Annotated in this window: 94 protein-coding genes; 54 read left to right on the top strand and 40 right to left on the bottom strand. The window is 63.1% G+C overall.

Annotated elements, in window-relative coordinates; translation table 11 throughout:
* Positions 1-368 precede the first annotated feature (368 nt).
* The 3 genes from carB to DH08_RS35720 all read left to right on the top strand — a co-directional run bounded on the left by carB (position 369) and on the right by DH08_RS35720 (position 5765).
* The gene (carB, locus tag DH08_RS35730; RefSeq protein WP_192183867.1) at positions 369-3872 is read left to right on the top strand and encodes a carbamoyl-phosphate synthase large subunit; all 3504 of its coding nucleotides are present in this window, start codon (positions 369-371) and stop codon (positions 3870-3872) included.
* Positions 3873-4084: 212 nt separating this feature from the next.
* Positions 4085-5236 carry an RNA-directed DNA polymerase gene (locus tag DH08_RS35725; RefSeq protein ID WP_192183866.1) on the top strand — a complete coding sequence of 384 codons (1152 nt, stop codon included), beginning with the start codon at positions 4085-4087 and terminating at the stop codon, positions 5234-5236.
* Between the two features lie 73 nt (positions 5237-5309).
* On the top strand, positions 5310-5765 hold the full coding sequence (locus DH08_RS35720; RefSeq protein ID WP_192183865.1) for a hypothetical protein: 456 nt from the start codon (positions 5310-5312) through the stop codon (positions 5763-5765).
* Between the two features lie 83 nt (positions 5766-5848).
* Here the strand turns inward: DH08_RS35720 and DH08_RS35715 are convergent, their stop codons facing one another.
* From DH08_RS35715 to DH08_RS35705, 3 genes are all read right to left on the bottom strand, one after another.
* Entirely contained in the window at positions 5849-6241 is a 393-nt protein-coding gene (locus tag DH08_RS35715) for a RidA family protein (RefSeq protein WP_192183864.1), read from the bottom strand.
* 72 nt (positions 6242-6313) lie between these two features.
* Positions 6314-6781, bottom strand: a complete 468-nt coding sequence (locus DH08_RS35710; protein WP_192183863.1) for a DUF6644 family protein — start codon at positions 6779-6781, stop codon at positions 6314-6316.
* Entirely contained in the window at positions 6782-7171 is a 390-nt protein-coding gene (locus DH08_RS35705; RefSeq protein ID WP_192183862.1) for a DUF6152 family protein, read from the bottom strand.
* A gap of 276 nt (positions 7172-7447) precedes the next feature.
* Between DH08_RS35705 and DH08_RS35700 the strand changes: the two genes are divergently transcribed.
* Positions 7448-7768: a DUF1476 domain-containing protein gene (locus DH08_RS35700; RefSeq protein WP_192183861.1), complete on the top strand. Its 321-nt coding sequence runs from the start codon at positions 7448-7450 to the stop codon at positions 7766-7768.
* 6 nt (positions 7769-7774) lie between these two features.
* Here DH08_RS35700 and DH08_RS35695 read toward each other — a convergent pair whose 3' ends face one another.
* Together DH08_RS35695 and DH08_RS35690 are read right to left on the bottom strand one after the other, a co-directional pair.
* Positions 7775-8239, bottom strand: a complete 465-nt coding sequence (locus DH08_RS35695; RefSeq protein ID WP_192183860.1) for a cupin domain-containing protein — start codon at positions 8237-8239, stop codon at positions 7775-7777.
* 374 nt (positions 8240-8613) lie between these two features.
* Complete coding sequence (locus DH08_RS35690) at positions 8614-9354, bottom strand: DUF899 family protein (RefSeq protein ID WP_192183878.1); 741 nt, start codon at positions 9352-9354, stop codon at positions 8614-8616.
* A 163-nt stretch (positions 9355-9517) separates the two neighbouring features.
* On the opposite strand from DH08_RS35690, the gene DH08_RS35685 reads away from it, so the two are divergent.
* A complete protein-coding gene (locus tag DH08_RS35685) occupies positions 9518-9862 on the top strand; it encodes a hypothetical protein (protein ID WP_192183859.1) in 345 nt (114 codons plus the stop codon).
* Positions 9863-10123: 261 nt separating this feature from the next.
* On the opposite strand, the gene DH08_RS35680 is transcribed toward DH08_RS35685, so the two are convergent.
* The 3 genes from DH08_RS35680 to DH08_RS35670 all read right to left on the bottom strand — a co-directional run bounded on the left by DH08_RS35680 (position 10124) and on the right by DH08_RS35670 (position 13398).
* Positions 10124-11806, bottom strand: a complete 1683-nt coding sequence (locus DH08_RS35680) for a peroxidase family protein (RefSeq protein ID WP_210329024.1) — start codon at positions 11804-11806, stop codon at positions 10124-10126.
* Between the two features lie 183 nt (positions 11807-11989).
* The gene (locus tag DH08_RS35675; protein WP_192183858.1) at positions 11990-12478 is read right to left on the bottom strand and encodes a GNAT family N-acetyltransferase; all 489 of its coding nucleotides are present in this window, start codon (positions 12476-12478) and stop codon (positions 11990-11992) included.
* A 5-nt stretch (positions 12479-12483) separates the two neighbouring features.
* Positions 12484-13398, bottom strand: a complete 915-nt coding sequence (locus DH08_RS35670; protein WP_345892494.1) for a transglycosylase SLT domain-containing protein — start codon at positions 13396-13398, stop codon at positions 12484-12486.
* Positions 13399-13557: 159 nt separating this feature from the next.
* Here DH08_RS35670 and DH08_RS35665 point away from each other — a divergent pair, with 159 nt between their 5' ends.
* The gene (locus DH08_RS35665) at positions 13558-14124 is read left to right on the top strand and encodes a methylated-DNA--[protein]-cysteine S-methyltransferase (protein WP_192183856.1); all 567 of its coding nucleotides are present in this window, start codon (positions 13558-13560) and stop codon (positions 14122-14124) included.
* 11 nt (positions 14125-14135) lie between these two features.
* Here the strand turns inward: DH08_RS35665 and DH08_RS35660 are convergent, their stop codons facing one another.
* A complete protein-coding gene (locus tag DH08_RS35660; RefSeq protein ID WP_192183855.1) occupies positions 14136-14465 on the bottom strand; it encodes a hypothetical protein in 330 nt (109 codons plus the stop codon).
* Positions 14466-14799: 334 nt separating this feature from the next.
* Between DH08_RS35660 and DH08_RS35655 the strand changes: the two genes are divergently transcribed.
* Complete coding sequence (locus DH08_RS35655; protein ID WP_006202464.1) at positions 14800-15012, top strand: cold-shock protein; 213 nt, start codon at positions 14800-14802, stop codon at positions 15010-15012.
* Between the two features lie 449 nt (positions 15013-15461).
* On the opposite strand, the gene DH08_RS35650 is transcribed toward DH08_RS35655, so the two are convergent.
* The 3 genes from DH08_RS35650 to DH08_RS35640 form a co-directional block, all read right to left on the bottom strand.
* Positions 15462-16070, bottom strand: coding sequence for a glutathione S-transferase family protein (locus DH08_RS35650; protein ID WP_192183854.1), 609 nt, complete (start codon positions 16068-16070; stop codon positions 15462-15464).
* A gap of 85 nt (positions 16071-16155) precedes the next feature.
* A complete protein-coding gene (locus DH08_RS35645) occupies positions 16156-17016 on the bottom strand; it encodes an EAL domain-containing protein (RefSeq protein ID WP_192183853.1) in 861 nt (286 codons plus the stop codon).
* Positions 17013-17909 carry an EAL domain-containing protein gene (locus DH08_RS35640; protein ID WP_192183852.1) on the bottom strand — a complete coding sequence of 299 codons (897 nt, stop codon included), beginning with the start codon at positions 17907-17909 and terminating at the stop codon, positions 17013-17015. Before DH08_RS35640 ends, DH08_RS35645 begins: the two co-directional genes overlap by 4 nt.
* Before the next feature lie 200 nt (positions 17910-18109).
* Between DH08_RS35640 and DH08_RS35635 the strand changes: the two genes are divergently transcribed.
* The gene (locus DH08_RS35635; RefSeq protein ID WP_192183851.1) at positions 18110-19312 is read left to right on the top strand and encodes a pyridoxal phosphate-dependent aminotransferase; all 1203 of its coding nucleotides are present in this window, start codon (positions 18110-18112) and stop codon (positions 19310-19312) included.
* Positions 19313-19384: 72 nt separating this feature from the next.
* Here DH08_RS35635 and DH08_RS35630 read toward each other — a convergent pair whose 3' ends face one another.
* Together DH08_RS35630 and DH08_RS35625 are read right to left on the bottom strand one after the other, a co-directional pair.
* Positions 19385-19780, bottom strand: a complete 396-nt coding sequence (locus DH08_RS35630) for a (R)-mandelonitrile lyase (RefSeq protein ID WP_192183850.1) — start codon at positions 19778-19780, stop codon at positions 19385-19387.
* 151 nt (positions 19781-19931) lie between these two features.
* On the bottom strand, positions 19932-20480 hold the full coding sequence (locus tag DH08_RS35625) for a methyltransferase family protein (protein WP_246801245.1): 549 nt from the start codon (positions 20478-20480) through the stop codon (positions 19932-19934).
* Between the two features lie 136 nt (positions 20481-20616).
* Between DH08_RS35625 and DH08_RS35620 the strand changes: the two genes are divergently transcribed.
* The 4 genes from DH08_RS35620 (at position 20617) to DH08_RS35605 (ending at position 26536) form a co-directional block, all read left to right on the top strand.
* On the top strand, positions 20617-21483 hold the full coding sequence (locus DH08_RS35620; protein ID WP_192183848.1) for an alpha/beta fold hydrolase: 867 nt from the start codon (positions 20617-20619) through the stop codon (positions 21481-21483).
* A 143-nt stretch (positions 21484-21626) separates the two neighbouring features.
* Complete coding sequence (locus tag DH08_RS35615; RefSeq protein WP_192183847.1) at positions 21627-23156, top strand: putative bifunctional diguanylate cyclase/phosphodiesterase; 1530 nt, start codon at positions 21627-21629, stop codon at positions 23154-23156.
* Between the two features lie 157 nt (positions 23157-23313).
* Positions 23314-25365, top strand: coding sequence for an elongation factor G (locus DH08_RS35610; RefSeq protein ID WP_192183846.1), 2052 nt, complete (start codon positions 23314-23316; stop codon positions 25363-25365).
* A gap of 673 nt (positions 25366-26038) precedes the next feature.
* Positions 26039-26536, top strand: a complete 498-nt coding sequence (locus DH08_RS35605) for a methyltransferase family protein (RefSeq protein WP_192183845.1) — start codon at positions 26039-26041, stop codon at positions 26534-26536.
* A 66-nt stretch (positions 26537-26602) separates the two neighbouring features.
* Here DH08_RS35605 and DH08_RS35600 read toward each other — a convergent pair whose 3' ends face one another.
* Both DH08_RS35600 and trxB read right to left on the bottom strand, forming a co-directional pair.
* The gene (locus DH08_RS35600) at positions 26603-27499 is read right to left on the bottom strand and encodes a LysR family transcriptional regulator (protein WP_006202475.1); all 897 of its coding nucleotides are present in this window, start codon (positions 27497-27499) and stop codon (positions 26603-26605) included.
* 71 nt (positions 27500-27570) lie between these two features.
* Entirely contained in the window at positions 27571-28545 is a 975-nt protein-coding gene (gene trxB / locus DH08_RS35595) for a thioredoxin-disulfide reductase (RefSeq protein WP_192183844.1), read from the bottom strand.
* Between the two features lie 243 nt (positions 28546-28788).
* Here trxB and DH08_RS35590 point away from each other — a divergent pair, with 243 nt between their 5' ends.
* Positions 28789-29265 carry an Lrp/AsnC family transcriptional regulator gene (locus tag DH08_RS35590; protein ID WP_006202477.1) on the top strand — a complete coding sequence of 159 codons (477 nt, stop codon included), beginning with the start codon at positions 28789-28791 and terminating at the stop codon, positions 29263-29265.
* Between the two features lie 89 nt (positions 29266-29354).
* Here DH08_RS35590 and DH08_RS35585 read toward each other — a convergent pair whose 3' ends face one another.
* The 4 genes from DH08_RS35585 to DH08_RS35570 all read right to left on the bottom strand — a co-directional run bounded on the left by DH08_RS35585 (position 29355) and on the right by DH08_RS35570 (position 32836).
* Positions 29355-29999 carry an HAD-IIIA family hydrolase gene (locus DH08_RS35585; RefSeq protein WP_192183843.1) on the bottom strand — a complete coding sequence of 215 codons (645 nt, stop codon included), beginning with the start codon at positions 29997-29999 and terminating at the stop codon, positions 29355-29357.
* The gene (locus tag DH08_RS35580; protein ID WP_006202479.1) at positions 29992-30564 is read right to left on the bottom strand and encodes a D-sedoheptulose-7-phosphate isomerase; all 573 of its coding nucleotides are present in this window, start codon (positions 30562-30564) and stop codon (positions 29992-29994) included. Before DH08_RS35580 ends, DH08_RS35585 begins: the two co-directional genes overlap by 8 nt.
* 7 nt (positions 30565-30571) lie before the next feature.
* The gene (gene rfaE1, locus DH08_RS35575) at positions 30572-32059 is read right to left on the bottom strand and encodes a D-glycero-beta-D-manno-heptose-7-phosphate kinase (protein ID WP_192183842.1); all 1488 of its coding nucleotides are present in this window, start codon (positions 32057-32059) and stop codon (positions 30572-30574) included.
* A gap of 144 nt (positions 32060-32203) precedes the next feature.
* Positions 32204-32836: a LysE family translocator gene (locus DH08_RS35570; protein WP_192183841.1), complete on the bottom strand. Its 633-nt coding sequence runs from the start codon at positions 32834-32836 to the stop codon at positions 32204-32206.
* A 161-nt stretch (positions 32837-32997) separates the two neighbouring features.
* Here DH08_RS35570 and rfaD point away from each other — a divergent pair, with 161 nt between their 5' ends.
* Genes rfaD through waaC form a run of 3 tightly spaced genes read left to right on the top strand, consistent with a single transcriptional unit; the run spans position 32998 to position 35908 of the window.
* Entirely contained in the window at positions 32998-33948 is a 951-nt protein-coding gene (gene rfaD / locus DH08_RS35565; protein WP_192183840.1) for an ADP-glyceromanno-heptose 6-epimerase, read from the top strand.
* Complete coding sequence (gene waaF, locus DH08_RS35560; RefSeq protein ID WP_192183839.1) at positions 33921-34928, top strand: lipopolysaccharide heptosyltransferase II; 1008 nt, start codon at positions 33921-33923, stop codon at positions 34926-34928. The genes rfaD and waaF overlap by 28 nt, the downstream gene beginning before the upstream one ends.
* On the top strand, positions 34925-35908 hold the full coding sequence (gene waaC / locus DH08_RS35555; RefSeq protein ID WP_192183838.1) for a lipopolysaccharide heptosyltransferase I: 984 nt from the start codon (positions 34925-34927) through the stop codon (positions 35906-35908). Before waaF ends, waaC begins: the two co-directional genes overlap by 4 nt.
* Before the next feature lie 232 nt (positions 35909-36140).
* Here the strand turns inward: waaC and greA are convergent, their stop codons facing one another.
* Both greA and DH08_RS35545 read right to left on the bottom strand, forming a co-directional pair.
* Positions 36141-36614: a transcription elongation factor GreA gene (gene greA / locus DH08_RS35550; RefSeq protein WP_006202485.1), complete on the bottom strand. Its 474-nt coding sequence runs from the start codon at positions 36612-36614 to the stop codon at positions 36141-36143.
* A gap of 271 nt (positions 36615-36885) precedes the next feature.
* Entirely contained in the window at positions 36886-37419 is a 534-nt protein-coding gene (locus DH08_RS35545) for a tetratricopeptide repeat protein (RefSeq protein WP_192183837.1), read from the bottom strand.
* Positions 37420-37599: 180 nt separating this feature from the next.
* On the opposite strand from DH08_RS35545, the gene DH08_RS35540 reads away from it, so the two are divergent.
* The 6 genes from DH08_RS35540 to DH08_RS35515 all read left to right on the top strand — a co-directional run bounded on the left by DH08_RS35540 (position 37600) and on the right by DH08_RS35515 (position 43502).
* On the top strand, positions 37600-38025 hold the full coding sequence (locus DH08_RS35540) for a DUF3775 domain-containing protein (RefSeq protein ID WP_006202487.1): 426 nt from the start codon (positions 37600-37602) through the stop codon (positions 38023-38025).
* A gap of 76 nt (positions 38026-38101) precedes the next feature.
* Entirely contained in the window at positions 38102-39004 is a 903-nt protein-coding gene (locus tag DH08_RS35535; RefSeq protein WP_192183836.1) for an extensin-like domain-containing protein, read from the top strand.
* Positions 39005-39126: 122 nt separating this feature from the next.
* Positions 39127-39951 carry an extensin-like domain-containing protein gene (locus DH08_RS35530; protein ID WP_192183835.1) on the top strand — a complete coding sequence of 275 codons (825 nt, stop codon included), beginning with the start codon at positions 39127-39129 and terminating at the stop codon, positions 39949-39951.
* 74 nt (positions 39952-40025) lie between these two features.
* Complete coding sequence (locus DH08_RS35525) at positions 40026-40733, top strand: LssY C-terminal domain-containing protein (protein WP_192183834.1); 708 nt, start codon at positions 40026-40028, stop codon at positions 40731-40733.
* Between the two features lie 101 nt (positions 40734-40834).
* Positions 40835-42145 (top strand): hemolysin family protein, encoded by a 1311-nt coding sequence (locus tag DH08_RS35520; RefSeq protein ID WP_192183833.1) that lies wholly within the window; start codon positions 40835-40837, stop codon positions 42143-42145.
* 55 nt (positions 42146-42200) lie between these two features.
* Complete coding sequence (locus tag DH08_RS35515) at positions 42201-43502, top strand: glucoamylase family protein (RefSeq protein ID WP_192183832.1); 1302 nt, start codon at positions 42201-42203, stop codon at positions 43500-43502.
* Between the two features lie 13 nt (positions 43503-43515).
* Here the strand turns inward: DH08_RS35515 and DH08_RS35510 are convergent, their stop codons facing one another.
* The gene (locus DH08_RS35510; RefSeq protein ID WP_192183831.1) at positions 43516-44496 is read right to left on the bottom strand and encodes a quinone oxidoreductase family protein; all 981 of its coding nucleotides are present in this window, start codon (positions 44494-44496) and stop codon (positions 43516-43518) included.
* A 92-nt stretch (positions 44497-44588) separates the two neighbouring features.
* Here DH08_RS35510 and DH08_RS35505 point away from each other — a divergent pair, with 92 nt between their 5' ends.
* A complete protein-coding gene (locus DH08_RS35505) occupies positions 44589-44990 on the top strand; it encodes a winged helix-turn-helix transcriptional regulator (RefSeq protein WP_192183830.1) in 402 nt (133 codons plus the stop codon).
* Between the two features lie 54 nt (positions 44991-45044).
* Here the strand turns inward: DH08_RS35505 and DH08_RS35500 are convergent, their stop codons facing one another.
* Positions 45045-45650, bottom strand: coding sequence for an NADPH-dependent FMN reductase (locus DH08_RS35500; protein ID WP_192183829.1), 606 nt, complete (start codon positions 45648-45650; stop codon positions 45045-45047).
* A gap of 93 nt (positions 45651-45743) precedes the next feature.
* Between DH08_RS35500 and DH08_RS35495 the strand changes: the two genes are divergently transcribed.
* Positions 45744-46112, top strand: a complete 369-nt coding sequence (locus DH08_RS35495) for a winged helix-turn-helix transcriptional regulator (RefSeq protein WP_192183828.1) — start codon at positions 45744-45746, stop codon at positions 46110-46112.
* 502 nt (positions 46113-46614) lie between these two features.
* Here the strand turns inward: DH08_RS35495 and DH08_RS35490 are convergent.
* Entirely contained in the window at positions 46615-47010 is a 396-nt protein-coding gene (locus DH08_RS35490) for an acyl-CoA thioesterase (protein WP_023761257.1), read from the bottom strand.
* Positions 47011-47221: 211 nt separating this feature from the next.
* Between DH08_RS35490 and DH08_RS35485 the strand changes: the two genes are divergently transcribed.
* Genes DH08_RS35485 through DH08_RS35475 form a run of 3 tightly spaced genes read left to right on the top strand, consistent with a single transcriptional unit; the run spans position 47222 to position 50960 of the window.
* The gene (locus tag DH08_RS35485) at positions 47222-48838 is read left to right on the top strand and encodes a GMC family oxidoreductase (protein WP_192183827.1); all 1617 of its coding nucleotides are present in this window, start codon (positions 47222-47224) and stop codon (positions 48836-48838) included.
* Positions 48835-50046 (top strand): mandelate racemase/muconate lactonizing enzyme family protein, encoded by a 1212-nt coding sequence (locus tag DH08_RS35480; protein ID WP_192183826.1) that lies wholly within the window; start codon positions 48835-48837, stop codon positions 50044-50046. The genes DH08_RS35485 and DH08_RS35480 overlap by 4 nt, the downstream gene beginning before the upstream one ends.
* Positions 50043-50960, top strand: coding sequence for an NAD(P)-binding domain-containing protein (locus tag DH08_RS35475; protein WP_192183825.1), 918 nt, complete (start codon positions 50043-50045; stop codon positions 50958-50960). The genes DH08_RS35480 and DH08_RS35475 overlap by 4 nt, the downstream gene beginning before the upstream one ends.
* Positions 50961-51052: 92 nt before the next feature.
* Here DH08_RS35475 and DH08_RS35470 read toward each other — a convergent pair whose 3' ends face one another.
* Positions 51053-51991 (bottom strand): diacylglycerol/lipid kinase family protein, encoded by a 939-nt coding sequence (locus tag DH08_RS35470; protein WP_192183824.1) that lies wholly within the window; start codon positions 51989-51991, stop codon positions 51053-51055.
* 816 nt (positions 51992-52807) lie between these two features.
* Between DH08_RS35470 and DH08_RS35465 the strand changes: the two genes are divergently transcribed.
* Positions 52808-53323, top strand: a complete 516-nt coding sequence (locus DH08_RS35465; RefSeq protein WP_192183823.1) for a hypothetical protein — start codon at positions 52808-52810, stop codon at positions 53321-53323.
* A 6-nt stretch (positions 53324-53329) separates the two neighbouring features.
* Here DH08_RS35465 and DH08_RS35460 read toward each other — a convergent pair whose 3' ends face one another.
* Positions 53330-53956 (bottom strand): hypothetical protein, encoded by a 627-nt coding sequence (locus tag DH08_RS35460; protein WP_192183822.1) that lies wholly within the window; start codon positions 53954-53956, stop codon positions 53330-53332.
* 310 nt (positions 53957-54266) lie between these two features.
* On the opposite strand from DH08_RS35460, the gene DH08_RS35455 reads away from it, so the two are divergent.
* A complete protein-coding gene (locus DH08_RS35455) occupies positions 54267-54524 on the top strand; it encodes a SemiSWEET family sugar transporter (protein WP_246801243.1) in 258 nt (85 codons plus the stop codon).
* 53 nt (positions 54525-54577) lie between these two features.
* Positions 54578-55072 carry a YegJ family protein gene (locus tag DH08_RS35450; RefSeq protein WP_246801241.1) on the top strand — a complete coding sequence of 165 codons (495 nt, stop codon included), beginning with the start codon at positions 54578-54580 and terminating at the stop codon, positions 55070-55072.
* A gap of 16 nt (positions 55073-55088) precedes the next feature.
* Here the strand turns inward: DH08_RS35450 and DH08_RS35445 are convergent, their stop codons facing one another.
* The gene (locus tag DH08_RS35445) at positions 55089-56057 is read right to left on the bottom strand and encodes a hypothetical protein (RefSeq protein WP_345892493.1); all 969 of its coding nucleotides are present in this window, start codon (positions 56055-56057) and stop codon (positions 55089-55091) included.
* Between the two features lie 71 nt (positions 56058-56128).
* Positions 56129-57184, bottom strand: coding sequence for a CapA family protein (locus DH08_RS35440; protein WP_192183819.1), 1056 nt, complete (start codon positions 57182-57184; stop codon positions 56129-56131).
* A gap of 165 nt (positions 57185-57349) precedes the next feature.
* Between DH08_RS35440 and DH08_RS35435 the strand changes: the two genes are divergently transcribed.
* Positions 57350-58600 carry a hypothetical protein gene (locus tag DH08_RS35435; RefSeq protein WP_192183818.1) on the top strand — a complete coding sequence of 417 codons (1251 nt, stop codon included), beginning with the start codon at positions 57350-57352 and terminating at the stop codon, positions 58598-58600.
* A gap of 119 nt (positions 58601-58719) precedes the next feature.
* On the top strand, positions 58720-61860 hold the full coding sequence (uvrB, locus tag DH08_RS35430) for an excinuclease ABC subunit UvrB (RefSeq protein ID WP_246801239.1): 3141 nt from the start codon (positions 58720-58722) through the stop codon (positions 61858-61860).
* 120 nt (positions 61861-61980) lie between these two features.
* Here the strand turns inward: uvrB and DH08_RS35425 are convergent, their stop codons facing one another.
* The gene (locus DH08_RS35425; protein ID WP_192183817.1) at positions 61981-62250 is read right to left on the bottom strand and encodes a hypothetical protein; all 270 of its coding nucleotides are present in this window, start codon (positions 62248-62250) and stop codon (positions 61981-61983) included.
* Positions 62251-62272: 22 nt separating this feature from the next.
* A complete protein-coding gene (locus DH08_RS35420; RefSeq protein WP_192183816.1) occupies positions 62273-62503 on the bottom strand; it encodes a hypothetical protein in 231 nt (76 codons plus the stop codon).
* Positions 62504-62853: 350 nt separating this feature from the next.
* Here DH08_RS35420 and DH08_RS35415 point away from each other — a divergent pair, with 350 nt between their 5' ends.
* The 4 genes from DH08_RS35415 to DH08_RS35400 all read left to right on the top strand — a co-directional run bounded on the left by DH08_RS35415 (position 62854) and on the right by DH08_RS35400 (position 65719).
* Complete coding sequence (locus DH08_RS35415) at positions 62854-64380, top strand: ABC-F family ATP-binding cassette domain-containing protein (RefSeq protein WP_192183815.1); 1527 nt, start codon at positions 62854-62856, stop codon at positions 64378-64380.
* Between the two features lie 128 nt (positions 64381-64508).
* Positions 64509-64682 (top strand): hypothetical protein, encoded by a 174-nt coding sequence (locus tag DH08_RS35410; protein WP_192183814.1) that lies wholly within the window; start codon positions 64509-64511, stop codon positions 64680-64682.
* A 191-nt stretch (positions 64683-64873) separates the two neighbouring features.
* Complete coding sequence (locus DH08_RS35405) at positions 64874-65299, top strand: VOC family protein (protein WP_192183813.1); 426 nt, start codon at positions 64874-64876, stop codon at positions 65297-65299.
* Positions 65300-65365: 66 nt separating this feature from the next.
* The gene (locus tag DH08_RS35400) at positions 65366-65719 is read left to right on the top strand and encodes a DUF1428 domain-containing protein (protein WP_192183812.1); all 354 of its coding nucleotides are present in this window, start codon (positions 65366-65368) and stop codon (positions 65717-65719) included.
* Positions 65720-65754: 35 nt separating this feature from the next.
* Here the strand turns inward: DH08_RS35400 and DH08_RS35395 are convergent, their stop codons facing one another.
* Positions 65755-67389 carry a sulfotransferase gene (locus DH08_RS35395; protein WP_192183874.1) on the bottom strand — a complete coding sequence of 545 codons (1635 nt, stop codon included), beginning with the start codon at positions 67387-67389 and terminating at the stop codon, positions 65755-65757.
* 268 nt (positions 67390-67657) lie between these two features.
* On the bottom strand, positions 67658-68068 hold the full coding sequence (locus DH08_RS35390; RefSeq protein WP_192183811.1) for a Kazal-type serine protease inhibitor family protein: 411 nt from the start codon (positions 68066-68068) through the stop codon (positions 67658-67660).
* 526 nt (positions 68069-68594) lie between these two features.
* Between DH08_RS35390 and DH08_RS35385 the strand changes: the two genes are divergently transcribed.
* The 3 genes from DH08_RS35385 to DH08_RS35375 all read left to right on the top strand — a co-directional run bounded on the left by DH08_RS35385 (position 68595) and on the right by DH08_RS35375 (position 69881).
* Positions 68595-68807, top strand: a complete 213-nt coding sequence (locus DH08_RS35385) for a cold-shock protein (RefSeq protein WP_006202520.1) — start codon at positions 68595-68597, stop codon at positions 68805-68807.
* Between the two features lie 247 nt (positions 68808-69054).
* A complete protein-coding gene (locus DH08_RS35380) occupies positions 69055-69267 on the top strand; it encodes a cold-shock protein (RefSeq protein WP_006202521.1) in 213 nt (70 codons plus the stop codon).
* Between the two features lie 194 nt (positions 69268-69461).
* A complete protein-coding gene (locus tag DH08_RS35375) occupies positions 69462-69881 on the top strand; it encodes a BA14K family protein (RefSeq protein WP_192183810.1) in 420 nt (139 codons plus the stop codon).
* 214 nt (positions 69882-70095) lie between these two features.
* Here the strand turns inward: DH08_RS35375 and DH08_RS35370 are convergent, their stop codons facing one another.
* The 3 genes from DH08_RS35370 to DH08_RS35360 all read right to left on the bottom strand — a co-directional run bounded on the left by DH08_RS35370 (position 70096) and on the right by DH08_RS35360 (position 72279).
* A complete protein-coding gene (locus DH08_RS35370; protein ID WP_192183809.1) occupies positions 70096-70737 on the bottom strand; it encodes an MBL fold metallo-hydrolase in 642 nt (213 codons plus the stop codon).
* 185 nt (positions 70738-70922) lie between these two features.
* On the bottom strand, positions 70923-71240 hold the full coding sequence (locus DH08_RS35365) for a hypothetical protein (RefSeq protein WP_120014681.1): 318 nt from the start codon (positions 71238-71240) through the stop codon (positions 70923-70925).
* Between the two features lie 145 nt (positions 71241-71385).
* Positions 71386-72279, bottom strand: a complete 894-nt coding sequence (locus tag DH08_RS35360; RefSeq protein WP_120014682.1) for a branched-chain amino acid aminotransferase — start codon at positions 72277-72279, stop codon at positions 71386-71388.
* Positions 72280-72526: 247 nt separating this feature from the next.
* Here DH08_RS35360 and DH08_RS35355 point away from each other — a divergent pair, with 247 nt between their 5' ends.
* From DH08_RS35355 to DH08_RS35340, 4 genes are all read left to right on the top strand, one after another.
* Entirely contained in the window at positions 72527-73060 is a 534-nt protein-coding gene (locus DH08_RS35355; RefSeq protein WP_006202526.1) for a MarR family winged helix-turn-helix transcriptional regulator, read from the top strand.
* Positions 73047-73766, top strand: coding sequence for a response regulator (locus DH08_RS35350; protein WP_006202527.1), 720 nt, complete (start codon positions 73047-73049; stop codon positions 73764-73766). Before DH08_RS35355 ends, DH08_RS35350 begins: the two co-directional genes overlap by 14 nt.
* 46 nt (positions 73767-73812) lie before the next feature.
* Positions 73813-75228 (top strand): ATP-binding protein, encoded by a 1416-nt coding sequence (locus tag DH08_RS35345; protein ID WP_192183808.1) that lies wholly within the window; start codon positions 73813-73815, stop codon positions 75226-75228.
* A gap of 207 nt (positions 75229-75435) precedes the next feature.
* Complete coding sequence (locus DH08_RS35340; RefSeq protein WP_192183807.1) at positions 75436-76458, top strand: glycosyltransferase family 4 protein; 1023 nt, start codon at positions 75436-75438, stop codon at positions 76456-76458.
* On the opposite strand, the gene DH08_RS35335 is transcribed toward DH08_RS35340, so the two are convergent.
* The 3 genes from DH08_RS35335 to DH08_RS35325 form a co-directional block, all read right to left on the bottom strand.
* Entirely contained in the window at positions 76455-76814 is a 360-nt protein-coding gene (locus DH08_RS35335) for a tRNA-binding protein (protein WP_192183806.1), read from the bottom strand. The genes DH08_RS35340 and DH08_RS35335 overlap by 4 nt on opposite strands.
* A gap of 5 nt (positions 76815-76819) precedes the next feature.
* On the bottom strand, positions 76820-77320 hold the full coding sequence (locus tag DH08_RS35330) for a type III secretion system chaperone family protein (RefSeq protein ID WP_006202532.1): 501 nt from the start codon (positions 77318-77320) through the stop codon (positions 76820-76822).
* Positions 77321-77636: 316 nt separating this feature from the next.
* Entirely contained in the window at positions 77637-77939 is a 303-nt protein-coding gene (locus DH08_RS35325) for an accessory factor UbiK family protein (RefSeq protein WP_192183805.1), read from the bottom strand.
* A gap of 175 nt (positions 77940-78114) precedes the next feature.
* Here DH08_RS35325 and DH08_RS35320 point away from each other — a divergent pair, with 175 nt between their 5' ends.
* The 7 genes from DH08_RS35320 to DH08_RS35290 all read left to right on the top strand — a co-directional run bounded on the left by DH08_RS35320 (position 78115) and on the right by DH08_RS35290 (position 84195).
* Complete coding sequence (locus DH08_RS35320) at positions 78115-78354, top strand: BrnA antitoxin family protein (protein WP_192183804.1); 240 nt, start codon at positions 78115-78117, stop codon at positions 78352-78354.
* Between the two features lie 105 nt (positions 78355-78459).
* A complete protein-coding gene (gene lgt, locus DH08_RS35315; RefSeq protein WP_192183803.1) occupies positions 78460-79314 on the top strand; it encodes a prolipoprotein diacylglyceryl transferase in 855 nt (284 codons plus the stop codon).
* Positions 79311-80378, top strand: coding sequence for a class I SAM-dependent methyltransferase (locus DH08_RS35310; RefSeq protein WP_192183802.1), 1068 nt, complete (start codon positions 79311-79313; stop codon positions 80376-80378). The genes lgt and DH08_RS35310 overlap by 4 nt, the downstream gene beginning before the upstream one ends.
* Positions 80379-80469: 91 nt before the next feature.
* Positions 80470-81264, top strand: a complete 795-nt coding sequence (gene pgeF / locus DH08_RS35305; protein WP_192183801.1) for a peptidoglycan editing factor PgeF — start codon at positions 80470-80472, stop codon at positions 81262-81264.
* A complete protein-coding gene (locus DH08_RS35300; protein ID WP_192183800.1) occupies positions 81264-82415 on the top strand; it encodes a M24 family metallopeptidase in 1152 nt (383 codons plus the stop codon). Before pgeF ends, DH08_RS35300 begins: the two co-directional genes overlap by 1 nt.
* A 61-nt stretch (positions 82416-82476) precedes the next feature.
* Entirely contained in the window at positions 82477-83103 is a 627-nt protein-coding gene (locus DH08_RS35295; protein WP_192183799.1) for a hypothetical protein, read from the top strand.
* A 156-nt stretch (positions 83104-83259) separates the two neighbouring features.
* Positions 83260-84195 carry a ribose-phosphate pyrophosphokinase gene (locus DH08_RS35290; protein WP_006202540.1) on the top strand — a complete coding sequence of 312 codons (936 nt, stop codon included), beginning with the start codon at positions 83260-83262 and terminating at the stop codon, positions 84193-84195.
* Here DH08_RS35290 and DH08_RS35285 read toward each other — a convergent pair.
* Positions 84192-85076 carry an AraC family transcriptional regulator gene (locus DH08_RS35285; RefSeq protein ID WP_192183798.1) on the bottom strand — a complete coding sequence of 295 codons (885 nt, stop codon included), beginning with the start codon at positions 85074-85076 and terminating at the stop codon, positions 84192-84194. The genes DH08_RS35290 and DH08_RS35285 overlap by 4 nt on opposite strands.
* A 124-nt stretch (positions 85077-85200) precedes the next feature.
* Here DH08_RS35285 and DH08_RS35280 point away from each other — a divergent pair, with 124 nt between their 5' ends.
* From DH08_RS35280 to ychF, 4 genes are all read left to right on the top strand, one after another.
* On the top strand, positions 85201-86430 hold the full coding sequence (locus DH08_RS35280; RefSeq protein WP_192183797.1) for an MFS transporter: 1230 nt from the start codon (positions 85201-85203) through the stop codon (positions 86428-86430).
* A gap of 429 nt (positions 86431-86859) precedes the next feature.
* Complete coding sequence (locus tag DH08_RS35275) at positions 86860-87501, top strand: 50S ribosomal protein L25/general stress protein Ctc (RefSeq protein ID WP_192183796.1); 642 nt, start codon at positions 86860-86862, stop codon at positions 87499-87501.
* Positions 87502-87525: 24 nt separating this feature from the next.
* A complete protein-coding gene (gene pth / locus DH08_RS35270; RefSeq protein WP_192183795.1) occupies positions 87526-88251 on the top strand; it encodes an aminoacyl-tRNA hydrolase in 726 nt (241 codons plus the stop codon).
* A gap of 96 nt (positions 88252-88347) precedes the next feature.
* The gene (gene ychF / locus DH08_RS35265) at positions 88348-89451 is read left to right on the top strand and encodes a redox-regulated ATPase YchF (RefSeq protein ID WP_192183794.1); all 1104 of its coding nucleotides are present in this window, start codon (positions 88348-88350) and stop codon (positions 89449-89451) included.
* The last annotated feature ends 76 nt before the right edge of the window (positions 89452-89527 follow it).

Genomic DNA, 89527 nt, shown 5'->3' with positions numbered 1-89527 from the left:
CCAAAAACCATGGCAGAACGCTTGACTTCCAAGACAGTCGCTCTGGCCTGCCGGCCATCTCCCCCACACGGGGGAGATCGGCAGCTTCAGCGCCTCACCTTTCTTCACCGACGAAAACTGGCGGAGGCGGTCGCGACGTCCAATCTCCCCCCAAGTGGGGGAGATGTCCGGCAGGACAGAGGGGGGCGCGAAGGAACGAGGCGCTTGTTGGGGGCAGCCCCTACAAACCCGCATTTTCGGGGTTACATCAATCAAAACTCTTCCCTATAAGGCCCTCCTAGCCTGATACCAGAATCGCAAGCACAACCGGCCGGGTCTTCCCGCCCGGTTTTTCGTGCAAGCCGCTCGCCGAACGGAACGCCTCGCCCATGCCAAGACGCACCGACATCAAGTCGATCCTGATCATCGGGGCCGGCCCCATCGTCATCGGCCAGGCCTGCGAGTTCGATTATTCCGGCACCCAGGCCTGCAAGGCGCTGAAGGAAGAGGGTTTCAGGGTCATCCTGGTCAATTCCAATCCGGCCACCATCATGACCGACCCGGAACTGGCCGACGCCACCTATATCGAGCCGATCACCCCGGAAGTGGTGGCCAAGATCATCGCCAAGGAGCGGCCCGACGCGTTGCTGCCAACCATGGGCGGCCAGACCGCGCTCAACACCGCTCTGTCGCTACGCCGCATGGGCGTGCTCGAGCGTTACAATGTCGAGATGATCGGTGCCGACGCACATGCCATCGACAAGGCCGAGGACCGGGCGCTGTTTCGCGAGGCGATGAGCAAGATCGGCCTTGAAACGCCGAAGTCGATGCTGGCCAATGCCACCGACGTCAAGAACGCCGACCGCAAGACGCATGAGGCCGAGCGCTCGGCACTCAAGGCCGAGAAGCCCGAGAACCTCGACGCCGCGCTCGATGCGCTGGAAACCCGCTGGAACCTCGGCGAAGGCGACCGCAAGCAGCGCTACATCAGCCACGCCATGGCGATCGCAGCCCAGGCGCTCGACCATGTCGGCCTGCCCGCCATCATCCGCCCGTCCTTCACCATGGGCGGCACCGGCGGCGGCATCGCCTACAACCGCGCCGAATTCTACGAGATCGTCCAATCCGGCCTCGATGCCTCGCCGACCACCGAAGTGCTGATCGAGGAAAGCGTGCTCGGCTGGAAGGAGTATGAGATGGAGGTCGTCCGCGACAAGGCGGACAATTGCATCATCGTCTGCTCGATCGAGAACATCGACCCGATGGGCGTGCACACCGGCGATTCCATCACCGTCGCCCCTGCCCTGACCCTGACCGACAAAGAATACCAGATGATGCGCAACGCCTCGATCGCGGTGCTGCGCGAGATCGGCGTCGAGACCGGCGGCTCCAACGTGCAGTTCGCCGTCAACCCGGCCGACGGCCGCCTGGTCGTCATCGAGATGAACCCACGCGTCTCGCGCTCGTCCGCTTTGGCTTCGAAGGCGACCGGCTTCCCGATCGCCAAGATCGCGGCAAAACTCGCCGTCGGCTACACGCTGGACGAGTTGGAGAACGACATCACCGGCGGCGCGACGCCGGCCTCCTTCGAGCCGTCGATCGACTACGTCGTGACAAAAATCCCGCGCTTTGCCTTCGAGAAATTCCCCGGCGCCGAGCCGGTGCTGACCACCGCCATGAAGTCGGTCGGCGAAGTCATGGCCATCGGCCGCACCTTCCAGGAATCGCTGCAGAAAGCGCTGCGTGGACTGGAGACCGGCCTGACGGGTCTGGACGAGATCGAGATCCCCGGCCTTGGCCATGGCACAGCGCCCGCCAGCCATGTCGACGACCGCAACGCCATCCGCGCCGCCCTCGGCACGCCGACGCCGGACCGGCTGCGCATGGTGGCGCAGGCGATCCGCATGGGCACTTCGCTGGAAGACGTGCACGCCATGTGCAAGATCGACCCGTGGTTCCTCGAGCAGATCGCCGGCATCCTCGCCATGGAAGTGCGCATCCGCGAACACGGCTTGCCCGCCGATGCCGCCAATCTGCGCATGCTGAAGGCGATGGGTTTTTCAGACGCCCGACTCGCGTCGCTGACGAAGACCGACGCCGAAGTGATTCAGAAGATTCGCGAAAAGCTCGACGTTCATCCGGTTTACAAGCGCATCGACACTTGTGCGGCCGAGTTCGCCTCGCCTACCGCCTACATGTATTCGACCTATGAAGTGCCCTTCGCCGGAGCGCTCGCCAGCGAGGCGCAGGTCTCGGCGCGCAAAAAAGTCGTCATCCTCGGCGGCGGACCGAACCGCATCGGCCAGGGCATCGAGTTCGACTATTGCTGCTGCCATGCCGCCTTCGCGCTGCGCGACGCCGGCTTTGAGGCGATCATGATCAACTGCAACCCGGAGACCGTGTCGACCGACTACGACACCTCCGACCGCCTCTATTTCGATCCGCTGACGGCCGAAGACGTGCTGGAGATCCTGCGCGCCGAGCAGGCCTCGGGCGAGCTGGTCGGCGTCATCGTCCAGTTCGGCGGCCAGACACCGCTGAAGCTGGCGGACGCGCTGGAGAAGGCCGGCATCCCGATCCTCGGCACCTCGCCCGACATGATCGATCTGGCCGAAGACCGCGACCGCTTCCAGAAGCTCTTGCACAAGCTCAACCTCACCCAGCCGAAGAACGGCATCGCCTATTCGGTCGAGCAGGCTCGCCTCGTCGCCGGCGAGCTCGGTTTCCCGCTGGTGGTGCGCCCCTCCTATGTGCTCGGCGGCCGCGCCATGCAGATCATCCATGACGAGGGCATGCTGCAGACCTATCTGCTCGACACCGTGCCCGGCCTGGTGCCGGAGGACATCAAGCAGAAATACCCCAACGACAAGACCGGCCAGATCAACACGCTGCTGGGCAAGAACCCGCTGCTGTTCGACACCTATCTGTCGGGCGCCATCGAGGTCGATGTCGATTGCCTCTGCGACGGCAAGTCGACCTTCGTCTCCGGCATTTTGGAGCATATCGAGGAGGCCGGCATCCATTCCGGAGACTCGGCCTGTTCGCTGCCGGTGCACTCGCTGCCCTCCGACCTCGTCGATGAACTGGAGCGCCAGACGGCCGCCCTTGCCCGCGCGCTCAATGTCGGCGGCCTGATGAACGTGCAATATGCGATCAAGGACGGCACGGTCTATGTGCTGGAGGTCAACCCGCGCGCCTCGCGCACCGTCCCCTTCGTCGCCAAGACCATCGGCCGTCCCATCGCGAAGATCGCCGCTCGCATCATGGCTGGCGAGGCACTCGAAGACGCCTTCGCCCATTACGGCCCGATGCCCGACCCGCGCAACCCCGGCCACATCGCGGTCAAGGAAGCGGTGTTCCCCTTCGCCCGCTTCCCCGGCGTCGACATCTTGCTCGGACCGGAAATGCGCTCGACCGGCGAGGTCATGGGCCTCGACCGCGATTTTGCCCTGGCCTTCGCCAAGAGCCAGCTCGGCGCCGGCGTCGACCTGCCGCGCTCCGGCACGCTGTTCGTCTCGGTGCGCGACGAAGACAAGAAAGGCATCCTGCCGGCGGTCAAGCGCCTCGCCGGCCAGGGTTTCAAAGTGATGGCGACATCAGGAACGGCCCGCTTCCTCGCCGAGAACGGCGTCGTCGCGGAGAAAATAAACAAGGTGCTCGAAGGCCGCCCGCATATCGAAGACGCCATCCGCAACCGCCAGGTGCAGATCGTCTTCAACACCACCGACGGCCAGAAGGCGGTGTCGGACTCGAAGTCGCTGCGCCGGGCGACACTGATGCAAAAGGTGCCGTATTACACGACGTTGTCAGGGGCGGCTGCGGTGGCCGAGGCGATCGCGGCGCTGAGGGCTGGGAGCCTCGAAGTGAGGCCGCTGCAGGAGTATTTTGCCTGAAATCCCCTTCCTCTTTCATGTGGAGAAGGTACCTGAGGGAAGCTCGGTCGGATGAGGACAAACTTGCCATCGACTTAATGTTGGGCGGCAGCCCATCATCGAGAAGATTTTGATTAGTATTTAGTTGATCGTAAATATGGTGTAGTTATTCGTACAGCTAGACTGCCGGGCCGAGAACGCTTGCCAACTCGTGCAGTTCATTGGGGTACAGAATGAGTGCAAAAAATGCGCCAACTCGCCACCGCAGATTTCTTGCGGCAGGGTTTTTCCCTCCGGAACTACCAAGATGTTTCTATAGCGAAAAACTTGGAAAATATAGAAGCTACCTTTTGTCAAATTTCGAAAAATTGCCAAAGGTAGGCAAGCAAAAAGATCCTGCGTACTATTATTACAAAGGAAACAGAACTTCTTTCAACTACCCAAGGTTTACAAAACATCCAAGAAGGCACTCGTTCATAAATCCAATATCTTATTTTTTTCTGTCGAAAATTCTGTCAGATAAATACGTAGAGCTTAGAAAAGTCTCTAAGAAATCAAAGATATCTGTTTCTCCTTCGGTATTTGATTGGAGCGGCGACCGAGCCCTCAAGAGACCAGTATTTGAGTCTAGAGAATATTTTCTATCAAATTTGAACGCGCGATTTGCATTCATCATAAATAGTGATCTTAGCGCATTTTATCATTCTATATATACCCATGCGATTGCTTGGGCAGTGCACGGCAAGAATTTTGCGAAGAAGAATAGGTCCTACAAGCACGTGGGAAATCTCATCGATTTGATTTCACGAAACTCGCAGGATGGTCAAACAATTGGCCTGCCCGTTGGCCCTGATACCTCGCGGATGATTGCCGAGCTGGTTGGGTCTGCTATCGACATCCCAGTCCAAAGCAGCGCGGGGATAACGTCAAATTCAGCAATGCGCTTTGTAGATGACTTTAGTGTTGGAACGCACACGAAAGAACGTGCCGAGAGCGTAATCGCTTCGATACGGCGATCCGCAAATACGTTTGAGTTAGATATTAACAACGAGAAGACTTTTATCACATCGAGCAGCTCATATTACGTTTGGGGTTGGAAAAGCTATATACGGTCAATCATTCCCAAGCCACCTTATGATTCTCAATCGATAGATTTGTTTCTATACAATCTTAATCGAACGTCTTTAGAAAATAGAGATAGTAACGTGGCAAAATTTGCTCTGCAGAACGCGCGACGAGCATTTTTAGAGTGCGATTCTTGGAAGCAAGTTGAGATGTATCTCATTTCGGTATACCGAGAAAATCCAACAATTATTTCTATTTTGGTTGAGATCTTCGTAATACGACACCTTACAAAAAGCCGACGTTACTACAGATCTTATTAGGGATCTAGTCCAGTCGAGTCTTCCTGTTTTATGCGAACAGCAAAAAGCCGGCGAAGCCATTTGGCTGTTGCACTTGGCGATCTCCCTAGACATCTCGCTGAAGGCCAAGGTACTAAAGCCCTTTCTAGCGGAGGAAGATCCTTTGATCGCTGTGCTTATCGCAGATGCGCGCTCCAAAGGCTTAGTAGAGGGGAACCTCAGTTTTTCCCATTGGAATACGTTTCTGACCGTCGACGGTTTGAATAGCCACATGTGGCTTTACGCATATGAGACAACGTTAAAGAACATAAATGGAACGACGAAAACAAAGCATGTGACGGATCACGAATACTTTAGATTTGTGTACAAAAAAAAGATTGAGTTTTATCGATCAAATTTGGATTTTTATAATTTAGCTCCACTTCTTAAGAAAATGAAGAAGGAGAATTTGGCAAAAAACAAACTGGTCGATGACTTCGAGGTAGATTTGTCTTTTGATATCGATGAAATTGACTTCGCTGACGATGATATTTTCGCAGACGAATATTGAATTTTCCACTGCAAGTAGAATATCCATTGATCAGACATCCGACCCGACCGATGGCAGTAGGCTAAAACTTCTCTTCGCTCCCCTCACCCCACCGCGACACACTCGATCTCGATATCAAACTCCATCGGCCACGACGCCACCGGTACGAAGCAGCGCGCCGGCGGGTTGGTCGAAAAGTACTTCGCGTAGACCCGGTTGATGGCATTGTAGAAGCCGGAATTGACGGCGTAGATGCGCACCATCACCACGTTCTCCAGCGAGGTGCCCGCCGCCTCCAGGCAATGTTTCAGTGCCTTGAGCGACGCATCGGTCTGCGTTTCGATGTCACCGCGCACCATCTCGCCGGTCACCATGTCCACCGGCGGCGTCGCCGAGATGAACACGAAGCCGTTGGCTCTCACCGCAGTCGAGCACGGCAAGCCGAGCGCCCGCACTTTGTCCGACATCACCGGCACCTCGATGACTTCCTTCTTCATGGCAATCCTCCCTTTGTTTGCAGGGAGCTTATCCGCCCACCTTGGGAAGGCCAGTGCCGGCGCTCACTTTGGTCAGAGAAAACCGATGAACCGTCCGGCGAAAAGCACCGAAGTCCACAGCACCATCGAGAGCACGGCCAGGATGGTGGAGGTCCCGCCGGCCGGTTCGTCATCGCCTGTTGCGGGGATGAGGCGCATGAAGGCGAAAAAATTGACGCCGGCGAGCAGGATGAGGGCCATCTTGGCGAGGAAAACAGGCATCGCCGCATAGGTGCTCGCCTTGACCGAAAAAAGCAGCGAGCCGGTGACCAAAGCGCCGGCGAACGCGCCCAATGCGGTGCGACGCAGCAGCGCGACGAACGCCGCATAGGGCAGCGCGCGGAAGGCGCCGCAGACCCGCAAGTCCATGAGCATGACGCTGGTCAGCAGCGCGCCGATCGCCATGATGTGAAGCGCATTGACGATCGGGTAGGCGACAAAGGAAGCCTTCAGCCCCCGCACGAAGTCGAGCTGCTCGATGCCGGCAAGGAACTCGGCCATTTATGCCGGTGGCACGCGGTCGGGATAGACATCGTACGTCTTGCCGCCGACGATGACACGGACCGCCTTCATGCGCTTTTCGGTCTCGTCGAGCGAACGGTTGCCGATCGCGGTCACCTCGTCGCCGACCTTGGCGACCTCCTCGGTGAAGCCGGCGGCGATCGTGCGGGCCGGCGGCGCCATCTCCACCCGCCAGGCCTCGCCCTCAGCATCGACATCCAGCGTGGCGTGCGGATTGCCGATATAGATGGCCGTGATCTTGCCTCTAAGTTCGAAGAACCCGTCCGCCGTCCACGACCAGCCGTGATGGGCATAGGCCGCGGTGCCGGCGGCAAGCATCACCGCCGCTGTCAGCGCGACGCTGCGTATCTGGTTGAAAGGTGACTGCATCGCTCGTCTCCCTCGGTTCATCCAGCAGGCATTCGAGAGTAGGTCACGGCACGCCAACGTCAACTCACATCGGAACGAATGCCTCAGGCATTGTGAGAATTTGCAACGATCCGATCAGGATCGGTGCGGTGCCGTTCATCCAGGCGCCGGGTCGATCGCCGGCATGAACGATCCTGCCTTGCTAATGACATCCATGCGCGCCACTCTCGCCTCTCTTGGCCGCTCTTCCCCCAGACATCGGGTTAAGGTCGGTCTCACATCTGAGCGAGGCAAACCATGAGCAGCATGAGAGACCGTCAGGAAGGCTTCGAAAAGAAGTTTGCGATGGACGAGGAAACGAAGTTCAAGGCCATGGCGCGCCGCAACAAGCTGCTCGGCCTGTGGGCCGCCGAAAAGCTCGGCAAATCCGGCGAGGATGCCGACGCCTATGCCAAGGAGGTGGTGCGTTCGGACTTCGAAGAGGCCGGCGACGACGATGTGTTCCGCAAGGTGCGCGCCGATTTCGACGCGGCGGGCGTCGCCCAGTCGGATTCTCAGATTCGCGCCGCCATGGCAGAACTGCTGGTGACCGCGGTCGAGCAGATCAGGACCAGCTGAGATTGCTCAGCGCTGACCTGGATAGGGCGTGCCGTCCTTGTGCACGAACCGTCCGTCGGCGTTGGAGCTCATCATGTCGATGTCGGAGCAGGTGGTGAGGTCCAGCGGGTTGCGCGAGCCGACCTCCAGGTAGAGCGCTGTGGCGGCGGATCTGTTGATCATGTGGTGGCCATTGCCGCTGTTCCTGGCGAAGGTCGCACAGTCGCCTGCCCTGAGCAGCGTCTCGCCGCCGTCTTCGACCAGCGTCAGTTCGCCCTCCAGCACATAGACGAACTCGTCCTCGTGGCTGTGCCAGTGGCGCTGGCTCGACCAGCCGCCGGGCGGCAAGGTCATCAAATTGACGCCGAAATCGCTGAGCCCGCCCGCATCGCCCAGGCGCCGCCTGGTGCGAGTGGCGCAGGGTTCGTCGAAAGGCGCTGGATAGGGCGAGCCCTTGCGGGCGGGCACGGCTGACATGTCGATCTTGGGCATGAACTCTCCTCCCTCGGATTGATGCCCCAGTCTAGTTCATGGCAGGCGCAGGCAAAAAGCCACCTTGCGGCGCTCGGTTCGCCGGGGCTGGTGGAGCGGTGGAGCGTCCGCCGTGACGCTCTACGGCGCCCCCCTCTGTCCTGCCGGACATCTCCCCCACTTGGGGGGAGATCGGCAACACCGCAGCCCTTCGCCAATTTTCAACGTTGCAAAGACAAAAGCCGGCGCCAATGCTGCCAATCTCCCCACTTGTGGGGGAGATGTCCGGCAGGACAGAGGGGGGCGCCGTAGAGCGCTGATTGGGCGAAGGCCAACGGCGCGCGGCCGAAGGGCCAGTAGGGCGATGGCAAAGGCCTTCGCTTCGCCCTACCCTCTCAATGACAGCACGCGCCATACTGCAGCTGTTCATTCCAGTTCGGTCGACCCGCCGGGGTAAAATCCATCAGGTTCCACAGGATCTCGCAAGTACCGATGGCGCGCGGGTCCTGGCCGGGTTCGGGCGGCGCGAAGCCGAGCTCCGACGACCAGAAATGCCTGACACCATCGCCGTCGCGGTGGAACACCGACAGCACCGGCAGTTGCGCGCCGTCTTCGGCCTCGGCCTGATAGTCGCGCTTGAAGCTGTTGCCGGCCGAGGAGATGAGCCGCATGTTCTTCCAGCCGCGGTCGCGGCCGAGCGTCAGCAGATTGTCGAGTGCGGTCTTGGCCACCACGACGAAGTTGAAGCCGGCGGCCTCGAGATGGCCGACGGCGCCGTCGAACTGGTCGAGCAGCGCGGTGCAGGACGGGCATGGCTGGTCGGCCGGGGCGAGCTTCGCCGTGCCGCCGCCGGTCGCCACCTCGCGCGTCTCCTGCGGATGACGCGGGAACATCATGCTGTAGAGGATCAGCGTGTCCTTGCCGGGCGCAAACAGCTCCGACAGCTTTATCCGCGCCGGCTTGTTGTCCGGCCCAAGCCCGTCGAACACATAATCCTGAGGCACCAGCCCACCCTTGGGCAGCGCGCGCCGGGCGACCGCCACGTCCTCCATGGCGCGGCGCAACTCGATTTCCTTCTGCAGCAGTTTTTCGCGGGCGGCGCGGTATTCGCTGGATTCATTGGGAAAGCTGATCATCGTCATCTCCATCTCCTGACGACGCGCCCGTTGCCGGCGACGCGCCTTGCCTCTCAAGGACGCACGGCGCGGCACGGTTCCGACATTCCTTTTTCTTCGCGACCCTGGCGGAACCAGCCCGGCTTTCCGGCATTCTAGATCTCTTGGGATTTGGGGAGAAACAATGCACGACGCCGACAAGGACGAGATCGACCTGCGCTGCCCGCAGATCGTCGCCGACAATGCCGCCAAGGGGCTCGAACTGCGCAAACAGTTCGGCCGCGGCGGCACCGAGGTCGGCGTGGCCCGCGCTACCGAACTGAAGAACCGGGAAAAGCTCGCGCCGTCCACCATAAGGCGCATGGTCAGCTATTTCGCCCGCCACGAGGTCGACAAGCGCGGGAAAAACTACGGCAACGGGAAAAACCCGTCGGCCGGCTACATCGCCTGGCTGCTGTGGGGCGGCGACGAGGGCCGCGCCTGGGCGATCGAACTCAAGAAGAAGATCGGCAACGCGCCGGATATCTGAAGTGCAAACGGCGCATAAGCAAGCGGGCCCCGAACCCGCCCCGGGACCCGCCGTGGAGTGGCTGACACATGCCGGCGCAGCCGCCTCCGATGCCTTGCAAGCCCTCGATCCCCCGATCGGCGCCCCACGTGGCATGACGCAGGGTTAGCACCTGGGCGCGGCGGCCTATGTGAAGCAGTTCACAAAGCCGCCGCGAAGCCTGACGATTCCACGCCCGGGCCGAAATCTCGTGGCCCGATTGAACGGGCACGAACACCCTGATCAATCGCCGATCGGATTGAGCCCCTTGTCGGGGTTGGCCGGATCGGCCGCCTTGGCGACGAACTTCAACAGGTCGGTCATGAAGAACGTGCCTGGCTTCGCCGCGGGCAGGTCTGGCTTCCAGCCCGGCTTGGACAGGAACGACTCCTCGTCACCCTGGACGAGGCCGACAAAGACCTCGCCGACGATGCGCGCGCCCACCGGTCCGAGCCGCTCGCCGCCGCCCTTCACCTGCGCTTCCTTCAGTATGTAGTACCAGAGCGGCGTGTTGGTGTGGAAATTCAACGACTTGGCCACCGCACCGTCGGGTCCGGACGCGATCTCGTCCGCAGTCATCGGCGTGAAGGTGATCTTCTTGCGCATCTCCTTGGCCACCGCCTGGCCCGAAGGCAGGCCGAGGCGCACGCCGCGCTTCAGGTTGCGGAAGGCGAGGCTCGCCTCCGGGCCGGTGGCGCCGGGCAGCTTGTGCAGGGCATCGGTCAGCAAAGGGTCGATCTGGTGCGAGAAATTGAACTCGAACTGCGCGGTGTTGGCCGGTGGCGGCAGTTCGAAGAAGCGCCGCCAGTCGATCACCCAGTTGCTCGGCAAGGTGCCTTGACCAGGCACGCTGCTGGACAGAGCGCCGGAAAGATTGCTGAAGCGGAAAAGGGTCGCGAGCCTGGCTTCCGCAATATGCGGGTTGGGTGTCCTGAAAATGCGGTTGTGGCTGTATTTCTCGCGCACCATCGAATGCCCCATGCGATAGGCTGCGGCCGAGAACTCCCACGGCATGAACGGCTTGGTCTTGAAACGGTAGAACTTGCGGCCCTCCTGCAGGATCTTCGCCACGAAGCCCTTCTCGGTCAGCCGCTCGACCCAGTCGTGCAGCACCAGCCATTGATAGTGCCAGCGCACGGTGCGCGCCGCGTCCTCGAACAGCGTGTCATCGGGCACCCCTTTGGCCTTCAGGTGATCGATCACCGCATTGTGGAATTTCAGGAACGCCAGGTGGATCTGCGCGACGAGCAGGTTCTCGTCATTGCGATGATCGCCGATCAGGGCGACGCCCTGCATGTTGCGCGGCAGATCGTTGGGCAATTCCGGTACTTGCGGCGTCTGGGCCACCCGGTCGCTGTTTTCTTGCGAAGCCTGCGCGGTGCCGATCAGCAGCTTCGGCGAATCCACCGCGCCACTGCCGCCAGGGGCCGGCTCGCGCGCGAACAGGAAGCGATGCGGACCGGGACCGGCGCCGTAGACACAATCGAGGTCGAGGCTCGGCGAGCGGAAGTTCTTCACCATCCCCGGATCGGCCAGCGCAAGGCTGAGCGGCGTCATGTCGAGCGTGATGTCGTGATCGACGAACTGGCCGAGATAGGTGAACCCGGACGGGATCTTCTTGTTGTCGTGCGGATCGGGATTGGGCTGGTCGACCGGCGCCGGATCCTTCATGGCTTTTGCCAGCGTATCAAGGTCGGCATCGCTGGCGGTAAAGGCGGGCAAATTCTTGAACATGAAATCGAAGAAGCCAGCACCCAGCTTTCCGCCGGGCACGATGGCCGCCGCGGCGCCGGCCTTGGCCTTCTTGGCCCCGGGCGCGGCTGCCGTCTTGGCGGCCATGGCGACCTGTTCAATCGCCTTTTCGGCGAACACTTGCCGGCTAACAAAGCCGTGCCCAATTCTCTTTCGAAGGTTTGGTCCTGCCATAGTCTCGTCCCTCCATTTTGAAATTCGACTATCCAAAATATTTGGTCAGATGCACTGCGTGACGTAAATCTATTAGCAGTTACTTTTTGCCGGACGCTGTGAAGCGGTTCACAAAGCCGCCATGCTTCCCACCGCTAAGCGTCGCGATGACAAGACAGCGCCAAAATCTTGGTAAACGGGGACTTAACCTTCCCAGGCGACCGGTATCATGCCCAGCCGCTCGTAGAGCCTGACAGCGGCGGCATTCTCCACCGTGTTGGTCTTCAGGTCGACATGAGAGGCGCCCCGGTCGCGAAAGGCGAGGAAGGCGTGCCGCATCAACGCCTCGCCGATGCCCAGGCCGCGTGCCTCGGGATGGACGGCGAGGTCTTTCACGAAGGCCGTTGCCCAGCAAAGTGCGGCAGCCGTCAGCCGCCCCTTGCCGTCGATGACGAGGAAACACAAAGCCGGGTCGAACTCCGCATCATCGGAAATTCGTGGCCACCATTCCTCGAACGGCCCGTCGGCGCCATCATCGAAGACTTCTGTCAGTAGGGCGTGCAGCGGCACCGCATCGGCCGCCGCGAAGCCGCGCATGACAAAGCCTTCGGGCCAGCGCGGTGGCAGCAGCGTGTCGTCGAGGATCTTGCGCAGCCGGATGTCGTCTGGTGCCGGCGGACGCGGTTCAGGCATCGTGCTCAGGCATCGGGCGGCAAGCGCCGCCGCGTGCGGTCGGTGCCGAGGCCGGTCGCCTCGAGCAGGCCCTTGCGCCTGGCGTCGTAATAATAGCCGCTCTGGTAGAGCTGGTCGGCGCGCTTGGCGTTGCCGCCCGACACCAGCCAGGCACCACGCAGATACTTGACCGCGTATTTCAGATTGGTCTCGGCATCGAACAGGCCGGCTGCCGGCCCAAGATAGCCCATGCCGCGCGCCGTGGCGTGCTTGATCTGCATCAACCCCCAATGGCCGCGATTATAGGCCTTCGGGTTGAAGGTGCTCTCGCGGTTGACGACATGGCGCACCAGGTCGACCGGCACCTGGTAGAGCGCGGAATATTTCTCGATCAACCGCTCGATCTCGCCGCGGGGGCCTGTCGCGTGCTCGACCGGTGGGCCGGCCGGGGCAAGCAGGGCCGGGTTCTCAGGCACGACATAGGCGACCTGCTGGACGCCGGGCATAGCGGCTGTCTTGACCGTCTGTCCGGTGACCGGCATGGCCATCGCTGCCGTTGCATAAACAGGCGCCGGCTCGACCGAACCAGGGCTGGTCGGAGAGGTTCCAGCCATCACCGCGGGCTGGGCGGCCAGCGGCGTCGGCCCGGCAAAGGCTGCCGGCTGCGTCGGTGGCGGCAAGGGCTCTCCTGGCGTCGCGGTGACAGCATCGCCGGTCAGCGCCGCCGTCTGCACCGGGACCAGGCCGGACGATTCCGGCAGCACCGCTACCGTGTCGGGCAATGCCAGTGTCGGGCTGTCGTCCTCGACGGCTGGGGTGGCGGCCGCGGCAAGCGCTGGCGCCGCCTTCATCTGCGACGTCGAGGTGCAGCCGCTCAGGCCGGCCGCGGCGATGAGCACGCCGATCGCAGAAAAGAAGAATTTTGATGGCAAGCCGCGCACGGGTCCGGTTCATCGGGTTGTTAAGAAGTCCTTACACCAGCGCTTTTCCTCCGGCAATCCGGGCCAGCAGAAGGTTTTCGGGTGGTCGGAGCGACCGGGAACTGCCATATTGTTCCTGATTTGTACTGAATTCCCTCCCATCCACGGAAGGAGCATGTCATGGGAACCACCTCTCACGCCGCCGGCCATGCGGTCTTCGAAACCGTGCTCGGCTTCATGGGCATCGCCTGGAGCGAGGCGGGCCTGATGCGGCTCTGCCTGCCGGAGCGCAACCGCGACACGGTGGAACGCAGGCTGCTGCGCCACCCCGGTGTTGCTGCATCGGGTGAACAGCCACGCTGGGTTGTCGAGCTGATCGCCTCGATCAAGGCCTATGCCGCGGGCGAGGACGTCGATTTCTCCGGCGTGCCGGTCGATCTCGCCGGTGTCGACGATTTCCGCCTCGCCATCTATGACGCGGCACGAAAACTCGGCTACGGCGAAACCACCACCTATGGCGAATTGGCCAAGCGCGCCGGCCATGCCGGCTTGCCCCGCGAAACCGGGGCGGCGCTTGGCGCCAATCCGGTGCCGCTGGTCATCCCGTGCCACCGCATCCTTGCCGCCGGCGGCAAGATCGGCGGCTTTTCGGCGCCCGGCGGCTCGGCCACCAAGGAAAAGATGCTGGCCATGGAAGGCGTGCGCGTCGGCCCGCCGCCGGCCGCGCAGGCTTCTTTCGGGTTCTGATACAAGCTGCCTTAGTTGTGCTTGAGGATGCGGCGACGGAAGTGGCGGTCGAAATCCGGCCGCTTGCAGATATAGACCGGACAGGATTTCGTGTCGGCGCTTGGCACGTAGGCGCGAGCCCTGATCTCACCGATGTCGCAGAAGCGCTCGTTCTGCACATAGCGATTGTAGAGCGGCAGGCCCGGCACGCGCGCCGACTGGTAACGCAGGATGACCGCGCCCTGGCGCGCGATCGTCGCCTGCACCTTGCCGCAGCTCATGCGTGTCGGATCATAGCGCGAAGCCGCCTGCGCCCCGACGGCCACCAGCGTCAGGCAGGCGGCAAGCAGAATCGTTTTCATGGCCCTCTCCCAAACCCGATCGGTGCCCGCCGCATCAACCCGAAAATCGCAATCGATTTTTCGGGAAAGCGCGATGCGTAGCCTCCAAAGGCACGCGATCCAATCGCCACGCTTCCACGCGATTGGGGCGGCGGTTGCACAATACCGCAATCACGCTCTTCTCACACAGTCTTGTTTTCGATGCGGAAACAGCCTATATGCCTTCCATTGATATTTCGGCCGATCGATCGGGCCTCGCGATCTTCGCGTTTGCTGACGTCTATCTCCAAAATCTCGATACCACCGGCTGGACCTCGGTCCGGTCAAACTAAAGCAAATGTGAAGGACTATCGAAATGGCAACTGGTACGGTCAAGTGGTTCAACGCCACCAAGGGCTTCGGCTTCATTCAGCCTGACGCGGGCGGCGCGGACGTTTTCGTCCACATCTCCGCTGTCGAGCGCGCTGGACTGTCGACCCTGGTCGAAGGCCAGAAGATCAACTTCGAGATCGAGCAGGACCGCCGCACCGGCAAGTCCGCTGCTGGATCTCTGAGCAAGGCAGCCTGATTTGGCGATAGCGCGCGCCGGACGAAGGTTCGGGGCGCGCGGCAAGTCACGGATGTACTGACGGTCGCGCGAGAAGCGCGCCGGAGCGGAAGGAACGCGACAAGCCGAAGCAGCGGATTGCTGCCGGCCCGGCCCCAACGCTCCCGATCAGGCTACCGGAATGGGAAGGCGGGATTTTATCCCGCCTTTTTATTTGTCTGAATTTCAGACGCCGACAATTGGCCAAACCGGTGACGCGGCGTCTTCCCCCCGTCACTATGCGGGGAGAAGTGCCAGGCAGGGCGATGAGGGGCAGCGCGACGCCTCAGGACTATCCATCGCGGAGCCAAGCACGACTACGACGACGGCTGGCTCCGCCCCTCATCTGGCTGCCGCCATCTTCTCCCCGTCACGGGGAGAAGGACGCTTTCGCAGAAGCTTTCGCTAATCGTCGACGTTGCTGAGATTAATCAGGGCAGCCACTCGATCGCCACATGCCCCGGATCCGCCTCGACACGCTTCAGCCAGGCGGACACTGCCGGATAGGCATCGAGCTGGAAGCCGCCCATCTCGGCCGTGTGCGTATAGGCATAGAGCGCAATGTCGGCGACGCTGAACGCGCTGCCCGCGAAGAAGTTGTTTTCCTGCAGATGCCGGTTCATCACGCCGAGCGCCTTGTTGCCGCGCTCCAGCGTCAGCGCCAGCCGCTCCGGCGTCGCATCCCCAGCTCTTTCAGGGAAGGTCAGCAGCGCCTTGCGCACGGCGATGTAAGGCTCGTGGCTGTACTGCTCGAAGAACAGCCACTGATAGGCAAGCCCCCGCTGGTAGCGGTCGGCCGGCAGGAAGCGCGTGCCTTCGGCAAGATAAAGCAGGATGGCGTTGGATTCGGCGAGCCGCCTGCCGTCGTCGAGCTCGAGCAGCGGCACCATGGCGTTCGGGTTCTTGGCGACATAGTCGGCCTTGCGGGTGTCGCCGGTGTGCGAACTCACCTCGACATTGGTGAAGGCGATGCCGAGCTTGGCCATCAGCAGGCGCGGCTTGTAGCAATTGCCGCTGTCGATCATTCCGTAGAGTATCATCGCCGCTCCCTCGCGCGTTCAGCCCGCTGCAAGGCTCTATCGCGACGCGCACGAGATCATCCAGTGATTTGTTTTGGCGTTCCCATCAGCGCCGCTGATGCAACGGCACGACCTTGTTGTCCATGCCGAGCAGCGCCTCGATGGAAAGCGGCTCTTCGTTGAAGATCGTGCCGGCCAGCGCCGGCCGAGCGAGGTGGAACCCCTGCAGCAGGTCGACGCCGCCGTCGAGCGCCACCCGCAGATGCACCGATTGCTCGATGCCTTCGACCAGCACCTTGGCGCCGCGATCGTGCAGCATCGAGACCAGCGGCCGGAAGAAGCGTTCGGCGGCGGCATGGCGGCAGAATTGCGCAAACCATGTACCGTCGATCTTGACGATATCGGGCGAAAGCAGCGCAATCCGCTCCTCCGTCGAGTGCCCGGTGCCGAAATCGTCTATGGCGATGCGGATGCCGTGGCGGCGCATTTCATGGACCAGGCTGACAAGCACCTTGTCATCGGCCGCCTGCTCGGTGATCTCGCAGACCAGCATGCCCGGATGGAGGTCGAAGTCGCCGAGATGCCTGGTCATCAGCCGGATTTCGGCCAGCGCGCGTCCGGGATGGTCGTTGACCAGCGGATTGTAGTTGAAGAACAGGTCGAGCCCTTCGACGCCGATGTTGCGGAAGTTCCTGAGATGCAGCATCCGGCACATCGTCTCGACGAACAGGCGATCCGCCGCCGCAATGCCATCGAAGAACACTGGCGGGGCAACCGGCCTGCCGGCGCGATGCGGCTCGATCAGCCCTTCGACGGCGACCGCCGTCAGCGTTCCGCTGCGCGGCGTGAAGATCGGCTGATAGGCGCTTCTCAGCCGGAAGGCGCCGTAGACGCCATATTCGATACCGACCTCGTCGGCAAAGATCGCGTCGGCGGCATCGCGCCGCCTGTCCGGCCGCCCGCTCATGGCGCCACCTTGCGCCCAAACACCCTCGCTGGCCGACCCGAGGGCGTCACGGCCGGGCTGGCGGGTGCCTTGGCCGTGCCGTCTGTCGCCTGCGCCTGTACGTCCTTGCCGAAACCACGAAAACTGGTCGGTGCAAGCTCCGGCCGCGCCAGCACGAAGCCCTGCACCATCGAAGCGCCGGACTTTTCCGCCAACTCGAGCTGCCAGCCTTCCTCGATGCCTTCGAATACCGTGCGGATGCCTTGCTGTTCGAAGCTCGTCACCATCGCGGTCAACAGCGCAAAGCCGGCGCCGGACTCCATCAACTGCGTGATCCAGTGCGCGTCGAACTTGACGATATCGGGCCTGAGCTCCTTGATGCGGTTGATGTCGGAATCGTCGGCGCCGTAGTCGTCGACGGCGATGCGGAAGCCGTTGGCCCTCAGCGCCTCGACGAAGCTGTAGAGGGTTTCCTGAGATGCCGACTTCTGCTCGGTGACCTCGCAGACGATGCGGCGCGGATCGATGCCGGCCTCGTGCAGCACCAGCCTCATATCGCGCAGCGCCATGTCGGCGATGGCGCGGTCGCTGAACACCGACGGGTCGAAATTGATGAAGATCGATGCCTCTTCCGGCAGGCAGGCACCGGCATTGAGGAGATGCAGTGTCCTGGTCAGCGCCTCGATGTGCAGGCGGTCGGCTGCCGGACAGGTGCTGAAAAAGCCCATCGGCGCCTGCGGCTCGCCGTCACGAAACGGCCGGATAAGTCCCTCGAATGCGACGACCGACAACTTGCCTTCCTTGAAGGCGAAGATCGGCTGGAAGGCGCTCTGCAGCGTATAGATGCCCCAGACACCGCTGGAGGTGCCGTCATCATGACGGATGATGTGGGCAAGCCCGATGCTACGCGACACTGTTCCTCGCTCCGCAAGACTGGCGGAATTTGGGTTGCGATCCTGCCGCCCAAGGTTCTACCGGCCGTTGATGAATTTATTGTTGCCGCGGATTTGAGGTCTGGCTCATCCGACAATGCTTGCGCTTGGCGGCATGATGCGACAAGAGAAGCGCCGCGGCCGCTCCTGGCCGCGCCGATCGTCCCTGGAGATATCTGGTCATGGCCTTTCTTGCCGACGCCCTTTCCCGCGTAAAGCCCTCCGCGACCATCGCGGTGACGCAGAAAGCGCGCGAGCTGAAAAATGCCGGCCGCGACGTGATCGGGCTGGGCGCCGGCGAGCCGGATTTCGATACGCCCGACAACATCAAGAACGCGGCGGTCGAGGCGATCCGCCGCGGCGAGACGAAATATCCGCCGGTCTCCGGCATCGCGCCGCTGCGCGAGGCGATTGCCAAGAAGTTCAAGCGCGAGAACAATCTCGACTACCGGCCGGAGCAGACCATCGTCGGCACCGGCGGCAAGCAGATCCTGTTCAATGCCTTCATGGCGACGCTGAACCCCGGCGACGAGGTCATCATCCCCCGCCCTTACTGGGTCAGCTATCCCGAAATGGTGGCGATCTGCGGCGGCACGTCGACCTTTGCCGACACCTCGATCGACAACGGCTTCAAGCTGACGGCGGACGTGCTGGAAAAGGCGATCACGCCGAAGACCAAATGGCTCTTGATGAACTCGCCGTCGAACCCGTCGGGCGCCGCCTACACCGAAGCCGAACTGCGCGCTTTGGCCGACGTGTTGTTGAAGCATCCGCATGTCTGGACGCTGACCGACGACATGTACGAGCACCTGACCTATGGCGACTTCGTCTTCAAAACCATCGCCGAGGTCGAGCCGAAGCTCTACGAGCGCACGCTGACCATGAACGGCGTGTCGAAAGCCTATGCCATGACCGGCTGGCGCATCGGCTACGCGGCGGGCCCGGTAGCACTGATCAAGGCAATGGACATGATCCAGGGCCAGCAGACCTCAGGCGCCTGCACCATCGCGCAATGGGCGTCGGTCGAGGCGTTGAACGGCCCGCAGGATTTCATCGCCAAAAACAAGGCGATCTTCCAGGGCCGGCGCGACCTTGTCGTCTCGATGCTCAACCAGGCGCGCGGCATCACATGCCCGTCGCCGGAAGGCGCCTTCTATGTCTATCCGTCCTGTGCGCAGTTGATCGGCAAGACGACGAAGGCCGGCAAGGTGATCGATACCGACGAGACCTTCTGTTCGGAGCTGCTGGACGCCGAGGGCGTGGCGGTGGTGTTCGGCTCGGCCTTCGGCCTCGGCCCGAACTTCCGCATCTCCTACGCCACCTCGGAGGCCCTGCTTGAAGAGGCCTGCACCCGCATCCAGCGTTTCACTGCCTCACTGACCTGATTGGGCATCGTGTTGCTGCCAAGAAAAACCCGGCCGCGGACGGCCGGGTTTTTTGTTTCAAAACAACAAGATTCAATCACCAAACTGCTCGTCGGTGACCTGTTCCAGCCAGTCCGCGTGGACGCCGTCGAGCGCCTCCTGCATGGCGATATGCGTCATCGCCGTTTGCGCGCCGGCGCCATGCCAGTGCTTTTCGCCGGGATCGAACGAGATGACGTCGCCGGCTTTGATCTCCTGGATCGGGCCGCCCCAAGTCTGCGCGCGGCCGGCGCCTGATGTGACATAGAGCGTTTGGCCAAGCGGGTGCGTGTGCCAGAAGGTGCGTGCGCCAGGCTCGAAGCTGACCAGGGTCGCCCTGAGCCGGGCCGGCGCTTCCTTCTCGATGATCGGTGTCTGCAGCACGCGGCCGGTGAAGTATTTGTCCGGAGCGATAATGGTCGGCACGCTGCCGCAGGCAATAATCTTCATGGTACTGATCCTCAAGCTGACGGCGCGGCAATCGTCGATCCGGTGGCGCCGATCATGGAAGCGAGCGGCACTCTCGTCCGATATCGGCTGTTGCGCAACCGCCTCCTCGACACCGTCCAGCAAGCGGCACGCGCGGATAATTGCGGCAGCGCTACCCCAGCCGCGGCCAGAACAGGCCGGCTCGCTTGCGATGGGCCGCATAGGCGTCGGCCAGTTCGGTGCGCGAAAACTTCTTCTCTTCGTCCAGAGCCGCGATCACATAGATCACGATTATCCCGGCAACCGGCACCACCGCCAGGATCGACCAGGTGGCGATGCCCCATCCGATCCAGAAGATGATGTAGGATGTGTAGAACGGATGGCGGATATAGCCGAACGGACCGTCGGTCACCAGGCTGTGGGGATTGTCCTCGGCAAAGGCAAAGCGCAGCCGCGCCTTGCGCGACGTCGAGATCGCCCACCAGAACAGGGCAGAGCTGACCAACTGGATCGCCAGCCCGGCGATCAACGCTAGCGGCGGCTGCGGCAGGATCCAGAGTATCGCCAGAAAGAACAGTGCCGTCGCGGCCACGACCGCTGAAATCACCCTCGCGCCGGCAGACATGGTCGTCGCCTGGAAATGGGCACGCATCGACCAGAGATACTGGCCGACCGTTGCAATGCTGCTGATCGAGAGAAGAAGATCGAGCCCGCGTTCCATCACCACCCCCATCGTTAGGATTCGGCCACTATAAACGGTCGCCGCTTATAAATCCTTTCTTAACCAGAAACTTAAAGGCGGTGTAGACCCCGCTGTGAGATGTTGCCGGCCACGCAATCCGGAGGTTCAATCCAGCATGGCCGTTGCCGAGCGCACGATCCGTACATCACAGGCCGATTTGCGCCTCAGCGAATCGTCGGGCCTTGGCATGCCGATCCTGATGATCCATGGCTCGGGCAGTTCGCGCGCCGTGTTCGCCAGGCAGTTCGACAGCCCGCTCGCCGATGCCCACAGGCTGATCGCCTTCGACCTTCCCGGTCATGGCGGATCCTCTGACGCTCACGACCCGGCAACAGCCTACACGATCGCCGGCTTGGCCCGGTCGGCGGGTGAACTCCTCGACCGACTGGCCATCAAGCGTGCCATCGTTTTCGGCTGGTCGCTCGGTGGCCACGTCGCCATGGAGTTCGCGGGTTTCCATCCGGCAATCCGCGGACTGATGCTGACCGGCGCCCCGCCTGTTTCCAAGGGCGTGTTCGGCATGCTGCGCGGCTTCCATGCGCATTGGGACATGCTGCTCGCCTCCAAGAAAATCTACTCGGAGCGCGATGCCGAGCGTTTCGAGGCATTGTGCTTCGGCGACAGCGCCGATCCGTCCTTCCGTCAGACCATACTGCGCACGGACGGCAGGCTGCGCGCCACGGTGACGCGCAGCATGATGAGCGGCGACGGCGCCGACCAGAGGCAGGTGGTCGAGCAGGCCGCATTCCCGGTTGCGATCGTCAACGGTGAAAATGATCCGTTTGTCCGGCTCAGTTACTTCGAGGCGCTGCACTACGGCGCTCTGTGGGAACATTGCCATGTCGTCCCCGGTGTCGGACACGCCCCCTTCTGGGAGCGGCCGGACCTGTTCAATCCGATGCTGTCGCGCTTTGCCGACGCGGTCGAGGCGCAGAGCGCGGATGGCGCCCTGGTGAGGCAGCGCCGAAGCCAGGCCGGTTGAACGGATCGCGTCGGCGATGATGCCAACCCAGAAGTTTCCGGTGGTCGGCGCCACAGGACGAAAAATGGCGGCTGCCTTCGGCAAACTCAATGTCTTCTTAACAGCTGGGCTCTAGCCGTGGCTTGTGTTGCGGGGACGGTGACATGAGCATACTGGCGACGATCAAGGACCATAGCGGCAGGGTCTACCGCGGCATCCAGTTCCTGCTTGTGCTGAGCATAACGGCGACCGCGCTTGGTGCGCTCGGCTGGGTCGAAGACTTCTCCTACATCACCGCTCTCGTCGTTTCGATGGTCGCTACCGGCATGGCGCTGCTGGTGTTGATGTACATGCGCAGCAGCGTGGTGCAGCGGCTGCAGTCGGCGGCGGCGGCCGAAGCGGAGAAGCACCGTTTTCTGACCGTGGACGCGATGACCGGCGCCATGACCCGCCGCTATTTTATCGAGGCGCTGCGCGACAAGCTGAGCTCCTTGCGCAACCGGCGACAGGCGAGCCTGCTTTTGATCGACCTCGACCATTTCAAGCAGCTCAACGACACGTTCGGCCATCAGTTCGGCGATCTCGCCCTGGCGCATCTGGTCAAGGCCGCCGAACGCATCTTTGCCGACGGCGTGGTCGGGCGCCTGGGTGGCGACGAGTTCGGCGTCATCATTCCGCATGGCGATCTGGCAGAGATCAACAACGATGCGCGCCGCCTGCTCGACGCGATGCGGGCCGGCAAGTCGCATGAGGGCAAGACCATCCCGCTCTCCATTTCGATCGGCGTGGCACTTGCCCCGGCGCATGCGTCGAACACGACGGAGTTGATGCTGCTTGCCGATCTGGCGCTCTATGAAAGCAAGGCCGGCGGCCGCGGCCGCGTCACTGTGTTCGACGAGGAGATGCTGTCCGACAAACGCTACCGCCGCCTGATCGAGCGCGAATTGCGGGCAGCTGTCTACCTCGGCGAACTCGAACTGCACTATCAGCCCATTGTCGACCCCGACGGCTCCGCCTACGCCCTGGAGGGACTGATACGCTGGCGCCATCCTGTGCGTGGCCTGATCTCGCCAGCCGAGTTCATTCCAATCGCCGAACGCTCGACCCTGATCGACATGCTGGGCGAATGGGTCTTCAAGCGCGCCTGCGCCGACGTTGCCCATTTTCACGGACGCCGCATCAGCATCAACGTCTCGGGTGAGCAGCTGAAACGCGACGAGATCGTCACGATGTGCGACCGCGTGCTGCGTGAGACCGGCCGCTCGGCGGAGCAATTCATTATCGAGATCACCGAGACAGTGGCGACCGCCGCCACACCCGAAATCCTGAGGCGCCTCGAAACTCTGCGCGGCCTCGGCTTTCACATAGCGCTCGACGATTTCGGTACCGGCCATTGCGGTTTCAACTATCTCAAGACCTTGCCCATCGACAGCATCAAGATAGACCGATCCTACATCCGCAGTCTCGCCCACGATCAGGTCGCCCAGATCTTCGTTTCTGCGCTGGCGCAGATCGCGCGTATCCAGCATGTCACCATCGTTGCCGAAGGCATCGAGACGGAAGAAGAATTCACCCTCGCCAGGGCCGCCGGCTGCAACCGCTTCCAGGGTTACTTCTTCGGCAGGCCGGCACCGCGCGACAAGGCTGGCGCCCTGCTTGCCGCGCGCACCGGATCGCTCACCCGCACCGCCTGAGACAACCAAGCCGGCGAATTTCCTATTTTCCTTGCCCTCCCCGCGAACCCGTGGGACGATGCTGTCGGGCAGGTGGCGAAACGAAAAGAACCCCCGCCCGCGACGGCCGTACAGGCCGGCCGCCGCTCCCAGGGAAACGCCTGAGTGGAGGTCAGCCATGGGTACTCGCGCCGGAGGACGACGCACGGGACCGAAATGCATTGCCATAGTCGGTCCCTTCGCAAGCGGTAAAACGACACTTCTCGAAGCCATACTCGCCCGCACGGGCGCCATTCCCCGCCAGAATCCCGTTTCGTCGGGAAGCACCGTTTCCGATCATTCGCCCGAGGCGCGCGCCCATGCCATGAGCGTCGAGGCGACCTTCGCCACCACCGAATTCATGGGCGAGCAGCTTACCTTCGTCGACTGTCCCGGCTCCATCGAATTCTCTTTCGAGGCCGAGCCTGTGCTCGCCGCCTGCGACGTCGCCGTCGTCGTCGCCGAAGCCGACGAAAAGAAGATTCCCGCCTTGCAGCTCATCATGCGCAAGCTCGACGATCTCGGCGTGCCGCGCATCCTGTTCCTGAACAAGGTCGACAAGGCGATCGCGGGCGTGCGCGACACGCTGAAGATGCTGCAGCCGGCAAGCTCGGTGCCGCTGCTGCTGCGTCAGATTCCGCTGCGCAAGGACAGCGTCGTCATCGGCTCGATCGATCTGGCCTTGGAGCGCGCCTACATCTATCGCGAGTATGCCGAAAGCGAGGTCGCCGACATCCCGGGCGACGACAAGGCGCGTGAGCTTGAGGCGCGCTTTTCCATGCTGGAGACACTCGCCGACCACGACGACCAGCTCATGGAGCAGCTGCTCGAGGAGATCGAACCGCCGAAGGACGAAATCTTCGACGACCTCGCCGCCGACCTGCGGGAAGGCATTGTGACGCCGGTGCTCATCGGCACCGCCGAGAAGGGCAATGGCGTGCTGCGCCTGCTGAAGGCGATCCGCCACGATGCGCCCGACGTCGAGGCGACGCGCAGACGCCTGGGCGCCCCCGACGGCAATCAGACGGTGGTCCAGGTGATGAAGACCATCCATACGGCGCATGGCGGCAAGCTGTCGGTCTCGCGCGTGCTCTCCGGCCAGGTCGCCGACGCCGCCGAACTCTTCCTGTCAGGCGGCGAAACGGCAAAGGTGTCCGGCATCTACAAGATGCTCGGCAAGGACCAGTCCAAGCTCGCCATCGCCAAGGCAGGCGACACCGTCGCGCTCGGCAAGCTCGACACCGTCAAGACCGGCGAAACGCTGAGTGCGGCCAAAGGCGGCATCAAACCGCTGGCCACGCTGGCGCCACCGCAACCGGTCTTCGCTTTCGCGCTGCGGCCGAAGGAACGCAAGGACGAGGTCAAGATGTCGGCGGCCATCCAGCGTCTTGCGGAGGAGGATCCCTCGCTCAGCCTGCGCCACAACCAGGATTCCGCCGAGACCGTGCTGTCGGGGCATGGCGAGATGCATCTGCGTGTCGTGCGCGAGCGCCTCGAAGGCAAGAACCAGATCCCCGTCGAGGGCCACACACCGGCCGTGCCCTACCGCGAGACGATCCGCAAATCGGCGCAGCAGCGTGGTCGCCACAAGAAGCAGTCAGGCGGCCACGGCCAATTCGGCGATGTGGTGATCGAGATCAAGCCGCTGCCGCGCGGCTCGGGTTTCCAGTTCACCGACACCATCACCGGCGGCGTCGTGCCGAAGACCTACATCCAGTCGGTCGAGACGGGCATCCGCGATTATCTGAAGTCCGGCCCCCTCGGCTTCCCGGTGGTCGACGTCGCCGTCAACCTGTCCGACGGCTCCTACCATGCCGTCGATTCCTCGGACATGGCCTTCCAGATGGCCGCCAAGCTGGCGATGAAGGAAGGCATGGCCGCCTGCTCGCCGGTATTGCTCGAGCCGGTGATGAAGGTCGAGATCGTCACGCCGTCCGAAGCGACCTCGAAGATCATCGCTCTCATCCCGCAGCGGCGTGGCCAGATCCTCGGCTATGACGCTCGGCCCGACTGGCCGGGATGGGACGTCGTCGAGGCGACCATGCCGCAGGCGGAGATCGGCGATCTGATCATCGAACTGCGCTCGGCAACGGCGGGCGTGGCCAGCTATCGCGCCGTGTTCGACCATATGGCCGAACTCACCGGACGTCTGGCCGACGAGGCGATGAACACCAGCGGCAAGGCTGCGTGAGAAAGCAAAAAACGGCGCCCGGGTTTTCCGGACGCCGTCTATTGCGGACCGTCTCCTGGGAGGCAAACGGCAGGTCCGCCGCATCGCTCTGCCGATGGCTGACGGATAAAAATGGTTCGGACGCGGTAGCCGCCTGAGCCCGGTCCGTCCGAGTGATGCCCCCATCTCCCGGACGAGCCAACCGCGTCCTATGATCTGCTTAATCGATGGAGCGCGTCTGCGCCATGTTACCCGAGGTTACATGTCACTGTTACGTGGCAATGCCGATCGACTTTTTTCGAGGTCAGTGGACTTCGGGCAACAAAAAAGCCGGATCAATAAAGATCCGGCTGAGTTTGATTGGAAGTGCCTGTTAAGGCTAACCTCCAGAGGGGAACACTCGAGGGCGCTAATGGGAGGAGAACGCGCCCAGGAGATGATCTATATATGTGCTCATCATGCCCAAGAAACAAGCATCTATTTTGCAACACACGCATGCAAAAAGACGCAGGCTGTGGTCCAACCCATTCCCAGGCGCGATAGGACCAGGAAAATCGCCGGAAATGGCGAAGGTTTCGCGGCCAAACCCGTTGCGGAACGCCGAACTAAGCCCCATTTTGCCGCCCAAACACAGAAACCGCCCGATGATGCGGAATCGGGCAGTCTCCGTTCAATTCTACGGCAGGATTTCGTGATGCGCACAATTCAGGCAATCGCCGGCAGCGCATTGTTCTTCATTGCGGCACCCGGCGTCGTCGCGGGCGTGGTGCCATGGGTGTTGACCGATCGCTATCGTTTGCCGCTGTCGACGCTGCCGGGCTTGGTCCCGGCCGGCTGGATCCTGATCCTCGCGGCGGCGGCCCTGCTGCTCCATTCCTTTGCCCGCTTCGCGCTCGAGGGGCTGGGCACGCCAGCACCGGTGGCGCCGACCGAAAGACTGGTCGTCGGCGGCATCTACCGCCATGTCCGCAACCCGATGTATGTGGCCGTGCTCTCGATCATCCTCGGCCAGGCGCTGCTGTTTTCGAGCTGGGCCGTCTTCGGCTACGGCATCGTTGCCGCCGCGGCCATGGTCTCGTTCGTCAGGCTCTACGAGGAGCCGACGCTCGCCCGCCGCTATGGCGCGGAATACGAAGCCTATCGCCGGGCCGTCCCCGGCTGGCTGCCTCGCCTGACGCCTTGGCGGGGGTGAGCCGCGTTGTCTCAGGGTATGTCGAGATTCAGGTCAGGCCGGCATCACCTGAATGTAGGCCTACCCTCAGAAGGACCAACTGCGCGCCTTGGCGATGATGAAATCGCGGAACACATGAAGCTTCGCCTGGTTCTTCATCGCATCCGGATAGGCGAAGTATGTGTCGAAGGACGGCACTTCGGTCTCCGGCAGCAACTGCACCAGGCCTGAGTCCTTGTTGATCACGTAGTCGGGCAGCATGGCGATGCCGGCGCCGCCCTGCACGGCGCGCTTGATCGACAATATGTCGTTGATCTGCAGCGTCGGCACCCTTTGCCCGCCTTCGAAATCGCCGACGGTCTCCAGCCAGTTCAGCTCCGACAGATGCGACGGCACCGGCACGCCGAAGGTGACGATGCGATGCGTCCTCAGTTCGGCAACCGAGGCCGGTTGACCGTGCTTGGCGACATAGGCCGGCGAGGCATAGAGATGGAAATGCACGGTGAACAGGCGGCGCTGGATGAGATCCGGCTGCTGCGGCTGGCGCAGCCGGATGGCGCAATCGGCCTGACGCATGGTGAGGTCGAGTTCCTCATTGGCGAGGATCAGCTGCAGGCTGATCTCGGGATAGAGCTCGATGAACTCCTGCACGCGTTCGGTCAGCCAGCCGGCACCCAGCCCCACCGTGGTCGTGACCCGAAGCACGCCGGACGGCCGGTCCTTGGCTTCGGTCAGCCGCGACTTGATCGTCTCCAGCTTCATCAGCACGTCATGCGCGGTGCGGAACAGCATCTCGCCCTGTTCGGTCAGCACCAGGCCACGGGCGTGACGGTTGAACAGCGGCACGCCGACGTCGTGCTCCAGCGCGCTGACCTGCCGCGAGATCGCCGATTGCGACAGGTGCAGTGTCTCGGCGGCATGGGTGAACGACCCCGCCTCCGCCGCAGCGTGAAACACGCGTAGCTTGTCCCAGTCCAGCGCCATGATTCCCCTCGCTCTGTTTTGGCGTCTGAATGAAAAATCAGGCTTTTAAACGACTTTCTCAAGTCGCTACGTTACTCCGCCGCCTCGCGGTGAACCTCGATACCGGCGAGATACTTTTCCGCCTCGAGCGCGGCCATGCAGCCGAGCCCGGCAGCCGTCACCGCCTGGCGGTAGATGTCATCGGTAACGTCGCCCGCCGCGAACACGCCGGGCACGTCGGTGCGGGTCGAGTCCGGTGCCGTCCACAGATAGCCATTGGGCTTCTGCTTCAGCTTGCCGACGAACAGCTCGACCGCCGGCGCATGGCCGATCGCCACGAACACACCATCGACCTTCAGTTGCATCACCTCGCCGGTTGCGATGTTGCGCAGCTTCAGCCCTTCTACCGAAGGCGGCAGCGGCGCCTTGCCGGGCTGGCCGGTGATCTCGTCGACGATCGTGTCCCAGATGACGCGCACGTTTTCCTTCTTGAACAGCCGCTCGCGCAGGATGCGCTCGGCGCGGAAATCGCCGCGCCGGTGAATGACCGTCACGCTCTTCGCCAGGTTGGAGAGATAGAGCGCCTCCTCGACCGCCGAATTGCCGCCGCCGATCACCGCGACGTCCTTGCCGCGATAGAAGAAGCCGTCGCATGTGGCGCAGGCCGACACGCCGAAGCCCATGAAGGTCTGTTCGGTCGGGATACCCAGCCATTTGGCCTGCGCGCCGGTGGCGATGATCAGCGCATCGGCGGTGTAGGTGGTGCCGGAATCGCCCTTGGCGCGAAACGGCCGCACATTGAGGTCGACCTCGGTGATGATGTCGTTGATGATGTCGGTGCCGACATGCTCGGCCTGCTTCAGCATCTGTTCCATCAGCCACGGGCCCTGGATCGGATCGCCAAAGCCCGGATAGTTTTCGACATCGGTGGTGATCATCAGCTGACCGCCCTGCTGCAGGCCGGCGACCAGCATGGGTTTCAGCATGGCGCGGGCGGCATAGATCGCCGCCGTATAGCCGGCGGGTCCGGAACCGATGATGAGAACAGGCGCGTGTTTGGTGGTCATGAAAAGCCTCTGTGGAGGGCAGCCAGGGATTGCGGCATGGAAATCACGCCTGATGTCGCGCGTAATGTAAGTGCTGCCCGCGACGCCAGCAAGGCAAGTTGGCCTTCGTCCCCGGAAAGCTTCGGCGCCGGCATATCCGGCAATATCCGTGTCCGGATCAAAAATCGTCGGCAGAGGGATGGAATGCATCCCGGAGTCTAATTAGAAATCACGAAAGATTCTTGCGCGCGGGGAAAGCCGACAATGCCGCTCAAAGCCGACCTCGACGCCATCGACTGGAAAATCCTGCGCGAACTTCAAAACGACGGACGCATGACCAATGTCGAACTGTCGAGCCGTGTCGGCATTTCGGCTCCGCCCTGCCTGCGCCGCGTCCGGCGGCTGGAAGAGACCGGCATCATCCGTGGCTACCGCGCTTTGCTCAACGCGCCGGCGCTCGGCATGGATGTCGTCGCCTTCTGCCTCATCGGCCTGCATCACCAGGCAGACGCCGAGCTCAAGACCTTCGCCGAGCGCACGCGCGGCTGGCCCATCGTGCGCGACGCCTGGATGGTTTCGGGCGAATCCGATTTCCTGCTGCATTGCGTGGCAAGCGACCTCGGCACGTTCCAGACCTTCGTCATCGAGGAGCTGGCCTCGGCGCCGAACGTCGACACGGTGCGCACCGCGCTCACCATCCGCCGGGTCAAGGATGAGGGTCTGGTGGCGTTTCCGGCCTGATCGATAACCTCGTCCGGTGGTATCCGACAATCTGAAAATCACGGAAAACCAGCAGCGTAGCGCCGGTTCTTGAATCTGCGGGAAGCGCTTCAGAGTGCCTCTATCGCGGCCAGCAATCCGTCCAGATCTTCGCGGTCGCGCAGCGGCGAAACCTTGAACCCTGCCTGCTCGGAGGCATCACCATCGACCAGCCAGCCGCTCGACAGGCCGGCGCGCTGTCCCGCCTCCATGTCCGCCTGTTTGTCGCCGACGATCAGCGAGCGCCGGAGATCGAGTTCGAGACGTTTCGCTGCCTCGATCAGCATGCCCGGATTGGGCTTGCGCATCGGATGGTTGGCGACCGTCAGCAGCCCGGTGCCTGCGTCGTGGTAGGCGCAGGCGAGAACCATGCCGACGAATGCACTCCTGTCCCGCAAGAGGTCGAGCACACGGCCGTTGACCGCGGCGAACTCATCCCAACCGGAATAACCGCGGGCGATGCCGGACTGGTTGGTTACCACCACCACAGGGATGTTGGCCCGATTGGCGGCCGCAATGGCAGGCGCGATGCTGTCGCGCAGCACGATGTCGGCCGGGTCGTCGGGATAGCCGGTATCGACGTTGATGGTACCGTCGCGGTCGAGGAACAGCGCTGGCCTGTTGGCCGGAAAGACCGTGCCGCCGATCCGCTCGATCCATAGCCCCGGCTCGACGAGCGGGTGCGGCGAAGTCTCGACGGTCGCCTTGTCAGCCATCGCTGAGACGGGCTTCGACCACCGCGCACAGATGGTGGTAGAGGCAAAGATGCCCCTGCTGGATGATCGGCGTCGAGGTCGAGGGCACGTTGAGCAATATGTCGGTCAGCGGCTTCAGCTTGCCGCCAGTGTCGCCGGTCATGCTGACCACCGTCATGCCCATCTTGCGCGCCTGCTCGGCGGCGGCAAGGATGCTCGGCGAATTGCCGCTCGTCGAGATGGCGAGCAGCACCGCACCGGCCGACCCGTGCGCCTCGACCTGGCGCGAAAACACTGTGTCGAAGCCGTAGTCATTGCCCCAGGCGGTCAGCACCGCCGCGTTGGCCGGCAACGCGATGACATTGTAGGCCTTGCGCTCCTTCAGGAAGCGGCCGACCAGTTCGCCGGCGATATGGATGGCATCGCTGGCCGAGCCGCCATTGCCACAAATCAGCAAGGCCTTGCCTTGCGAAAGCGCTGTGACAACAGCACTCACCGCCCGCTCCATCTCGCCCGTCAGGTCGCGCTCGGCCATCGCCGAGATCGCGGCCGCCGAGCGGACCAGGTAATCGTTCAGTTCGGACATGATACCCTCAGTTTGTGGTGGCGCGCAGTCTGCCGATGGTGCCGGTGGTGCTCTTGCCGGCGACGAGATCGACCAACACCACGCGCCCGCCCGCCTTCTGCACCACGTCGGCGCCAACCACGGTGTCGACCGTGTAGTCGGCGCCCTTGACCAGTATGTCGGGCAGCAAGGCCTCGATCAGCGCCAGCGGCGTGTCCTCCTCGAAAACGACGACGGCATCGACCGAGGCAAGGGCGGCGAGCACGCAGGCGCGGTCGTGCTGGTCGTTGACCGGGCGTCCCGGGCCCTTCAGCCGCCGCACCGAGGCATCGCTGTTGAGACCGAGCACCAGCCTGTCGCACTGGCTGCGCGCCGCATGCAGCAGGCTGACATGGCCGGCATGCAGGATGTCGAAGCAGCCATTGGTGAAACCGACGCTCAGGCCCTCATCCTTCCACGCCGCGACCATGCGTGCGGCCGATGTGGCATCAAGGATGGCATCCTTGTGGGCGGTCGGTCCGTGCGACCGAAACAGCGCGCCGGTGAGTTCCTCGACTGTCAGCCGAGCTGTGCCGCGCTTGCCCACGACCACACCGCCGGCGGCATTGGCGATGGAGGCGGCCATCACACGATCGGCGCCTGCGGCGAGCGCCAGCGCAAACGTCGCAATGACGGTATCGCCGGCGCCCGAAACGTCGAAGACTTCCCGCGCCTGCGTTGCGATGTGGCGGGCATCGTCAGGGCCGACGACACTCATGCCCTTTTCACTGCGAGTCGCCACGACGAAGTCAAAATCGTGTGCGGCGATCAGCTCCCGTGCGGCGGTGACGATCTCGTCATCGGCAAACACCGCGTGGCCGACGGCCTCGCCGAGTTCCTTGCGGTTGGGCGTGATCGCGGTCGCGCCGGCATAGCGCGCATAGTCGCGGCCCTTCGGGTCGACCAGAACCGGCTTTCCCGCATCGCGGCAGATCGAGATCAGTTCGCCGGCGACGCCGTCGAGCAGCATGCCCTTGCCATAGTCGGACAGGATGACGATGTCGGCCCGCGCAAGTGCGGCACGGAAATGCCCAACCAGCGTCGCCCGCTCGCTGGCCGCCAGCGGCTTCACTTCCTCCTCGTCGAAGCGCAGCACCTGCTGGTTGAGCGCGCTGAAGCGGCTCTTCGACGAAGTCATGCGGTCGCGGTCCTGCGCCAGGCCGCCGGTATCGGTGCCAAGCTCGCCCAGCATCCGCATCAGATTGTCGCCGACCGCATCTGTGCCGATGACCGAGACCGGGATCGCTGCGGCACCCAGCGAAACGATGTTGGCAACGACATTGCCCGCACCGCCCATCGCCAGCATCTCGCCGCGCCCGTGCAGCACCGGAATCGGCGCCTCGGGCGAGATGCGCTCGATGACGCCACTGACGAAACGGTCGAGGATGAAGTCGCCGACGACCAGAACGGTGACGTCACCAAAGTGCGCGATGGCGCGGTGCAGCGGTTCGGGAGAAGGCGGATTGTGCTTGATCATGTTACGGGCAACGCGCGGGAAAAGCCTGTTTTGAAAACGTTCCGGAGTTCGATCGGCAGGGCCGGTCGTTCATGGCGAAGCCGATATACCGCAATTCGAGCCAGCGCAACGGCGGCCGGGTCACGGTCAAGTATGGCTGATGGGTCAACTCTTCTGCAGGGCGACATGCACGCCCAGCCCGACCAGCACGGCCCCGCCCGCCCGCTGCATCATGCGCTGCGCGCGGCCTGAACGCCGCAACCGCGCAATCATCGCACCGGCCAGGAACACGCACATGATGTCGGCAGAGGAAAACATCAAATTGACGATCGTCCCAAGCACGACGAACTGCAGCCACACCGGAAACGCGGCCGAGGCATCGATGAACTGCGGCAGGAACGCCATGAAGAAGATCGCGGTCTTCGGATTGAGCACCTCGACGGTGACGCTCTCGAAGAAGGCGCGGAGGGCCGATTTCCGGTCGATGAGCGGCAACGCCGCATCGCCTTGCGCCCTGGCGCGAAACAGCGAAACGCCGAGCCAGATCAGGTAGAACGCGCCGATGAGCTTGACCGCCATGTAGAGCGGCGGCACGGCGTGGAACAGCACGGACAGGCCGGCAGCGGCGGCAATGACATGCACATAGCCGCCGAGATGGATGCCGAGCGACGCCGTCAGCCCGGACCAGCGCCCGCGCGCCATCGTCTGCGCCGCGGCATAAAGCATGGCCGGACCGGGGATGTAGGCGAAGATCGCCGTGGTGGCGAAAAAGGCGATAAGCAGTTCGGTCGACGGCATTGCCTTGTCCCTCATTATGCGCCGGGCGGCACGAGCCGACTGAAGCGGGAGCTTTGCGGCGCCACTGTGGCGAGCGCTCTTCATGCCTGCCTGCTTTATCGACAGGCCGGCACACCTCCCTTATAAGGCCGGAATCGGCAAGCGAAACCAGGGCCAGCAACATGATCATCGTCACGGGCGGCGCCGGCATGATCGGCTCGAACATCGTCGCCGCGCTCAACGCCGAAGGTCATGACGACATCCTCGTCGTCGACGACCTTACCGATGGCCACAAGATCGCCAATCTCGCCGACTTGCAGATCGCCGACTATCTCGACAAGGACGATTTCCTGGCCCGCCTCGAAGATGGCGGGCTCGGCCGCATCGAGGCCGTATTCCACCAGGGCGCCTGCTCGACCACCACCGAGTGGAACGGCAAGTACATGATGGACGTGAACTACGCGTATTCGAAGCGGCTGCTGCATGCGTGCCTCGCGCTGCGCGTGCCCTTCCTCTACGCCTCCTCGGCTTCGGTCTATGGCGGCGGCGCCGAGTTTCGCGAGGAGCCGCAATATGAGCGGCCGCTCAACGTCTACGCCTATTCCAAGAAACTCTTCGACGACTATGTCCGGCGCACCGTCTTCGACACCGATCATTCGCCGGTGGCGGGGCTGCGTTATTTCAACGTCTACGGACCGCGCGAGGCGCACAAGGGCGCCATGGCCTCGGTCGCCTTCCATCTGTTCAATCAGGTCGAGCGGGGACAGAACCCAAAACTGTTCGGCGCCTATGGCGGTTTCGGACCCGGCGAACAGAGCCGCGACTTCATCCATGTCGGCGATGTCGCCGACGTCAATCTGTGGCTGTGGAAGCGGGGCTCGAGCGGCATCTTCAACTGCGGCACCGGCCGCGCCCAGCCGTTCCGCGCCATTGCCGAAACGGTGATCGACACGCTGGGCAAGGGCGAGATCGAGTTCATCGAATTTCCCGACCATCTCAAGGGCAGCTACCAGAGTTTTACGCAAGCTGATATGTCCCGCTTGCGCGCAGCCGGCTACAATGGCCAATTCCGCACCGTCGAAACCGGCGTCAGAGACTATGTCGAATGGCTGAAAGCCCAACGATCCTCGTGATCGGCCCACGCTGGGTGGGTGATATGGTGATGGCGCAGTGCCTGTTCTCGGCGCTGAGAGATCAATATCCGAACGCCGCCATCGACGTGCTGGCGCCGGCCTGGGCAGCACCTTTGGTCAAGCGCATGCCCGAAATCCGCCAGCAGATCGACTTCCCGCTGAAACCCGGCGCGCTCGAATTCCGCATCCGCCGGCGTTTCGGCCGCCTGCTGCGCGGCCGCTACGACATGGCCTATGTCCTGCCGGGCAGTTGGAAATCGGCGCTGATCCCGTTCTTTGCCCGCATCCCGCGCCGCGTCGGCAACCTCAGGGAAATGCGCTATGGCCTGCTCACCGACATCGTGCCGCTGCCCGCCGCGGTGAAGCGGCGTACGGCGCAGGCCTATTTCAGTCTTGCCAGGGGCGGAACGTTCCAGGCGCCCAGGCTCACCGTGGACGCGGGCAACCAGGCTGCCCTGCTCGAACGCTTCGGGCTGAAGGCGGAGAAATTCGTGGCACTGATGCCCGGCGCCGAGTTCGGACCTGCCAAGCGTTGGCCGAGCGAAAACTATGCCGGCCTCGCCCGCGAGATGATGGCCAAAGGCCTGAAGGTGGCGTTGTTCGGCTCGAAGAACGACGCCGACGTAACTGGCGAAATCGCCGCCTTGGCGCTAGGCGCTGTCGATCTGGCCGGCAAGACGCGGCTGGAGGACGCCATCGACCTGATATCAGCTGCCAGGCTCGCAGTGTCCAACGACAGCGGCCTGATGCATGTCGCCGCCGCCGTCGGCACGCCGGTCGTCGCCGTCTATGGCTCGACATCGCCCAAAAATACGCCGCCGTTGGCGGAACACTCCGAACTGGTCTGGCTCGGCCTGTCGTGCTCGCCCTGCCACCAGAAGATCTGCCCGCTCGGCCATCTCAATTGCCTGAAGGCGCTTGAAGTCGGACAGGTCGTCGCGGCGGCTGACCGCTTGCTGAAAATACCGGCCGCCGCATGAAGGTGCTGATCGTCAAGACCTCCTCAATGGGCGATGTCATCCATACGTTTCCGGCCGTCGAGGATGCCCGCCGCCATCGCCCGGACGTGTCGTTCGACTGGTGCGTGGAGGAGGCTTTTGCCGGCATTGTTGGCCTGCATCCCGCGATCGGGAAAATCCACACCGTAGCTATCCGGCGCCGGCGCAAGCGGCTCTTCGACAGCGACACTTGGCGCGAGGCCACAAACCTGCGCCGTGCCTTGCGGGCCTGTCGCTACGACCTTGTCATCGACGCACAGGGCTTGCTGAAGTCGGCCCTGGTGGCGAAGCAGGCTGCGGCTCCGATCGCCGGCTTCGACCGCTCGAGCGCACGTGAACCGTCGGCTACCTGGTTCTACGACCGCCGCTACGCCGTGCCGCGCGACCTGCATGCCATCGAACGCACGAGGCGGCTGTTCGGCCTGGCGCTCGGTTACCAGCCCGATCTTTCCGAACTCGGCTCCGGCATCGTGCCGCCGGCCGACGGCCTGACTGGGGTCAGCGGCAAAACCGCCGTCCTGCTGCACGGCACCAGCCGCGAGGACAAGAAATGGCCGGTGGCGGACTGGATCGAAACCGCCCGGCTGGTGGTCGACAGGCAGATGACGCCGGTCGTCACCTGGTCGAACGAGCCGGAAAAGGTTGTGGCCGAAGCGATCGCCAGGGCTGTTCCGCAGACCGTGCTGGTGCCGAAATCGCCGCTCGCCGTCATTGCGGCGATCATCGGCCGATCGGCCTTCGTCATCGGCGCTGACACCGGCCTTACCCACCTCGCCAGCGCCTTCGGCCTGCCGACGGTCGCGGTGTTCCTGGCCACCGAGCCCGGCCTGACCGGCCCGCGCGGGCCGTACGCATCGACGCTTCTGGCCGCGCCTGGGGACCGTGTTGAGCCGGGAGAGGTGATGGTGGAGGCTGAAAGGCTAATGGAAGGACAGACGCTTGGTCAGACCAGCAAGAATTGATTTTGATCAATTCAATCGGAAAGGTCAGCGCTGCCCCTCATTGCCCTACCGGGCATTTCTCCCCGTAAACGGGGAGAAAGAAGCTGGCCGCAACGCTGGTGATTGGCGAAATCGTCTATGACGGCGTCCTTCTCCCCGTTCACGGGGAGAAGATGGCGGCAGCCAGATGAGGGGCGGCGCAACGTATTGATATTGTAGGTTTCTGCCTAAGGGCAGAACGACAGCCAGTGCCTCAAATAAACTGCACCTGGACGATCTCATAACCCCTGGCACCACCTGGTGCATTGACCTCGATGGCGTCGCCGACCTCCTTGCCGATCAGCGCACGGGCGATCGGCGAGGAGATCGAGATGCGGCCCGACTTCACGTCGGCTTCCTGGTCGCCGACGATCTGGTAGGTCTTCTTCTCTTCGGTGTCCTCATCGACCAGCACCACAGTGGCGCCGAACTTGACCTTGTCGCCGCTGAGCTTGGTGACGTCGATCACCTCGGCCCGCGCAATCAGATCTTCGAGCTCGTTGACGCGACCCTCATTGTGGCTCTGCGACTCTTTCGCAGCATGGTATTCGGCGTTTTCGGAAAGGTCGCCATGCGAGCGCGCTTCGGAGATCGCCTCGATGATGCGCGGCCGCTCTTGCTGCTGGCGCCAGCGCAGTTCTTCCTTCAATGACGCGAACCCCTCGCCTGTCATCGGGACCTTGTTCATGATGCCTGACCTTTCCTGCCGCCACCCCCGCGTTTCGGGGATAGCCTTGTCGATGGGTACAAAAAGAAAACGGTCCGGCAGCCTCGGGCTAACGGAACCGTTTCACCGCAATTTGGCTGAATATAGCAATCTTCACGCGTTTTTCACGCCCAAAAATGGGTTTTTGAAAAATCCCCCGCCGATTCCGAACCTGACGTTGCGGCAGGTGCGCAGGAGGCAACAAAAACCGGCTGCGATCGCCCGCAGCCGGTCCAATGCTCGGCGGATCGGATCAGCTCCGCATGAAATGATCGATCTGCTGGGCCAGCATGCCGTATTCGCGCGAACCCTTGCCGGTGCGCTTCTCGATCTCGCTGAGTTGCTCGCGGGCGCCGGCGAGATCGCCCATCTGCAGATGCGCCTCGCCGAGATATTCGCGCACCAGCGTATAGTCAGGGTTGATGCGCAGCGCTTCCTCGTAATAGCCGAGGCCGACTGTGATGCGGCCGGAATGGCGATGCGAATAGCCGAGATAGTTGAGGATGCGCGGATCCTGCTTGTTGGCGGCAAGGCTGAGCACGGCGATCGCCTCGTCATAGCGCCCGGCCATCGCCAAATCGTGGCCGGCCTCATAGATGTTGTCGTCGTCCAGCATGCCGTATTTCGGCGTGACACACTTCTTCAGCTTCTTGTCCCAGACCTCACCCTTCTTGCACTTGGGCGTGTCGCCACCACCGCCACCGCCTTCACCAGCCGTGAATGCGGGGGCCGCAAACAGCGGCAGGGCGGCAATAGCCATGACCTGAATCAGCAAACGTCTGCGCATCGAAGCCTCCTTGAGAATGACAATGCGATACTAACGCAGGTGCCTCGTCGTTTCATCCCGGAAAGAAACAGCGGCCGCCAACATTTGCAGTTTGACGCCCGCATACCGAAGATGACGTGACGAATGCTGTAAATCCGCTATCATCCGGCAAACGGCCAATGGAGCATGCGGAGAAGGCCCGTGCAGCAGCGCCTCGAAAGGGAATGGGAGCTTTCGATCGGCCCGGACACCGTGCGCCTGTTCATACTCAAGGCGAAGGCGCTGAGCGCTGCCGTCAACGAAGACTATGCCGACGGTGCCGAGCATGAGATCGAACTCGACGGCCAGTCGCACGACAACCATCACCATGACGGTCTCGCCGAGGAAAGTTCGGAAAACCTGACCGAGGAGGAATTTCGCGAACTGATCAACGACCTCAATGTCGACGAGGCGGCCGAACTGGTCGCGCTGGCCTGGGTCGGCCGGGGCGACTACGACGCATCGGAATGGGCCGACGCGCTGGCGGCCGCGCGCGAGCGTGCCAACAAGCGCACGGCGAAATATCTGCTCGGCATGCCGCAGCTCGCCGATTGGCTGGAAGAAGGACTGGAAGTGATCGGCGCGTGACATTGCGGTTACCGATCGTGATCGGCCGAATGCGCTTTCCGAGGCAACTTCCGCACGGCCCCGCCGTTTGGGGGCGATGGCGGTGCTGACCTTCCCCGGATTTTACAGATTGGCGCTGCCTTTGGCGGCGGCGATGCTGTTGGCGGGGCCAGTGCTCGCCAAGGCTCCGAAACTTCCTGAATCCGCGCCTGTGCCCGAGCTCAATCAACCGGGACCAACGCCGGAACCCGAGCCGGCGGACGTTCCGGTTCCCGAGCCGCGCCCGACCAACGCGCCGTCCGGCCCGTCCGAACCGCCGGCAACGGCACCCATGCCTGCCGAAAAGCCGACGCAGGCAGAGCCGCCGGCTAGCGCGCCGGGCCTGCCGGAGAAACCGCCGGAGGAGAAAAAGACCCTTCCCGATCCGCGATCGGCCTCAATTCCCGCCGGTGAAATGCCCGAGGAAGAACTGGCCTGCCGGCGACGGCTGAAATCGCTGGGCGTCGACTTCGAGGAACACAAGGCCGAGCACGATCAAGAGATCGGCTGCTCGATCCCCTACCCGATCACGTTGAAGACACTCGGAAAATCCATCGCGATCACCCCTGCCACCGAGCTGAATTGCGCCATGGCCGAGGCGTCGGCACGCTTTGTCGCCGATGTCGTCCAGCCCGTGGCGAAAGCCGAATTCAGCGCCGACCTGAAGTCGATCGGCCAGGCCTCCGCCTTCGTATGCCGGCCGCGCCATAACGGTGGAAAGCTGTCGGAGCACGCCTTCGGCAACGCGCTCGACATTGCAACCTTCACGCTCTCGGACGGCAAGAAGATCGAGGTCGGCCCGACGCCGCCCGAAAAGGACGCGAAATTCCTGAACGCGGTGCGCAAGGCAGCCTGCGGGCCGTTCAAGACCGTGCTTGGCCCGGGCAGCGACGCCGACCATTCGCTGCACTTCCACTTCGACCTTGAGCCGCGTCGCCACGGCGGCACTTTCTGCCAGTGAGCGAAAGGCGTGGTGTAGAGAGCGGCGCGCCGCAATTTGGCCGCAGCCGTGAACGCCGGCGCTGATTTTTCCTTTACTCTTGGCGACTAGACTTGTGCCATCCGGGACAGGGATGCCTTTCAATGGCCGGAAGATCTGGCGCCATGTTTGCCATGGCACGGTACAAGAAACATGCGCGCATCGCCGTCGGGCGGCTGGCGACAGTGCTTGCGATTGCGGCGGTGTCGGCCTGCACCACCGGAGATGTCTTCTCGCTCCAGCCCGCCGTCGATGTCGGAAGCCAGACCGCCGCGGTGCCCGCCGCCGTCCCGGAATACCAGGGCATGCAGCGCCTCGTTCCCTCCAACCCCTATATGACAGCCGCCTATCCGCGCATGGACGAGCCGATGTCGCCGCTTGAACAAATGCCGGCCAGCGAGATCGACTGTCGCAGCGAGCTGAAGCGCCTCCGCGTCGCTTACACCGATCTGGCGCCGATCCATGAAGGACAATGCGGCATCGACTATCCGGTCAAGGTCTCGGCCATCGGCAGCATCCAGATGAAACCCGCCGCGACGCTGACCTGCGACATGGCCGCCACCTTCGCCGGCTGGACGAAGAACGAACTCGTGCCGTCCGCCCGCTGGCGCTATTTCTCCGGCGTCAAGACCATCCACCAGGGCTCCAGCTATTCCTGCCGCAACATCGCCGGCGAAGGTGTGTTGTCCGAGCACGGCAAGGGCAATGCGCTCGACGTGATGAGCATCGAGCTCAACAATGGCGACGACATCGACGTGCGCAAGCCCGGCCTGTTCGCCTTCCGCACCCGCGGCTTCCTCAACACCGTGCGCGCCGACGGCTGCCAGTATTTCACCACCGTGCTCGGTCCCGGCTACAATTACGACCACCGCAACCATTTCCATTTCGACATCAAGAACCGTAAGAGCGGCTACCGCGCCTGCCGCTGAGCCCAGACGGATGACCTCTGCCCAAGGCTGGCAACGCCGCATAGAATGATGCCGTACATGTTCGGCGGTATCGGATGAGCCAACGCACCCTTCGACGACGCGCCGCAATCTGGCTGGCGGCGTTCTGCGCCTTCTATCTGGCGCTCGCCTATTTCGCGGCGCCCGAATTCTGGACGTGGCGGGACCGCGGCTTCCGCACGCAGCGCTTCGAGATGATCACGCACACGCCGCAAGGCATCCCGGGCGACCCGATCAATGTCGGCCTTGTCGGCACCGAAAAGGAGGTCGTCCACGCCTTCGCCGTCGCCGGCTGGGATACGGCAGACGCCGTCACGCTGAAGACGGCGATCGAGATCGGCGAAAGCGTGCTGTTCGGCCGCCCCTACCCTGACGCTCCGGTCAGCCGGTTGCTGTTCGAAGGCCGCGCCCAGGATCTGGCCTTTGAAAAGTCGGTCGGCGACAGCGCCGACCGGCGTCACCACGTCCGCTTCTGGCAGGCCGACGCCCGCGGTGACGATGGGCGGCCGCTCTGGCTCGGATCCGCCAGTTTCGACCGTGGCGTCGGCCTCAGTCACGACACCGGCGCCATCACCCACCATATCGGTCCCGACATCGATGCCGAGCGTAACTTCCTGATCGGCGACCTCCGCGCCGCTCGCATGCTGATCTCGACCAGCGACATACCAGGCATCGGCGCGACGAAGACCGGGCGCAATGGCGGCGGCGATCCCTATTTTACCGACGGCAAGGCAGTGATTGGCATGCTCAGGCAATTGCCTTGAGATCATAGTCCGGGTTCGGATTGAAATGGTCGTGAGCGTAATCTTCTAAAAATCATGGCTGACTATTTTCGAAGACCTCGCCGCAATGCTATTGACCGCGCATGCTTTACGTCGAAATCGCCACCGTGGTCGTCCTCATCTGCGTGAACGGCCTTCTGTCGATGTCGGAACTTGCCATCGTCTCGTCACGGCCGGCCCGCCTCAAGACGATGATCGACCGCAACGTCAAGGGTGCCGGCCGCGCGCTGGCGCTTGGCGCCAATCCTGGCAAATTCCTGTCCTCGGTGCAGATCGGCATCACCCTGGTCGGCGTGCTCTCCGGCGCCTTCTCCGGCGCCACGCTCGGCGCGCGGCTGGCGCAGTTCCTCGCATCGACCGGTATTCGTGAAAGCGCCGCTGACCCGCTCGGCGTCGGCATTGTCGTCGCCTTGATTACCTATGGCTCGTTGATCGTCGGCGAGCTGGTGCCCAAGCAGATCGCGCTCCGCGACCCTGAAAGGGTTGCCGCGAGGGTCGCGCCGGCGATGACCATCCTCGCCACCGTCTCGGCACCGCTGGTCTTCCTGCTCGACTTTTCCGGTCGCGCCATATTGTGGCTGCTTGGCCAGCGCGGCCAGAGCGACGAGAAGGTCACCGACGAGGAGATCAAGATGCTGGTCGCCGAGGCCGAGCACCACGGCACCATCGAATCCGACGAGCGGCGCATGATCGCCGGCGTCATGCGGCTCGGCGACCGCGCCGTGCGCGCGGTGATGACGCCGCGCACCGAGGTCGACTGGATCAATCTGCAGTCCGACGAGACCACCATACGCAAGCTCTTGACGGAGACCCAGCATTCGCGCCTGCCAGCCGGCGACGGCGGCGTCGACGCCATGATCGGCGTCGTCCAGACCCGCGACGTGCTGGCGGCGATCCTCGGCGGCAGGGCGCTGGAGCCGCGCCGCCATGTGCGCGCCGCCCCCATCGTGCATGACCAGGCCGATGCACTCGACGTGCTGTCGAAGCTGAAGGAATCGGATGTGCCGATGGCCCTGGTCCATGACGAGTACGGCCATTTCGAAGGCATCGTCACCCCGGCCGACATCCTGGAAGCAATCACCGGCGTCTTCCGCGCTGACCTCGACGCCGGCGAAGAGGAAAACGCCGTCAAGCGCGAGGACGGCTCATGGCTGCTCGCCGGCTACATGCAGGCCGACGAGATGGCGGACATTCTGGGCATCGACCTGCCGGAAAACCGCGACTACGAGACCGTCGCCGGCTATGTCCTGTCACACATGCACCATTTGCCGGCGACCGGCGAATGCGTCGACGCGCAAGGCTGGCGCTTCGAGGTGGTCGACCTCGACGGCCGCCGCATCGACAAGCTCATCGCCACGCGGCTGGCGAGCGGCCACCGCGAAGTGGTGCGCTGACTTTCGCAATGTCGGCTTTTTGCGAAGCACAGCGAAAGCCTCTATATCGGCAGCCATGGATGCATCGAGCGAACACAAGCTGAACGATGAGCTTCTCTCGAACACCCAGCGCCTGTCCTTCGACTATTTCCTCAACGAGGCCAACCCGGCCAATGGCCTGGTCGCCGACCGCAACACGCCAGGATCGCCCGCCAGCATAGCCGCCGTCGGGCTCGCTTTGTCGGCCTATCCCGTCGGTGTCGAGCGCGGTTTCATGACGCGCGCCGCCGCCGTTGCACGAACGCTCGCCACGCTTCGCTTCTTCTGGAACGCGCCGCACGGGCCGGAGCCCGACGCCACCGGCTACAACGGCTTCTACTATCATTTCCTCGACATGAAGACCGGCCGCCGCGTCTGGAAGTGTGAGCTGTCCACGGTCGACACGGCGCTCCTGCTGGCCGGCATGCTGGCAGCCGGCGCTTATTTTGACGGGGACGACGAAGCCGAACTGGAAATCCGTCGGCTCGCCGATGCGCTCTACCGCCGCGCCGACTGGCGCTGGGCGCAGAACGGCGGCGCCACCGTCACCCATGGCTGGCGGCCCGAAAAAGGCTTCCTGCGCTACCGCTGGCAAGGCTACGACGAGGCGGTGATCCTTTATGTGCTGGGCCTCGGCTCGCCGACCTATCCGCTGCCGCCCGAGAGTTATGCGGCCTGGCTGTCCACCTACAAATGGAAGACGATCTATGGCCGGGAATTGGTTTATGCCGGTCCTCTGTTTGTCCACCAGTTCTCGCATGTCTGGATCGACTTTCGCGGCATCCGCGATGCTTTCATGCGCAATCACGGCAGCGACTATTTCGAGAACAGCCGCCAGGCGACCCATCTGCAGCGCGACTACGCCATCCGCAATCCGAAGGGTTTCAGTGGTTATGGCGAGACTTGCTGGGGCATCACCGCGAGCGACGGCCCGGGCCCGACAAAACGTCAGAAAACGGTTGTTGGCCGCCGCTTCTACAGCTATCTGGCGCGCGGCGCGCCTTTCGGTCCGGATGACGGCACGCTGTCGCCATGGGCGGCGATCACCTCATTGCCCTTTGCGCCGGAGATCGTCCTGCCGGCGCTGCGCCATTTCCACGAGATCGACCTGCACGAGGGCAACCCTTACGGCTTCACAGCAAGCTTCAATCCGACAATCGCCGCCGCCGACGGCCGCTCCTGCGGTTGGGTATCGCCGGACCATGTCGGCATCAATCAGGGACCGATCGCCCTGATGATCGAGAACTACCGATCGGACTTCCTGTGGCGACTGATGCGCCGCGTGCCGGCCATCGCCGCGGGGCTGCGCCGTGCCGGCTTTTCGGGCGGTTGGTTATGAAGAACCTTTAGACTCATAGCATTAGCACGACCTTGCCGGTCGAGCGCCGATCATCGAGCAGGCGATGCGCCTCGCCGACCTGGTCGAGCGGGAAGCGTGCGCCTGTCGTCACGACAAGCTGCCCGCCGGCGGCAAGCTGGAAAAGGTCCGACAGGTTCTCTCGCAGCCCCGCGGGCGAAAGCAGCGGCTGCAACGCGAACCCCCTGAGCGACTGGTTGCGGCCGATCATCGCTTCCAGCTCGGCAGTGCCCAGTGCGTATCTGCCGAGCGCGGCAAACACCAGCTCGCCACAGGGCGCGAGTGCGGCGAGCGCTGCCGCCGTTAGCGAGCCGCCGACGGTGTCGTAGACGATGTCGACGCCGGCGCCGCCTGTCGCCTCCCGCACCGCGGCGGCCCAATCCGCCCTGCTGTAATCGACCGAAACATCGGCGCCGAGCGACACTGCCAGATCGAGCTTGGCCTTGCTGCCGGCGGCTGCGATCACAGTGCTGGCACCGCTTCGTTTGGCAAGCTGGACGAGCAGCGACCCAACACCGCCGGCGGCCGCAGTGACCAGCGCCGATTTGCCGGCCGGCGGGCTTTGGCGCAACAGATGCAGGGCTGTCAGCCCCTGCACCATCAACGCCGCCGCATCCCCGAAAGAGAGCGTTTCAGGCAAAGGCACCGCCAGGCCCGCATCGATCGTCACATAGTCGGCGTAGCCACCGAAGGGGTGGCTTGAGGCAAAGAGCGGTGCCGCGACGCGTGCGCCAAGCAGCTTTGCATCGACCCCTTGCCCGATGGTCTCTACAACCCCGGCAGCCTCGACGCCGAGGATCATGGGCAATTGCGGCGTCACCGCGTAGCGATCGGCGCGCATCAGCGCCTCGAAGAAATTCACGCCGGCCGCATGGACGCGGACCAGCACCTCGCCGCCTTGCGGCTCGGGCTTTGGCATGTCGACGACATCAAGAACGTCGGGACCGCCGAAACGGGTGAGTTGAATGGCTCTCATGGCAACCTCGCTATGGCAACGGCTGCTGTTTGCCACTATCTGCGGAGCCGGGACTACACACTCATTTCTCCCCTGCTGACCGGAAGGTGACCATGACCGGACCGATCAAGAGACTGCCGATGCTGCCGGCGGAACGCGCCCTGAAAGTAATCTCGGGCCGCTGGAAAGCTGTGATCCTCTATCACCTCTTCGATGGACCTAGGCGGCTGTCGGCGCTGAAATCGCAAGTGCCCACTATCACTCAGAAGGTGCTGATCCAGCAGTTGCGCGAAATGGAAGAGCACGGCCTCGTCAGCCGTGAAATCTTCGCCGAAATCCCCTCGCGCGTCGAATATTCCGCGACGCCGCTTGGCCTCAGCCTCGAGCCCATCCTTTTGGCGCTCTGCGAATGGGGACAGCACCATGCCGACGAGCTGGACGAACAGGATCGCCTGGCCGACTGCATCATCAGGCCCCGGCAGGCGCAGCAAACGCCAGCAGCTTCCGGAAATTGAAAAGGGCGGCGCAAGCGCCGCCCCATATCCTTGGGAGGACAGTTCGAAAGGCGATCAGGCCGCCTTGGCTTCCTGGTCGATCGCATCGGCGTTGCGCGCTGCCTTCAGGACCTTGGCCCACCAGGCGACGTCGTTGACGAGCGCGGTGGCGGCCTGGTTCAGGTGTTCCAGCTCCTCGAGCTTCTTCTCACCTTGACGGACGGCGAGGAAATCGCCCCAGGCGATGTGAACCGCCGACTTGACCGGCGCCATCTGCAGTTCGACCGCATGCAGGCGCAGCTGCTCGACGGCGCGCGCGCCGCCGACGCTGCCATAGCCGACGAAGCCGGCGGGCTTCTTGTTCCACTCATTGGCGGCGTAATCGATGGCGTTCTTCAGCACGGCCGTTGGGCCGTGATTGTATTCGGCGGCGGTGAAGATGAAGCCGTCGAACTCGGCGACCTTCTTCTGCCAGCGCTGCGCAACTTCGTTCTGCGACGGCGCCCAGGCGGAGGACGCGACCTCGTCGAAGAACGGCAGCGGGAAACCGCGCAGATCGACGACTTCGACGTCGATGTCGGCATGCGACTTGGCGATCTTGGCGATCCACTGGGTGGGCACGTCGGCGAAACGCGCGGCGCGGGTCGAACCGACGACGATAGCGATTTTGGGCTTGGACATGTTGGGAGGCTCTCCATGCAGGAAATAGTGGTATCGTTTAGATACCTGAGATATATGAGTGACTGTCCGCGCCAAGCGCAAGGAGGCACTTTTTTGTTACTGAGGCACCCACACCGCTCCGAGGATTGCCGCGCCATCTCGGAAATCCTGCAGCGTGTCGGCGACAAATGGACCGTGCTCGTCGTCGGCAAGCTCGGCGACGGACCGCTGCGCTTCAACGAATTGCGTAGCGCCGTGGGCGGCATTTCGCAGAAGATGCTGACCACCACTTTGCGCGGGCTGGAGCGCGACGGCTTCGTCACCCGCACCGTGTTTCCGACCATCCCGCCGCGTGTCGACTACGAGCTGACCGAGCTTGGCCACGAGCTGCTTGTCCCAGTCAGCGCGCTCGGCGAATGGGCACGCAGGAACACCGATCGCGTCAGGGCGGCACGCGAAAAGTTCGACGGGATGCACGCCTGAAACCCTTGCATTGCAAGAAGTTCTCCACCCTATTCAAGTGATGCACCCTGCTGCTGCAGTCGCGTCTGTCGCTGCGGAATTTTTTTTTGAACCGGCCGGCTCCCGGATCGATTTCGGATCAAGCAATTTCCGCGGATCGGCAGAGGCATTGCTCTCTGATCATGGCGGCCACGCAGCGGTCCCGCAGATGCATCAGACGGCACCACGGATGCAGTCAGGCACTTGGCCGGCTACCGAATGTGGCGCAATTCTCCGATGCCCACTTGCGCCCGCATCGACTCCCTGGAACCATGCCGATGGATGTCGCACCGGGCTGTCAGGCCAGGGTCGCAAAAGCACCCACAACAGCACCGTTCAGCATGTGTTGACGCATTGTCTTCCGGCCGCGCCGCCCTGCTCTCGCCGCATTCGCAGGCAGCACGCCAGGACTCGCACGGAGGTCGCCATTGGCGACGGCCGGCAGGAGCTTGCCATCGTCGGGAATCTGCGAAAATCGCGCCGGTCAGCCTTCCGCCGGAACCGCCTTCGGCTTGCCCTCGCCGTCCAGCGCCACCATGACGAAATCGGCATGGGTGACCTTCTCCATCAGGTCGGAGAGGTAGCGCTGCGCCCAGGCTTCGACCTTGAGCGTCATCGAGGTGCGGCCGACGCGCTCGACATGCGTATAGATGCACAGCGTGTCGCCGATCTTCATCGCCTTGGCGAACGACATTTCCTTCACCGCCGCGGTGACCACCCGACCCTTGGCGCGCTCGGCGGCACGGATGCCGCAGGCCAGGTCCATCTGCGCCATCACCCAGCCGCCGAAAATGTCGCCCGCCGCATTGGCATCCGAAGGCATGGCCAGCGTCCTCAACGTCAGATCGCCGATCGGCCGTCCGTCAGCGTAATGCACCATGCGGAGATCCCCTCAAGATAGCAGGCCCAATCACGTATCGGCATGCCGTCGAGGCGTCAACGCGCTCGAAATGTCGCAAGTGCCAGTCATTGCGAAAAGCACGTCCCGGTAGCGGTCGCTTTTTTCACAAGGAATGCCGGAACGCCCGGCGACTTTGGAACGCCGCCACGTCTAGGCTGCGGCCTGAAATTCCGGAGCCGCCCAACCCATCATGCAGACCTATGACTTCATCATCGTCGGCTCCGGCTCGGCCGGCTCGGTCCTGGCGGAGAAACTGTCGGCTTCGGGCCGCTTCTCGGTGCTGGTGCTCGAGGCCGGCGGCACCGATAGGCGCTTCTACGTGCAGATGCCACTTGGCTACGGCAAGACCTTCTTCGATCCCGTGGTCAACTGGAACTACAAGGCCGAGCCGGACCCCGGCCTCGCCGGCAATGCCGACCACTGGCCGCGCGGCAAGCTTTTGGGCGGTTCCAGCTCGATCAACGCCATGGTGTATATCAGGGGCGCGCGCGAGGATTTCGACGCCTGGGCAGCCGCCGGCAATCCCGGCTGGGGCTACGACGATCTCCTGCCGGCCTTCAAGGCACTGGAGGACAATGAGGCCGGCGCCGACACATGGCGCGGCGTCGGTGGTCCCTTGCACATCACCGACTGCACGAACGCCGTCCACCCTCTGACTCGGCGCTATCTCGCCGCCGGCCAGCAGGCCGGCCTGCCACTCAATCCCGATTTCAACGGTGCTGCCCAGGAAGGCGTCGGCATCTATCAGATCACCACAAGGAACGGACGCCGCATGTCGGCCGCCCGCGCCTTCCTGCGCCCGGCAATGAAGCGCAAGAACGTCGGTGTCGAGACGAATGCGCTGGTGACCAGGATCCTGTTCGAAGGCAAGCGCGCCGTTGGCGTCGAATATCAGCAGAACGGCGAGACCAGGACTGCGCGCGCCGGCCGCGAAGTGATCCTGTCGGGCGGCTCGATCAACTCGCCGCAATTGCTGCAGCTCTCCGGCATCGGCCCCTCGACACTGCTCAAGGGGCTGGACATTCCGATCGTTCACGCCAACGAGAATGTCGGCGCGAACCTGCAGGACCATGTCGGCATCAACTACACTTTCAAGGGCAGGCTGCCGACGCTCAACCAAGTCCTGCGCCCATGGTGGGGCAAGCTCATGGTCGGCATGCAATACATCTTGTTGCGCTCCGGACCGCTGTCGCTGTCGATGAACAATGCCGGCGGCTTCTTCCGCACCGACCCGACCGCTGCTCGCCCCAACATGCAGCTCTATTTCCAGGCTTTCTCGACCGTCATTCCGAAGAGCGGCGAGCGCCCGATCCTGACGCCCGACCCTTGGCCGGGCTTTTCCATCGGCCTGTCCAACTGCCGTCCGTCGAGCCGCGGCGAGATCATGATCCGTTCGAAGAATCCGCGCGACTATCCGCGGATCACCGCCAACGCCTATTCGACCAATGCCGATGTCGACGAAATGCTGGCGGCGGTGAAGTTCGTGCGCAAAATCGCCTCGATGCCGGCCATGGCCGAGATCATCGAGGAAGAGGTTTTGCCCGGCCCCTCAATCACTTCGGACGCCGATCTAATTCAGGATTTCCGAAAGCGCTCGGGCACCGTCTACCATCCGGTGTCGACCTGCCGCATGGGGCCGGACGCCGCGCGCGCCGTGGTCGACCCGCGCCTCAAGGTGCATGGCCTCGAAGGCTTGCGCGTCATCGACGCGTCGATCTTTCCTGACAACATCACCGGCAACACCAACGCCGCCTCCATCCTGACCGGATGGAAGGGCGCCGAACTTGTTCTGGAGGATCAGAAATGAAGATCACCGACGTCAAGACCTGGGTTGTCGGCAACCCACCGCCCGGTATCGGCGGCAAATATTTCATCTTCGTCAAGCTCACCACCGATAGCGGCGTCGTCGGCTATGGCGAGGCCTACAACGCCACCTTCTCCGGCCATGTGACGGCGAAGATGATCGAGGACATGGCCGAGCGCTATCTCGTCGGCCGCGATCCGCACGACATCGAGAATTTCTTCCGCCGCGCCTATTCGTCCGGCTTCACCCAGCGCCCCGACGTGTCCGGCATGGGCTGTTTCTCGGCGCTCGAAATGGCCTGCTGGGACATCATTGGCAAGGAGGCCAACAAGCCGGTCTACAAGCTGCTTGGCGGCCAGGTGCACGAGACGCTGCGCTCCTACACCTACCTCTATCCGCACACCGGCAGCGTGCACTCCGAGGATGCGCGCGGCAAGAACGTCTACAACGATCCGGACCTGGCCGCCGCCTGTGCGCTCGCATATGTCGAGCAGGGCTTCAACGCGGTCAAGCTCGACCCGGCCGGTCCCTACACCGCCTTCGACGGCCACCAGCCGCGCCTCGTCGACATCGATCTCTCCGCCCGCATGATCAAGGCGATCCGCGAGGCGGTCGGCACGCGCGCCGACATCCTGTTCGGGACGCACGGCCAGTTCACCGCCTCGGGCGCGCTGCGGCTCGCCCGCGCCATCGAACCCTACGATCCCCTCTGGTTCGAAGAGCCGGTGCCGCCGGACATGCCCGAGGTGATGGCGCAGGTCGCTCGCGGCACCTGCATCCCGATCGCCACCGGCGAGCGGCTGACGACCAAGTTCGAATTCGCCCGCGTCATCGAGAACCGCGCCGCCACCATCCTGCAGCCCGACCTCGGCCGCTCCGGCGGCATCCTCGAGACCAAGAAGATCGCCGCCATGGCCGAGGCCTACCACATCCAGATCGCGCCGCACTGCTATTGCGGGCCAATCGTCGGCGCCGCCAACATCCAGCTCGCCGTGACGCTGCCCAACTTCCTCATCCTGGAATCGCTGAAGCAGTGGGACGGTTTTCACGCCACGTTGCTGAAGAAGAAGATCGAATGGCAGGATGGCAACGTCATCCCGTCGAAGGAGCCCGGTCTCGGCGTCGAGCTCGACGAGGCGGTCTGCGAGGCGCATCCCTATGGCGGCAAGGACCTGCATCTGCAGATGATGCAGACGCCGTTGATGCCGTGAACGAAAGCTACGCCTTCATCGGCCTCGGCCATCTCGGCGGCAACCTTGCCGCCAGCCTTCTGCGCAACGGCTTCGCCGTCACCGTCTTCGACCACGATCCGGCCGCCGTCGAGCGCCTCGTGACCCTCGGCGCCGTTGCTGCCAAGAGCCCCGCAGAGGCCGCCGCTCGCGCCGGCAACGCCATCACATGCCTGCCCTCGCCCAAGGTCAGTGAAGCAGTGCTGGCGGGTTCCGACGGATTGCTCGAAGGCCTGCCCAAAGGCGGTACCTGGATCGAGATGTCGACCAATGGTCGCGACGAGATCGTGCGCCTGGCCGCGCTCGCTTCGGCAAAAGGCGTCGAGACGCTGGAGTGCCCGGTCACCGGCGGCGTGCATCTGGCCGCCGTCGGCAAGATCACTGCGCTGGTCGGCGGCGATCCGGCACTCTACGCGCGCCACCGACCGGCCATCGAGGCGATGTGCGCGAAGTCGTTTCTGATGGGGCCGATCGGCTCGGCGGCAGTCATCAAGGTCATCACCAACATGCTGGCCTTCATCCATCTCGTCGCCGCCGGCGAGGCGTTAATGTTGGCCAAGCAGGGCGGGCTCGACCTTGCCCAGTCCTATCACGCCATCGTCGCTTCCTCCGGCAACAGCTTCGTCCACGAGACCGAAAGCCAGCTGGTGCTTAACGGCTCCTACGACATCGGCTTCACCATGGACCTGGCGCTGAAGGACCTCGGCTTCGCGCTCGACATGGGCGAGACATTGGGCGTGCCGCTCGATCTCGCGGCCCGTGTCAACGCGATTTTCGAACAGGGCAAGCAAGCCTATGGCGGCACCGCCTGGTCGACCCAGATCGTCAAACTGCTCGAGGATGCGGTGGGCACCGAGCTGCGTGCCCCCGGTTTTCCCGCAAAGCGGGAAATCTGAGGCGGCCAATTTTTGCAAGCGATTTCAGAGCATTGAGCGGGTCGCCGGATTCATACCCGCAACGGCCTGAATCAATTCCTTAGCCGCCTGACTCAATACCTTAAGGTCAGCGCGCCGGGCAGGATCTCGAAGGTAGCGGGGATGCGCCCAGGCGACTCGCCGTCGATGTCGACCAGCGCGCCGTTCTTTTCCACATCGCCGAGCGGCTCCACAACCACTTTCCTGCCGCGCAGAATGGTAATTGCCGGATGGTTGCGGTGCCGCCCGCCATAGAGCAGCCTGATATCCCGGATCAGCTGCAGCTTGCTCGCCGCCCGCAGGATGACGATGTCGAACTGCGCATCGTCCAGTTCGGCATCCGGCGCGATCATCATGCCGCCGCCGAAGAACTTGCCATTGGCCACCGCCACCAGCGCCATGCGCGCCTCGACCGGAGTGCCATCGTCGACGGTGATCCTGACATCCTGGAACCGATAGCGGACGAACTCCACCACGGTGCGCCAGAAAAACAGCGCCTTGGCCGAGACCCTGCCCTTGCGCTTGTCGGCGTTGACCGCGCGGTCGGTAGCGCCCGACATGCCGAGGCTGGCGATGTTGATGAAATGGCGGCTGGCCAGCGCGCCATGATCGTCGATGTAGCAGATGCGCCCGGCATCGACCTTGCGCGGCTTGGCCTCGGCAATCTGCCTGAGCGTCGCATCGATCTCGCGCGGCAGGCCGAGCCCGCGGGCGAAATCGATGCCGGTGCCGCAGGGCAGCAGGCCAAGCTCGGTCGTGCGGCCGGTTTCGTCGAACGCCTGCAACAGGCCATCGGCGACCTCGCTGGCGGTGCCGTCGCCGCCAGCCGCGATCACCAGATCGAAGCCGCTGGCGGCGAGGTCGAGCGCCAGCCTTTCGGCATCGCCCTCGGCCTGGGTTTCGCGCAGCTCGAAATCGCCGAAATGCTTTTTCAGCGATGCCGCGACCTCCGCCCAATGCCGCTTCAGCCTGCCGCCGCCGGCAATCGGATTGAGAACCACCCCGACTTTCAAGCAACCTCCCCAAAGGCCATCGGAGACGCTTCAGTGCTTGCGTCTCGACTACTTTGCCGGCATTGAAGCCCGCGCTGCCTTGCGGAGCAAGCGCCGAATGTCCAGCGACGCGCGATCAGGGCAAAACAAGGCCGGGTCACCGCATTTCGCCGATCACGGCGATCCATCGAGAAAATGCTTCGCCGCCGCGCTTGGTCCCCGATAATCCCGCTATCCACAGGCCCAGGGCGGTTCCCCCGGACACTTACCCGGCGTACGTTCAACCCATCTCAGGCGGCTACCGATCGTCAAGCCGAAAGGCAAAGCGAAAAGGCGGATTTCCTGAGGCCCGTACGGCCCTGAGCGATAGCAGGCTTGCCTGCTAGAGGGACGGAAGCCGAGACCTACGGGGCCGCGGAAAGCGTGCGAACGCCGACGGCGGACCGATGCTGCCATGAAGGACGGAAACCTTCGATGGCACGCTGGGCGAAGCTCGCAAGGGTGGAGATCGGCGTGGTCCGGAACGGACACTGCCCTCGGGTGGTGACTGGCAGGACCGTCAAAATCAAGGCCGGCTTGGCGCGATGACTTTGCGGAAGTTGCTGCCGTGACCGTGTCCTGATCTGACAGGGAGGCGCTGGGAGAAATCCCAGCGCCGACTGTTTTTTGGCTCCTGGCTCTACGCGGATTTCACGCCCGTCTACGATTGCTGACGTTTTTCGGTCACAGCCGGCATCTTAGAAACATTCCGTCACGCACATTTCACAATCGCGGCCAAATCCCGCCTTGTTCCGCAGCGATTGGTGCTGGTGGGGGAGGCAACATAAAGGGAAGACCGTGATCAAGACCGCCCTTGTCGCCATGACCATCGTCGGCTGCGACTGCGACGCCAAGCTTTGCGAATATATCGGCGAGACGCCGGCCAAGTGGGCGACCATCGCCGACTGCGAGGCGGCGATGAAAAGCCAGATGCTGCACCAGAAGAATTTCAACTATCCGCTGGTCTCGGGCATTTGCCGCACCAAGGGTTCGGTACCGTCCTCCGAGTTGGCGGCGATAGCCTCAGGGCCCGAGTTGACGACGCCGAGGCAAGCCGCGAGCGACCCGCTGCCGCCTGAACTCAGTCACAGGCCGAGCATTCCCGTCGGGTCGCCGGCGACGGCGATGGAAACGGAAGCCGCAAGGCCCGTCGCCTATGAAGCGGCGGTCGATGGCGGCCGCGCCGTGCTCTACCGCACCAAGGCCGGCTACGCCGTGGTCAAGACCGATCTCAGCCGCGCCGCATCCGCGACCGTCGACGTGGCGAAGCGATCGGCAAACTGGCTGGCGGGGATGATGCCGAGCGGACTGTAGTCCTTCCTACAGCTTGACCTTGAGGTTCTCCCAGAACTTGTCGATCAGCGGCTTTTCGGTTGCAACGTCCTGATCGCCTATTCGTGTGATGAACAGCAGCCCCTGATCGGCAAGGCCAAAGCCGACGATCTCAAAGTCGGCGCTGTCGGTGCGTGTCTTCACGGTGGCCTTGACGCCGGTCAGTTCCTTGCCGTCGGCGAGCTTGCGGGTCGTCGGTTCCTGCGTCAGAGTTCCGCCCGCCTGAACGGATTCCCTCGTCATCTCATGCAGCATCAGCTGGTTGAGAGACACCGGGTTCATCTGGTCATATTCCTGCACCAAGACGATCGTGCCGAGGGCCGAGGCCATGAGATACTGCGTGATGCTGTCGCTGAGATCGCTCTTGGTGATCGAAATGTTGCTTGGATGAACGAAGGAAAAAGTGGCGCCGGAGAAGGTGGCGAAGTCATTACGGTCGGTCCGCACCTTGCTCGTCTTGCCGCCTGGCAAGGTCACGTCCACGTCCTCGCCGGGGTCGATGTCGACCACCACGCCATCGATCGTCAGCTTGAAGGCTTTCAGGTCATCGGCGCGGGCCAGCCCGGCGCAAGACACGATCACGGCAAGCGCTGCAGCCGCAAGTCTCGTTCGCATGGCTTGTCCTCTTCTCTTCAAGCGGTTTGGCTAAGCGCCTTCATTTTCGTTCAACCACATAACATCCCCTCGTGACGGATAGCGTGGCCGCCTCGCGAAAACCATAGGCCGTTGCCGAAACGGCGTGCCCTCACCCGTCCTTGGAACACGGACCGCTTGGTCCAGAACCGGTAGCCTGGAGTTGATCCGCGATGCGATCGCCCCGGATTGGTCTGTTCTTTGGGCCAGCCGAAACTGGCTGCTTCCCAGGGTTCGACCGGTCTGGCATATGGTGCACCGCACAATCCGTACCTCTTCGAAAGTCGCCATCTTGCATCCCACGATCGAAATTATCGGCGCGCTGGCCGCGCTCATCACCACGCTTGGCTGGATTCAGCAGGTCGCCAAGGTGGCGCGCGAGCGCCGCGCCGGCGACATCTCGCTGTTCGCCACCGGCTCGATCGCCACCGGCGTTTTACTGTGGACGCTCTACGGCCTGTTGATCGGCTCCTGGCCGGTCATCCTCGCCAATGGCGTCACCTTCCTGTTCGTAATCGCCATCCTCGGCATGAAGCTGCGCTTCGGTTGAAAATCCGAATTTGATGCATGATGATGCCGGCCATTCTCGTGAGGGGCCGTGCCATGAAGTTTCCAGCCCACGCCATGCTGTCCCTGATGCTGGCGTTTGTCCCCGCGTCTGTTCGAGCGCAAAGCGCCGATCAAGGCGACGACAAGATCGTGATGGTGGCTCGGGATGATCCGGAGATGACGGCGGCGATTGCGCAGGCCCGATCCAGCCTGGACGACTTCCTGGTTTTATCCCAAGCTCCGCCGCCGGGAACCGACGACTTCAAGTTGAAGGTCATGATCGTCGACGGAAATGCGACGGAGTATTTCTGGGTCATCCCTTTCGAGCGGACCGCTACCGGCTTTGCTGGCGTATTGGCGAACGAGCCGAAACTGGTCCAAAATGTCGTGAACGGCCAGTATATCAAATTTTCCCGCGACGATATTTCCGACTGGGGCTACACCAGGAACGGCCATCAGGTCGGCAGCTTTACCGTTTGCGTGATGCTGAAGAAGATGTCCAAGCAGGACGCGGACTATGTACGAAGCAATTGCCGCTTCGACTGCTGATCGCGCGCCTGCCTTTCTAACCCTGCTCGTCCTTCGCGCCGATCTTGCGCACCAGTGCCGCCGTCGCCAGCATCGCGCCCATATCCGCAATCATCGGCGCGACATGGGTCTGGTAGTCGAGCGGCACCGAAATATCGGGCAGCTCGAAGAAGTCCTTCGGCTGCGGCAGCAGCAGGAACCCGTCGCTGCCATCGAGCGCCACGCGCGCCGGATCGTCGGGCCAGGTTTCACCGAGCCATTTCAGCGCCTGCGCCAGCCGGCCGCTCACCAGCGGCCGCGCCGCTTCGACATTGTCGGTGCGGAATTCGTAGGCGGCATCGAGTTCCGAAACGCCGGAGGACAGCTCTTCCATCCTGCTGGCGAACATGCCGCGGAAAAAGCCGACGACCACATTGGCCCGGCGCGTCGCCACCAGCGTGCCCGGGAATGGTGTGATCGTCTCGAAGGCGACGATGACGCCTCTGAATGCCGTCGACGAACCCTTGCCGGTCCCTTCGCGTAGCTCCGCCTCATAAAGCTCGAACGCAAACCCCTCGTAGCGGCCGGAAAAGACATCGTCGAATGATTGCCGGTTGAAGGGGCCAACCGTCTCGCGTGGCAGCCGGTCGAAGGAATTCGGGGGAACGCCATGCTGGTATCGTATGTCCTGGATGAAGCCGAAGATCATCGGCAGCAGCGTCTCGCGGAAGGATTGCTGCAATCTGGTCGCTGGCTTCACCGCCTGGAAGTAAAGCAGCAGCGCCGCAACGAAACTGCCGAAATAAAGGAACACGTGCGGAGTCGAGAACCATTGCTCGTAGGGGTCGGCGACCTTGTTGAAGAGCCAGGCGACGAGCACCATGAAGACCACCACCAGGCCGATGAACACCGGCACCCGCCAGCGCACCTGCCGGTAGGCCGACGCCCGCCTGGCCTCATAGTCCTCGATATCCTTCCTGATGCCGGCGATCACCACCTCGCTCGGCATGAAATCCGTTGTTTCCACCGCCACCCCCCGCAAGCCAGCCTCTGTCGCATGATAACCGCTTTTGCCGGAAAGTCGCCAGCCTGCGGCTTTCACACGCTTGCGAATTGCTCGCCAAAAATCGCCTTCAGCCGGGCGTCGACCTTGTCGCGGATGCCACCCGCCAGCGCCTTAACCGGAACCAGCCGCTCATGGTCGCTGGCGCGCAGCCGCATGAACGGATGCATTCGATAGGCGGCGATCTTGCCACGCATGCCAAGGTCGGCGCTGACATCGACGGTGAAGATGGAGCCAATACGGCCCGGCCATGGCTGGCGCGCAAAGGCGGTACCGAGAAAGTCGCCAAGCCCGTAGGCGACAAGCGTGTCGCCGACCCGCTCGACCGGCTGCACGACATGGGCGTGGTGCCCGGCGATCAGCCCGACGCCGTGCCCGGCCAACTGCCTGGCCAGCGCCCGCGTTTCGGCGCGCGGAAAATGCCGGAACTCCCAGTCCCAATGCGGTACCGCGCAGACAAGATCGACGCCCTTGGCCGTAGCAGGCGGCCACAGCGCCGGGTCGCCATGCATAGACACGCGGCCCGAGAACGTTTCGGCATCGGCATTGCGCCATAGCGTGAAGGCGGCAAAGCCTATGGTCAGCGGCCCGACCGCAAGCCGCTCGACCGGACCTTTGGCGAGCGTGCCGATGCTGCGGATGCCAAGCCGTTTCAGCGCCTCGACCGTCGCATCGAAACCCGCGACGCCCTGGTCGAGCACATGGTTGTTGGCCAGCGACAGAACGAGCTTTTCGCGCGCAATGCCGACCGCCGCCAGCGCCTCGGCGAGGAAGCGTTCGGTCATCGCATGATGCGTGCCGAGCCGCGTGCCCATCACCGCGCTCGGCCGCTCGACGATGGGGCTTTCGCAATTGCCGACCACCAGATCGGCGGAGGCAAGCAACGCCTTGATCGCCGGATCGCAGTCCGGTGCACTGCGATTGGCGACGGCCGAAATATCGCCGACGAAGGCCAGCCGCACCATGCGCGCCGGCGGCGGTTCGATCAGCATCCCGGCCGCCGGCGCGAAACCGCCTACGTCGCCACTGAGCGACGGCCGGAGGAAGCGCGGCAGCCAGGACAATTTGTAGGAAAGCGGATAGTTCGACACGCGGCGCCCAATTGTTTGCCTTGTGTAGACTGTCTGCCCGATCGGTTGAAGCGCGTCTGTCGGCAGTCGGCTCCCGCGTCGTCGCATCGTTGCGGTTGAAGACCGGCAGGCGCGGCGATCCGAATGCGTGTATGTTGCGGCAGGATCGCAACGGGAGGGACCCAAATGAAGCGATTGTCGAGCCTGATGGCCTCCGCCGTCATCCTGCTGCTGCCGCTTGCTTCCGCCAGCGCCGCCGCCCCCGATCCGGCAGCCCTGTTCGAGGCCAAGACCGTGGCCGACCGCGATGGCGCGCTCGCCGCGCTCGAAGCTGCCGCCCCCAGTGATCCCGCGTCGGCCTATGCCGCCGGCGCCGGCGAATTCTTCACCGCGCTGGAGATCCTGGCAGGCGGCCTGCACCGCCACGGTTTCGACAGCCCGCAATCCTTCATGCTGCCGCTGATGCGGCTCCCCGTGCCCGACAATCCCAACCCGGAGCCCCTGACCTACGAAGAATTCCGCGCTATCCTGACCGCCTTCCGCGACCGGCTGGAGAAATCCGCCGCCACGCTGGGCTCGGTGCCTGCCGATGCGGATATCGGCATGGCCATCGACCTCGGCCGCCTCGGCATCGATCTCAACGAGGATGGCCAGATCGCGCCGGACGAAAGCGCCGTCGCCATCATGGCGGCCCTGTCGCGCGGCGGTGTGCAAGACAACGCCGCTCCCGCCCTCACCTTCCGCTTCGATCGTGCCGACGGCTACTGGCTGCAGGGCTATGCCGAGTTCCTGATGGCGCAGGCCGATTTCTGGCTGGCGCATGATTTCAGGAGCATGTTCGACGGCTCGTTCCACATGCTGTTTCCGCGCGCCAAACTGCCGCTGCAAGCCACGCTCGTTCCGCTCGACGGCGGCATGAACGGCAGCATCTTTTCGTCCGAATGGCGCTTTGCCGATTTCATCTCGCTGGTGCATCTCATCAACTGGCAGGTGGTCGAGCCGGAGCGGCGGCAAGCGGCGCGCCGCCATTTGCTCGAGATGATCCGGCTGTCGCGCGAGGACTGGAAGGCGATCCGCGCCGAGACCGACAATGACCGAGAATGGCTGCCCGGCCCGCAGCAGAAGGGCGCCAACCCGCTCACCGGCCTCGAGGTCGGCGAGGAACAGGTTCAAGCCTGGTTGGCAGCGCTGACCATGGCCGAGGACCTGCTCGAAGGCCGGTTGCTGCTGCCGCACTTCCGCATCGCCGACAAGGGCATCAACATGAAGCGCTTCTTCGACGAGCCGAAACCCTTCGACCTCGTACTGTCGCTTACCGGCCCGGCCATCGCTCCCTATCTCGAAAGCGGCAAGATCCTGACCGGCGGGGAGTTCGACCAGATCCAGCGTCAGTTCGGCGGCGCCGGCTTTTTGACTTTCGCGCTTTGGTTCAACTGAGCGGGTACATCTCGGCACGCCACCGCTCCTGACAGCCTTCTGTCAGCAGCTTGACCTGGCCGTGCAGCCCTCCTCACTCCGCTCTTTCCATTTTGGCCGAGTCCTCCCATATTCGGGTCATGGCCAAACTTCCCGACAAGAAAACGCCCTCGGCGGCGCAAGACGACCGTGGCGCGCCGAAGCGGCGCAGCCCGTTGACCGATTTCCTCGATGCGTCGGAGCCGCTGCACAAGGGCGGCTTTGCCGAGGCGCCGCAGACCGAATTCTCCGGTACGCCGCTGACCGGCTCGATCGCCGACTGGGCCGAACAGATCGAGCGCGAGGCCGAGCAGCAGCCGAAGCCGAAAGCCGCAAAGAAAATCCCCGAGCGCTCCGCCTCTCCTGGCCGGACGGCGCGTGGCACCTCGATGGGGGGCGCGGCGACGGCCAGGGAGCGCACCGCGGCCGGTCTCAACCCGGTTGCCGGGCTCGACATCTCGCTGGAAGAAGCCGAGACGATGACGTCCAGCGGCGTCACCGCCACGGTGGCCGCGCTCTCCGCGCTCATTGAATCCGGCAATCCCCTCCACAAGGACGGCGTGCTGTGGACGCCGCACCGCCCTGCCCGCCCGGAAAAATCCGAGGGCGGCATCACCATCAAGATGGTGTCGGATTTCGAGCCGGCAGGCGATCAGCCGACGGCGATCAAGGATCTCGTCGAGGGCGTCGACGGCAACGACCGCACCCAGGTGCTGCTCGGCGTCACCGGCTCCGGCAAGACCTTCACCATGGCCAAGGTGATCGAGGAGACGCAACGCCCCGCCTTGATCCTGGCGCCCAACAAGACGCTGGCCGCGCAGCTCTATTCCGAGTTCAAGAAATTCTTCCCGGAAAACGCCGTCGAGTATTTCGTCTCCTACTACGACTACTACCAGCCGGAAGCCTACGTGCCGCGCACCGATACCTTCATCGAGAAGGAATCCTCAATCAACGAGCAGATCGACCGCATGCGCCATTCGGCGACGCGCTCGCTGCTCGAGCGCGACGACGTCATTATCGTCGCCTCGGTCTCCTGCATCTACGGTATCGGTTCAGTCGAGACCTACACGGCGATGACCTTCCAGATGCAGATCGGCGACCGGCTCGACCAGCGCGCTTTGCTCGCCGATCTCGTCGCCCAGCAATACAAGCGCCAGGACGTCAATTTCGTCCGCGGCTCGTTTCGCGTGCGCGGCGACACGATCGAGATCTTTCCGGCCCACTTGGAAGACCGCGCCTGGCGCATCTCGATGTTCGGCGACGAGATCGAGTCGATCACCGAGTTCGACCCGCTGACCGGCCAGAAGACCGGCGAGCTGAAGAGCGTCAAGATCTACGCCAACTCGCACTACGTGACGCCGCGCCCGACCTTGAATCAAGCCATCAAGTCGATCAAGGAAGAACTCAAGCACCGGCTGCAAGAGCTTGAAAAGGCTGGCCGCCTTCTGGAGGGGCAGCGGCTGGAGCAGCGTACCCGCTTCGACCTCGAGATGCTGGAAGCGACCGGCTCCTGCGCCGGCATCGAGAATTATTCGCGCTATCTGACCGGCCGCCAGCCAGGCGATCCGCCGCCGACCCTGTTCGAATACATTCCCGACAATGCGCTGGTCTTCATCGACGAAAGCCACGTCACCGTGCCGCAGATCGGCGGCATGTATCGCGGGGACTTTCGCCGCAAGGCGACGCTGGCCGAATATGGTTTCCGTCTGCCGTCCTGCATGGATAACCGGCCGCTGCGCTTCGAGGAATGGGACGCCATGCGTCCGCTTTCCGTCGCCGTTTCGGCAACGCCAGGCGGCTGGGAGATGGAACAGTCAGGCGGCGTCTTCGCCGAGCAGGTCATTCGCCCGACCGGCTTGATTGACCCGCCGGTTGAGGTGCGTCCCGCCAAGACCCAGGTCGACGATGTCGTCGGCGAAATCCGCGACACCACCAGGGCCGGCTACCGCACGCTGGTTACCGTGCTGACCAAGCGCATGGCCGAGGACTTGACCGAATACCTGCACGAGCAAGGCATCCGCGTCCGTTACATGCACTCCGACATCGACACGCTGGAGCGCATCGAGATCCTGCGCGACCTGCGCCTCGGGGCTTTCGACGTGCTGGTCGGCATCAACCTTTTGCGCGAGGGCCTCGACATTCCCGAATGCGGCTTCGTCGCCATCCTCGACGCCGACAAGGAAGGTTTTCTGCGTTCGGAAACCTCGCTGATCCAGACCATCGGCCGCGCCGCCAGAAACGTCGACGGCAAGGTCATCCTCTATGCCGACCAGGTCACCGGCTCGATGGAGCGGGCAATGGCCGAAACCAACCGCCGCCGCGAAAAGCAGATGGAGTGGAACGCGGCCAACGGCATCACGCCGGAATCGGTCAAGTCGCGCATCTCCGACATCCTGGACTCGGTCTACGAGAAGGACCATGTCCGCGCCGACATCTCGCAATTCACCGACAGCGCCGGCGCCATGATGGGCAACAACCTGAAGGCGCATCTCGAGGCGCTCGACAAGCAGATGCGCGACGCCGCCGCCAACCTCGACTTCGAGAAGGCCGCCCGCATCCGCGATGAGATCAAGCGGCTGCGTGAGATGGAACTTGCGATCTCCGACGACCCACTTGCGCGCGAGGTGGAAGGCCAAAGTCCTGCCTCAGGCCGCGAGAAGGGCAAGCACAACAAGGGTGTGGCCAAACACCGTACGGCTGAGGAACAGGAGCGTTTCCGCAAGCTCGACGAAGCACGTGCCGCCGAAGAGGCGGCCAGGGCTGCCCGGTCCAACCTCTTCCGCAAGCCGGCGCTTGACGAAATGGGCGCCGATGGCGCCGTACCGGTGAAGAAGCCGCTGTTCGCCAAACCGTCGCTCGACGCCATGGGTCCGGGCACCGACATGCCGACGCCGGCAGGTGCGGTATCGCGCTCGCTGTTCAAGAAGCAGTCGGCCGAAGAGGCGCATGGTTCCGATTTCGGCATTCCGGGCGACCCCACCAAGCCGCTGTTCAAGAAGAACTCGCTCGACGAGATGACGGTGCGGCGGACGGAAAAGCCGGTCGAGGGAAAGAAGCCGGCGAAGCCACAGCCGATCTCCCCCCTAGTGGGGGAGATGCCCGGTAGGGCAGAGGGGGGCGCGAAGGATCGCGACGACAAACCAATTGTCCGTCAGCGCGCCGGCATTGGCTCGTACGAAGACCCAGGCGACGCGCGTCGTGAAAAGCGGCGGCCCGGCAAGACTGGGCGGCCGGGTAAGTAGCGATCCTTCGACAAACCGAGCCAGCTCTATAGAGCATCGGTGATCGACGTAGGCTATAAGGTGCCAATGTCACCGATTTCGGAAAGACGATCAGCCAGCACGTTGGTTAAGCCCATCTGTCTATTCTCCATCAAAATCGACCAAGACGGAGCCATCGTCAGCTATCGCGCAGATACTAATAATTTGTAGGACGTATTCTTTCAAAAGAAGAAATTCTCCCTTAGATACCATAGAATTTTTATTGACCTTTGCGAGAATCTCTTGGGCAAACGAAGGTGCGCCTGATACCAGCGTGATCCACGTATATCTGAATCGAATATTTCCTGTCGGATTTCTACGGATAGTTTCGAATATTCGGGTATAGTCTCTTTGATTTATTTCGTCATTCATTGCCGCTCTGGCCCACTCGGAGTCAATACCCGTGGATGGTCGTGTGGGTTGGTATGTACATCGGGCCTTCCATGATCTGTAAAGTCTGTATCCTTAACCGGGCTCCCATCCGCGTCAAATTCTCTCGCTTGCGGATCCAGTCCATTTCGTCCTTTTTTCTCGCGGAAGCCGCTGTGCGACCAGGACGATCAGCGTCGAGTTCGCCGTGACCTTTGTCGCGGTCCTCGTCGGCACGGTTCTGCTCGGCGACCATTGTCCAGACCTTCGGCGCGGCGGCTGCTTGCTGGTGCAGGACCCATTCCCGCGCCGGGTGAAGGCGGTAGCCTTGCCATCATCCCCGCCTTTGGTGTAATCCCACCGCACACTCGAACGTCTTGAAAGGAGGGCTCACGTGTTTACGTTTCATCGTCACCATCGTCAGCGTGGCCCGATTCCTGCCCTGCGAGCTTGCTTGCAGGGCTGACCAGGGACGGTCCGGGTTTTTTCCCGCTTCGATTTTTTGGTCTGCCCTTCGTGGTGCGCAAAGCTGAGCCTGATGGCCTGCCCGCGCACCGTCAAAGTGCATCGACCGGAGTTTCTTCCGGCAAGACCAGAGAAATCGACATGGCCTTGATCAGCCTCAAATCCCTCGGCGTCACCATGAGTGCGCCGCTCTTCTCCAACCTCGACCTCACCATAGCTGCCGGCGACCGGCTCGGCATCGTCGCCGCCAACGGCCGCGGCAAATCCACCTTGCTCAAATGCCTGACCGGCGAGATGGAACCGACTTCCGGCGACATCACCAGATCGCGTGGCCTGCGCATCGGCCATGTCGAACAATCCATCCCGGACGCTCTCCTCGATTACAGCTTCCATCAAGCCGTGGCCGACGCCTTGCCGGCCGTGCAGGCTGAGAGCGAACTGTGGCGTGTCGACGTGGTACTGGATTCCCTCGACGTGCCCGAGCCGATGCGCCAGCGGCCGATGCGTGCCTTGAGCGGTGGCTGGCAGAGGCTGGCGCTGATCGCTCGCGTCTGGGTCGCCGACCCGGACGTGCTGCTGCTCGACGAGCCGACCAACCATCTCGACCTCGCGAAAATCAGCCAGCTGGAAACCTGGCTGAACGCGCTGCCGCGCGAAGTGCCTGTCGTCATCGCCAGCCATGACCGCGCCTTCCTCGACGCCATCACCAACCGCACGCTGTTCCTGCGGCCCGAACAGTCGCCGGTGTTTTCCCTGCCCTATTCGCGGGCACGCGACGCGCTGGATGACGTTGACGCCTCGACGGAGCGCAAATTCCAGCGTGACATCAAGGTGGCGCAGCAATTGCGCCGGCAGGCCGCCAAGCTGAACAATATCGGCATCAATTCGGGCAGCGACCTGCTGACGGTCAAGACCAAGCAACTCAACCAGCGTGCGGAGCGCCTGGAGGAGGCGGCAGCACCCGCGCATCGCGAGAAATCGGCCGGCGTGATCAGGCTCGCCAATCGCGGCACGCACGCAAAAGTGCTGATCACTCTCGAAGATGCGGCGATCGAAACACCCGACGGCACGTTGCTGTTCAGGACTGGCAAGCGCCATATCTGCCAAGGCGACCGCATTGTCCTGCTCGGCCGCAACGGCGTCGGCAAGTCCCGTTTCGTCACCCTGATCCGCAATGCCATTGCCGAACCCGAAACCGTGCAGAGCGTGAAGGTGACGCCGTCGACGGTGCTCGGCTACAGCGACCAGGCGCTGTCGGGCATGAGCGCCAACGACACGCCGCTGGCGATGGTCTCGCGAAAATACGATGTCGGCGAGCAACGTGCCCGCTCGCTGCTCGCCGGCGCCGGTGTCGCCGTCGACATGCAGGAGCGCAGGATCGGCATGCTGTCCGGCGGCCAGAAGGCGCGGCTGATGATGCTGGCGCTTCGGCTTGCCAATCCTAACTTCTATCTGCTCGACGAGCCGACCAACCATCTCGACATCGATGGCCAGGAGGCGCTGGAAGCGGAACTGCTGGCTCATCAGGCAAGCTGCGTGCTTGCCTCGCACGACCGCTCCTTCATCCGCGCGATCGGCAACCGCTTCTGGCAGATCGAGAAGCGCCGGCTGACGGAGGTCGACAGCCCCGAGGATTTCTTTCGTTCGGTGGCCGAGACAGTCAGCTGACGACAGGCCCAGGGGCCGGCCTGTCGTGGGCCGGCCAAATTTTTCGACAATCTGTAGGATCGCATTTGCCTGCCACGTCCTTGGGATGCCGACACGATGATGCCGGCTTCAATCGAGGAGAAAGCATCATGTCCATTCTGTCATCCGTAAGCCGCATGGCGGCCCGCTACGCGGCGAACCGCGCCCGTTACCGCAGCGAGCGCGCGCTCCTTTCACTGCCGATCGAATTGCGCAAGGATATCGGCTGGCCGGAAATCGTCATCGACGCGCAAAACGGCCCTCGGATTTGCAGGGCTCCCTGAGCGAGCGAGATGAAAGCGGTTGCCCAACCGGTTGCGGCAGGCGTCATTGACAGGCTCCAGGGCCACTTCAACGGCCAACGACCGGCGCATCGGTAGCGGCCCTTAAAAAATTTCGTCGGCCGTGTAGGATCGCCGCCGCCTCATTCGTCCTACGGTTCGCAAAGCCAATCAAACGCAAAGAGGAGCAAAAGATGAACGATCAGCCGCAAACCCAACCTGCCGCGAAAGTCCTCGGCGGCTTGACGCCATACCTTCAGCTGGACGGCGCCTTCAAGGCCGCCGAATTCTACCAGAAGGCCTTCGGCGCCGAGCAGGTTTTCTTCTATCCGCCGGATGAGCAAGGCCGCACCATGCACATCCACCTTCACATCAACGGCTCGACGCTGATGATCTCCGATTTCTATCCCGAGCACGGGATGTCCCCGGTCAAGCCGCAGGGCTACACCATGCAACTCCATCTCGGCAGCGACGATATCGAAGCCTGGTGGCAGCGCGCCGTCGATGCCGGCTGCGAAGTTGTCATGCCGTTGCAAGTGATGTTCTGGGGCGATCGCTGGGGCAACATGCGCGATCCCTTCGGCGTCGAATGGGCGATGAACGCGCCCGTGAAGGCCTGATCCTTTTTTGCCTCTCCCCTTGGGAGAGGTCGGATGCCCCGAATCTCAAACCAGGAGGAGACCCCCATGTCCTATGTCGATGGTTTCTTGCTTGCCGTACGCAAGGCAAGACTAGACGACTACAAGAAGCTGGCCAACACCGCCGGTGTCGTCTGGAAGGAGCATGGCGCGCTTGCCTATGTCGAATGCGTCGGCGACGACGTGCCCTATGGCGAACTTACCTCGTTCCCGCGCGCCGTACAGGCTACGGACGACGAAATCGTCATCTTTGCATGGGTCGTCTATGAATCCAGGCAGAGCCGCGACGCAGTGATGGCCAAGGTGATGGCCGATGAGCGGCTGAAGGGTGACTGGTCCACCATGCCCTTCGACGCCAAGCGCATGATCTTCGGCGGCTTCCAGCCCTTCATAGAGCTTTAGGCGTCTCAATTAGGGTGGGTCGAGATCGACGCACCCTAACTGAGTTTGTCCAGCAGCGGCTTCAGCCTATCGCCATAGCGCTTCCACAGATCGACCGACCCCTGGTACATCGGCTGGCGCACCTGCGCTGCAGAGGCCGTGCGCACGGGACGGTCGGTCTCGTGGAACGACAGCACCGCATCGTCCCAAGGCAGGCCGAGATGGGCCATCAACGCCCGCGTCTGGCCTTCCTGGTCGGCGACGAAATCCTCGTAGCGCACATCGTGCACGACGCCCGGCAGCACGGTGCGCCAATGCGACATGATGTCGGTGTAGAGGTTGTGGAAGTCGGCAAGCTCGCCGAGATCGTAGCCGTAGCGATGGCTGTCGCCACGGAAATGCACCTTGTAGATCGACAGGCACGTCGCCGCCGCATCGCGCGCGCAATGAATGATCTTCGCCTTCGGCAGCATCAGATGGATGAAGCCGACCAGCAGAAAGTTGCCGGGCATCTTGTCGGTGACGTGACGGAAGCCGGGATAGCGGGCGTGCAGCATGTCGAGATAGGCTTGCCCCGCCTCGGCGAAGGCCTTGTCTTGTATATCGGCGATCCCCCAGGGAAAGCCGCCTTGCATGCTCATCGGAAACTGCTTGCCGACCGCCGTCTTCAGGATGCTGAGCTCGCCGGCGCCATAGACCTGGGGGTGGCTGGCGATGATCTGCTCGACCAGCGTCGTGCCCGAGCGCGGCATGCCGACGACGAAGATCGGCGCGTCGTCCGAAATGTTGCTGGGCTGGTGCTTTTCGAAGAAGGCCTTGTCGAAGACGGCCTTCATCGCCTCGAATTCGTCGCGCGTCCGCACCGGATCGTAGTCGATGCCCTGGCGGCGGATGGCATTGCCCTCGGCGAAATAGTCGAAGGCGCGGCCGTAGTCCTTGAGATCGTCATTGACCTTGCCGAGGCCGAAGGACAGCTGCATGCGCGCCAGGCTGCCCGGCTGCGCCTTGGCATGCTCGGTCTCCATGCCGGCAAGTTCGGCGTCGCGCTCGGTCTGGCGCTTGACCTGCGTTAGTAGAAGCCAGGCCTTCGCCATGGCGGGAGCGATCGCCACCGCCTGGCGGGCAAGGTCGGCGGCCTCCGTGAGCTTGCCCTTCTCCATCATGGCGACGCCGAGCCCGTAGAGCAGCTCTGCATCCTTCGGCCTGATCGACAATGACTCGCGGAACAGGGCAATCGCCTCGTCCAGCCGCCCGGCCTCCTGCAGCGTTTCGGCAAGGCCAATGCGAGCCCGCACATGGAAGGGATTGCGGCCGATGGTGCCGCGATAGATCTCCTCCGCGCCCTCGAACTGGCCGAGTTGCTTCAGCGCCGAGCCGAGATTGTCGCGCGCCGCAAGCTGGTCTGGCCGGATGTCCACTGCGCCACGGAAGAAATCGACGGCAGCAGCGACACGGCCAAGGTCGCGCATGACCGTGCCAAAATTGTTGAGGAAGTCGGCATTCTTCGGCTGCAGGGTCACCGACTGCTCGATGAGATCGAGCCCTTCCTCGCTTCGCTCGGTCTGATGCAGCAAAAGCCCGAGGAAATGCAGCGCGGCGGCATGGTTCGGCTTCTGCGCCAGCACCTGCCGATAGAGCGTCTCGGCCTCTTGCCGGCGCCCGGTCTGGTGCAGCTGCAGCGCCTGCTGCACATACCGGTCGAGCACCGTGGGCGGCTGCCCTCCGGAACCCGATCTGGCGCCCGCGCCCGCCGCTCTTCTCTGATCTCTGTTAATGGGAAACCTGCCGTGTTTGTCCGCCAGCCGGACCTAAGCCATACGGCCGGCAGTTTCAAGACGCACGGACATTGCCGCGCGGGTCATGACACCTGGCGGGCAGGTCGCGCCCATCTCCCCGCCAAACGGAGAGATGGGGACGCCTGTTTGCGGACGCTTGCAGGATGGCGAGATCCTGCGTCGTTCAGCACGGGCCGTCGCCGACGATGCGATAGTCCGCCGCGCGAGCCTCGCATTGGTTCGGGAAGGTGCGCAGTTCGCCTCGACGGCGGGCGCAGACGGGAGCGTATTCGCGGGTGCAGAATGTCTGCTCCTCGCCGCCACCACCGCCGCCGCCATCGCGGCATGGGCCATCGCGCACGATGCGGTATCCGGCCCGATCGGCAAGGCAGGCATTGGCGAAGGTCTGGCGGTCGCCGCCACGACGTGCGCAGACCGGCTCATATTCCCTGGTGCAGAATTGCGGCTCCGGCCTTGGTGGGCGCGGGCGCGGACCAGGCCCCTCGTCCACCACCACGGTACAGGCCGCCAGAAGTGCCGACAGGAACAGGAGAGCAAAACCCTGTCGCGAGAATAACGTCGCAAGAAATTTCATGAATATCTCCCGGCGCATGACCCCGAACCGGAGGTTCGGAAGCATCATGTGCAAAATCAGCCCCCGTCACGACGCAAAACACGCCTGCCGATCCTCGTCATTCCCCTGCCAATTGCAACCCCCGTTTGTCGTAAGTCGCAAACGCATGGAGCGTCATTCGTGGAGCCCCAGGCACCATGGCGCTCGCTCTGGACCATGCGCGAACAGGCTCTGGCCGATGACCGGACCAGAGGCCAGGTCTATCGAAGCCTTGCGTTGCGATGCGCCCATCGGGGTGCCTCGCGGCCCCTGTCTTGCAACCATCACGTTTCCGTGCGATAAATTTTGTGTTCGGGCATTTGCGACCCGGAGAGCGGAACGTTTTGGACGACCTTTCCCCGATACTGTGAATCTCTGACGGCCCCGTTTTCGGCGGGGGGTTTGACCATGCGCCAATGCATGACTGCCGAAGCAACCACCGGGACTTGCCCACGGCGCCAGGCGGCGGGCAAACCACAAGACTGACACGGGTGAAGGAGTTTCCCCAATGGCCCAGACCGGCACCGTTAAATTCTTCAACGCGACCAAAGGCTTCGGCTTCATCACGCCCGATGGCGGCGCCAAGGACGTGTTCGTCCACATTTCGGCGATCGAGGCTTCGGGCCTGCGCACGCTGGTCGACGGCCAGAAGGTCACTTTCGACGTCGAGCCCGACCGCATGGGCAAGGGCCCGAAGGCGGTCAATCTCCGCGCTGCCTGATCCGTCTGACCCGCGTTCGTCCACGCGGACCAGCGAAGCAAGCTGCAAGGTCATGAACCGGCTTCCAGGCCGGGATTGAGTTTTTGAAGGCGCGACGGTCACCCGTCGCGCCTTTTCCATGCCGCTAAATGCTTGCCGGCGCGTGCAAAAACTTTCTCTTGCCGATAGCGCTAAAATAAAGGACAAATTTCCATTCGGGCATTTGCCGGCCCGAGACTGGAGTTTATGGGATCAAAGGGAGCTTCCCATGCCGCAGACCGGCACCGTCAAATTCTTCAATCATGCCAAAGGCTTCGGCTTCATCACGCCGGACGATGGCGCGAAGGATGTCTTCGTCCATATTTCGGCCGTGCAGGCGTCGGGTCTTCCCGGTCTGGAGGATGGGCAGAAAGTGACATTCGACACCGAGCCGGACAAGCGCGGCAAGGGTCCGAAGGCCGTCAATTTGTCGATCGGCTAAGCCGGCTCAGGACAGATCGGACGGAGGCTGATGAGGCGGGTCCACTCCCGCCCGACATGTGGTTTGACGCGTGCGTTTTGATCCATCCGGCGAATTTTCGTTCAGCCCCCGTTCAGCCACGGTCTTCCAATAATCTTCGCTAAAACCGGTCCGCATCCCCTGAAATTACCCGGGCCGGCACGAAGGAGACCGAAATGAACCGAATTCTCAAGACCGCCATCCTGTCCGCGGGCATCGCCGCGACCACATTGGCCACCTTGCCGGCGGCCAATGCCGATGACTGGCGCTGGCGCCGCCACCACCACAGCGATGGCGACGCCCTCGCCGCCGGCGTTGTCGGCCTTGCGGCCGGCGCCTTGATCGCGGGCGCGCTGAGCAACCCGCAGCCCCGCTACAGCTACTACGACGACGATTATGACTATCGTTATGTGCGGCCGGCGCCGGTTCGCCGCTACTATGTGGAACAGCCGCGTGTCGTCTATGCCGACCGCTACGCCGAACCGTGGACCCGTGCCTGGTACGAATACTGTTCGGACCGCTACCGGAGCTTCAATTCCCGCACCGGCACGTTTACGGGCTATGACGGCGATCAGCATTTCTGCGTCGCCAACTGAAGTGGATTTTCTGTGTCGAACCAAAAGCGCCGCCCACGGGTGGCGCTTTTTCTTGTGGGCTTCGAGCCGCCAAGGTGTGTTGAGATTCAGGTCAGGCCGAGTTGAGACTGGTGGGTTCCGAGAACCGGAGCGGAGCGTACTTTTGGGTAGGTGAGCACCGGAAGCGCAGGAAGCCGCCGTTCGCAGGCCGGCATCACCTGAATATCAGCACATCCTAGGTCAAGAACGGATTGGTCCGCCGCTCCTCGCCGAAGCGGCCACCCGGACCATGGCCGCAGATGAAGCCGATGTCGTCGCCGAGCGGCAGGAGCTTCTCCTTGATCGAGGCGATCAGCGCCGCATGGTCGCCGCCAGGCAGATCGGTGCGCCCGACCGAGCCGCGAAACAACACGTCGCCGACATGGGCGAACTTGGCCGCACGGTTGTAGTAGACGACATGGCCAGGTGCATGACCCGGACAATGCAGGACTTCAAACGAATGCGCTCCGAATGACACGGTCTCGCCTTCGGTGAGGAAACGGTCGGGCACGCAATTGCGCACGGCATCGGTGATGCCGAAGCGCTTTGCCTGGTTCTCCAGATTGGCGAGCAGCGGGCGGTCGGCCTCATGCGGGCCAATGATGTCGACGCCGAGCGCCTCCTTCAACTCCATCGCGCCGCCGGCATGATCGATATGGCCGTGCGTGATCCAGATCGCACCGGCGGTGATCGCATTGTCCTTCAGCACCGCCAGCACCTTGTCGATGTCGCCGCCCGGGTCGACGACGACGCCCTGTTTGTCGTCCATGTCGAACAGGATCGTGCAGTTCTGCTGGAAGGGCGTGACCGGCACGATACCGGCATTGAGCTGACCCATGCTTGACCTTTCGCTGCATTGGAGCGCGGCATCCTCTCGGACGCGCAACAAACTCCAGCTTTGTGAAACCGGCTCTGATGTAGAGCCACATGCGAACCGCGTCTACCGCCGGCGGCCATCTCGATTGGCCGAAAAACAAATGGGCGGCCGAAGCCGCCCATGCGAAAAGCCTGATGTCTCGAGGCTTACTTCTTCATCGCATTCATGACCGCGCCGATGATGCCGGTCAGGATGGCGCCGCCGCCAGCGCCGCCGACGATGTTCTCCAGGTTCAACGCGCTGCCCAATCCGCCCGCTGCCGCCGCCGCCGCTGCCGGATCGACCGTACCGCCGCCCAGCAGGCTGCCGAGGATGGCCGCGCCGCCGACACCGCCAATCGCGCCGCCCAGGATTTTGGGAAGCTGACCCAACGCCGCTTGCTTGAGCGCCGCGCCCACCGCCTGACCACCGATGATACCCGTAATCACCTGAACAATGATCGGAAGAAGCGTGTTCATGTCCATATTTCCAGTCCCTCCATGACTGTCAGCCTCCCGGGCCGACGCCATCATGAGACGCTGAAATGAATGAAAGTCAAATGCAGAGATGCTGAAATAAAAGGGGCGGCTCGAAAACCGCCCCTGCTTGACAAAAAAGCTGTGACTTTCGTTATTCTGCAGCAATCGCATGCTTCGGTTGCACTGCAGCAGAATAGTCATTCATCAATGACTTGGCGATTTCGCCGACCTCGAATCGGTAGGGTCCGATCTCCGCCACGGGCGTTACTTCAGCCGCCGTCCCGGTGAGGAAGCACTGCTCGAAGCCTTCGAGTTCTTCCGGCATGATGACGCGCTCGATCACCTCGATCCCACGATCCTTGGCAAGGCCGATGACCGTGCGCCGGGTGATGCCGTCGAGGAAGCAATCGGGCTTCGGCGTGTGGATCTTGCCGTCCTTGACGAAGAAGATGTTGGCGCCGGTTGCTTCGGCGACCTGGCCGCGCCAGTCGAGCATCATGGCATCGGCATAGCCCTTGGCCTCGGCTGCATGCTTGGACATGGTGCAGATCATGTACAGGCCGGAGGCCTTCGATTTCGACGGCGCGGTGCGCGGGTCGGGGCGGCGCCATTCCGCCATGTCGAGGCGGATGCCCTTCAGCTTCTGCGCCGGGTCGAAATAGCTCGGCCACTGCCAGATGGCGATGGCGCAATTGATGCGGTTGTTCTGCGCCGAGACGCCCATCTGCTCGCTGCCGCGCCAGGCGATCGGGCGCACATAGGCGTCCTGAAAGCCTTGCTTCTTCAAGAGCGTGCGGCAGGCGTCGTCGAGTTCGGCGACCGAATAAGGTATCTTGAAGCCAAGCAGGCGCGCCGATTCATGCAGGCGCTCGGTATGTTCGGTAAGCTTGAAGATCTCGCCGCCATAGGCGCGCTCGCCCTCGAAAACGGCACTGGCGTAGTGCAGGCCATGGGTCAGCACATGGACCTTGGCGTCGGCCCATTTGACGAACTCGCCGTTCATCCAGATGAAGCCGTCCAACTGGTCAAAAGGAACGGATGCCATGATAACCTCCCGCGGGTGCCACCCCGCATATCGTTGTATCGTTGTGTGTTTCGTGTCAGCCGCACCGGGCGACCGGGTTCTCAAAGCGTAAGCGGATATTTAAGCTCTGGCAAACTCAGGAAGTTCCGGAAAAACGGCATCCTCTTGCCTTTTCGTTCGCAATCCGCCGAAAAGCTTGTCAAAAATTACCATTGCCGGGAAATTGCGTCAATAGTACTGACATAATTCCCCTTCGCATGGAGACGAGATGACGGATCGAAGCCCCGCAGCCGGAAAACCGATCAGGACGGCGATCACCGACGAGGACGGCATTGACTTCGCTATCATCGAACTGTTTTTCTTTGCCTATCGTGACTTTACTTCCGATCCCGATCAGATCCTGGCCGACTATGGCTTTGGCCGCGCCCATCACCGCGTCCTGCACTTCGTCAACCGCAGGCCGGGCCTGACGGTGGCCGAGCTTCTCGACGTGCTTAAGATCACCAAGCAGAGCCTGGCGCGCGTGCTCAAGCAGCTGATCGACACCGACCACATCGTCCAGCTGCAGGGTCCTCGCGACCGCCGCCAGCGCGAACTCTACCCGACGGCCAAGGGCCGCGCGCTGGCGCTGGCGCTGGCGCGGCCACAGTCACGCCGCATCCGTGCTGCATTGGAGGATTCCGGAACCAACGAACGCGCCTCGATCGAACGCTTCCTGGAAGCGATGGTCAATCCGGAACTAAGAGCGCAGATTGACATTGTGCCTGCGAAAATATCGGGGAAGAGCCATGGAGACCATTGAGAGGGTTGATCATCCGACTGCACCGGACGATGACGCGCCGCATCTGCTTGTGGTCGATGACGACACCCGTATCCGCAACCTGCTGAAGCAGTACCTGTCCGAGAACGGCTTTCGCGTCACCGTCGCCGGAAACTCCGGCGAGGCCAGGCGAAAGCTTGCCGGTCTCGATTTCGACCTGCTTGTGCTCGACGTCATGATGCCGGGCGAAACCGGCGTCGATCTCACCAAAGCGCTGCGAGCGGAAAAGAACGTGCCGATCCTCATGCTCACCGCGCTGTCCGAGACCGACAGCCGCATCACCGGGCTCGAGGCCGGCGCCGACGACTATCTGCCGAAGCCGTTCGACCCGCGCGAGCTGATCCTGCGCATCAACAACATCCTGCGCCGCGGCGGCCCGGCGACGACGCCAAAGGTCGAGCAGCTGGTGTTCGGCCCCTATACTTTCCAGATCGCCAGGCGCGAATTGAAGCGTGGCGGCGAAGCGCTGAAACTGACCGACCGCGAGCAGGAGATCCTGGCGATCTTCGCGGCGCGGGCCGGCGAGACGATCCCGCGCCATGAACTGGTCGGCGACGATTCGGAAGTCGGCGAGCGCACCATCGACGTCCAGATCAACCGGTTGCGCCGCAAGATCGAGCGCGATCCGTCCAACCCGGTCTGGCTGCAGACGGTGCGCGGTATTGGGTATCGGCTCAGCGTGGAATAGAGTGCCGCCTGCGGCCCGACTGGCTGCGGACGAGTGAAAAGGGCGAATGGCGACCACGCAACTGGAAAGGCCGGGAATTGGCGGCTTCAGTGATCGCTTGATGCGAAAACTGAAAGCCATGCCGCGCGCCTGGAACCGGTTCTGGCGCCTCGTTGCCCTTTACATGCCGAAGCGGCTTTATGCCCGCTCGCTGATCATCGTCATCGCGCCGATGATCCTGTTGCAGTCGGTGGTCGCCTTCGTCTTCATGGAACGCCACTGGCAGACCGTGACGCAGCGCCTGTCGCAGGCGACCGTGCGCGACATCGCCGCCATCATCGACATGATGGAGACCTATCCGCACGATGCCGACTACGCCAACATCATCCGCATCGCCCAGGACAGGATGCAGCTGAAGGTCGACCTGCTGCCGCCAGATCCGCTGCCGCCGCCCGGCCCGAAACCGTTCTTCTCGATCCTCGACGAGATCCTCTCGGCCGAGATCACACGGCAGATCAACCGTCCCTACTGGATCGACACCGTCGGCAATTCCAACATCGTAGAAGTCCGCATCCAGCTCGAGGGCAAGGTGCTGCGCGTCTTCGTGCGTCGCAGCCAGGCCTACGCCTCGAACACCCACATTTTCCTGATCTGGATGGTCGGCACCTCGCTGGTGCTGCTGATGATCGCCATTCCCTTCCTGCGCAACCAGATCCGGCCGATCCTGACGCTTGCCGAAGCTGCCGAGAGCTTCGGCAAGGGCCGGCCGATGCCGCGCGATTTCCGCCCCCGCGGCGCCGAGGAAGTCCGCCGCGCCGGCTTTGCCTTCATCCAGATGCGCGAGCGCATCGAACGCCAGATCGAGCAGCGCACCGCCATGCTGACCGGCGTCAGCCATGATCTCAGAACCATCCTCACCCGCTTCAAGCTGCAGCTGGCGCTGGCCGGGGGCAAGACCGAAACCAAGGCGGCGCTCGACCAGGACATCGACGACATGCAGTCGATGCTCGAAGGCTATCTCGCCTTTGCCCGCGGCGAGGCCTCGGAAGACCCCGGCCGTTTCGATCTCGATGCCTATTTCCAGAAGCTCGGCGAGGAGGCCGCGCTGCGCAAATGCAAGCTGTCGACCACGCTTGTCGGCGATCCCGACGTGCATGTGCGGCCCAAAGCATTTGCCCGCCTGCTGTCCAACGTCATCGGCAACGCCTTCCGCTACGCCAAGACCGTCGAGATCAATGCCAACCATGGCCGCGGCTCGCTGGTCGTCACCATCGACGACAATGGGCCGGGCATTCCGCCGGACAAGCGCGAGGAAGTGTTCAAGCCTTTCCTGCGGCTCGACCAGGCGCGCAACCTCGACGCCAGCGGCACCGGCCTCGGTCTTTCCATCGCCCGCGACATCGCCCGCAGCCATGGCGGCGACATCGCGCTGGAAGACAGTCCGCTCGGCGGTCTGCGCGCCGTCATAACGGTTCCCGCATGATCTGCGGGCAAGGGGGCTTCATCCGCCCGTCATGAAACCATGGTGAAGAGCGCGCATGAAGCGCGCGATTTCAATTGATTCGGCTCTGACGCCTCACTTCGACGCCGTGCCCGTCCGGGTGCGCTGGAGCGAAGCGAGGGCTGCCGCATGGTCGCCGTTCCGGCATCGTATCAAGGCAAACGACGACCTTTCCAGCAAAGGGCCGCCATGCGCATATTGATGGTCACCGACGCCTGGCGCCCGCAAGTCAACGGTGTCGTCCACACGCTGGAGCGGCTCACCGAAACGTTGAAATCCTTCGACGTCGAGGTCGGCTTCCTGACTCCGAACATCTTCCGCACCTTGCCGCTGCCGACCTATCCCGACATAAGGCTGGCGCTGACGACTCCCGGCCATGTCGCGCGCCTGATCGAGGCCCGCAAGGCCGACCACATCCACATCGTCACCGAAGGTCCGCTGGGCATCATGGCCCGCCGCTATTGCCGCAATGCCGGCCGTCCCTTCACCACCAGCTACCACACGCGCTTTCCCGAATATCTCAGCGCGCGCTTGCCTGTCCCCGAAAGCTGGACCTATCGCTGGCTGCGCGATTTCCACAATTCAGGACAAGGCACCCTGGTCGCCACCCAGTCGCTTGCCGATGATCTGGCGGCACGCGGCTTCAACAAGCTGAGGCCCTGGACGCGCGGCGTCGACACCGATCATTTCCGGCCGGAAAAGCGCAAGGATCTGGGCTTTCCCGGTCCGGTGTTCCTCTGCGTCGGCCGCGTCGCGATCGAAAAGAACCTGACCGCATTCCTCGACCTCGAACTGCCCGGCAGCAAGGTCGTCGTCGGCGAAGGGCCGGAACTGGCCAAGCTCAAGGCGCGCTATCCGAACGCGCATTTCCTCGGCCACCGCCCGAATGACGAACTGGCCGAGATCTATGCCTCGGCCGATGTCTTCGTCTTTCCGAGCCGCACCGACACGTTCGGCAACGTCATCATCGAAGCTTTAGCCAGCGGCACGCCGGTCGCCGCCTATCCGGTTACCGGGCCAATCGACATCGTCGGCGACGGCGTCGGCGGCGCGGTGTCGAACGACCTGCGCGAGGCGTCACTCGCCGCCCTCAATGTCGACCGCGCCGAAGCGCGCGAACGCGCCATGCGTTACAGCTGGAAGGCCTGCGCGGAAATGTTTCTCGATACGGTCGAGGAAGCACTGGGGACGACGCGGAAGCTGGCCGCCTAAAACAACCTGCCGCCGTCCGGCACATTGCGCTCGATGGCGCCGAGTACCACGGCTCCTTCCTCGTCGGGAAAGCCGAGCGTCAGGACTTCCGACATGAACGGGCCGATCTGGCGCGGTGGGAAATTGACCACCGCGAACACCTGCCGGCCGATCAGCGTTTCCGGCGCATAGTATTTGGTGATCTGCGCGGAGGATTTCTTCACCCCGATCGCCGGACCGAAATCGATCTTCAGCTTGAACGCCGGCTTGCGTGCTTCGGGAAACGGCTCGGCCTCGATGATCGTGCCGGCGCGGATGTCGACACGGTCGAAATCGGCAAAGCTGATCTCGGGCTTGCGTGCGTTGCTCGAACTCATTCGGCTCAGGCGTTTCCGTAGGTCTCGAACAACACGCCGGCGAGCGCGTCCTTGGCCGAGGTTCCCGACCAGACGACGAACTGGAACGCCTGGAAATAGCATTCGCAGGCTTCCAGCGCCGACGACAAAAGCACTTCGACCTGCTGGCTCGACGGCTCGACTCCGCCGGCCAGCAGCAGCGACTGGCGGAACATGATCGCGCCTTCCTGCTCCCAGAGGTCGAAATGGCCGAACAGCATCTGCTCGTTGATCAGCGACAACAACCGCATCACTTCGAGCGCGCGTGCCTCCGGCACCTTGATATCGAAGGCGCACGCCAGATGCAGCGCCTCAAAATCCTCCATCCAGGAGAATGAGACATGATAGTCGGTCCAGCTGCCGGCTACCGAAATCGAAATCTCGTCGTCGCCTGCCCTTTCGAAGGACCAGTCATTGTTATGCGCCACCTGCTCGATGACATCCACCGGGTGGATTTCGCGGGAGAATTCGAGTTCGAGAAGTTCCATGGAATGCTTCCTGTGTTCAGGGGAGCGCCGCACGCTCCGCGGGGCACACACGACGAACAATCTTGTCTAGAACTCGGACGGCCAGGACCTTCTCAAACGCAAAGACCCCAGACCGGACCCCACCGCCCGGCGCATGACCCTGCTCCGAATCATGCAACAAATTCAGTCTATTGATCGGGAGTCGCGTGAACAGCCCAATTTTTCGCACTGCGTCATTCGCATGTGGAAAGGCGCTGTCACAAAGATTCATGCAATGCCGGTAAGCGATTCACGGCAAAGCGCTTTTTCGGATCGTGCTTTGTGGAAAAGTTTAAGATTATTTTTTTGATCTGGGCTTTGCCGCCGCCGCCGGTGCGGCATGTCCGGTCAATTCGGCAAGCTTCGCCTCCAGTGCTTCGATGCGCGCAGCAAGGCGGGTGTTCTCTTCCCGCGCCTTTGCGGCCATCTCGCGCGCGGCTTCGAATTCCTCGCGCTGCACCACGTCCATCGAGTTCAGGATGCGCTCGGCCTGCCCTTTGAAGGCGGTCTCCATTTCGCGTCGAACCCCCTGAGCGGCCCCGGCGGCGTCCGTCATCAACTTGGCGAATTCATCGAGAATGCGGTTCGGTCCCGTCGACATGGCAAATCCTCGCTTGTTCGAATTGACGTAGTGGCGGCGCACGCGGAATGCAAGAACGTTGAAGCTGGTGCGGCATTGCACCTCGATAGGCTGGCCTGTACGTGATGGCGCCACGTCGCCTATTGTAGTTCGACTTGCGTCAAGCAACGAGTCGCTCTCAATCAGGGTTCAACCAATGGCAACGCCTCCGCGCCGACCGACAAATCCGATGGCAGCCGCAGAAGCCGCCTTCAAGCCGATCAAAAAGCCGGCGCCGCCAATTCGCGAGCCCTCGGCTGCACCGAACGTCAGGGAGCTTGTTTCGATCAGGATCGATCGAGCCGTGCTTGACCATTTTCAGGAAGATGGTCCCGGGTGGCAGGACAGGATCAATGACGCCCTCAGGCAAATGGTCGCCGGCAAGCCGCAGGGTTGAGTCCGCCATCAGCGACAACTAGGGCAACCTCCACCTTGCCTTGACCCTGCCAAAACCCTGCCGCATGGTCCGCGCCCGAACGTGACCGCACCCTTGGAGACCCTGTTGAGCGAATATTTCCTGCTGCCGCTGGCCTCCCTGCCCTTTCCCAACATCAACCCGGTCATCGTCCAGATCGGGCCGCTGGCGGTGCATTGGTATGGCGTCGGCTATATCGTCGGCATTCTCTTCGCCTGGTGGTACGCCAAGCGTCTCGTCACCAATACCAGGCTGTGGCCGGACGGCGTCTTGCCGATGAAGCCCGAGGATCTCGACGATTTCATCGTCTGGGCGGCCATCGGCGTCGTGCTGGGCGGCCGCACCGGCTATGTGCTGTTTTATGATCTGCCGCGCTACATAGGCCATCCGCTCGACATCTTTGCCGTTTGGCAGGGCGGCATGTCGTTCCATGGCGGCCTGCTCGGCGTCATCCTCGCCATGACGCTGTTTTCGCTCAAGCGCGGCATCCGCACCTGGTCGCTGTTCGACGTCGTAGCGGCCGGCGTGCCGGTCGGCCTCGGCCTTGTGCGCGTCGCCAACTTCATCAACTCCGAACTCTGGGGCCGGCCGACAGACGTGCCGTGGGCGGTCGAATTTCCCAATGGCGGGCCGTTTTCGCGCCATCCTAGTCAGCTCTACGAAGCGCTGCTCGAAGGCCTGGTGCTGTTCCTCGTGCTGCGCATCCTCACCCATTCCAGGCTCAAGCTGAAGACGCCGCGCTTCGTCGGTGGCGCTTTCATCTGCGGCTACGGCCTGTCGCGCATCTTCGTCGAATTCTTCCGCGAACCCGACCAGCAGCTCGGCTATCTCTTGGGCACCAACTGGCTGACCATGGGCATGATCCTTTCCACGCCCATGGTGTTGGCCGGCATCTGGGCGATGGTAACCGCAAAGCCGGTCACGCAGCCGCAGCCGGCATGACGCGGCTGAAAGCCCGCATCGTCGACCTGATCGGCGCACTGGGGCCGATCCCCGTCAACGAATACATGGCGCTTTGCCTCTTCGACCCTGCGGACGGCTACTACACGACACGCGAACCTTTCGGTGCGGGCGGCGACTTCGTCACCGCGCCGGAAATCAGCCAGATGTTCGGCGAACTGGTCGCTGTCTGGCTCTACCAGGCCTGGCAGGCGACCGGCCGGCCAATGCCGGTCACCATCGCTGAAATCGGCCCCGGCCGCGGCACGCTGATGAAGGACATGCTGCGGGCCTTTTCGCGACTCGATGCGGCACTCGTAGCCGACGCCTCCTTCGCCATGATCGAAACCAGCCCGCGCCTGACCGGCATCCAGAAACAGACACTTTCAGGCCAATCGGTGAGGCTGGATTGGCACGAAACCATCGATACGCTGCCGAAGGCGCCCCTGCTCATCGTCGGCAATGAACTGTTCGATGCCGTTCCCATCCGGCAATTCATCCGCGCCGGCGCAGGCTGGCGCGAACGGATGGTTGGCCTCGACGAGGCGGATGCTTTGCGCTTCTTCGCCGGCGCCGGCTCCATCGACCCGTCCTTGCTGCCGGGTGACGCCGCCGATGCGCCGGAAGGATCTGTTGTCGAGGTGGCGCCGGCCCGCAGCGCGCTGATGGCGGCCATCGCCGAAAGAATCGCTGGACAGGGCGGCGCCGGCCTGTTCATCGACTATGGCCATCTCAGACCCGGCGTCGGCGACACGCTGCAGGCCTTGCGCAAGCATGATCACGACAATGTGCTGGCCAATCCGGGCGAGGCTGACCTCACCGCCCATGTCGACTTCGCCGCCCTTGCAGCGACGGTTCGGGCGCACGGCCTCGATGCGCAGATGACGACGCAGGGCGACTTCCTGCTCGGCATGGGCCTTGTCGAGCGCGCCGGCCAGCTTGGCGCCAACGCCGATGAGCAAGCGCGGCAGGCGATTTCCGACGCCGTCGAACGCCTGGCCGGACCAGACGCGATGGGCGGGCTGTTCAAAGTGTTGAAAATTCAGCCGAAAACGAGCGCTTGCTGACCGGGATACGGCTCATAGCCGGCATCTGGGTCATGCCACCTGTCCGAACTTCGCCTTGACGAAATCGCCCGCGCGGACAACAAACCCATCCATGCTGAATCAGACCAAACCGGATCCCGTTCGGTCGCCCTTGCTGGACGAGGCGAAAGCGCAAGGCATCCGCCACGGCTATTTCACCCGCATTGGCGGTGTCTCTAGCGGCATTTACCGCGGCCTCAACATCGGCACGGGTTCGAACGACGACCAGGCGCTGGTGCGTGAAAACCGCCGTCGCGTCGCCGACTGGATGGGCGTGCCGGCGAACCATCTGTTGACCGCGCATCAAATCCACTCGCCCGATGTCGTCATCGCCAGGGAGCCCTTCCCCGGCGAGCGGCCCAAGGCCGATGCCGTCGTCACCGACCGGCCGGGCATCGCCGTCGGCGCCTCCACGGCCGATTGCGGACCGATCCTGTTCGCCGACGCCGAGGCGCGCGTCATCGGCGCCGCGCATGCCGGCTGGAAAGGTGCACTCACCGGCGTGCTTGAGAACACGATTTCCGCGATGGAGGGCTTAGGGGCTCGCCGCGAACGCATGGTCGCCGTCCTCGGCCCCTCCATCGGTCCGGAAAACTACGAGGTCGGGCCGGAATTCGTCGCCCGCTTCGTCGACGCAGACGTCGGCAATGCGCGCTATTTCGCACCTTCGGCAAAGACTGGCCATGCGATGTTCGACCTCAACCTCTACACGGTCGACCGGCTGGGCAAGGCCGGCGTGCAGGCCGAGGGGCTCGGCCGCTGCACTTACGCCGAGGAAGACCTTTTCTACTCCTACCGGCGCACCACGCACCGCAAGGAAGCGGATTACGGACGACAGGTTTCAGCAATTGTCTTGGAGAATGAGTGATGGCGTTGCATTTCGAACGCTCGGAATTTGACGCCCGGCGTGACCGGCTGATGATCGAGCTCGCCGAGAAGAAGCTCGACGCCGTGCTGCTGTTCGCGCAGGAGAGCATGTACTGGCTCACCGGCTACGACACGTTCGGTTTCTGCTTCTTCCAGTGCGTGGTGGTGAAAGCCGACGGCTCGATGGTGTTGCTCACCCGCTCGGCCGACCTGCGCCAGGCGCGCCACACCTCGATCATAGACAACATCGTGCTATGGACCGACCGCGACGGCGCCAATCCGGCGATCGACCTGCGCAACCTGCTCAACGAACTCGACCTGCTCGGCGCCCGCATCGGCGTCGAATACGACACCCATGGCCTGACCGCTTACAATGGCCGGCGCCTCGACGAGCAGCTGCAGACCTTCGGCCAGATCGCCGATGCCTCGGGCATCGTCAGCCGGCTGCGCCTGTTCAAGAGCCCGGCCGAAATCGCCAAGGCGGAAAAGGCCGCGAACCTGTCTGACGACGCGCTCGATGCGGCCCTGCCGCTGATCAAGCAGGGCGGCGACGAGGCGCTGATCCTCGCCGCCATGCAAGGCGCGATCTTTGCCGGCGGTGGTGATTATCCGGCCAATGAGTTCATCATCGGCTCGGGTATCGACGCCCTGCTCTGCCGCTACAAGTCCGGGCGCCGCAAGCTGACCAAGAACGACCAGCTGACGCTCGAATGGGCCGGCGTCTTCCACCACTACCATGCCCCGATGATGCGCACCGTGCTGACCGGCAAGGTGTCGAAGCGCCATCAGGAGCTGTTCGATGCCGCGCATGCGGCACTTCTGGCGGTGGAGAAGGCAATGACGCCCGGCAACAGCTTCGGCGACGTCTTCGACGCGCACGCCCGCACGCTCGAGGCGCACAATCTGACCAAGCACCGGTTGAACGCCTGCGGCTACTCCGTCGGCGCGCGCTTCACCCCGTCCTGGATGGACATGCCGATGTTCTACCAGGGCAATCCCGAGCCGATCGCGCCCAACATGACGCTGTTTTCCCACATCATCATCATGGACTCCGAAACCGAGACGGCGATGACGCTTGGCCGCACCTACCTGACCACCGAATCCCAGCCGAAGCCGCTCTCCCGCCATGATCTCGACTTGATCGTGCAGTGAATCCATAATGAGAGGGGGGCGCGTTCATCAGGGCAAACGTCGCCAAGGAGTTGTCAGGCAAATGAGACGATCGCATGTGACGACCGTGTCATTGCTTTTGGCGTTGGCGCTGTCTGCCTGCACCAATGCCAAGGACGTGCTCGAACCCTCGGCCATCACCCCGCCGACGACATCGGCGCAGACGCTGCCAGGCACATCGGGGCCGGCCACATCGGGCAGCACCACGGCCGCCGCCCCTGCCCCGGCACCACCTTCGTCAACTCCGGCTGCTCCGGCTGGATCCACGCCTGTCTCGCCGGCCCAGAGCGCCGCCCTGTCGAAGACGCGGCTACAGGTCGCACCGATCGTCGGCGCCTCCGTCGAGGCCGCGACGCCGCTGACGGCGGAGCTTCAGGCACGCGCCAGGCAGCGCGGCATCACGCTCGCCGGCAGCACCGACCAGACCGCCACGCATGTGCTGAAGGGCTATTTCTCGACAATGTCGGAAGGCAGCGACACCACCGTCATCTATGTCTGGGACGTCTATGATCCCGCCGGCAACCGGCTGCATCGCATCAACGGCCAGCAGAAGGCGCCCTCGGTCAAGGGTGGCGAAGGCTGGACAGCGGTGGCTCCGGCGACCATGCAGGGGATCGCCGACCAGACGATCGACCAGTTTGCCGCGTGGCTCGGCGGGCAAGCCGGGTGAGCTGTTGCAGGCTTTCCTCGGGGGCAGGTCTTTCTTGAGATTAGCCGGCGGATTCCCGATCACGAGACTTGCAATACCGGCACGGGCCGCTAAAAGCCCGCTTAAGAGGCTCATGAGAGTCTGTCGGGTCTCTCCATCCTTCGCCAGGAACGGTGCATGAAGCTCTTCGCGGGCAATTCCAACAGGGTGCTGGCCGAAGCGGTCGCTCGCTATCTCAACATCCCGCTGGGCAAGGCCAGCGTCAGGCGCTTCGCCGATCAGGAAATCTTCGTCGAGATCCAGGAGAACGTGCGCGGCGAGGATGTCTTCATCCTGCAGTCGACCTCCTTCCCGACCAACGATCATTTGATGGAACTGCTCATCATGATCGACGCCTTCATGCGCTCCTCGGCCAAGCGCATCACCGCGGTCATCCCCTATTTCGGCTACGCCAGGCAGGACCGCCGCGCCTCCGGTCGCACGCCGATCTCGGCCAAGTTGGTCGCCAACATGATCACCCGCGCCGGCGTCGACCGCGTGCTGACGCTCGATCTTCATGCCGGCCAGATCCAGGGCTTCTTCGACATCCCGACCGACAATCTGTTCTCGGTGCCGGTGATGGCCCGCGACGTGAAGGCGAAATACAAGCAGCTCGCCAATGTGGTCGTCGTGTCGCCCGATATCGGCGGCGTGGTGCGGGCCCGCGCGCTAGCCAAGCGTTTCGACGCCCAGCTCGCCATCGTCGACAAGCGCCGCGAACGTCCAGGCGAATCCGAGGTCATGAACATCATCGGCGCGGTCGCCGGCAAAGATTGCCTGTTGATCGACGACATCGTCGATTCCGGCGGCACGCTGTGCAATGCAGCCGATGCGCTGCTTGCCAATGGCGCCACCAGCGTCACCGCCTACATCACCCACGGCGTCTTGTCCGGCGGCGCCGTTGCCCGCATCAGCGGCTCGAAGCTGCAGGAGCTGGTGATCACCGATTCCATCCAGCCGACGCAAGGCGTGCTCGACGCTCCCAACATCCGCGTCATCTCGATCGCCGACCTGATGGGCGAAGCGATCTCGCGCACGGCGACCGAGGAATCGGTATCGAGCCTGTTCGACTAAACCGTCGCACTCTCCGGCCTGGCGGGACCGCTTAGCCGCCGCATACCTTCGCCGGCATCGCGCGCGCCGCGCATGTAGCCGCGCGGCGAGGCGCCCAGCATGCGTTTGAACATGGTGATGAAGGCCGGCACGCTGTCATAGCCGAGATCGAGCGCCACCCTGGTGATCGGCTCGCCGTCGGCCAGCCGCGGCAGCGCCGCGAACAGGCAAGCCTGCTGGCGCCATGTCGACAGCGACAGCCCGGTCTGCCGATGGAAGGCACGGGTGAACGAGCGCCTGCTCATGCCGACGATGTCGGCCCATTCGTCGATCGTCGCATGTGGCGAGGGTGCCGCGACAAAACGCCGGCACAGTGCTGCCAGCTTCGGGTCCGAAGGAAAAGGCAGGCCGAGCGGCCGTTCCGGCAGGTTCGGGATCTCATGCAGCAAAAGGCCCATGATCAGCCCGCCGCGCCCTTCCAGCTCAGCACCTTGCGGCAGCTTTTCCGATTCCACGATCAGGCTGTGCATCAGGTCGGTGATGCCGACGACGCGCAGTCCATCCGGCAGCCCGGCAATGGCGTCAGGCATGACATAGACCGAGCGCATGCTGACATCGCCCAGCATCTCGACGGAATGCTCGATGCCGGCCGGGATCCACATGGCATGGTCGGGCGGCACCATCCAGCGCCCATGCCTGGTCGTCACCAGCACGACGCCGACCAGCGCATGCAAGAGCTGGCTGCGGCTGTGGGAATGCTGCGGCACGTGGTAGCCGTCGGGATACTCGGTCGGCAGCGCCACCGCCGGCCCGACGGCCTGCTCCAGCCACTGCCAGCGGCTCTGGTGCAGGCGCCCCAATTCGGCGGCGTCGCCCCTGAATATCTCCCTGCCATGCGGCATCGGCTATGGCCCACTTGCGAAACTATTGGACCAAACCACGAAAGAAGTCGCCGATCAACCGGATTATAAGGCAACCGACCTACAAGGGCCGCCTGCGGCCCGCTGGAAGACCACGGAGCATGCCTTGACCGATACGACTGCCACCGCCGTCGCCACACCTGCGACGGCCAGCCACACTTCGGCGCAATCGACGGCCTTCACCGTCATCCTTGCGGTGAGCTTCTGCCACTGCATCAACGACATCATGCAATCGCTGCTGTCGGCCATCTATCCGTTGCTGAAGGAGAATTACGGCCTCGATTTCTGGCAGATCGGCCTTTTGACCTTCACCTTCCAGGTGACGGCATCCTTGCTGCAGCCGATGATCGGCGCGATCACCGACAAGCGGCCGATGCCCTATTCGCTGCCCTACGGCATGGCCTCGTCGCTGATCGGCCTGATCGTGCTCGCCCATGCCGGCCACTATTGGCTGCTGCTGATCGGCGCCTCGCTGATCGGCATCGGTTCGGCCATCTTCCATCCGGAATCCTCGCGCATCGCCCGCTTTGCCTCCGGCGGTCGCTTCGGTCTTGCCCAGTCGCTGTTCCAGGTCGGCGGCAATTTCGGCCAGGCGATGGGGCCGCTGCTCGCCGCTTTCATCGTCGTGCCCTTCGGCCAGACCAGCATTTCCTGGTTCGCCGTCGGCTCGCTGATCGGCATCATCGTTCTGTGGCGGGTCGGCGGCTGGTACAGCCGGCTGCGCGCCACGCTCGCCAACCGCAAGGCGGCAAGCTTCGTCTCGCCCTTCCCGCGCCGCAAGGTGATGGCAGCGCTGGCCGTGCTGACCCTGCTGGTGCTGACCAAGAACGCCTACATCGCCTCGATCTCCAGCTACTACACCTTCTACGCCATCCATAAATTCGGTGCTTCGGTGCAGATGTCGCAGGTCATGCTGTTCCTGTTCCTAGGCGCCTCGGCGCTGGGCATCCTGCTCGGCGGCCCGTTCGGCGACCGCTACGGCCAGAAGGCGATGATCTGGTTCTCGATCGTTGGCGTGCTGCCCTTCACGCTGGCTTTGCCCTATGCCAATTTCGAATGGACGATGGTGCTGACCGTGCTGATCGGCTTGATCCTGTCATCGGCCTTCTCCAACATCGTCGTCTTCGCGCAGGAGCTGGTACCGGGCCGGGTCGGCATGATTGCCGGCATCTTCTTCGGCTTCGCCTTCGGCATGGGCGGCATCGCTGCCGCCGTGCTCGGCGTCGTCGCCGACATGAAGGGCATCGACTTCGTCTACCAGATCTGCTCCTACCTGCCCTTCCTCGGCCTGCTGACGGTGTTTCTTCCGAACATGAAGGAAGCGAGAAAAGTCTAGGCAGTCATCGCTAGAGGCCCAGCGCCGCCCTGCAGGTCGAGAACTCTTCGTCGGTGATGGGGACCACGTGTTGCGGCTCGGGATAGGCGCCCGTTTGCATCTAGGCGGATCCACCGCTTGCGAGCGCGTAACGTCCCCGGAATGGCCCGCAGGTTGCACGAACGTGTTTGGACAAGATATGGAAAGTCGGCTCATCGCCCATGCCTGCCACGGCTTGCACCCATTCGCGCCTTCCGCTATAGAGCCGCCACCCGCGTAGACACCCTTGGAGGCAACGCGGCGGAAGGCTGCCTTCCCCTTGTGATCCCGAACAAAGGTCCGCGTATGCGGCTTCCGGCTTTCGGACATCCAGGTCTGGCGGCTTTCGACGTCTACAGCCCAAGCGCTTTGCCGGCCGTGGACGCTCCATAACACGCGAAAGGAAAAGCCATGAGCCACGATACTTACGAGCTCAAGGCCGAAGCGCGCGAACAGGTCGGTAAGGGGTCCGCCCGTGCAGTTCGCCGCAACGGTAAAGTGCCTGCAGTAATTTACGGTGACAAGCAGCCTCCCCTGGCGATCGCGCTCACCTACAAGGACATCTACTACAAGATCCATGGCGGCGGGTTTTTGACCACGATCGCCACGATCGATGTCGACGGCAAGAAGATCCAGGTCCTGCCCAAGGACTTCCAGCTCGACCCGGTCAAGGATTTCCCTGTCCATGTCGACTTCCTGCGCATCGGCAAGGACACCGAAGTCAATGTCGACGTGCCTGTCCACTTCATCAACGAGGACAAGTCGCCTGGCATCAAGCGTGGTGGCGTGCTCAACATCGTGCGTCACGAAGTCGAGTTCCACTGCCCGGCCAATGCGATCCCGGAATTCATCACCGTCGATCTCACCGGCGCCGACATCGGCGACTCGATCCACATCTCGGCGGTTACGCTGCCGGCCGGCGTCAAGCCGGTGATCTCCGACCGCGACTTCACCATCGCGACCATTGCCGGCTCCTCGGCGATGAAGCCGGAGGTCGAAGAGACGACCGAGGCGGCTGCCCCCGAAGCGGCTCCTGCCGCCGAAGAAAAGTAAGCCCTTCCCGCCCGGAGAACGACGATGCTTGTCTTTGCAGGCCTCGGCAATCCGGGCGCGAAATATGCCAACAACCGGCACAACGTCGGGTTCATGGCGGCGGACGCGATAGCCCGCCGCCACTCCTTTTCGCCCTGGTCGAAGAAGTTCCAGGGCCTGATCGCCGAAGGCACGATCGACGGCGAAAAGATCATCCTGATCAAGCCGCAGACCTTCATGAACCTGTCCGGCCAGTCGGTCGGCGAGGCACTGCGCTTCTACAAGCTCGACGCTGCCGCCCTCACCGTTTTCTATGACGAAATCGACCTTGCCGCCGGCAAGGTTCGGGTCAAGGTCGGCGGCGGTTCGGGCGGCCATAACGGCATCCGCTCGCTTGACGACCATGTCGGCAAGGCTTTTCGCCGCGTGCGCATCGGCGTCGGCCATCCAGGCGTTCGGGAAATGGTGCACGGCCATGTGCTTGGCGACTTCGCCAAGGCCGACCGCGAGTGGCTGGCTGTGCTGCTCGACACCATCGCCGACGACGCCGGATTGCTGGCCAAGGGCGACGACAACTCCTTCATGAACCGCGTGACGCTCGCCTTGCGCGACAAGCTAGCGCCGACCGGTGACGACGACCGCCCGCCACCGAAAGCGCCAAAGGCCCAAAGCCACATTCGCCAGGCACGGCCGCAGCAGGCGCCTGCCAAGCTGCCCGAAACCGGCCCGATGGCCGCCATGCTGAAGAAGCTGTTCGGCGGCAAGGGCTGAACCGGGACGCGATCGCGGCCGTAGGGCTTGACGATCCTTGGCGCTATCGCCCATAGCCCTGATCAAAATTTCGCTTTCCCGATAGGACCGGACAAAATGGGTTTCAAATGCGGCATCGTTGGCTTGCCCAACGTCGGCAAGTCGACGCTTTTCAACGCGTTGACCAGGACGGCGGCGGCGCAGGCCGCCAACTATCCGTTCTGCACCATCGAACCGAACACCGGCGAGGTGGCAGTGCCCGACCCGCGCCTGCAGAAGATCGCCGCGATCGGCAAGTCGAAGGAGATCATCCCGACCCGCATCTCCTTCGTCGACATCGCCGGCCTGGTGCGTGGCGCCTCCAAGGGCGAAGGGCTGGGCAACCAGTTCCTCGCCAACATCCGCGAGGTCGACGCCATCGTCCATGTGCTGCGCTGCTTCGAGGATGACGACATCACTCATGTCGAAGGTCGCATCGATCCGGTCGCCGACGCCGAGACCGTCGAGACCGAGCTCATGCTCGCCGACCTGGAGAGCCTCGAACGCCGCATCGCGCAGTTCCGCAAGCGCGCCTCCGGCAAGGACAAGGAAGCGATGACGGTGCTGCCGACCATGGAAGCGGCACTCGAGTTGCTGCAAGCAGGCAAGCCGACCCGCATCCTGCTCAACGGCATCTCGCCGGAAGACCTGCGCATTCTGCAGGGGCTGAACCTGTTGACCTCGCATCCCGTGCTCTATGTCTGCAACGTCGCCGAGGCCGATGCGGCCACCGGCAACGAGCACACCAGCGCGGTTGAAAAGATGGCCGCGGCGCAAGGCGCCAGCACGGTCGTCATCTCGGCCGCGATCGAGGCCGAGGTCGCCCAGCTCAGCGACGAGGAGGAAATGGAATTCCTGGCCTCACTGGGGCTGGACGAGCCAGGCCTGAACAAGGTCATCCGTGCCGGCTATGAGCTTTTGCAATTGATCACCTATTTCACCGTCGGACCGAAGGAAGCGCGCGCCTGGACCGTGCACAAGGGCGCCAGGGCGCCGCAGGCGGCCGGCGTCATCCATACCGATTTCGAGCGCGGCTTCATCCGCGCCCAGACCATCGCCTACAACGACTTCGTCGCGCTTGGCGGCGAAGTGGCGGCCAAGGAAGCCGGCAAGGCGCGCGACGAAGGCAAGGAATACGTCGTCCAGGACGGCGACATCATGCTGTTCAAGTTCAACACCTGACCTTGCGGGCAGGCCGCCCTCGCAGCGGTGCTCCAGGGTAACGCGAATTTCGGATTCGCCACATGAGCAAGGGAGA

The sequence above is a fragment of the Mesorhizobium amorphae genome, from assembly GCF_014843845.1.
In the GTDB taxonomy this organism is placed as follows: Bacteria; Pseudomonadota; Alphaproteobacteria; order Rhizobiales; family Rhizobiaceae; genus Mesorhizobium; species Mesorhizobium amorphae_A.
The sequence above is the reverse complement of the archived record's forward strand: the minus strand, read 5'-3'. Positions and strand labels throughout refer to the sequence as shown.

Excerpts from the sequence above, each read along its gene's own strand:
- DH08_RS35345 (WP_192183808.1), top strand. The coding sequence starts at position 73,813 with ATGGCGACCACGCAACTGGAAAGGCCGGGAATTGGCGGCTTCAGTGAT.
- DH08_RS35655 (WP_006202464.1), top strand. The coding sequence starts at position 14,800 with ATGGCAACTGGTACGGTCAAGTGGTTCAACGCCACCAAGGGCTTCGGC.
- DH08_RS35710 (WP_192183863.1), bottom strand. The coding sequence starts at position 6,781 with ATGGCCGAGTTCCTTGCCGGCATCGAGCAGCTCGACTTCGTGCGGGGG.
- DH08_RS35725 (WP_192183866.1), top strand. The coding sequence starts at position 4,085 with ATGAGTGCAAAAAATGCGCCAACTCGCCACCGCAGATTTCTTGCGGCA.
- DH08_RS35385 (WP_006202520.1), top strand. The coding sequence starts at position 68,595 with ATGGCCCAGACCGGCACCGTTAAATTCTTCAACGCGACCAAAGGCTTC.
- DH08_RS35605 (WP_192183845.1), top strand. The coding sequence starts at position 26,039 with ATGCGCACAATTCAGGCAATCGCCGGCAGCGCATTGTTCTTCATTGCG.
- DH08_RS35530 (WP_192183835.1), top strand. The coding sequence starts at position 39,127 with ATGGCCGGAAGATCTGGCGCCATGTTTGCCATGGCACGGTACAAGAAA.
- DH08_RS35340 (WP_192183807.1), top strand. The coding sequence starts at position 75,436 with ATGCGCATATTGATGGTCACCGACGCCTGGCGCCCGCAAGTCAACGGT.
- DH08_RS35590 (WP_006202477.1), top strand. The coding sequence starts at position 28,789 with ATGCCGCTCAAAGCCGACCTCGACGCCATCGACTGGAAAATCCTGCGC.
- DH08_RS35615 (WP_192183847.1), top strand. The coding sequence starts at position 21,627 with ATGAGCATACTGGCGACGATCAAGGACCATAGCGGCAGGGTCTACCGC.
- DH08_RS35365 (WP_120014681.1), bottom strand. The coding sequence starts at position 71,240 with ATGGACATGAACACGCTTCTTCCGATCATTGTTCAGGTGATTACGGGT.
- DH08_RS35330 (WP_006202532.1), bottom strand. The coding sequence starts at position 77,320 with ATGGAACTTCTCGAACTCGAATTCTCCCGCGAAATCCACCCGGTGGAT.
- DH08_RS35685 (WP_192183859.1), top strand. The coding sequence starts at position 9,518 with ATGCACGACGCCGACAAGGACGAGATCGACCTGCGCTGCCCGCAGATC.
- DH08_RS35570 (WP_192183841.1), bottom strand. The coding sequence starts at position 32,836 with ATGCCGTCGACCGAACTGCTTATCGCCTTTTTCGCCACCACGGCGATC.
- DH08_RS35480 (WP_192183826.1), top strand. The coding sequence starts at position 48,835 with ATGAAGATCACCGACGTCAAGACCTGGGTTGTCGGCAACCCACCGCCC.
- DH08_RS35715 (WP_192183864.1), bottom strand. The coding sequence starts at position 6,241 with ATGAAGAAGGAAGTCATCGAGGTGCCGGTGATGTCGGACAAAGTGCGG.
- DH08_RS35535 (WP_192183836.1), top strand. The coding sequence starts at position 38,102 with ATGGCGGTGCTGACCTTCCCCGGATTTTACAGATTGGCGCTGCCTTTG.
- DH08_RS35325 (WP_192183805.1), bottom strand. The coding sequence starts at position 77,939 with ATGTCGACGGGACCGAACCGCATTCTCGATGAATTCGCCAAGTTGATG.
- DH08_RS35520 (WP_192183833.1), top strand. The coding sequence starts at position 40,835 with ATGCTTTACGTCGAAATCGCCACCGTGGTCGTCCTCATCTGCGTGAAC.
- DH08_RS35360 (WP_120014682.1), bottom strand. The coding sequence starts at position 72,279 with ATGGCATCCGTTCCTTTTGACCAGTTGGACGGCTTCATCTGGATGAAC.
- DH08_RS35295 (WP_192183799.1), top strand. The coding sequence starts at position 82,477 with ATGAGACGATCGCATGTGACGACCGTGTCATTGCTTTTGGCGTTGGCG.
- DH08_RS35700 (WP_192183861.1), top strand. The coding sequence starts at position 7,448 with ATGAGCAGCATGAGAGACCGTCAGGAAGGCTTCGAAAAGAAGTTTGCG.
- DH08_RS35310 (WP_192183802.1), top strand. The coding sequence starts at position 79,311 with ATGACGCGGCTGAAAGCCCGCATCGTCGACCTGATCGGCGCACTGGGG.
- DH08_RS35285 (WP_192183798.1), bottom strand. The coding sequence starts at position 85,076 with ATGCCGCATGGCAGGGAGATATTCAGGGGCGACGCCGCCGAATTGGGG.
- DH08_RS35510 (WP_192183831.1), bottom strand. The coding sequence starts at position 44,496 with ATGAGAGCCATTCAACTCACCCGTTTCGGCGGTCCCGACGTTCTTGAT.
- DH08_RS35695 (WP_192183860.1), bottom strand. The coding sequence starts at position 8,239 with ATGCCCAAGATCGACATGTCAGCCGTGCCCGCCCGCAAGGGCTCGCCC.
- DH08_RS35500 (WP_192183829.1), bottom strand. The coding sequence starts at position 45,650 with ATGTCCAAGCCCAAAATCGCTATCGTCGTCGGTTCGACCCGCGCCGCG.
- trxB (WP_192183844.1), bottom strand. The coding sequence starts at position 28,545 with ATGACCACCAAACACGCGCCTGTTCTCATCATCGGTTCCGGACCCGCC.
- DH08_RS35680 (WP_210329024.1), bottom strand. The coding sequence starts at position 11,806 with ATGGCAGGACCAAACCTTCGAAAGAGAATTGGGCACGGCTTTGTTAGC.
- pgeF (WP_192183801.1), top strand. The coding sequence starts at position 80,470 with ATGCTGAATCAGACCAAACCGGATCCCGTTCGGTCGCCCTTGCTGGAC.
- DH08_RS35635 (WP_192183851.1), top strand. The coding sequence starts at position 18,110 with ATGGCCTTTCTTGCCGACGCCCTTTCCCGCGTAAAGCCCTCCGCGACC.
- rfaD (WP_192183840.1), top strand. The coding sequence starts at position 32,998 with ATGATCATCGTCACGGGCGGCGCCGGCATGATCGGCTCGAACATCGTC.
- DH08_RS35350 (WP_006202527.1), top strand. The coding sequence starts at position 73,047 with ATGGAGACCATTGAGAGGGTTGATCATCCGACTGCACCGGACGATGAC.
- waaC (WP_192183838.1), top strand. The coding sequence starts at position 34,925 with ATGAAGGTGCTGATCGTCAAGACCTCCTCAATGGGCGATGTCATCCAT.
- DH08_RS35580 (WP_006202479.1), bottom strand. The coding sequence starts at position 30,564 with ATGTCCGAACTGAACGATTACCTGGTCCGCTCGGCGGCCGCGATCTCG.
- DH08_RS35660 (WP_192183855.1), bottom strand. The coding sequence starts at position 14,465 with ATGAAAACGATTCTGCTTGCCGCCTGCCTGACGCTGGTGGCCGTCGGG.
- DH08_RS35625 (WP_246801245.1), bottom strand. The coding sequence starts at position 20,480 with ATGGAACGCGGGCTCGATCTTCTTCTCTCGATCAGCAGCATTGCAACG.
- DH08_RS35320 (WP_192183804.1), top strand. The coding sequence starts at position 78,115 with ATGGCAACGCCTCCGCGCCGACCGACAAATCCGATGGCAGCCGCAGAA.
- uvrB (WP_246801239.1), top strand. The coding sequence starts at position 58,720 with ATGGCCAAACTTCCCGACAAGAAAACGCCCTCGGCGGCGCAAGACGAC.
- DH08_RS35610 (WP_192183846.1), top strand. The coding sequence starts at position 23,314 with ATGGGTACTCGCGCCGGAGGACGACGCACGGGACCGAAATGCATTGCC.
- rfaE1 (WP_192183842.1), bottom strand. The coding sequence starts at position 32,059 with ATGATCAAGCACAATCCGCCTTCTCCCGAACCGCTGCACCGCGCCATC.
- DH08_RS35690 (WP_192183878.1), bottom strand. The coding sequence starts at position 9,354 with ATGATCAGCTTTCCCAATGAATCCAGCGAATACCGCGCCGCCCGCGAA.
- DH08_RS35645 (WP_192183853.1), bottom strand. The coding sequence starts at position 17,016 with ATGAGCGGGCGGCCGGACAGGCGGCGCGATGCCGCCGACGCGATCTTT.
- DH08_RS35585 (WP_192183843.1), bottom strand. The coding sequence starts at position 29,999 with ATGGCTGACAAGGCGACCGTCGAGACTTCGCCGCACCCGCTCGTCGAG.
- DH08_RS35675 (WP_192183858.1), bottom strand. The coding sequence starts at position 12,478 with ATGCCTGAACCGCGTCCGCCGGCACCAGACGACATCCGGCTGCGCAAG.
- DH08_RS35405 (WP_192183813.1), top strand. The coding sequence starts at position 64,874 with ATGAACGATCAGCCGCAAACCCAACCTGCCGCGAAAGTCCTCGGCGGC.
- ychF (WP_192183794.1), top strand. The coding sequence starts at position 88,348 with ATGGGTTTCAAATGCGGCATCGTTGGCTTGCCCAACGTCGGCAAGTCG.
- DH08_RS35600 (WP_006202475.1), bottom strand. The coding sequence starts at position 27,499 with ATGGCGCTGGACTGGGACAAGCTACGCGTGTTTCACGCTGCGGCGGAG.
- pth (WP_192183795.1), top strand. The coding sequence starts at position 87,526 with ATGCTTGTCTTTGCAGGCCTCGGCAATCCGGGCGCGAAATATGCCAAC.
- DH08_RS35435 (WP_192183818.1), top strand. The coding sequence starts at position 57,350 with ATGAAGCGATTGTCGAGCCTGATGGCCTCCGCCGTCATCCTGCTGCTG.
- DH08_RS35490 (WP_023761257.1), bottom strand. The coding sequence starts at position 47,010 with ATGGTGCATTACGCTGACGGACGGCCGATCGGCGATCTGACGTTGAGG.
- DH08_RS35400 (WP_192183812.1), top strand. The coding sequence starts at position 65,366 with ATGTCCTATGTCGATGGTTTCTTGCTTGCCGTACGCAAGGCAAGACTA.
- DH08_RS35425 (WP_192183817.1), bottom strand. The coding sequence starts at position 62,250 with ATGAATGACGAAATAAATCAAAGAGACTATACCCGAATATTCGAAACT.
- DH08_RS35390 (WP_192183811.1), bottom strand. The coding sequence starts at position 68,068 with ATGAAATTTCTTGCGACGTTATTCTCGCGACAGGGTTTTGCTCTCCTG.
- DH08_RS35650 (WP_192183854.1), bottom strand. The coding sequence starts at position 16,070 with ATGATACTCTACGGAATGATCGACAGCGGCAATTGCTACAAGCCGCGC.
- DH08_RS35380 (WP_006202521.1), top strand. The coding sequence starts at position 69,055 with ATGCCGCAGACCGGCACCGTCAAATTCTTCAATCATGCCAAAGGCTTC.
- DH08_RS35665 (WP_192183856.1), top strand. The coding sequence starts at position 13,558 with ATGGGAACCACCTCTCACGCCGCCGGCCATGCGGTCTTCGAAACCGTG.
- DH08_RS35545 (WP_192183837.1), bottom strand. The coding sequence starts at position 37,419 with ATGCGCAGACGTTTGCTGATTCAGGTCATGGCTATTGCCGCCCTGCCG.
- DH08_RS35355 (WP_006202526.1), top strand. The coding sequence starts at position 72,527 with ATGACGGATCGAAGCCCCGCAGCCGGAAAACCGATCAGGACGGCGATC.
- DH08_RS35705 (WP_192183862.1), bottom strand. The coding sequence starts at position 7,171 with ATGCAGTCACCTTTCAACCAGATACGCAGCGTCGCGCTGACAGCGGCG.
- greA (WP_006202485.1), bottom strand. The coding sequence starts at position 36,614 with ATGAACAAGGTCCCGATGACAGGCGAGGGGTTCGCGTCATTGAAGGAA.
- DH08_RS35375 (WP_192183810.1), top strand. The coding sequence starts at position 69,462 with ATGAACCGAATTCTCAAGACCGCCATCCTGTCCGCGGGCATCGCCGCG.
- DH08_RS35515 (WP_192183832.1), top strand. The coding sequence starts at position 42,201 with ATGGATGCATCGAGCGAACACAAGCTGAACGATGAGCTTCTCTCGAAC.
- DH08_RS35620 (WP_192183848.1), top strand. The coding sequence starts at position 20,617 with ATGGCCGTTGCCGAGCGCACGATCCGTACATCACAGGCCGATTTGCGC.
- waaF (WP_192183839.1), top strand. The coding sequence starts at position 33,921 with ATGGCTGAAAGCCCAACGATCCTCGTGATCGGCCCACGCTGGGTGGGT.
- DH08_RS35460 (WP_192183822.1), bottom strand. The coding sequence starts at position 53,956 with ATGCGAACGAGACTTGCGGCTGCAGCGCTTGCCGTGATCGTGTCTTGC.
- DH08_RS35335 (WP_192183806.1), bottom strand. The coding sequence starts at position 76,814 with ATGAGTTCGAGCAACGCACGCAAGCCCGAGATCAGCTTTGCCGATTTC.
- DH08_RS35290 (WP_006202540.1), top strand. The coding sequence starts at position 83,260 with ATGAAGCTCTTCGCGGGCAATTCCAACAGGGTGCTGGCCGAAGCGGTC.
- DH08_RS35630 (WP_192183850.1), bottom strand. The coding sequence starts at position 19,780 with ATGAAGATTATTGCCTGCGGCAGCGTGCCGACCATTATCGCTCCGGAC.
- DH08_RS35525 (WP_192183834.1), top strand. The coding sequence starts at position 40,026 with ATGAGCCAACGCACCCTTCGACGACGCGCCGCAATCTGGCTGGCGGCG.
- DH08_RS35450 (WP_246801241.1), top strand. The coding sequence starts at position 54,578 with ATGAAGTTTCCAGCCCACGCCATGCTGTCCCTGATGCTGGCGTTTGTC.
- DH08_RS35485 (WP_192183827.1), top strand. The coding sequence starts at position 47,222 with ATGCAGACCTATGACTTCATCATCGTCGGCTCCGGCTCGGCCGGCTCG.
- carB (WP_192183867.1), top strand. The coding sequence starts at position 369 with ATGCCAAGACGCACCGACATCAAGTCGATCCTGATCATCGGGGCCGGC.
- DH08_RS35370 (WP_192183809.1), bottom strand. The coding sequence starts at position 70,737 with ATGGGTCAGCTCAATGCCGGTATCGTGCCGGTCACGCCCTTCCAGCAG.
- DH08_RS35420 (WP_192183816.1), bottom strand. The coding sequence starts at position 62,503 with ATGGTCGCCGAGCAGAACCGTGCCGACGAGGACCGCGACAAAGGTCAC.
- DH08_RS35410 (WP_192183814.1), top strand. The coding sequence starts at position 64,509 with ATGTCCATTCTGTCATCCGTAAGCCGCATGGCGGCCCGCTACGCGGCG.
- DH08_RS35415 (WP_192183815.1), top strand. The coding sequence starts at position 62,854 with ATGGCCTTGATCAGCCTCAAATCCCTCGGCGTCACCATGAGTGCGCCG.
- DH08_RS35300 (WP_192183800.1), top strand. The coding sequence starts at position 81,264 with ATGGCGTTGCATTTCGAACGCTCGGAATTTGACGCCCGGCGTGACCGG.
- DH08_RS35505 (WP_192183830.1), top strand. The coding sequence starts at position 44,589 with ATGACCGGACCGATCAAGAGACTGCCGATGCTGCCGGCGGAACGCGCC.
- DH08_RS35275 (WP_192183796.1), top strand. The coding sequence starts at position 86,860 with ATGAGCCACGATACTTACGAGCTCAAGGCCGAAGCGCGCGAACAGGTC.